Source organism: Massilia sp. PAMC28688, assembly GCF_019443445.1.
In the GTDB taxonomy this organism is placed as follows: domain Bacteria; phylum Pseudomonadota; class Gammaproteobacteria; order Burkholderiales; family Burkholderiaceae_D; genus Telluria_A.
Genome location: NZ_CP080378.1, coordinates 4877908 through 4991103 on the forward strand (window position 1 = coordinate 4877908; position 113196 = coordinate 4991103).

The following is a 113196-nucleotide window of genomic DNA, read 5'->3' on the forward strand; positions in this document are numbered from 1 at the left end:
GCGGACGAGCACGACCTGACCGAGCTGGTCGAGGACTTTACCGACGCCCTCAATCAGGAGCGCGAGCATCTGGCCCTGGTACAGACCTGGTACGAGGAAGCCATCGGGCTCACCTTTGGGGATATGGAACTGGACGACGATACGGCGCCGCTATCGCCGCAGCCCGGCCTTGCGCCACCACCATGACATCTGTCTGCGTGTGGCGCGGAGTGATTGCCATCTGTCAGCAAATGGGGCAAGCGATCGCTTTTTGCCGGCGTGTGGCGCGAACGGTCGCAACTTACCAGCTTGCCGCGCGGGTGATAGTTAACGAACAGCGCACGCCCTGCCCGTGCATCCGCAAGCTTAGCCCTGCGGACTGTGCGTCATCTGCCTGCAGTAGCCGGCGAGCTTGTCCGGCAGATCCGGAGGGCACACGCCGCACAGGCGGTTGCCAGGCACCGCGTAGTCGATGAATGCAGGATAAGGCAGATTCAAGCTGGCCATGATGCTCTTGAATTCGTCCACCGTTGTCTCGCCACCCAGGCGTGGGTTGCGCATCTTTTCCTGCGCGATGGACGAGACAAACCGTCCCTGGTAGTCATGTGCAGGGTAGACCAGGGTCTCGCCTGGCAGGGCAAACAGCTTCTCGCGCACGCTCTTGTATAGTGCTTCTGCATCGCCATTCTGGAAGTCAGTCCGGCCGCAGCCGTCAATGAGCAAAGCATCACCGGTAAACACCCGCCCCGCCAGCACATAGGCAAAGTGGCCATCCGTATGACCAGGCGTGTGCAAGGGTTGTAGCACGATGCCACCGACCTTAAACGGCCTACCCTCCTCCAGACCAAGGTCGACGCACGCGAGCCGGTCATGGGCGGGTGCCGCGATTTTGCTGCCGACAGCGCGCTTCATCTCCAAAGCGGCCGTGATGTGATCGGCATGGATGTGGGTGTCTACCGTGAACGCCAGCGTCAGCCCCAGGCGCCGCACTTCGGCCAGGTCCCGGTCCATGGTGGCAATCACCGGGTCAATCAACACCGCCTGTCCCGTATCTTCGTCACCGAGCAGGTAGGTGTAGGTACTGGATAATGGTTCAAACAGCTGTCGGAAGATCATGATGGCTCCTCGTTGGTGTGCCGAGCGCAATGCGCCGCACTGATATAATATCGCATTATATTATATATTCTGGTATAGTATTGCGGGATGAGGCCACTTTCACGGAATAGACACATGACTTTGCCGCAAAATATCAATCTGGTCGAACTGCATCAAGCCGCGGGCCAGGCTTGCAGACTAATGAAAGTGCTGTCCAATCCTGATCGGCTGCTGCTGTTATGCCAGATGACACAAGGCGAGCTCTCCGTGGGCGCGCTGGAGGCAGCCACCGGCATCCGCCAACCCACCCTGTCGCAGCAATTGACCGTGTTACGTGAAGAGCAGCTGGTGTCGTCCCGGCGCGAAGGCAAGCAGATTTTTTACACCATCGCCAACCCGGAAGCGATGTCCGTGCTTCAGCTGCTCTATCAACTGTATTGCCCGGCCCATGAGGAACCTGGCATGAGGAGCTCGCCATGACAATCGACTGGATGAATTTTACGCCCTGGCCCTCGCTGGCCGGAGGACTGATGATCGGACTGGCGGCGGCCATGCTGCTCATCTGCAGCGGCAGAATCGCCGGTATCAGCGGCATCGTCGGTGGTCTGTTGTCCCCGGCCAGGGGCGACATTTCCTGGCGTTTCGCTTTCCTGCTCGGCCTGGTCGGTTCGCCCCTGGTCTTTTCCCTCGTTCACGCTTTGCCACCGATACAGATTGAGGCCAGCCATCCCGTCATTATTGTTGCCGGCCTGCTGGTCGGCATCGGCACGCGCTACGGCTCCGGCTGCACCAGCGGCCACGGCGTCTGTGGCCTGTCACGCCGCTCACCGCGGTCCCTGGCGGCCACGGCCGCTTTCATGGCTGCCGGATTTGCCACGGTCTACATCGTTCGCCACCTCATCGCTTAAGGGGACACAATGAAACTATTCCTCGCCGCCTTGCTGGCTGGACTGCTCTTCGGACTGGGACTGCTCGTTTCGGGTATGAGCAACCCTGCGAAGGTACTTGGCTTCCTCGATGTGGCAGGCCTTTGGGATCCATCGCTGGCATTCGTGATGGGCGGTGCGATAATCGTCGGCCTGGTGGCGTTTTCCTTCGCAGCGAAGATGCCGGCCTCGCTGCTCGGCCAGGCGTGGCGCCTTCCGTCTGCCACCCGGATCGACCGCCGCCTTGTGATTGGCGCAGTCACGTTCGGCGTCGGATGGGGTCTGGCGGGATTGTGCCCTGGTCCCGCTCTCGCATCCCTCCTGCTTGGTGGGACCAAGGTACTGCTGTTCGTCGCGGCCATGTTGGCAGGGATGGCGATCTTCGCTTTGCTGGAGCAAGCGGCACCCACGCACAGGGACGCCCCTGATTCACCATAAACCGCGATTTTTCCGGCAATTGCCGCGGTGTCAGTCGACATGCGAGCACACCGCCAAGACCCGGGCGGATGCAGCCGGCTCATGAGTATGCCGCTTGCGCGGCGCTTGGTCTATGATGGTGCGCGGGACCGCGTCGCTTCCAGCGATGCGCGCTCGCCGCGAGAACATTCTCGATCACAGGAGGTACATGGACGCGAAGGCCACAGCACTGCGAACACTCATCCAGGCCAGCGTTGCCGCCGCGGTGTTCTTGCTTGTCATGCTGCTGTTGAATGCATCAGAGGTATTCCTGGCAATTTTTGGGGGCATCCTGCTCGCGGTACTGTTCCATGGCACAGCGACATGGGTTCGCCAAAAAACCGGACTATCGCGCCCGGTTGCCTTCGCCGTTTCACTCCTGGCACCGTTACTGCTGGCAGCGCTGGGGCTATGGATAGTGGCACCTAGTGTTTCCGAACAGGCTGCTGAACTGGCAGACAGGTTGCCGCAGGCGGTGGCGCGGCTGCAGGAACAAGTGCGCCAGTACGACTGGGCAGACCGGCTGATTGGCCACGCCGATCGGGTGCGCGATGTCTTGCCGGGTGACTCCGGCATGGCCGGTGCTGTGGCAACCTTCTTTTCATCCACTTTCGGCGGTCTCGGCAATATTGTTTTCGCCCTGGTCGTAGGCCTCTTCCTCGCCATGGCGCCATCGCTCTACGTCAAAGGCTTGCTGCATCTGGTCCCCCTGGACAAACGCGACCGGGCCAGGGAGGTACTCAATGCAACCGGCGACACCCTGGGTTCCTGGCTCATGGCCAAGCTCATTTCCATGGTCGTGATCGGCGTTCTGACCACGCTCGGACTGTGGTTCATCGGCATCGACCTGGCCCTGGTACTCGGCGTGATTGCCGCCCTGCTGTCTTTCATTCCCAATTTCGGACCCGTGATTTCCCTGCTTCCCGCGGCGCTGATCGCCCTGATCATCGGCCCGGACCAGCTGGCATACGTGGTTGCCCTGTATATTGGGGTGCAAGTGTTTGAAAGTTACCTGCTGACTCCGTTTCTACAGCAGCGCATGGCTGACTTGCCCCCTGCGTTAACAATAAGCATGCAAGTGCTGCTCGGCTCCCTGGCCGGCATAATCGGCATCATCCTGGCGACACCGCTGACGGCCGCCGTGATGGTGATGGTGAAAATGTGGTACGTCGAAGACTTGCTCGGTGACGGCAGTGTCGGCAGCAGCAAGCCGCCCAGGCAGGCGCACGCAATCGGCGGCCCGCGCGAAACCCGGTAATCTTGTGAGAACCTCAACAGATTCCCGGACGCCGCCAGGACGGCGCTGACGGTTCCCATGCCGAGCACAATTGCACTCTGACACTTAAGATGCCCTACAATGCCGCATGACTCAAATTACGCTTGCCCTGCCCTTTGCCCTTCCCCCCCAGGAACTGGCCACCGACCTCGTGCGGTCCCTGACCATGCCGGCCCTGGCCACCCTGCTGGCGCGCTCGACCGAGACCCATGTCCCGTGGGATGACCAGCAGCGCAATCTGCCCCACGAAGCCTGGCTGTCCAGGACATTTGGCCTGGCCGCGGACGGAGGCTGCGCCTTTGCCGCCGCCAGCATGCGCGGCTTCGGGCTGGACCCGGCCGGCGGCAGCTGGTTTCTGGTCCACCCGGCCCATGTGGAAATTGCCCGCAGCCACCTGACCATGCATGACCTGCGCCGCTTGCGCCTGGACGATGGCCACGCGCGCGCCCTGTTCGATGTCGCCAAGCCCGTGTTTGACGAACTTGGCCATACGCTCGTCTATGGCGACGCCCATACGTGGTTCATGGCCGCCGGCCCCTGGACCAGCCTTCAAACCTCCTCGCCCGACCTGGTCGTGGGCCAGAACCTGACCGATTTTTTCCCCACAGGCCCCGGCGCGTCCGATTTCCGCCGCCTGCAAAACGAAGTGCAGATGCTCTGGTTCGAGCATCCGGCCAACGTCGAGCGCGAAGCGGCGGGCATGCCGGCGGTCAATTCCTTCTGGATCTGGGGCCAGGCCGGCAGCAATGCCGCCATTCCACCGGCGCCGCTGTTTGCCAGTTCCTACACCACGCCCTGGCTCAGCGCCATGACCACCTGCCCCGCCCCGTCCCTGCCGGACCCCTTCAACGGCAAGTCCGAGGACAGCATGCTGGTCCGGGGCGACCTGTGCGAACCGGCGCTGGCCGGCGACTGGGCCACGTGGCTGGCGCGCATGCATCACCTGGAAAACAAGCTCTTTGCCCCGGCCCTGGCCGGCTTGCTGCAGGGCCGCGACGCCAGGGTTCGCATCGTGCTCAGCCACCGCTCCACGCTGCGCGAATTTACCACCACCAAGTGGGAACAGCGCGCCTTCTGGCGCAAGCCTTCGCTCGCCCGATTATTGCCATGACCCGTATTGCCACCCGGCCCTGCTCCTTCCGCACCTCCGAAATGCTGCGCCAGGGCGGCGTCCATCCGGTGCTGGCGCGCCTGTATGCCTCGCGCGGCCTGTCCGATACCCGTGAATTGTCCAGCGAACTGGCGGCCCTCATGCCGCCGTCCGGCCTGCGCCACATTGACAGCGCCGCCGTGTTTTTGGCAGACGCCATCGCCGCCGGCAAAAAGATGTGCATCGTCGCCGACTACGACTGCGATGGCGCCACCGCCTGCGCCGTTGCCCTGCGCGGCCTGAAATCCATGGGCGCCCGGGTGGACTTCATTGTCCCCAACCGTTTCGAGTACGGCTACGGCCTCACGCCCGAAATCGTGGCCCTGACAGCGCGCGAAAAGGCGCCCGACATCATCGTCACGGTGGACAACGGCATTGCCAGCGTTGACGGCGTCCTCGAGGCGACCCGGCGCGGCATCGACGTCGTCATCACCGACCACCACCTGCCGGCCGACGTGCTGCCGGCCGCGCGTGTGATCGTCAACCCCAACCAGCCGGAGTGCGGCTTTCCCAGCAAGCACCTGGCAGGCGTGGGCGTGGTGTTTTACGTCCTGCTGGCGCTGCGCGCCGAACTGCGCCGGCGCGGCGTGTTCGACGCCCAGACCCAGCCCAAGCTGGACAGCCTGCTCGACCTGGTTGCGCTGGGCACGGTCGCAGACGTCGTCAAGCTCGACTCGAACAACCGCATCCTCGTGGCCCAGGGCTTGAAGCGCATGCGCGCCGGCCGCATGCACGCCGGCGTGGCCGCCCTGTTCCGGGTGGCCAAACGCGAATCGCGCACCGCGTCCCCGTTCGATCTGGGCTTTGCGCTCGGCCCGCGGCTCAACGCCGCCGGCCGGCTGGAAGACATGTCGCTCGGGATCGAGTGCCTGATCACCGACGACGAAGGCCGCGCCTGGGCCATTGCCGAAAAGCTCAACGAAATCAACCTGAAACGGCGCGAGATCGAAGCGGAAATGCAGGATGCGGCCCTGCTCCATCTGGACGCCTTCCAGCCAGCGACCAGCAACACCATCAGCGTGTTCGACGCCGGCTGGCACCAGGGCGTCATCGGCATTGTGGCTTCACGCCTGAAAGAAAAGTTCTTCCGGCCGACCATCACCTTTGCCCCGGGCAGCGATGGCTGGATCAAGGGCTCCGGCCGCTCGATTCCCGGCTTTCACCTGCGCGATGCGCTCGACCTGGTATCCAAACGGGCTCCGAGCCTGATCGACAAGTTCGGCGGCCATGCCATGGCGGCCGGCCTGACCATCCGGGCCGACGCCTTTGACGCCTTTTCCCGCGCCTTTGAAGAAGTTGGCCGCTCCTGGCTCACCGCCCAGCAGCTCGAACGCATCATCGAAACCGACGGCCCGCTTGAAGACGCCTACTACACCACCGAGTTCATTGATCTCATGGACGGGCAGGTGTGGGGCCAGGGCTTCGCACCCCCCGTTTTCTGCGACGAATTCCGTGTCCTCAGCCAGCGCATCCTCAAGGAGCGGCACCTGAAGCTGCACCTGGAACGCAATGGCCAGCGCTACGATGCCATCTGGTTTGGCCACACCGCGTCGCTGGGCGAACGGGCCCGGGTCGCATTCCGGCTCGACGCCAATGAATACAATGGTGTCACGCGCGTGCAGCTGATGGTGGAACACGCGGAACCGGCCTGAGCATGGCGGGTTCCCCGGTTCACAATTCGGGCAACTGCATTAAAGGAAATCCACAATATTTTCCCTCCGATTCCGGAGCTTGCTTGCACTCCCAGTATTTTTGGAGTATAAAGTATCCATAACCGGAGGTAACGCACCATGAACCTGGCCTACTCTTATCCAAAAAGCCGTTTTGAACCGGCCGTACTGATCGATCTCAACGCCCGCGCCGAACGCGAACGCTTGTCCAAATCGGCACTGATCGGCTTTTTCAAGCTGGTGGCCGCGTGGAAGCTGCGCGACGAAGATGCGCGTGAGTTGCTGGGCGGCCTGTCCTCATCCACCTTTTACGAGTGGAAGAAGAACCCCGACCGCGTGCTCGAAGTCGACCGCATCACCCGCATCTCCTATCTGCTGGGCATCTACAAATCCCTGCACATCCTGTACGGCGACAAGCTCGCCGACGAATGGGTGACCCTTCCCAACAAAAACCCCGTTTTCGCCGGCCGCACCCCGCTCTCGACCATGGTCGCCGGCGGCATGCTGGCCATGCAAACCGTTCGTAAGCTGCTGGACGCACGCCGAGGAGGTCTCTGATCTTGTCCGTCGTCCCTAAACTGACCACCCTGCGCCAATTCGATACCTGCCGACTCATCCCTTCCCGCTTTGCCGATGTGGAGGACTCCGTCCTCGCGCCGCTGGCCGACAGCGAGGAAGTGCTGCGCCACCTGTTCGAACTCGATAACGCCACCAATGAGCGCTTGCGCGGCGAGTACGGCAGCCTGCCCGGCATTGGCGTGGATGAACTGGTGTTCGGCGTGCCGAACTTCCGCATCATCAATGCAGCCTACACTTATCCGCGTCCGGAAGGCAGCCGCTTCAACGACGGCGAGCGCGGTGCCTGGTACTGCGCCTTTGCCATCGACAGCTCGCTGGCCGAAATCTCCTTTCATAAAACCGTCGAGTACCAGGAAATCGACCGCTTTGAAGACAGCGTGACGTACCAGTGCATGCTGGCCGACTTCACCAGCACCTTCCACGACATCCGCGGCATCGAAGCGTACCAGGACTGCCTGGATCCGGCCAGCTACATCGAGTCGCAAAAGCTGGCCGCCGAGCTGCTCGAACTTGGCTCCATGGGCGTCATCTACCCGAGCGTGCGCGATCCCGGCGGCACCTGCCTGGCGTGCTTTCGTCCGGCGCTGGTGGGCAATGTGCGCAAGGGCCAGGCCTATCGCTTCACCTGGTCAGGCTCTCCCACGCCCCTGATTGAAACCATCGAGCACACTTGACTGCCGCCCCACGATCATGAAGACCAAACCTGAAAACGACACTGAACTGCGCACCAAGATCAACATGGAGACTGCGCGCCTGCCCTGGGCCGAGCTGGAACGCCACTTCGCCCAGGGAACCGTGATCTTCGTCAGCGAACAGCTCGACCTCATCGATGTCGCCGTCCGCATCTCGCACGACGACAAGGACAGTATCGCGCGCTGGATGGGCGAGCACAAAATCGCCAAGGTTTCGGACGCCCAGGCACAGGCGTGGACTGCCGCCGGCGCCTCGCTCTGGACTTCGGTCGTCCATCCTTTCATCCTGGTCCAGCCGGAAAAAAGCAAGCTGCATTAAGCGCCGTGACTCGCCGCGTTTTGCAGCCTGTCGCCGCCCTCGCGCCCTGGGTGCGCCACATCATGGCCGGCGGCTTCGAGAGCGAACGGGTGCTTCTGCCCGCCTGCGCCGATGTCCAGCTCCTGATGTATCTGCAGGGCGGCGCCTTCGTGATCGATCCGGCCTGCTCTGAGACACCGTTACCGAGGATCTTCCTGGTCGGGCCGGTCCAACACCCTCGCCAATACCGCGTCGCTCCCGGCAGCCGCTTCGTCGCGGTCACCTTCCGCCCGGGTGGACTGCAAGCCTGCCTGGGGATGGCCGCATCGGCCGTCATGGGCCGCATCGTGACGCTCGACGCAGGCGTGCTCGAAGAAGCGCTGACGCAAAGCGAAGAGCATGCACCGGCCTTTCTGCAGCAAGCGCTGCTAACACGGCTGCACGCGCGGGGAACACCGCCTCCCGGACTGCCCGCGCTCGATCTGGAAAATGTCGAGAGGCCGGTCCCGGAGCTGGCAAAAGAGCTGGGCATCGGCGTGCGCCAGCTGGAGCGGCGTTTCCTTGACAGTCTTGGGATGCCGCTGCGGGAATACCGCCGCCTGGCACGGTACTCGGCCGCCATGACCGCGCTCATGATGCAGGGCGCCTCGCCACAGGCATTGGCCAGCCTGGCGCAGGACGCCGGCTATGTCGACCAGGCCCACTTCACCCGCGATTTTTCAGCCATGGTGGGCCAGCCGCCCGGCCGCTTCCTCAGGCAGCGGGGCGACGCCCAGTACGCACTGTGGCAATTCACCAGGGAAGAACTGGAGAGTTATCTGAGCTGACATGTCGCACCGGTACAATCTTCGCGGGCCCCGCCAGCCTACCATCAGGCTTTGGGAGAAGCCTGATCATGATGATTGAAGAAAGCATCGATATCAACGTCACGCCAGACAAGGTAATGGCGTGCTACAGCGACGTGGCCGGCTGGCCGCGCTGGGACCCGGACACCAGGCAAGCCTCGATCGACGGCCCGTTTCGCGCCGGCGCCACGGGAAGGCTGCGCCCTGCCAAGGGTTTTGCGGTACCCATGCGCTTCACCAGCGTGACCGAACATTCCTTCACCGTCGAAGCTCCTGCACCCTTGTGCAAGATGCGCTTCGAGCACGAGCTGGTGCCTGTTGCCGGTGGCACCCGGGTGACGCACCGGGTCAGCTTTGAGGGACTGCTGGCGGGGTTCTTCCGCCGGCTGGTCGGCGCGCGTGTGCGCACCGGCCTGCCGGTAACCATGGCCAGTCTCAAGCAGATGCTGGAAGCGCAAGCTAGCGCCGCTCCTTGAAGCCCATGCCTTCAAAGGTCCTCACGGCATTGCCCCGCTCTGCGCTCCAGTGCTGCGACCGGCGCGCCGCCCTGTCCTCCAGGGCGCTCTGCGCGGCGAGCGCGGCCAGCTTGCCCGCCAGGAGCTGGCCTGCGATGCGGCGATTGGCGTGCTGGCTGCGCTCCGTTTGCACCTTCACGCTTAGCCCGGTCGCTACATGGGTAGCCCGGATCGCACTATCGGTCTTGTTGACATGCTGCCCGCCCGGACCGGAAGCGCGGATGGCTTCATAGCGGATCTCGCCCACTTCGGGCGAGGGCGAAGAAGGTGGTGCAAACGCGGCACCGTGCAAAAACCAGTTCTTGCGCTTGTGGCCGGAGCGATACGGGCTGTCGCATATCCAGAGCAAAGTACCGCACCAGCGGCGCGCAAGGTCCCCGTCCCCGCCCACTTCCAGCAGCACCGAACGCAAGGTCCCCGCAACAGGACCATCGATCTGCTCGATGACGTCAATCGCCACCCCGGCTTGATTAGCCTGCGCGCAAAGCATGTCGAATGCCTTGCGCACCCCAAGGCAGCACTCCGCGGGCCCGGTATTGGCTGTCAGCTGTAACCAGATCATCAGCAGCACTCCCCACGTGTCTTGTAGGTGAGTACAGGGCGGCTGCGTGCGACCACGCGCGCCAATCCTGCGCCAACAAGGCATCCGAGGACGCTGTCGACATTCTTGTATGCCTGCGGCGCCTCCTCGTAGATCAAGGCCCGGTCATTGCAGATCACCCGTCCGCCGGTGGAGGTGCGGCTTAACTGCGCAGGCGTGGCCAGGCGGTCGAGCCGCCCCTTGCAGTCGGTGCGCAGCCATTTGCGGCCGGCACCATGCGCCAGCGACTGCAGGCTGAGCGCATGCGCGTCTGCCAGCGGCTCGATCAGATAGCTGTAATCGTCGCGCGAGCCAGGCAACATGACCAGACCCAGGTCGGACGGCGTGGCACCTTTGCGATGCAGCCAGCCGTCGGCGCCGCCAAAATTGGCCGCAGTGACGGTATTGTGATTCACATCCAGCACCGGCGTGGCGCTGCAGCGCAGGCGCATGAGAATGCGCGCCGCGATGAGAGCGCGGTTAAGCTCTGCATACCTGACTGCTGCATCATGCTGGCGCAGGTAGGCTGCGGCAGCTTCGCTGCCGTCTGCCAGTCCCGCGTGGCTGAACGCATCGACGTGCGAGCGCAAAACCGCCTGGCCAAGGCCGCGCGAACCGCTGTGAACCAGCAGTTGCAGGCACTTGGGTGCCAGCGCCGTTTGCGCCAGCACGTCCGGCAGTTCCACCTTGTCGATCACCTGGAGTTCGGCAAAGTGATTTCCGCGCCCGATGGTACCGAGCGAGCGCAGGTGGCCGCTGTCCAGCCCCGCCTCGCGCAGCACGAGGCCAAGCGCCGCGAAGCGCGCGCACAAGGTATCGTCATGGCGCTCCAGCGCATCCCACTCGTGTTCATCAATGATATCGTCGAGGTTGCCGATCTGTTTGTCGACCTTGTCCAGCTTGACGCGGCTCGACAGGATGTCGGTCTGCCACAGGCCCATGCCGCAGCCAATGTCATTGCCCACCAATGCCGGATAGAGCCGGCCCGTGGAGAAGAATGCCGCACCCACGGGGTAGCCGCGGCCGGGATGCAGGTCCGGCAGCCCGACCACGCGCTGCATGCCGGCCAGCTGCGACGTGGTTTTTGCCTGCTCGATGGCGGCATGTTCGAGCCACAGGCGCTCGGACGCAATGATCGACACGCGATCAGAAATAGTTTGAACAAAATTGCCCATTTTGAAGCCAATCCAAAAAAATAGTAAAACAGGATTGGGCGCTGGCGGCGCGCAGACGAGTTACTCGTCCCAGGCAGTGCTGATGCAGATTGATCAGCGCAGGACGTGACCAGCCAGACCCGAAAAAGGAGAGGTGGCGTTCATTTGATGCATGGGCGTTCTCCTTCTGTCAGGTTGGTGGATAAGGTGTCAGATAAAGCAGGCGGCGATGATAAATGAATTTACGCCGCCGTACAAGCACAATTGTCAGCGGCGTTTTTTCAGGATCGACCCCAGCACGCCGCGAATGATCTCGCGCCCCACCTGCGAGCCAATGCTGCGCGCGGCCGATTTCACCATCGCTTCCACCGGCGACTGGCGTTTGCTGCCGGAACCAAATAGCCCACCCAGCATGCCGCCAAATCCGGATTCGCCTTCCGGCTCGGCGCGGGCGGTACGCGTACTTGCCTGCTTTTCGGCCTGCTTCTGCTCCAGCGCCTGCTGCTCGGTTGCCGCAGTCGCTTCCGCGCGGCGGGTGAGGATCTCGTGGGCCGACTCGCGATCGACCACTTTTTCGTAGACGCCGGCCACGACCGAGCGCGCCATGGCAGCCTTGCGCTCGGCCATATCGATGGGGCCGAGCTGCGACGCCGGCGGCAGCACAAAGGCGCGCTCCACGATATTCGGCCGCCCCTTCTCATCGAGGAATGACACCAGTGCTTCGCCCACGCCCAGTTCAGAAATGACGGCAGCCGTATCGAGCGCCGGATTGGGGCGGAAAGTCTCTGCCGCAGCCTTGACTGCCTTCTGGTCGCGCGGCGTGTAGGCGCGCAAGGCGTGCTGCACCCGGTTGCCCAGCTGTCCGAGCACGGTATCCGGAATATCGAGCGGATTTTGAGTAATGAAAAATACGCCCACACCCTTGGAGCGGATCAGGCGCACGACCTGTTCGATTTTTTGCAGCAGCTGCTTGGGCGCGTCCGCAAACAGCAGGTGGGCCTCATCGAAAAAGAACACCAGCTTGGGCTTGTCCAGGTCTCCCACTTCCGGCAGGTTCTCGAACAGTTCGGACAGCAGCCAAAGCAGGAACACGCCATACATGCGTGGCGCGTTCATCAGCTTGTCGGCGGCCAGGATGTTGACGACGCCCTTGCCATTGGCATCGGTCTGCAGCAGGTCGTCGATGTTGAGCATCGGCTCCCCAAAAAACTGGTCGCCGCCCTGCTCTTCGATCGCCATCAGGCCGCGCTGGATGGCGCCAATGCTGGCCGCCGAAATGTTCCCGTAGGTGGTGCGGTAGTCGGCCGCGTTGTCACCCACATTTTGCAGCATGGTGCGCAGATCCTTGGAATCAAGCAGCAGCAAGCCATTGTCGTCGGCGATCTTGAAGACCAGCTGCAGCACGCCTTCCTGCGTGTCGTTCAGGTTGAGCATGCGCGCCAGCAGCAGCGGTCCCAGGTCGGAAATGGTCGCCCGTACCGGATGTCCCAGTTCGCCAAACACATCCCAGAACGTGACGGGACAGGCCTCCCACTGCGGCTCTTCCTGCTCCAGGCTGGCCAGGCGCGCCTTCAGTTTGTCTGAAGCCTTGCCCGCCTTGGCCATGCCCGACAGGTCTCCCTTCACGTCCGCCATGAACACCGGCACGCCGATGTTGGACAGCGACTGGGCGATCGCTTGCAGCGTCACCGTCTTGCCGGTGCCGGTGGCGCCGGTGATGCAGCCGTGCCGGTTGACGAGCTGCGACAGCAAATCGAGCGTGACAGCTGGCTGGACGGCGATATTTTTGGCGATTGGCAGTGAAGTGGACATGGTAAAAAAACCTGAATTGAAGTGGCCAGAGTTTATACGAAAAGAGCGGCGCTGCGCTTACTTCGGCGCCCCCACGTTCACCATCCCCTTGAAGTCGTAGGGGATGACCACGGTGTGTACCTTGCCTTCCGCGATACCTTCTGCAATCTTCATTGCCGAGCGCAGTTAATGGCCGTGAGCCCTGTGCCTGAGCGCGTGCGCCATCCTTCGCAACAGCTGCGCCGCGTGCTGTTCGTCGCGCGCGTAGCCACCCAGGCCATCTTGCAGGTAGTACGCGAGCTGCTGCATGGCCTCGGGATTGTCCTCATCCACGGCCCGTTCCAGCCACTGCCTGGCCCGGGCCTCGTCGCGCGCCGTGCCCTCGCCCGCCATGAGCATGGACGAGAGGATGAACATGGCAGGGGCATGTCCCGCCTTCGCTGCCGCTTCGATCAGCACCAGCGCGCGGGCGCTGTCACTCTTGCGCAGCTGGCGGCCCTGGTCGAACGACGGAGGCACCGCTGCCTGCGCCAGCGCTGCGGCCAGGGCCAGTGGCATTAGCAGCAGCCGCGCCATCATTTGGACAGGTCGATCTGGTACAGCGAAAAGCCTTTGCCGCTGCCGTCATCTTCCTTCAGCACACTGACGCCATCGAGCCCCGCTTCGTGCGCCAGCGCGAGCTTGCCCTGGGCCGAACGGAATACCACCGGCCCTGCCGTTTTCAGTTTCGCAAAGCGCCAGCTGCGCTGCTGGCCATGGGCGGCGCGGGTGAGCGTGCGCGTCTTCTTGATGTGGGCAATGAGCACGTCGCGATTGGTGTCGGGAGAGGCGATCACCGTCTTGCTGCCGTCCAGGCCAGGAAAATTCCCGCCGCCGCTCGCGCGGTAGTTATTGGTCGCGACCAGGAACGACGCATCAGGGGGAACCGGCTTGCCGCGATAGTGCAGCTTGACGATCCGCTTGCCAGGTGGCTGGGTGAGGTCGATTTCGTAGCTGACCTCCTTGGACGACATGGCATCGAAGTTGTAGGTCGGGAAAGCGGGGTTGATCAGCTCCTGCGGCTCGGTCTTGGCCGGATCAATGGTATTGAAGCGGGTTGCGGAGCGCTCCATCCAGGCCTTGAGCTCCGCGCCCGTGACTTTTACGGCGTACAGGGCGTTGGGATACAGGTAAAGATCGGCCGCATTGTTCAGCGCCAGGCTGCCGGCGGGAACGTCCGTGAAGTCCGCCGGCCCCGCATTGCCGCTCTTGAAAGGCGCGGCCATCGACAGCACCGGCAACTTTGCATACTTTGGCAGCGACGCCTTGACGTAGGCGCGCACATAGTTCGCCTGCGCCTCGTTGACGATGGCAATGGCCGATACGTCGCCCACATCGGCAAAATACGACGACATGCGAAAGCGCGTCTCGCCGACCGGCGTCTGCACGTACTTGATGGTTGCCTCATGCTCGGCTGCCACCAGCGCGGCAATGGTTGGATCGGCCGCCACATAGCTCTTGTCGGCCTGCTGGGCGGAGCGCGCCTCCACCACCGTGCGTGACTTGTCGATCACCCAGCGCTGGCCGTCGTGGGTCAGGTGCAGGCCAATCACACCCAGATGCTTGCCCCACATATTGGCCATCACGGTCGGCACGCCGTTGACCAGCCCCTTCACCTTGTCCACCCCCGGCAGGTTGAACTGGGCGACGGTACTGGCGGCATTGGGGAATATCTGGTGCGAATGGCCAATCAGCATGGCGTCGATCCCGGGTACCTTCGACAAGTGCCAGCTGCCGTTTTCCATCGTGGGCGAATACGGGCTGTCATCGAGCCCGCCGTGCGAAATGGCGATGACGAGATCCGCCCCTTGCGCGCGCATCTCGGGAATGAAGCGGCTGGCCGACTCGCGCAGCCCTTCGGTATAGACCTTCCCCTCCAGCCAGCGCTTGTCCCAAGCCATGATGGTGGGCGGCGTAAAGCCGATGATGCCCACCTTGAGCGTCGCAGTGACAGGCTTGCCGTCCGCGCCGGTTGCCGTGATCTGCTTGTCGATGATACGCCAGGGCGAAAACAGCGGCTTTTTCGATTTGACGCTGTAGACATTTGCCAGCACCTGCGGGAAAGCGGGACCCGCGCAGCGCGCACGGGAAGCGTCAACGCCCGCCACGTCAAAGCGGCTGCCCGTCACCTGGCTCAGGTACTTGAGGCCATAGTTAAATTCGTGGTTGCCAATGCCGCCTCCGTCGAACCCCAGCGCGTTCATCACCTTGTACACCGACAGCACCTTGTCGCACGCCAGTGGCTTGACCAGGGCCTCGTAATCGGCCAGTGCCGACCCCTGGATGGTGTCGCCGTTGTCGATCAACAGATTGTTGGGATACTGCTCGCGGGCCGCCGCGATCAGGGAGGCAGTGCGGTCCAGTCCCAGGGAAGGCTCCGGCGCCAGGCGAAAGTAATCATAGCCGACCAGGTTGGAGTGCACGTCGGTGGTCTCGAGCACGCCCACCACGGCAGTGGTGCCGGCGGCGATCTTGTCGGCTGCTGCTGCACTGGAGGCAGCCACCATCAGGCCAGCCAAGGAAATATAAAATTGATAACGCATCAGGAGCTTTTCGCGGGTGGATATCCGTCGATCATACGCAGCGCCCACGTCCTGATCAAGTGAACCGCAAGCGCTGCCCGTGCCGGGACCGCGCTGGGGTATAATCGAAGGTTCGATTTAACCAATTCAAGAACACGGAACGCCATGGAAGCCGAACGCATAAACGCCCTCTCCGCCCTGCTTAACGACCTGACCGATCGTGAAGCCGAACTTCGGAGGTATCTTTGACTTCGATAAAAAGTCAGAGAAGCTAGAGCAGGTCAACGAAGAACTGGAAGACCCCACCGTCTGGAATGATCCCAAGCGCGCCCAGGACCTGGGCAAGGAGAAAAAAGCGCTGGAATCGATCGTCCACACGCTGATCAAGGCCGACAACGACCTCAAGGACGCAAACGACCTGTTTGCGATGGCGCGCGAAGAAAACGACGACGACACGCTCGAAGCGGTCGAAGGCGACGCCAATACCATCAGGGCCGTCATCGAGGGCATGGAGTTTCGCCGCATGTTCGCCAATCCGCTGGACGCGAACAACTGCTTCATCGACATCCAGGCCGGCGCCGGCGGCACCGAAGCCCAGGACTGGGCTTCCATGCTGCTGCGCCAGTACCTGCGTTATTGCGAGCGCAAGGGCTTTAAGGTCGACATCCTCGAACAGTCCGACGGCGAAGTTGCGGGCATCAAGACCGCCACGCTTAAGGTCGAAGGCGAGTACGCCTATGGTCACCTGCGCACCGAAACGGGCGTGCACCGCCTGGTGCGCAAGTCTCCGTTCGACTCGGCCAACGGCCGCCACACGTCGTTCACCAGCCTGTTCGTGTACCCGGAGGTGGACGACTCGATCGAGATCGACGTCAACCCGGCCGACATCCGGGTCGACACGTACCGCGCGTCCGGTGCCGGTGGCCAGCACATTAACAAGACCGATTCCGCGGTCCGCATGACGCACGCGCCGACCGGCATCGTGGTGCAGTGCCAGAACGACCGTTCCCAGCACCGCAACCGCGCCGAGGCGATGGAAATGCTCAAGGCGAAACTGTACGAATTCGAACTGCGCAAGCGCATGAGCGAGCAGCAGAAACTGGAAGACTCCAAGACCGACGTGGGCTGGGGCCACCAGATCCGTTCGTACGTGCTGGACCAGTCCCGCATCAAGGACCTGCGCACCAATTTCGAGACCGGCAACACCAAGGGTGTGCTGGACGGCGACCTGGATGACTTCATCTCGGCTTCCCTCAAGCAGGGCGTGTAATGAGCAAGCGCGCATTTGTCTTTGACATGGACGGCACCATCGTCGACAACATGTCCTTCCACACGGCGTCCTGGGTCACGTTTTTCCAGCGCCGCGGCAAGGATATTGATGCCGACGAGTTCTTCCGGACCACCGCGGGCCGCCAGGGCAAGGAGATCATCCGCTCGCACCTGGGCCAGGACCTGCTGGACGACGAAGTGGTGGCACTGAACCTGGAAAAGGAATCGGTGTACCGCGAGCTGTACGAGCCGCACCGCAAGACCGTCACCGGCTTCGACGACCTGATCGCCCAGGCCAAGCTGCGCGGGGTGGCGCTGGCCGTGGCAACTGCCGCCCCCAACGCCAACATCACCTTCACGCTGGATGGCCTCGACCTGCGCCGTCACTTTGACACGGTGGTGGGCGCGGCCGATGTCCCGCGCGGCAAGCCGCATCCGGATGTATTCCTGCTGGCGGCCGAGCGCTGCGGCGTGGCGCCCGAGCACTGCATCGTGTTCGAGGACGCGCCCCTGGGCGTGGAGGCGGCCCGCCGCGCCGGCATGCGCTGCGTGGTCCTCACCACCACCCTGCCGGCCGAAGCCTTTGCCGAATTTGACAACGTCATTCATATCGCCAGCGATTTTTCTCAGCTGACGATCGACGAACTGTTTTCTGAATAATCAACAAACCAAGCTAGCGATACCTATCATGACAACGGACACCCAAGACCAAGCAGCCGCTCCGGCCGACGACAACAAGCTGATCGCCGAGCGCCGCGCCAAGCTGGCCGCCATTCGCGCCAGGGGCGTCGCCTTTCCGAACGACTTCCGCCCGCAGCACAAGGCGGCGGACCTGGTCGACCAGTTCGGCGGCAAGACGCGCGAGGAACTGGAAGCGGCCGAAGTGGCAGTGGTCGTGGCCGGCCGCATGATGCTGCGCCGCGAAGCAGGCAAGAAGGCGGTCTTCGCCGAGCTGCAGGATTCGTCGGGCAAGTACGCCGACGGCCGCATCCAGATCTACGTCACGCTCGACAAGGTGGGCGAAGCGGCAATGGAAGAACTGCACCACTACGACCTGGGCGACATCCTGGGCGTGGAAGGCACGCTGTTCAAGACCAAGACCGACGAACTGACCGTCAAGGTGACGGCGCTGCGCCTGATTACCAAGTCGCTGCGCCCGCTGCCGGACAAGTTCCACGGCCTGGCCGACCAGGAGACCAAGTACCGCCAGCGCTATGCGGACCTGATCATGAGCGAAAAGACGCGCCGCACCTTCAAGGCGCGTACCGCCGCCATGTCCTCGATCCGCCGCTTCATGGAAGAGAATGAATTCATGGAAGTGGAAACGCCGATGCTGCACACCATTCCCGGTGGCGCCGCGGCCAAGCCCTTCATCACCCATCACAACGCGCTGGACATGGAAATGTTCCTGCGCATCGCGCCGGAGCTGTATCTCAAGCGCCTGGTGGTCGGCGGCTTTGACCGCGTGTTTGAAGTGAACCGCAACTTCCGCAATGAAGGCGTGTCGCCGCGCCACAATCCTGAATTTACGATGATGGAGTTCTACGCGGCCTACACCGACTACCAGTGGATCATGAATTTCACCGAACAGGTGATCCGCCGCGCCGCGGAAGATGCGCACGGCACCGCGGTACTGACCTATGGCGGCCGTGAGCTGGACCTGTCCAAGCCGTTCCACCGCATGACCATCGTTGGCGCCATCAACAAGTACGCGCCGCACTATACCAACGAGCAGCTGCACGACGCCGAATTTCTCAAGACTGAACTGCTCAAGTTTGGCGTCAAGCCGTTTTCCACCTCCGGCCTTGGCTCACTGCAGCTGTCGCTGTTTGAGGAAACGGCCGAAGCGCAGCTGTGGGAGCCGACCTTCATCATCGACTATCCGGCTGAAGTCTCGCCGCTGGCGCGCGCCTCCGACACCCAGGCCGGCATCACCGAGCGTTTTGAATTGTTCATGGTGGGCCGCGAGATCGCCAACGGCTTCTCGGAGCTCAACGACGCAGAAGACCAGTCGGCGCGCTTCCTGGCGCAGGTGGCAGCCAAGGACGCGGGCGATGAAGAGGCGATGTTCTACGACGCCGACTACATCCGCGCACTCGAATACGGCATGCCCCCGGCCGGCGGCTGCGGTATCGGCATTGACCGGCTCATGATGCTCATTACCGACTCGCCCAACATCCGCGACGTCATCCTCTTCCCGCACCTGCGGCGCGAAGAGTAAATCCACCTCCCACATCGCCCCGCACAGGGGCGATGTGCGTTAGAGCGCCCGTTCTAGCGAACCACCCTCGCACCCGCTATTATTTGCATTCCATGCAATATTGCACGCACAGGAGGGAGCATGACCGACTACATCCGCTATCACGATGGCCTGGAACAGAAGCAGAAGAACGAGGACGAGACGATCGATGCCGTCGTCGCTTCCATGATGCGCATGAACCAGCGCGTCTTCGACAAGCACCGCCACGCCACGCGCGACGCGCATGCCAAGAGCCATGGGGTGCTGACTGGCCAGATTACCGTGTACGGCGGCCTGCCCGACTACCTCGCGCAAGGCGTGTTCGCGCGTCCCGTCACCTATCCAGTGGTCATTCGCCTCTCTACCGCCCCGGGCGACATCCACAGCGACAAGGTACCGGCGCCGCGCGGCATGGCGATCAAGATGCTTGGGGTGGAAGGTCACCAGTTCCTACCCAACCGGCAGGATGCAAGGACCCAGGACCTGCTGCTGGTGAACCACCCCGTGATCGCCTTCGGCCACGCGGCGGCCTACCTCAAGACGCAAAAGCTGCTGGAAAAGCACATGGACGATCCGGACATGACCAAGCGGATCGTCGCTGCCCTGGCGCGCGGCGGCAGCAAGGCTTTGCACGCGCTTGGCATAGAAAGCCCCACCATCGACACCCTGGGTGCGCCCAACAATCACATTCTGGGGGAGACCTTTTTCAGCATGGCCGCAATCCGCTATGGCGACTATGTGGCCAAGGTGTGCGCCGCGCCATTCTCGGAAAACGTGCGCGCACTGACCGGGCAGGCGGTGGAATCGGAACTGGGCGACTCGGCCCTGCGCGACCTGGTGGTGGAGCATTTCAAGCGCGAAGGAGCGGAATACGAAATCCGCGTCCAGCTATGCACGGGCACCGCGGAGATGCCGATCGAGGACGCCTCCATCGACTGGCCGCAGGAAAAGTCGCCCTACCAGCCGGTGGCACGCCTGACCATTCCAGTGCAGGATGCCTACAGTCCGGCGCGGCGCGCATTTGCCGATGATGTCCTGGCCTTCAATCCCTGGCACTGCATTGACGAGCACCGCCCGCTCGGCTCAATCATGCGTGCGCGGATCAAGGCTTACGAAGCATCGACGGCGTTTCGTCACACCATGAATGCCCAGCCCCGCATCGAGATCGACGATATTGCGCAAGTGCCTCTGTGAGCACCTGGCGGGGAAAGCGGCTGCCCGGCCGCTTTCCCGCGACAGGCTTACTGAATCACTTTATAGCAAGGGATGTAGGTCTTGCCGGGCAGCTTCATGCGGCTTTGCGCGACGAACGATGACAGCAAGGCGTCCATCGGCCCCATGATCTCGGGATCGCCATTGATCTCGAAGTGGCCGAACTTTTCGATGGCCCGGATGCCTTCATCCTTGACGTTACCGGCCACCACACCGGAAAAGGCGCGCCGCAGGTTCGCTGCCAGCAGGTGCTTTTCCTGATTCTTGTGCAGCGACAGGTTGCGCATGTTTTCATGCGTTGGACGGAATGGACGCTGGAATTCCTCGTCGATCTTGAGCAGCCAGTTGAAGTAATAGGCATCGCTGCGCGACTTGCGGAATTCCCGCACCTGCTTGATCCCGAGCTGCATTTCCCTGGCCACCAGCGCCGGATCATCGACAATGATCTTGTAGCGCTTTTGCGCCTGCTCGCCAAGGGTCAGTCCGATGAATTCATTGATTTGGGCAAAATAGTCGCGTGACGATTCCGGACCCGTGAAAATCAGTGGATACGGCATGTCGGCATTGTCCGGGTGCAGCAGGATGCCCAGAATGTACAGGATCTCTTCGGCCGTCCCTGCGCCACCGGGGAATACGATGATGCCGTGGCCCGTGCGCACAAACGCTTCCAGGCGCTTTTCAATGTCCGGCATGATCACCAGGTCATTGACGATGGGGTTGGGCGACTCTGCCGCAATAATGCCCGGCTCCGAAATGCCCAGATAGCGCCCGCCGGTCAGCCTTTGCTTGGCATGGCCGATGGTGGCGCCTTTCATGGGCCCTTTCATGGCGCCCGGACCGCAACCTGTGCAAATGTCCAGATCGCGCAGGCCCATCTGGTATCCCACTTCCTTGGAATAGTTGTATTCGACCCGGTTGATGGAATGGCCGCCCCAGCACACAACCAGATTGGGATTGCGCTGCGGACGCAGGACATTGGCATTACGCAGAATGTGGAAAACCGAATCGGTAATGCCTTCACTGCGTCCCATGTCGAATTTCGGGTTGTCGGTGACTTCATTACTGATAAAGACAATATCGCGCAGCACCGCAAACAGATGTTCGTGGATACCCTTGATCATTTTGCCATCAACAAATGCCATGGCAGGAGCCCCCTTGATCTCGAGCTTGATGCCGCGTTCGCGCTGCACAATGCTGATTTCAAAGGATTTATAGCGTTCCAGCAGTTCCTTGCCATCGTCGATGGAGCTGCCGCAATTGAGAACCGCAAGCGCGCAGTTCCGGAAGATTTGATACAGGCCGCCCTGGCTGGTGTCGAGAAGTTTGCAGACTTCCGCTTTCGAGAGCACTTCGAGCTGGCCTTCAGGCGAAATCAGGGTATCGACAACGTCGTGTTCCATAGTGCGCGTTCCTTTTATTATCTGATGGGGCATACAAGCAGGCCGCGCCGGCCCTGCATTGCCAATATACGACATCTCCTGCGACTTGGGGCCACACTTTATGTTGTGCTTGCGCGGCGTCGCCTGTTGCCTTATTTAGCACAGTTGTTGAAATTTCGCTTGTGCTGCCGCTTTTACATTAAAATGCAGCCACCCTGGAAAACCCCCGCCACAAGCGGAAGGTTGGCCGGGGTACTAATCCATCCATAAACACAATATTCAGGAGATACCGGATGAGCGGTAGCACTAGCACAAGTAAGGAAGCAGTCATTCCCGAATTTAAGCAGCTCATGGGACATCCAAGTCCCCTCTGGATGCTTTTCATGACCGAATTCTGGGAGCGATTCGCTTTCTACGGTATTCGTTGGGCGCTCGTCCTGTATATCGTCACCCAGTTCTACGATGGCAATGCCGTCGGTGAAAAAGAAGCCAATCTCACTTATGGCTCCTATCTCGCGTTGGTCTACGCCGGCGCCGTGTTCGGCGGTTATGTGGCCGACCGCGTGATTGGTTATCAGCGCTCCATCCTGATCGGCGCCATGTTTATGGCCGCCGGTTTGTTCATGATTGCGGTTCCCAACCAGGACGTGTTCAAGCTCGGCTTGGCAACGATCATCGTTGGCAACGGCATGTTCAAACCGAACATTTCGACCATGGTCGGCAAACTGTATGCCCTCAACGATACCCGCCGCGATTCCGGATTTACCATTTTCTACATGGGCATCAATGCCGGCGCTTTCGTCGCACCGATCCTGACCGATTATCTGGCCCGCCAGGTGTTCAACACCGGCGACACACCAGCTTACAAGGTGGTGTTCTTCGCGTCCGGTATCGGCATGCTGATTAGCCTGGTCTGGTTCTACATCGGCCGCGCTGGCCTCAAAGGGATTGGCGCTGCCGAAACGACTGGCGCCAGCCCGATGCGCACAGTCATGGTGGGCGTGGGCGCACTTGCTGCGATTCCGCTCGTGTATTTCCTGCTCAAGCTCGGTGCCAATGCACTGCAAGGCGTGCTCACCGTACTGTTCCTGATCCTGGCCGCCATGCTGGTCGTCGAGGGTGTCCGCGAAGGCAAGGTCTCGCGCGACAAGACCATCGCCATGATGATCATTTTCGCCTTCAATATCCTGTTCTGGATGTTCTTTGAGCAGGCAGGCAGCTCGTTTACCTTCCTGGCGGAGAACATTGTCGACCGCGTTGGTGCCCTCGGCATGGCTGAGTTCCCTACCGCATGGTTCCAAAGCGTTAATTCTGTTGCCATTATCGTGTGCGCCCCGCTGATCGCCTGGATCTGGGTCGCCATGGGCAAGCGCGACGTCAATCCTTCGATTCCCCGTAAGTTCGGCCTCGGCATCATCTTCAATGGCCTGGCGTTCGGCCTGTTGGGTTACGCCCTGAGCGAACTGGTTGGCCCTACCGGCAAGATTCCGTTCTGGACGCTGTTTACGGTGTACTGGATCCAGTCGATCGGCGAGCTGTGCCTGTCCCCAATCGGCCTGTCGATGGTCACCAAACTGGCGCCAACCCGCCTGGTTGGCCTGGGCATGGGCGGCTGGTTCCTGTCGACCGGCATCGGTAACAACCTGTCCGGCATCTTCGCCAGCCACGTGTCGGGCGAAAGCGGCATGACCGTGGAGTCGGCGCTGTCTGGCTATCAGTCAGGCTTCATGTGGCTCATGATTGGCGGCGTCCTGCTGTTCCTGCTGGCACCCCTGATCCAGAAGCTGATGCACGGCGTGAAGTAAGCGTCGCCGCTTCTACTAAAAACGGCAGCCTTGCGAGGCTGCCGTTTTTCGTTTATGCCGACTGTTCCAGCGAGCGCTGCATGTCGTTCATCTCCGCCACCAGCCAGGCCCGGAAGCGCTGCACCTTGGGCATGTTCTGCTTGCGCGGATTGACCAGGAAGCGGTAGCCGCTGCCAAACGGCGCACTCTTGCAGTTTATCTGGCGCAGGGCACCCTTGAGAATGTCCTGGTAGGCGATGCCGTAGGCCGCCAGGGCAATCCCCTGCCCCGCCACCGCTGCCTGCGCCAGCACGCCCCAGTGGCTGTAGCCGCGCGAAAAATCGTACTTGCCTTTCAGCGCCTTGTTCTCGTTGAGCAGCTGGAGCCAGGATTCCGGCGTTTTCTCGTACAGCAGCGGGAAGTTGGGCAGGTCGGCCAGGGTGATTTCAGTCTGGCCCGGCGCCAGCAAGTCAGGACTATAGACGGCGATCAGCCGTTCGCGGAACAGCATGTCCGGGTCGCCGTCGCTGACCGGCCCATAACGCACGGCGACGTCGGTCGTATCATCATCCAGATTGACCGGCGCATCGTTCGAATCGAGCCGGATATCGAGTTCCGGATACAGCTTGGTAAAACGGTGCATGCGCGGCACCAGCCACTTGATGGCAAACGAATGCGTGGTCGAGATGCGCAGTACCGTTTCCTCGTCCCCGCTTTGCAGCGCCCCCACCTTGGCCCGCAGTTCGCCCAGCATCCGGCTGACGGTGATGGCCAGGTCCTGCCCTTTTTCGGTCAGCGTCACGTGGCGCGGATGGCGAATGAATAACGCAAAGCCGACCATCTCCTCGAGCTGCTTGACCTGTTGGCTGATTGCTGCCGGCGTCTTGTGCAGTTCCTGGGCGGCCAGCTTGAAGCTGCCCCAACGCGCCGCGCAATCGAAGTCCAGCAGCCCGGAGAGGCTGCGCAATTGCTTCATGATGCCGCCATGACTAAGTTTATCTTGCTCATTGCCTCAAAATTTCTCGGTTGTTGAATTTGCGTACTAAGCAGAAAATATACTTCAATCGACAAGGAAACGCCATGCGCAAGAATATATTGGTTATCGGCGGCACCCGCTATTTCGGCAAACTGCTGGTCCAGCGCCTGCTGGCGGCCGGGCACCAGGTCACCATCGCCACCCGCGGCCATGCGCCCGATCCGTTCGGCGAGCGCATTACCCGCATCCGGGTAGACCGCCGCAACGAGCGCGCCATGCTGGCCGCCTTCAGTGGCGCCGAATACGACCTTGTGTATGACCAGATGTGCTACAGCCCCCTGGACGCGGCCATCGCGGTGCGCGTTTTCAGCGGCAAGGTCAAACGCTATGTCGTGGCCTCCACCATCGAGGTGTACCGCAGCCTGCTGGGCGTGGTCGACAGCCCTTTCGCCGAGGACGACATCAATGTCCTGGCCCAGCCCATCGACACCGCCTATCCATGGCACGATCCCAAACGCGCAACCGAGAGCTATGTGTCGGGCAAACTGCAGGCCGAGGCCTACCTGTACCGCGATGGCTCGCTGCCGCTGGTCACGGTGCGCATTGGCCACGTGCTCGCAGGGGCCGAAGACTTCACCGGCCGGCTGGCCCATTATGTGGACCTGGCCCGCCAGTACGGCGCCCTGCGCTATGCCAACGCCGCCGCGGCCAGTTCCTTCATCAGCGCCCAGCGCATCAGCGACTTCCTGGCCTGGACAGGCATGCAGGAATTTACCGGTCCGGTGAATGCGGCCTGTGACGGCGGCCTGTCGGCGTTTGACATCTACCAGCGGGTAGGCATGGTGCTGGAGCAGCCGGTTCGTACCCTGCCGGTTACCCATGCGGTGCAGCCGGGAGAACTCAGTCCCTTCGACTACCCCGCGCCCATCATGATGGACACGGCGCGCGCCGCGGCACTGGGCTACCGTTTCGGCCACAGTGATGACTGGCTGGACACCATCATCCGGCAGCACGACCTCGCCTTCGTCTGATCGGCATAGGGGGCAGCCCTGAAGGGCTGCTCCCCTGCCACACCACCCGGCATGCGGGTCCGCACCGGGCGGTTCGAATAGTTGAGGTCAGGACAGGCGGGGTACGCCAAGCCGGTCGAAGTAGGCAATCGTAAGGACCGTCTTCAACAACCGGTCCGCATTGCGCCACCAGCAACGGCTATTTGCCGCCACCGTCCGCGCCACTTGGGACGCGGCTCCAAGCTGGATCAGCTCCCGATACATGGTCTTGCCGCGTTTCCAGTGCTTGAGCTGGATCGCTCGCAGCCTGTGACGCAGCCATTCATCGAGTTCTCGCCAGATCTTGGGCGTCTCCGCCAACTTGAAGTATCCCTTCCAGCCAAGCATGTAGGTACGCAGCTTCTCGACGATCTGGCCCATACTGCGGCCCGCTGAGCGTCCAGTCAATTCACGGATGCGCTGCTTGAACGTTGCCAGCGGCTTTTCAGCGACCTTCAGTTTGACCACTTTCCCACGTGCCACCCACAGGCTGTAACCGAGGAACTTGCGACCGAAAGCACTGCCGACCGCGCTCTTGCTTTCGTTGACCACGAGGTGCAACTTGTCATAGAGGCGGCGCAGCAGCGCCATCACCCGCTCGCCAGCACGTTTACTGCAAACATAGACGTTCGCATCATCGGCGTAGCGTGCGAAGCAGTGACCGCGTCGTTCCAGTTCTTTATCCACTTCATCGAGCAGAACGTTGGCAAGCAGTGGAGACAGGGGGCCGCCTTGTGGCGTGCCCTCATGCCGCGCCTGCACCACGCCATGGTCCATGATGCCGCTGTTCAGATAGGCACGAACCAGACGGATCACTCCGGTGTCGTCGATGCGTTTCCTTAGGCGGTCGATCAGGATGTCATGGTTGACCCGGTCAAAGAACTTCGACAGGTCCACATCCACCACGGTCCTGCGTCCCGATTGGACATATGCTTTGGCGGCAAGTACCGCATCCTGCGCACGCCGGCCCGGACGGAAGCCGTAGCTGTGCTCGCTAAATGTGGGATCAAGAATCGGTTGTAGCACTTGGAGCAGTGCCTGCTGGATCAGCCGATCCGTCACCGTCGGGATGCCAAGCTCACGCTCGCCACCGTCGGGTTTGGGGATCGTCACCCTGCGTACCGGGCTAGGCCGGTACGTCCCTGCCAGCAATTGTTCACGTATCTCCGGCCAAGCCACGGCCAGATAGCGAGAGGTTTCGTCGATATCCCGACCATCCACCCCGGCCGCGCCCTTGTTGGCGCGCACACGTTTGAACGCCTGCAGCAGGTTTTCTCTTCTCAACGCTGCGCGCAGCAGCATTGATCCTGCGTCTCCTGACACATGTCGCGGGCAACAAGCTTCGTCGCTGGAAGTTGCGGCCAGAGCTTCACCCTGACGTACGGCCTCCCGCCCCGCCTTCGCGGACATCTGACGCATTGCCTGTCGCATCGACATGTCGGATAACACTCCTACTCGTTCGGTCCTTCGTTAGCGGGGTCGAGCCTTCCCGGCGCTACCACCAACTACTATGACCTCTGCTGAGACCCTGCTACGGCAATGCCGCCGTCCTTTCAGACGTGAGGCAGGGCGTCCCCAGGTAAGGGCCGCACTCCTTCACCACACAGCCGCCGCATCTACGCCGCCTCGCCTTGACCACAAGAGCTTCGCGGTTTGTGGCCCGCTCGCCCTGCTCGGCAGCGCCTTCTATGCGATTCTTGTCCATCGGCTCATGATTTACGATTCACGCTTCCTCCCCACGGTCGATTACTCTTCCGCAGTTGCGCTTCACTTCGCTCGCTGTGGTCAGCTCGCGGCGGGACTTTCACCCACAGGAGTGCGCCCATGCTGGGCGCACAACAAAAAAAAGGGGCGCTCCATCGAGCGCCCCTTTTCTTATGCTGAAGGCAGCTTAGCCATCAATTCTTTTTTCGCGGGCCACGAAGTACAGCAGCAGGGCAATCGCCGCGTACGGGATCAGGGTCAGCAAATCCGAGCTCGCACCGTCATAGAACGGATTATAGGCAGTGGACCAGTTGCTCATCATGGTGTCGAAGTCGGTCATCACGCCCGCCGTGATCGCAATGATGATACCGGCCAGTGCCCCACCTGCAATGTAACCGGAAGAGAGCAGCACACCGGAGCTGCGGTCGCCTGCGGCCTGCGCCTGTTCGCGGTCAAGGGTCGCGTACTGTGGCAGCTTGCGGTTGCGGCCATCGACCATCCAGCGGATTGCACCGCCAATGGCAATCGGCGCGGTCGACACCAGCGGCAGATACACACCCACCGAAAACGCCAGCGCCTGCACGCCCGCCATTTCCAGCACCACTGCGATCATCACGCCAAGCAGCACCAGCGTCCACGGCAACTGCTGGTCGAGGATGCCCTTGATGATGTAGGACATCAGCACCGCCTTGGGCGCGTCATACTTCTTCACCTCGGTGCCATCGGGCCGCTTGGTGTGGGTGCCGTTGATGCCCGGGTCCACCAGGTAGGCCAGGGAACCGTCATCGGCCACCAGGTACTTGCCGGCCGGGCCACCGACCGTATCGGTCTTCTGCCACACCTTGTAGGTCTTGCTGTCGGTCTCCGCCTGCGGACCTTGCAGCTGCGCGGTGGCAGTGAGCTTGCTGGCGTCAACCGTCAGACCCGGCGCCACCTGCGCTGCCGGCACGTACACCGTGCTCGCATCATTGAGCTTGAGCAGGATGGGGCCAAGCATGAGAGCCGAGGCCAGCGCGCCGCACAGGATCGCATACTGCTGCATGCGCGGCGTGGCACCCACCAGGTAGCCGGTCTTGAGGTCTTGCGAGGTGGTGCCGGCATTGCTGGCGGCGATGCAGACGATGGCACCCACCGACAGCGCCGTGACGTAGTACTGGCCGCCGGTCCAGCCCATGACCAGGAAGATCAGGCAGGTAAACAGCAGCGTGGCCACCGCCATGCCGGAAATGGGATTGGACGAGGAACCGATTTCACCGGTCAGGCGCGAGGACACGGTCGCAAACAGGAAGCCGAACACCAAAATCAGCAGCGCGCCCAAGAGGTTCATATGCAGCGGCGTGGCAAAGGTGATGACGGCGATAATGGCCAGGCAGCCCATGACCACCCATTTCATGGGGATATCCTGGTCGGTGCGCAGCGATGTCTCGGCAGCGGCACCGGCGTTCCTGCTCATGCCGGCCAGGCCCTTGCGCAGGCCATTCCAGATCATGGGCATGGCCCGCGCCAGGCTGATCAGGCCACCGGCGGCAACCGCACCGGCGCCGATGTACAGCACATAGGCGTTGCGAATATCGTTGGCGCTCATGTCGCGAATGAGCGTGGTGCCAGGCGACAGCGGCACGGTCAGCAAATCACCGAAAAAACTGATCATCGGGATCAGGAGCAGGTACGACAGCACGCCACCGGCGGCCATGGTAAAGGCAATGCGCGGGCCGATGATGTAGCCCACGCCCAGCAGCTCGGGCGAGACTTCCGCGCCCACCGAGGCAGACTTGAGCGGCGCGCCGAACTCGAAATTGGTGGTGTCCTTCCAGCCCTTGAGCGAGATGTTGGCCACCTTGTACAGCAGGCCCACGGTAAAGCCGCCGAAAATGATCATGGCGCGGCGCTTGGCGTCGCGCGCGGCGGCGGAACCTTCTTCGCGGCTTTCGCCGGCAGCGTCGCGCGAGGTCTCGGTGGCAGCGGCCTTGAGCACTTCGGCGCAGGCAGTGCCCTCCGGGTACTTCAGTTCCCTGTGCTGCTCCACGATCATGGCGCGGCGCATGGGGATCATCATCAGGATGCCGAGCAGGCCACCGAGCACACCCACCAGCATCACCCGCGAAATCTCCAGGTCAAAGCCCAGGATCAGGATGGCCGGCATGGTTACGCCAAGGCCGAAGGCAATCGACTCGCCGGCCGAACCGGCCGTTTGCGTGATACTGTTTTCAAGGATGGTCGAATCCCTGCCGCCCATCTTCTTGGCCAGGCCAAACAGGGTGATGGCGATGACCGCCACCGGAATCGATGCGCTCACCGTCAGGCCAACCTTGAGCACCAGGTACAGCGAGGAAGCGCCGAACACCATGCCAAGCAAGATGCCCATGATCAGGGCGCGCGGAGTCATTTCTGGCAGGTTCGCCGATGCCGGGATGTAGGGCTTGAAGCCCGGCGGCGTGGAATCGTGTGGCATGAATGCAGTTCCTGAGGTCGGGCAGGCGTCAATACGGCGCGCGCCTGGTGAATAAAAGGTAAGCCAAAATCGTTGGATTATAATCGTCCACACACTGCCGTCAACAACAGAGCGGCGTGATTTGAACGAGTACCCATTTGACAACATCAGGAAGATTCTCCTTGCGCTGGCCGTCGCGCCGCACTCTATTGGTCAGCGCGCTCGCCATTGGCGCCGCCGGCCTGGTGGCGCTGCTCAGCATCCTTGCCTATTTTTTTCTGGTGGTCTCGCCCAATGTGCCCCCCATCGACCGCGTAGTTGATTACCAGCCCAAGATCCCGCTGCGCATTTATACGGCCGATAATGTCCTGATTGGCGAGTTTGGCGAAGAGCACCGCGACTTCGTCCCCATCGCCAGGGTCCCGGACTTGATGAAAAAGGCGGTGCTGGCGATCGAAGACACGCGCTTTTATGAGCATGGCGGCGTTGACTGGCTGCGCGCCCTTGGCGCGGCCCGCGCCAACCTGCGAGGGGGCTACCGCCAGGGCGGCTCCACCATTACCATGCAGGTGGCCCGCAATTTTTTCCTCACGCGCGACAAGACGCTGCCACGCAAGGCCAACGAAATCGCCCTCGCCTACAAGATTGAAGAGGCGCTTTCCAAGGACAAGATCCTCGAGCTGTACCTGAACCAGATCTTCATGGGACGCCGCTCATATGGTTTTGGCAGCGCTGCCCAGGCTTACTTTGGCAAGGAGCTCGACAAACTGTCGATTGCCCAGATGGCGATGCTGGCCGGTGTGCCGCAGGACCCGGTGCGCCACAACCCGGCCGTGAACCCCCGCCGTGCCAAGCAGCGCCAGGAATCGGTGTTGCGGCGCATGCGCGACGTTGGCTACATCACCGCGGCGCAGTACCAGACTGCCGTGGCTGAACCCATCGTCATTTCCTCGGCGCGCCAGGAGTTTGACACCCACGCCGAATACGTGGCCGAAATCGTGCGCCAGGCGGTGGTGGCCGAGTTCAAGGAGGAAGCCTATACCCGCGGCCTGTCAGTCATTACCACGATTACCAGTGCCGGGCAAAATGCGGCCTACCAGGCGGTGCGCCGCAACGTGCTGGACTACGACCAGCGTCACGGCTATCGCGGTCCCGAGGGCTTCATGGACCTGCCGCCGGAAGACGATGCCGCCAGCGGCGAAGAACGCGATGAGGCCATCGACGAAGCACTGCGCGCCCTGCCCGCCAGCGATGGGCTGGTGCCGGCGGTGGTCACCTATGCTTCGCCCAAGCTGGTCAACGTGGAAAACATCGATGGCGACAATATCGCCATCTCCGGCGCCGGCCTGCGCTTTGCGGCCCGTGCGCTGGCGCCGAATGCAAGGGAGCAGCTCAAGCTTCGGCGCGGCGCCATCGTGCGCATCACACGCATCAACAAGAAGGATTGGGCCATCGTGCAAGTGCCCAAGGTGGCCGCCGCCTTTGTCGCCATCGATGCCCGCACCGGCGCCTACGGTGCGCTGGTCGGCGGCTTCGACTTCAACCTGCAGAAGTTCAACCACGTCACCCAGGCGTGGCGCCAGCCTGGTTCGAGCATCAAGCCCTTCGTCTATTCCGCGGCACTGGAGCGCGCCTACCTGCCGGCCACCCGCATCCTTGACGAACGGCTCGACATGCCGCACGAGAATGCAGGCGCCACCTGGTCGCCACAAAACGATGATGGCAAATACGAAGGCCAGGTCAGCATGCGCTACGCGCTGACCCATTCCAAGAACGTGCCCACCATTCGCCTGCTGCGCGCAGTCGGCATCGACTATGCCCACGGCTACCTGGAGCGCTTCGGCTTTGACCCGGCCAGGCATCCGCAAAACCTCACCATGGCACTTGGCACCGGCAGCGTCACACCCTTGCAGCTGGCGGCCGGCTACGCGGTGTTTGCCAACGGGGGCTACCAGATCAAGCCCTACCTGATCGCCTTTGTCAAGGATGTACACGGCAAGGTGATTGCCCAGACCAGGGCGGAACCACCATCGGAAGAAGCGCGCGTGATCGATCCGCGCAACGCCTTTATCATGGACTCGATGCTGCGCGATGTGACGCGCCACGGCACGGCGGCGGCAGCGTCCAAACGGCTCAACCGGACCGACCTGGCCGGCAAGACCGGCACCACCAACGACGCCGTCGATGGCTGGTTTGCCGGTTACGGCGCAGACGTGGTGGCGGTGGCGTGGATGGGATATGACGAGCCGCGCTCGCTGGGCGGCAAGGAGTTTGGCGCCACGCTCGCCATGCCGATCTGGATTGACTACATGCGCGTGGCATTGGCCGGAACGCCATTGCGCGAGCGCGCGCCGCCTCCCGGCCTGGTGCGCGAAAACGAAGACTGGCTGTATGGCGAATACGCCGGGACCGGGCAGTTCTCCGGCATCGATGTAGAGATCGCCCCGCCGGCGCAACCGGTCATGGATGGGATCCCGGAGGCGGATGTCCCTGAGGACATACGCTAGCGCCTGTAACCATCAGTTAATGCCAACTCATCTACCAACTATCTAAGATTGGCAACGCGCCTAGCCTAAAAACAAATACATATAACACGCAAGCAACACATATTAACAATTGTACACATGAATGTGCTAGCATATTGGCACTAGTTAGCGATCAGTTAACAGACCAACCTGGCCTGGAGTTCGTGTGTACCTTTGGAAGCAGCTTTCACCGTCCGAAACGCAGTACTTCGATCTTGGCCATGCCTACGGCCTGACCGACACCGGCCTGGTTCGCCCATCCAACGAAGACAATTTCTTCATTGATAGCGCACTGGGGCTGATGGCGGTGGCCGACGGCATGGGTGGCCACGAGGCTGGTGAAGTGGCCAGCGCCGATGCACTGACTGCATTTACCTACTACCTGCGCGCGACCTCCGAGCACTTGCAGGGCAGCGTGTTCCTGGACCATGCGGGCGAAACCGAGCGCCGTGAAATCACGCAGGCGGCCCTGGCCACTGTCCATCACGCCATCGAGTTCGCCAACCAGCGGGTGTACCAGACCAATCGCGACAACCGCCAGGCAGACGGTGGCGGCATGGGCACCACCCTGACCGGCATCTGGCAGCCGCATCCAGGCGCGCCATTGCTGGCCTTTCACGTGGGCGACACCCGCCTGTACCGCTTGCGCCGGGGCGAGCTGACCCAGCTCACGCGCGACCAGACCAAGTACCAGCAGCTGTTTGACGCCGGCGTGCGCCGCAATCTGCCTGGCCGCAACCTCTTGCTGCAAGCCCTCGGTCCTTCAGGCGTGGTCACCCCCGAAGTGCAGGTGCACGATACGGCGCCGGGCGACCAATATCTGCTATGCAGCGACGGCCTGCATGGCGTCTGCTCGACCGAACAGATTGCGGCCTTGCTGCAGGAGTCGGACGACGTGGCGCACACCTGCGCCCGCCTGGTGGACGCCGCCAAGCGCAACGGCAGCCGCGACAACATCACGGTACTGTTGCTGCGCTGCGCCTCGCGCCACTAGCGGCCGTAGCCAGGCTCCCTGCGCACGCCGCGCTGACAGGCGGCATCGAAAGCGCCGAGCAGTTCAAACACATGGCCAAAGCGCGCTTCCCGGTCCGGCGCCAGCGCACGCGCCACCAGTGCATCAAAATTGTTGCCCAGACCGGGCGCCAATGCCGACGGCGCCACCGGCCGCGCGCCCTGCGGCATGGTGCGCGTCAATATCTGGTACAGCACCACACCGGCGGAATAGATGTCGGCCCTGGTATCGAGCACGTCGCCCAGATGCTGCTCGGGCGAGGCATACGGCGAGCGACCACCTTCCTGTGACGCTGCCTGTCCCACACGGCGCGCGAAACGGAAATTGGCCAGCCGCAGCTCGCCCTGCACTTCCAGCAGCAGGCTGGCCGGACGAATGTCCCCGTGCACAATAGCGTTGCCGTGTACGTGCAGCAAGGCGAGCAGCAATTGGCGGAAGTTTGCCAGCGTCAGCTGGCCGGTGCCCCCGGCATACCCCATCGCGATCCACATGTAAGCGCTGGACTGGGCCAATTCGTGTAGCCGGACAATGTTGGGATGATCAAAGCCCGCAGCGATTTGCGTTTCGTGCAGCAACAGGCTGCATGCCGCGCGGTCACTGACCGGGGCCAGGCGCAGGGCCACCTGGCGTCCCGCACTGACCGCCAGCCAGACACGGCTGCCTGCGCCGCCAAGCTGCGACTGCAAGGTGTAAGGGCCGACAAGGTCAGATGGCTTCATGAAACAAGGAAAAGTTTTCCGAAGCCTCATCATACCGGAGTCGCGCGGCAGCGCTGGCCACTGCCCATGAGGCCAGGGCAACAGGGCCGCACCGGGTCCGGGCCATCCTGTAGAATCGGCCATCCTCATTTACCGGAGCAGACCCGATGGGTTTTCAGATCGAACACAAGCTGGTCATTGGCGTGGCGTCGAGCGCCCTGTTCGATCTGACGGCATCGCACCAGGTGTACCTGGACAGCGGACCGGACGAATACCGCAAATACCAGGAAGCCAATGTCGAGATCATCCTGGGCAAGGGCGTGGCCTTCCCCTTCATTCGGCGCTTCCTCAACATCAATAAATGCTTTCCGCGCCAGAACCCGGTGGAAGTGGTGCTGTTTTCACGCAATTCGCCGGAGACGGGCTTGCGCGTGATGCGCTCGATTGCCCATTACGGCCTCGATATTACCCGCGCCGCTTTCATGACGGGCAAGTCGCCCTACACCTACCTGCCCGCCTTTAATGCCGCCCTGTTCCTGTCGGCCAATGAGGAAGACGTCAAGGCTGCCATTGCCGCCAACTACCCGGCCGGCCTGGTGCTGCCATCGAGGATCGATGACGATGACGAGGATATCGAGCTGCGCGTGGCGTTCGACTTTGACGGCGTGCTGGCCGACGACGAGTCCGAGACCATCTTCAAGCGCAATAATGACCTGAACGAATTCCACGCCCACGAAACGCGGCACGTGGCCGTGCCCCACCAGCCAGGCCCGCTGGCCGGGATGTTCCAGAAGCTCGCCCTCATGCAGCGCATGGAAGAACGGGCCCAGAAGCGCGACCCGGGCTACCGCAAGATTCTGCGTATCGCCATCATCACGGCCCGTAACGCGCCTTCCCACGAGCGCGTCGTCACCACCCTCAAGAGCTGGGGGGTGTCGGCCAACGAGACCTTCTTTTTGGGCGGGATGAACAAGTCGCGCGTGCTGTCGGTGTTCAAGCCGCATATCTTCTTCGACGACCAGCTGACCCACCTGACGGCGGCGCCGGGCGGCACCATCCCCATGGTCCATGTACCGTTCGGGATCGCGAACCGGCACCCTGCGCCCTGAACGCGGCGCAGGTATAATCGGCAATCGACCCATTGCCCCATCACCGCTGCATGCCTTTTGATTTAAACAAGTCCCTTCCCAAGCCCGGCCAGCGCTTTGTGCTGCCAACGCTGTATGGTTCGTCCGACGCCTACGCACTGGCGGTGGCAGCGCTCGCACTCAAGGCCGGCAAGCAGATGCTGGTGGTGGTGGTGGCAAACGCCAGCGACGGCCAGCGCCTGCTCGACGAAATTCCGTGGTTCGCGCAGAACCAGCTCGCGTGCCACCTGCTGCCGGACTGGGAAACGCTGCCCTACGATGCCTTTTCGCCGCACCAGGACCTGGTATCCGAACGCCTGGCCACGCTGCACGAAGTACAAAATGGCCGCTGCGACGTGCTCATTGTCCCGGCCACGACAACCCTGGTGCGCCTGGCGCCACCATCGTTTTTGGCCAGCTACACCTTCTTTTTCAAGCAGGGCGAAAAGCTCGACGAGGCCAGGCTCAAGGCGCAGCTGACGCTGGCCGGCTACACCCACAATTCGCAGGTCATGTCGCCGGGCGAATACTCGGTGCGCGGTGGCCTGATTGACCTGTTCCCCATGGGTTCGGCCCTGCCCTACCGGCTGGACCTGTTTGGCGACGAAATCGAAACCATCCGCACCTTTGACGCCGACACCCAGCGTTCGCTGTACCCGGTGCGCGAAGTGCGCCTGCTGCCGGGCCGCGAATTCCCCATGGATGAAGAGGCGCGCAAGACCTTCCGCAACCGCTGGCGCGAACGCTTTGAAGGCGATCCATCGCGCTCGGTGGTGTACAAGGATATCAAGAGCGGCATCGCCTCGGCCGGCATCGAATACTACCTGCCGCTGTTTTTCGAGCAGACCGCCACCCTGTTCGACTACCTGCCGCAGGGTGCCAGCCTGGCCCTGGTGGGCGACATTGACGCGGCCATCAAACGCTTCTGGGTCGATACCGAATCGCGCTACCGCTTCCTCAAGACCGACCGCGACCGGCCGATCCTGACGCCGGACGAGATTTTCCTCAGTGACGAGAACTTCTTCACCCTGGCCAAACCTTATGCGCGCTGGAGCATCGCCCGCGACGCGGACCTGCAGCCTTCGGACCTGTCGGCGCCCATTCCCAACATCGCCGTCAATCGCCGCGTTGAAGACCCCTTGACCAACCTGCGCGCTTTCCTGCTGCAGTCAGACAAGCGCGTGATGATCTGCGCCGAGTCCAACGGCCGCCGCGAAACGCTGCAGCAGTACTTCAACGAATACGGCCTCGATACGGTGCCGGTCGAAGGCTTTGAAGGCTTTCGCGCTTCTGCCGCCCGCCTGGCGCTGGGCGTGGCCCCGCTGCAGGCCGGCTTCGAGCTGACCGAGGCCGCCGCCAACGACCTGGTATTCATTACCGAGACCGAGCTGTATGCAGGCTCGGGACGGCGCGCCGGAAAAAAGAAGCAGGAAGGCGTCACCCAGGTCGAGTCGATGGTGCGCGACCTGTCCGAGCTCAAGATCGGCGACCCGGTGGTGCACATCAATCATGGCATCGGGCGCTACATGGGCCTGATCAGCATGGACCTGGGCGAAGGCGAAACGGAATTTCTGCACCTGGAGTATGCCAAGGACACCAAGCTGTATGTGCCGGTCTCGCAGCTGCACGTCATCTCGCGCTATTCCGGCGCCTCGCCCGAGGATGCGCCGCTGCACAGCCTGGGCTCGGGCCAGTGGGAAAAAGCCAAGCGCAAGGCGGCCGAACAGGTGCGCGACACCGCCGCCGAACTGCTCAACCTGTACGCCCGGCGCGCGCTGCGCAAGGGCCACAGCTTTGAATACTCGGCCCACGACTACCAGAATTTCGCGGACAGCTTCGGGTTTGAAGAAACACCCGACCAGGCCGAGGCCATCAACAACGTCATCAAGGATATGACCTCGGGCAAGCCGATGGACCGGCTGGTGTGCGGCGATGTGGGCTTTGGCAAGACCGAAGTGGCCCTGCGCGCCGCGTTCATTGCCGTCATGGGCGGCAAGCAGGTCGCCATCCTGGCCCCCACCACGCTGCTGGCCGAGCAGCATGCCCAGACCTTTGCCGACCGCTTTGCCGACTGGCCGGTGCGCATTGCCGAACTGTCGCGTTTCAGGACCGGCAAGGAGATCAACACCGCCATCAAGGGCATGGCCGACGGCACGCTTGATATCGTGATCGGTACCCACAAGCTGCTCTCGCCCGACGTGCAGTTCACCCGCCTTGGCCTGGTCATCATCGACGAGGAACACCGCTTCGGCGTGCGCCAGAAGGAAGCGCTCAAGGCCCTGCGCGCCGAGGTCGATGTGCTCACGCTCACCGCCACCCCCATCCCGCGCACCCTCGGCATGGCGCTCGAAGGCCTGCGCGACTTTTCGATCATTGCCACGGCGCCGCAGAAGCGCCTGGCGATCAAGACCTTCGTGCGCAGCGAGGATGGCTCCGTCATCCGCGAAGCCTGCCTGCGCGAACTCAAGCGCGGCGGCCAGATCTATTTCCTGCACAACGAAGTGGAAACCATCCAGAACCGCTTCGCCATGCTCAGCGAACTGCTGCCGGAGGCGCGTATCGGCGTGGCCCACGGCCAGATGCACGAGCGCGACCTCGAAAAGGTGATGCGCGACTTCGTGGCGCAGCGCTTCAACATCCTGCTGTGCACCACCATTATCGAGACCGGCATCGACGTGCCGACCGCGAACACCATCATCATGCACCGCGCCGACAAGTTCGGCCTGGCGCAGCTGCACCAGCTGCGCGGCCGGGTGGGACGCTCGCACCACCAGGCGTACGCCTATTTACTGGTCAACGATGTGACCGGCCTGTCCAAGCAGGCGCAGCGCCGGCTCGATGCGATCCAGCAGATGGAAGAACTGGGCAGCGGCTTTTTCCTGGCCATGCACGACCTGGAGATCCGCGGTGCCGGCGAAGTACTGGGCGAGAATCAGTCCGGCGAAATGCTGGAAGTGGGCTTTCAGCTCTATTCCGACATGCTCAATGAAGCGGTGCGTTCGCTCAAGGCGGGCAAGGAGCCCGACCTTGCCGCGCCGCTGGCCACGACCACCGAAATCAACCTGCACGTGCCGGCCCTGCTGCCGGCCGACTTCTGCGGCGACGTGCATGAGCGCCTGTCCATCTACAAGCGCATGGCCAACTGCGCCACCCAGGACAAGATCGACGACATGCAGGAAGAGCTGATCGACCGCTTCGGCAAGCTGCCGGACCCGGTGCAGGCCCTGATTGAAACGCACCGCCTGCGGGTGGCGGCCAAGGCAGTGGGCATCATCAAGATCGACGCCCACAGCGAGGCGGCCAACCTGCAATTCATGGTCAATCCGCCCATCGATTCCATGCGCATCATCACGCTGATCCAGAAAAGCCGCCATATCAAGCTGGCCGGCCAGGACAAGCTCAAGATCACCGCCAGCATGCCGGACCTGGCATCGCGCGTGCTGCAGGTAAAGCAAACCATCAAACAACTGCTGGCATGACGGCCGGCCCATTGAACATGAATATGAACCTGGTCTTGCAGGGTCCTGACGCGACACCTGAGCTGTTGGCACGGATCGCCGCACTGGCGGCGCCTGAACGGGTGGTCGGCATCGGCGAGCACGCAGTACGCTGCGAAAACGTGGCCTATTCGGAGGCCCTGCACCGCACACTGTTCCTGGCGGCGGAATCGGCGCGGCTGGACGCCACGTTCATTACACCGGGACGCAGCCTGGCAGACTTTCGCCTGGTCGCCATGGACATGGACTCGACCCTCATCACCATTGAGTGCATTGACGAAATCGCCGACATGCAGGGCCTGAAAGCCCAGGTCTCGGAAATCACCGAGGCGGCCATGCGCGGCGAACTTGATTTTTCCGGAAGCCTGCGCCGGCGCGTGGCCCTGCTCAAGGGACTCGACGCCAGTGCGCTGGAGCGCGTCTACACCGAGCGGCTGGCCATTTCCATGGGTGGCGAGGCAATGCTGGCCGCGGTCAAGGCTGCCGGGCTGAAAACGCTGCTGGTCTCGGGCGGGTTCACCTACTTTACCGACCGCTTGCGCGAACGTCTGGGCATCGACTACAGTCACGCCAATACGCTCGAAGTCGTGGACGGCAAGCTGACCGGCCAGGTGGCAGGCACCATTGTCAATGCCGAGGAAAAGCAGGCCACGGTGGAACGCGTGTGTCACGAGATGGGGATCAGCCCGCGCCAGGCCATCGTCATGGGCGACGGCGCCAACGACCTGAAAATGATGGGCATTGCCGGCCTGTCGGTAGCCTTCCGGGCCAAGCCGGTGGTGCGGGCGCAGGCATCGGTGGCCCTCAATTTCAGTGGCCTCGATGGCCTGCTGGCGGTGCTGGCCTGACGGCTTAGCCGATGCGCTTGCCCATGCGGGTGAGCGCCACCACCACCCCGCCCGACAGCGGCAAGCTAATCCGTTCGAGCGCACTGAAGCCATGCCGGATGTAGAGTGGCTCGCCGGGCATGGTCGACACCAGTTCCAGAGACGTGAACCCGGCCTGGCGCGCCATTTGCGTGCAGTGTTCGAGCAGCATGGAACCGAGCCCTTTGCGGGCCATGGCAGGGTCGACAAAAAAAGCCCGGATGCGCGCCGGCTCGCTGGCCGGATCGAGCAGCCGGTCATTGCCGCTCTTGGCATGGTCGCCGCCGAAATCGGTGGCGCGCCGGCTCCAGCCGCCGCAGGCCACCATCACGCCCTCGTCTTCAATGACAAAGTAGGTGCCATCGGCCACCAGCGCACTGTCAACGCCGAAGATTTCGCGCGTGATGGCCCGGGCCTGCTCCTCGGTGTAGAAGCCTGCCGCCAGGCCGGTGCCGGACCTGCGGATCAGGGCGTTCATGGCGTCTTTTTCCGCAAGACGGGCGGCGCGCAGGATAAACATGATGCAGCTTTCTGACCAATCACATGAATATGCGGACGTTAAAAAAGGGCGCCGCAGCGCCCTTCTCTGTACCAGCTTTGAAACTTAAGCTTGCTTGCGCTTGCGGCTGACTACGCCTGCGCCCAGCATGGCCAGGCCCAGCAGTGCCAGCGAACCTGGCTCTGGTACTTCCGATGCCAGCTTGAACTGACCGTTGTTGCTTACAAAGAAGTGGCTACCTGCAACGTTACGGTAAGTACCGCCAGCGCAGCCAGGACCGGCGTAAGCTGCGTACTGGCATGCAACTTCGTTCACCAGACGGCTGGTTGGCGAGCCCACGGTGTTGGCGTTGGTGAATGCAAACGACAGGATGTCTTCGTTGGCCAGGTCAGCGCCATTGCCGCGGAAGAAGTAACCTGCCGTCAGGCCGCCCGGGGTGCTGGCGCGGGCGTTAACACTGATCTGGCCATTGTTGGTTGGGCTGCCCGAACCATCAACGTTGCCGCCGCCGCCGGCGATCACGTCGAAGTTGGCAATCACGGTACCGAGGTTGGCGCCGTAGATACCGGCGGTGGTGCCGTACTGGCCATTGGTCGGGTTGTGGTACATGGTGATCTTGCCGCCGGTGAAGGTGAAGGCGCCGGAGAAGTTACCCGTGCCATAAGCTTCAAACGTTGCGGAAATGTTGCCGCCAGCGTAGTTGATCGGGAAGTACTGGCCATTGCTGTCAGCCTGGACGATGTTGAACACGGCGTGCTCGACGAAGTTGAAGGTCGAGGCGCTGGTTGGGGTCAGCTGGATGAAAGCATTGCCGTTAATGTCGAGGTATTCATTGATGACCTGGCCGGCGGCAAAGCCGGTGCCGGTTGGGTTGAATACCCAGTCGTTCATGACGACGTTAGCGTTGGCAACGCCTGCGAAGGAGTAGGCGGCGATGGCAGCAACGGCAAATTTCGATGCAAATTTCATTGGGAAGTCCTAAATATTGGTATTAATTAACCTAGCATGCGTCAATGCAGGATATAAAGCATTAATCATGCCAGGCAAGCGACACCCTTATAGATCAATGACATACGTCAACACCAATAGTTTTCTGACAATGTAGTGTAAAGAATTTCGACGTTTTCCACGACGATGGCGGCGCCCCAGGATTTGAATTGGACTACAATCAATTGCAACCTGTCGGGAGAATTGCCATGAAATTACTGACGCTCGCTTTCTGTCTTGCTCTTGCGGGATGTGCTGCCACACCGCCCGGCAGTCATACCAGTCATGCGCCACGCGATCCTAGGCAGTGGCGCGTGGTGTCGGTCACGCCAGTGCCGGCCGGGACGGCCGCACGTGTGGCGGCTACCTCTCCCGATGGCAAGGCAGTGGAGTATTCCTACAATCCTGCTCCCTTCCATCCGCCGCCGGCGGTGTACACGCCCCGCCCCGTGTACAGCCCGGGGCCATACTATCCGGAGCCGGCCTATTACTGGCCGCCCGTGCACCTGAGCCTGGGATTTGTGTTCGGGCACCACTGGAGCCGCGGCCGCATGCGCGGTGGCTGGCGGCGCTGATGCCGGTCAGCCGCCGCGGTGTGCGGCGGACAGGGAGGCGATGCTCAGCGCATTGGCAAGCGACGCGCCGGAAGCCGTATTGTCAAAGATAAGCCAGACCGTGCGGCCGGCTGCCACATGGTCGTCCAGATCGCGCGCCAGCTGCGCCAGGTAGTCGTCCGGATAGGACGAGTAATAAATGCGCGGCGAACCATGCAGGCGCACATACATGGTGGAGGTGGTTGGCACATGGGGCCCGTCCTGTCCCTTGGCCGGGTCGGCAATCACGCGCACCACCGCGCACTCCGTCAGCAGCGCCGTCGCCTGCGCACCGAACCAGCTCGGATGGCGCGCTTCGCAGGCGATCGTGCAGCCAAAACTGTCTTGCAGGCGTGCGAAAAACGGCGCCGCTACCATGGCATCGAATTCCAGCTTGGGCGGCAGTTGCACCAGCACGCACCCCAGCTTGTGGCCCAGCGCCCCTGCCTCGGCAGCGAACTGGTCCAGGGGCGTGCCGATATCGACCAGGCGCGCGTCGTGCGTGATCGTACGCGGCAGCTTGACCGAAAAGCGGAAGTCGTCAGGGACGCTGGCCGCCCAGCGCTCGTAAGTACGCACCTGGTGCGGCCGGTAAAAGCTGGAGTTGATCTCCACCGCCGGAAATACCCTGGCGTAGCGCTCCAGGTGGCTGCCATCTGTCTCAAAGGCGTGCGCGGTGTCGCGCGTGATGGTCCAGCCGGCGCAGCCGGTCAGCAGGCGGGCCGGCGCGCCGGCGCCGGGGGAAGCGGTATTGGTCATGCGAGGCAGTGTAGCAGCGACAGGCGCGCTACCGGAACACACCAGACGCCGCCACGGTCTTACAATATCGCTGTTGTTCCACCTTACGTGACCACCTACGCGGAGACCCGGATGTCCGACCCTGTCCATATTGTGTGCCCCCATTGCGACGCCGTGAACCGGCTGGCACCTGCGCGCCTCGCCGACCAGCCGGTGTGCGGCAAGTGCACGCGCGAGCTGTTCATGTCCAAACCCATCGACGTGACCAGCGCGCGCTTTTCCAAGCATATCGAACGCAATGACATTCCCGTGCTGGTCGATTTCTGGGCCGTGTGGTGCGGGCCTTGCAAGATGATGGCGCCGGCCTTTGCCCAGGCGGCGCAGCGGCTCGAACCGCGCATGCGGCTCCTGAAGGTCGATACGGAAAACGTGCAGGATATCGCCGCGCGCTACAACATCCGCAGCATCCCGACGCTGGCACTGTTCCAGGGCGGGCGCGAAGTGGCGCGCCAGCCAGGCGCCATGGATGCGGGCAGCATCGTGGCCTGGGCCGAGGGGAATGTGCGACCCTAAGGGGCCAGCACCGCCAGCGCCTGTTCGATGTCGGCGATCAGGTCGTCCGGCTCTTCCAGGCCGATATTGAAACGCACCAGCGTGCCGGCGCCTTCCCAGCCGCGCCGCATGGTGCCGATCCGGTACGGCATGGCCAGGCTGTGCGCACCGCCCCAGCTGTAGCCGATGCCAAACAGCGCCAGACTGTCGACAAAGGCATCGGTCTGCTGCTCGCTGTAGCGAGCGTCGAAAATCACCGAGAACAGGCCGCCGGCGCCATGAAAGTCACGCTTCCAGGTCTCGTGGCCCGGACAATCGGGCAGCGCCGGGTGCAGCACGCGCGCCACTTCCGGGCGCGCCTTGAGCCACAGGGCGATCCTGCGGGCCGCCGCATCATGGGCGGCGAAGCGCAGCTTCATGCTCGACAGGCCGCGCAGCACCAGGTAGGCATCGTCAGCCCCCACGCCCATCCCCAGGCGCATGTGGGCCATGGCCAGGCGCTCATTGAGGGACTGCTCGCGCGTGATGACGGCGCCCATCAGCACGTCCGAGCCGCCGGACTGGTACTTGGTCAGGGCCTGCATGATGATATCGACGCCATGCGCAAATCCGCGCAGGGCCAGGCCCGCCGACCAGGTGTTATCCAGCGCCACCAGCACGCCTTGTTCCCTGGCGGCCTGGCAGATGGCCGGCAGGTCCGGCACTTCCATCGACACCGAGCCGGGCGCCTCGGTCCAGATCAGGCGCGTGTTGGGCTGGATCAGGGCCCCGATGCCGGCCCCGATCATGGGGTCGTAGTAGCGCGCGCTGATGCCGAAGTCGCTGCTCAGCCAGCGGCCCAGTTCACGGTTGGGCGCGTAGACGTTCTCCGGCAAGAGCACGTCGTCGCCGCTTTTCAGGAAAGCGAAATTAACCATGGCAATGGCAGCCAGGCCGCTGGGTGCGAGCAGACAGAAACGGCCGTCTTCAAGCGCGGCCAGTTTCGCTTCCAGGGTAAAGGTGGTGGGCGTGCCGTGCAGGCCGTAGGTGTAGCCGCTCTTGTCCTTCCAGTCGCCCGAGCGCATGGCCGCCACGCTCTCGAACAGCACCGTGGAGGCATGATGGATCGGCACCGGAAAGGCCGCAAACCCCGCCGGCGGCGTGTAGTCGCCGTGAATGAGGTTAGTTTGCGGCGATGGCTTCATGACTCAGACGACCGTGGCCCACAGGTCGTGGGCGTCGGAGGCGGTGATCTTCACTTCTGCGAATTCGCCCACCGCCAGCTTCTTGCCCGGCACCAGCGAGCGCTTGATGTGGACCACGCCGTCGATCTCGGGCGCATCGGCCCACGAACGGCCAATGGCTTCACGCGCGCCCACTTCGTCCACCAGCACGCGCATGCTCTGACCGACCTTGGCCTGCAGGCGCTTTGCCGAGATTTCTTCCTGCAGCATCATCACGCGCGCGCGCCGCTCTTCGCGCACTTCTTCCGGCACCGGGTTGTCAAGCAGGTTGGCGGTGGCCCCTTCGACGGGCGAATAGGCAAAGCATCCCAGGCGGTCGATCTGCGCTTCCTTGAGGAAGTCCAGCAGGTATTCGAACTCGGCTTCGGTCTCGCCCGGGAAGCCGGCGATGAAGGTCGAGCGGATCGTCAGGTCCGGGTTCATGGCGCGCCAGGCCTGGATGCGGTCCAGGTTTTTCTCGCCACTGGCCGGGCGCTTCATGCGCTTGAGGACATCGGGATGGGCGTGCTGCATGGGGATGTCGAGGTAAGGCAGGACATGGCCGCCGCTCATCATCGGGATCACCTGGTCCACGTGCGGGTATGGATACACATAGTGCAGGCGCACCCACGCGCCGTACTGCGCTGCCAGCTGGCCCAGGGCCTCGACCAGTTGCGTCATGTGGGTCTTGACCGGGCGCCCGTTCCAGAAACCGGAGCGGAACTTGACGTCCACGCCGTAGGCGCTGGTGTCCTGCGAAATGACGAGCAGCTCCTTGACGCCGGACTTGAACAGGTTTTCCGCTTCCAGCATCAGGTCTGCGATCGGGCGCGATACCAGGTCGCCGCGCATGGACGGGATGATGCAGAAGCTGCAGCGGTGATTGCAGCCTTCAGAGATCTTGAGATAGGCATAGTGCTTGGGCGTGAGCTTGACGCCCTGCGCCGGCACCAGGTCAATGAAGGGTTCGTGCGGCTTGGGCAGGTGCAGGTGGACCGAGTCCATGACCTCGCCCAGCGCGTGCGGACCGGTCACGGCCAGCACCTTGGGATGCACCTTCATGATGATGTCGTCGCCCTGCGCATCCTTCTTGGCGCCCAGGCAACCGGTCACGATCACGCGGCCGTTTTCGGCCAGGGCCTCGCCGATGGCGTCGAGCGACTCCTGCACCGCGGCGTCAATGAAGCCGCACGTGTTGACGATCACCAGGTCAGCCCCTTCATACGACTTGGCCGTGTCGTAGCCTTCGGCGCGCAGCTGGGTCAGGATCTGTTCGGAATCGACCAGCGCCTTGGGGCAGCCTAGCGAAACGAAGCCTACCTTGGGAGCGGCGGCATTGATGGGGATACGGCGGAGTTCGGTCATGATGGGGGCACAAATCTAGGGCGGAATCCGCTATTGTACCGCGTCGGAGGTGGTAATTGGTGGCAACAGATGCCACAGGACGGGGAAGCAGGCACGCTGCAGCCCCGTCCGGGGGGAGTCATTTACTTCTTGTCTACAGGCGGGAAGGGAAATGCACCAAAGATGGTCTTGCTCTGGTTTTGCATTTGTTCCTGCATCTGCACGAACAGGTTCTTGCTCTGATCAATATAGTTGTTCATCATGCCCTGCATCATGGGCGCCTGGACATTCATGAACTGGGTCCACATTTCCGGGCTGAAGGGCTTGCCTTCGATGGCGGCGCCGCTGGTGAACTTGTTCTGGATATCGGTGAACGCCTGCACGTTCTTTTCCAGATAGGAACCCATCATGCCCTGCATGGCGTGGCCGTAATAACGGATGATCTGGGCCAGCACGCCGCTGGAAAACATGGGCGCGCCATTGGCTTCCTCTTCCAGGATGATCTGCAGCAGGATACTGCGCGTCAAATCCTCGTTCGACTTGGCGTCCACGACCGTGAATTCGTCGGCATCGAGTACCAGCTGCTTGACGTCGGTGAGCGTGATATAGGAACTGGTCTGGGTGTCATACAGACGGCGGTTCGGATACTTCTTGATCAAGCGTTCGCTGCTCTTTTTTGCACTGCTCATAACATGGTCCCACTTATTGCGCCGCAGCGCATTTATTATATTTTCAAAAAAAAAGCGGATGTCGATCCGCTCCTGACCAGCCTGCATTTTGCATTATAGGATGGATGATCCAGAAAATACCACTTTGCGGCGGTCCGTGCACCAAATATTGCAGCGCAACTAATTTGTGACGCCAAGGCAACAACGTTACCCTGGCGATCACAGTCCCTTCCAGCTCAGTCCGCACGCACCTTCACATAGCGTCCCGGAGCGGGCTCGATCGGCTTGAACTTCGCGTTGCCGAGCTTGGCAGGAGCCTTGACATCCTTGCCGCCGTGATCGGCCAGAAATTGCGACCACTCGGGCCACCAGCTGCCCGCATGCTCGGTGGCGCCCTGCATCCAGTCGCTGGCGGCGGCCACGCCCTTGTGTTTGGCGTCATTGGTCCAGTAGCTGCGCTTGTTCTTGGAAGCCGGGTTGATGACGCCGGCAATATGGCCAGAGGCGCCCAGCACGAAGCGGTTGGCGCGCGGCTTGCCCGGATTGAGCAAGCTCATGGATGCATACGCCGCCGTCCACGGCACGATATGGTCTTCGCGCGAGCCGTACACAAACACGGGTGCGTCAATGCTGCCCAGGTCCACCTTCTCGCCGGCAACGGTCAGCTTGCCCGCCTTCTTGAGGTTGTTTTCAAGGTACATATTCCGCAGGTACCAGCAAAACATTGGCCCAGGCAAGTTGGTGCTGTCCGAATTCCAGTAGAGCAGGTCGAACGGCGGCGGTTCCTTGCCCTTGAGGTAATTGGACTGCACATAATTCCACACCAGGTCGTTGGGCCGCAGCGAAGAAAACGTGGTGGCCAGGTCGCGCCCGGGCATCAGGCCGCCCTTGGCCAGCTGCTGCTCGCGGTGCGCCACCTGCTGCTCGTCAATGAACACGTCGAGCACACCCGTGCTTTCAAAGTCCAGCAGCGTCGTCAGCAATGTGACACTGGCAGCGGCCTGGTCACCGCGCGCGGCCAATACGGACAGCGCCGTGCCGACAATGGTGCCGCCCACGCAAAAGCCGAAGGCATTGACCCTGGCATTGCCGGCAATGGCGCGCGTGACCTCGATGGCCTTGATGGCGCCCTGCTCCACATAATCGTCCCAAGTGGTGTTGCCCAGGGTGTGGTCCGGGTTGCGCCAGGAAACGAGAAAGACATTATTGCCCTGTTCCAGCGCGTAGCGCACCAGGGAATTTTCCGGCTGCAGGTCGAGGATGTAAAACTTGTTGATGCAAGGCGGCACCATCAGCAGGGGCACCTGGTGCACGGCAGGCGCCAGCGGCTTGTACTGGATCAGCTGAAACAGCTCGTTCTCGAACACGACTTGCCCGGCCGTAGTGGCCACATTGCGGCCCACTTCAAACGCCGATTCATCGGACAGGGAGATGCGACCCTTCTGCATGTCGCCCAGCATATTGGCCAGGCCCTTGGACAGTGACTCGCCCTTGGTCTCGATCAGTGCCTGCTGCGCTTCGGGGTTGGTGGCCAAAAAGTTGGCAGGTGACATGGCGTCGACCATCTGCTGCACGGCAAAGCGGATTTTTTGATGCTCGCGCGCCGGCGCTTCCACCGCGTCGGCCATGGTGGTCAGAAACTCGGCATTTAGCAGGTATGATGCTGCACTGAAAGCGGCAACCGGATTGGACTGCCACTCAGGCGAGGCAAAGCGCCGGTCCTTCAGTTCCGGGGTCTTGGCGGACAGAAAATCCTGCCACAGGGCGGCGGCCTTGACCAGGTAATCGTTGCGCAGCTTGTCGAGGATGTCGGGTTTGATCCGGGTGCCGGCCTCGCCCATGATGGGCGCCATGGCACTGGTATCGATGGCGGGCTTGAAAAACGCCTGCCAGGCGGCAGGGTCGGTAAATTGGTGCATCCAGGCGGCGGCCAGGGCTTGTGGGTCCGACATGTTCGTATCTGCGTCCATTGATTCAGCCTTTTAAACAATGTAGAGGATTGGTATGTTGCTAGTTGCAGTGGCATGGATTTACGTCGTGGGCCTGATGGCGGCTACGCAACCGACATTTCTTGCCGGTTTCTTTACGTTCTTCTTTTACTGCGTGGTTCCCTTGTCAATATTATTTTACCTGACGGGTGGAAGACGGCGGCAGGCAAAGCGCGAGCGCCTCGCCGCCCAGCAAGCCCGCCATGACGCCGACAGCGCCCAGGACAGCGCGTCCGGCGACGGGGACGCCGGTGGGGATGGCGACTAGCAGCGCGGTATTATCGGTGCCCGCGCTAGTTATCACTTGATCCAGATCAAACTGGCTTGCCGCCCCGTGACATGGTCGCGGCGGTAAGAGAAAAAGCGCGTTGCCTCCGTGGCCGTGCAATATTCCCCGCCTGCCACGCTGGTCACGCCGTCGCGCGCCAGGAACAGGCGTGCCAGGGCATAGATATCGGCCAGGAACTTGCCTTCGCGCCCAGGGTATGGGGCGAAGGCGGCGTGAACTGCCGCCCGTTCGCCGGCCGGTGCCCCACCGACGAAGCTGTCGAGCACATCGGTGCCGACTTCAAACTGGTCCGGTCCGATTGCCGGCCCCAGCCAGGCCGTGATGTCGCCGGCCCCGGCCGCGCGCATGGCCTGGATGGTCTGGCCCAGCACGCCGCCGGCCAGGCCGCGCCATCCCGCGTGGGCGGCGCCCACCACCTTGCCGTCCCTGTCCGCGAACAATACCGGCAGGCAGTCCGCGGTCATGACCGCACACACCACCCCGGGCCGAGAGGTCACGCTCGCGTCAGCCACCTGCACCGCCGCACCAGGCTGCACGCTGGCCGCATCGGCCACCGCAATCCCATGCACCTGCGACACCCAGGCCGGCGTGCCCGGCACATGCTGCGCCAGCAGTGCGCGGTTGCGTCGCACCGTGTCGGCATCATCGCCGCAGTGCAGCCCCAGGTTGAGTCCGCCACCGCCCTGCCCGTCATCGTACGGCGCCAGGCTGAAGCCCCCCGTTCTCGTCGTGGCCAGGGCCCCGATTGTCGGCGGGGCGTCCGGCCAATGCGGGATCACGGGATCGAAGGCGGCCATCAGACTTGTTCGGGTTCGGCAATGCCGGCCCGGGCGATCAGTTCGGCAAAATCGTCGGCCAGGGGGACGATCCATTCGCATGGCTCGCCGCTGGCCGGATGCACCAGTCCAAGGCGGCGCGCCTGCAGGGCCTGGCGCCCGAACACGGGTGTGAGGTGCTGCTTGCCGTACACGGCGTCGCCCACCAGCGCGTAACCGAGGTGTTGCATGTGGACCCGGATCTGGTGGGTGCGGCCCGTTTCGAGCTGGCACTGCACCAGCGTGACGGGACGGCGGTCCAGCAGGCCAGTGCCAATGCGCTGGTAATGGGTGATGGCCGGCTTGGCCGAAAAGTTGGTGGACACGGCCATTTTGACGCGCTCGCGCGGATGGCGGCCCATCGAGGCATCGATCGTGCCCGACAGCTGGGGCGTGCCCCAGACCAGGGCAAAGTACTCGCGCTTGACGGTGCGCGCCTGCAGCTGGCGTACCAGGTCAGTCTGGGCCGCCAGCGTTTTGCCAATGACCATCAGGCCGCTGGTATCCTTGTCCAGGCGGTGCACGATACCGGCGCGCGGCACCCCCGCCAGTTGCGGACAATGGTGCAGCAGGCCGTTGAGCAGCGTGCCGGACCAGTTGCCGGCGCCTGGATGGACCACGAGGCCGGCCGGTTTGTTCACGACGATTAAGTGTTCATCTTCAAAAACGATGTCAAGCGCCATGGCTTCCGGCGTGTAGGCCGCGTCTTCCGGCGCACTTTGCGGCTCGATGACGACCGTTTCATCGCCGTACGCGGTATCCTTGCCGCGCGCCGGTTTGCCGTCGACCGTCACAAAACCGGCGTCAAACCATAGCTGCAGGCGGCTGCGCGAAAACTGGGGCACGAGACCGGCGACGACCTTGTCCAGGCGCTGGCCGCAGGCCGCGGGCGTCAGCTCAAGCGTGATGGGCGAGAGGTCGATGCCCTCGTCCAGGGCGGGGAACTCGGCGTCGATATCGTCGTCGAAGTCAGGATCAATCGGTAAATCCGCCGGATTCGGCGTTGGAGTTAATGTCACAGCAGTCCCATCGGCTATAATCAGCCTTTCGTTGAATCTCGGTTAACTCTCTTGCAAAAAGTTATGCAAAAAAAATTATCTTCTGTTGTTGCTACATGCGTTGTGCTCGCGTTGTCGGCGTGCAGCTGGTTGCCGGAAAAAACCGACGAGAGCAAAAATGTCCCAGTAACGAAATTATACGCTGAGGCGCGCGAGGAAATGGCGGGCGGCCACTACGAGGCTGCCATCAAGCTGTGGGAACGGCTGGAAACGAACTACCCGTTCGGCAACTACGCCAATCAGGCGCAGATGGAAATTGCGTACGCCCATTACAAGAGCGGCGACCAGGCCCAGGCCCTCGCTGCCGCTGACCGCTTCATCCGCGAACATCCGACCCACCCGCAGGTCGACTATATGTATTACCTGCGCGGCCTGATCAGCTTTAACGATCAGATCGGCCTGATCAGCCAGCTCTACAAGCAGGACCCGACCGAACGCGACCCGAAAGCCACGCGCGAATCGTTCGCTGCCTTCAAGGTGCTGGTAGACCGCTATCCAAACAGCAAGTACGCGCCCGACGCCATCGAGCGCATGCGCTACCTGACCACGGCCATGGCCAAGTACGAAGTCCATGTGGCCAACTATTATTACCGCCGGGGTGCCTACCTGGCCTCGCTCAACCGCGCCATGAATGCCGTGAGCGACTACCCGGATGCGCCGGCACGCGAGGAAGCGCTGTACCTCATGATTCGCAACTACGACAAGATGGGCATGACGGAATTGCGCAACGACACGGTGCGCGTCTTCAATGCCAACTACCCCAACAGCAAGTTCACGCGGGCTGGCGGCAACAACGAATCCTGGTGGAAGTTCTGGTCCAGGTCGGACAAGTAAATAAAACCGGGTCGCGCGCCCGGTTTTTTCATGCGCGCCCTATTGCCTCCTGCCGGCGCCGGAACACCCAGTGGCTGTCGGTGGACGCTTTCTTGTCGTAGGCGTAGCCGTCGACCTTGAAGCGTTTGAGTTTGGCGGGGTCCGTGATTTTCTTCTCGGCCGCGTAGCGCGCCATCATGCCGCGGGCGCGCTTGGCAAAGAAGGAAATGATCTTGTACTGGCCGTTTTTCCATTCTTCAAACACCGGGGTGATGACCGGCACGGCCAGCTTGTGGGGCCGCACGGACTTGAAATATTCTTCGGATGCGAGGTTGAGCAGCACCGTGGCCCCGCTGTCCCGGATGTCATCGTTGAGGGCCTCGGTCACGCGGTCGTCCCAGAACGCATACAGGTCCTTGCCGGCCGGGTTGGCCAGGCGGGTGCCCATTTCCAGCCGGTGCGGATGGATCAGGTCAAACGGGCGCAGCACGCCATACAGGCCGGAGAGGATACGCAGGTGCTGCTGCGCAAAAGCGAGCTGGGCCGGCTTGAGCGAACGCGCGTCCAAGCCGGCATACACATCGCCATTGAAGGCCATGATGGCCTGGCGCGTGTCCTCCAGGCCGGTGCTCCAGCTGGCATAGCGCCCGACGTTGAGGTGGGCCAGTGCGTCCGAAATGTGCATCAGCTCGCCGACTTCGCCCGGCGAAAACCGGCGCAGCACATCGATCAGCTTGGCTGACTGGGCAAGAAACCGGGGTTCGCTGGTGAGTTTAGTCGTGGGCGGGGAATCAAAATCGAGCGTCTTTGCAGGCGACAATACAATCAACATAACAGCATTCGTGAACCAAAGAAGACCGACATGATACCTGCTCCAGCTAAACGCATCGTGCTTGACACCAATGTCTGCCTCGACCTGTTCGTCTTCAAGGATCCGCGCTGGGCGGACCTGTTGGCCGCACTGGAAAGCGGCGCCATTGAAGCGGTGACGCGCGCCGACTGCCGCGATGAATACCTGATCGTGCTGCACTACCAGCACCTGCCGCTGGACGAACACAGCCGCCTGGTTTCCGCAGCCCGCTTCGACGCCCTGATCAAGGTGGTGCAGCCCGCACCGAGCCTGGTGCGCCTGCCCGTGTGCACCGACAAGGACGACCAGAAGTTCCTGGAAGTGGCGCGCGATGCGGCGGCCGACATTCTAATCACCAAGGACAAGGCCCTGCTCAAGCTCGCGCGCAAGACCGCCCAGGCCGGCATGTTTCGGATCATGGTGCCGGAAGCCTGGCTCAAGCTCAGGGCAGATAGCTGAGCTAAAATGCACGCTTGCGCACTCACGAAGCCGTCCATGACCACACCCGCCCTGACCACCAAACTGCCCGCCGTCGGCACTACTGTATTTACCCGCATGTCGACGCTGGCGGCCGAGCACGGGGCCGTCAACCTGGGCCAGGGATTTCCCGATTTTGCCTGCGACCCGGCACTGCCGGCGCTGGTGGCCGATGCCATGCGCGAAGGGCACAACCAGTATCCGATGATGACCGGCGTGCCGGCACTGCGCCAGGCCATCGCCGCCAAGATCGAGGCGATCTACGGCGCCCGTTACGACAGCGACCGCGAGATCACCATCACCGCCGGGGCCAGCCAGGCCATCACCACTGCCATCCTGTGCTGCGTTCATGCGGGCGACGAAGTGATCGTCATTGAACCGGCCTATGACTGCTACCTGCCGGCCATCGCACTGGCCGGGGGCGTGCCGGTACCGGTGGCCATGACTGCAGGTCCTGGCGGCTACTGCATTCCGTGGGACACCCTTGCCGCTGCCATCACCGCCCGCACGCGCCTGATCATCATCAATTCGCCGCACAATCCCACCGGCTCGATCCTGCGCGCGGCCGACATCGCGGCGCTGCAGGAGATCGTGCGCGGCACCGGCCTGCTGATCCTGTCCGACGAGGTGTACGAACACATGGTGTTCGACGGCCAGCAGCACGAATCGGCCTGCCGCTACCCGGATCTGGCCGAGCGCAGCTTCGTGGTCTCCAGTTTCGGCAAGACCTACCACGTCACCGGCTGGAAGGTGGGCTATGTCGCCGCCCCGGCACCCCTGATGGCGGAGTTCCGCAAGGTCCATCAATACAACGTCTTCACGGTCAATACGCCAATGCAGCACGGGATTGCGGGCTACATGGCCAATCCCGCGCCCTGGCGCGAGCTGCCGGCCTTTTACCAGCGCAAGCGCGACCTGTTCCGCGAGGGCCTGGCCGGCTCGCGCTTCACGCTGCTGCCGGCCGACGGCACCTACTTCCAGTGCGTCAGCTACAGCGCCATCTCCAGCCTGCCGGAAGCGCCGTTCGCCGAGTGGCTCACCGCCGAAGTGAAGGTGGCGGCCATCCCGCTCTCTGCCTTCTACAGCACAGCGACCGAATCGGGCATCGTGCGCTTCTGCTTTGCCAAGCAGGACGCCACGCTGCGCCTGGCGCTCGAACGGCTGGCCGCCCTGTAGGGCCCATGGCAATGCGCCGCCTCACGCCATCGGACATCCCTGCTGGCCAGCCGCTGGCCTGGGACGTCTACAGCGCGCCGGCGGCGGCCCATCCGCTGGTGCGCAAGGGCGAAGTGCTCGCACCGGGCCAGCTCGATGGCTGGATTGGGGCCGGCCTGTACGCCGACGCCGGTCCGGCCACATCCGTGCTGCTGCAGCTGAACCAGGTCAATCTTCGCCTCGATCGCATGCTGATGGACTTGCGCGAGCAGGGGCACGGGGCGCTGCGGGCACTGGCCGGCGAACTGGCCGAAGGTGTGGCGCGCGCGCCGGACGTGGCGCTGGCGGCGATCTTCCTCAACCAGATTGCCGGCGCGTACCCGGTGCGCCACTGTACCGAAGCGGCCATCATCGCCTGCCTGGTGGCGCGCAGCATGGACAAGACGGCGGACGAAGTGCTGGTGATCGCCGCAGCGGCCATGACGATGAACGTGTCCATGGTGCGCGAAGCAGGTCTGTTCCAGGACCGCGACGATGCATTGAGCAGCGCCGAGCGCGCGCTGCTGCAGCGCCATCCTGCACAGAGCGTGGACAAGCTGCGCTGGGCCGGCGTGGACGACGAAGCCTGGCTGGACCTGGTGCTGCTGCATCATGAAAACGATGACGGCAGCGGCTACCCGCATGGAAAACTGGGCGCCGACATCAGCCACAATGCCAGGCTGATCGCCCTGGCCGACCGCTATTGTGCCTTTGTCTCGGCGCGCAATTACCGCAAGTCGCTGCTGCCGCCGGAAGCGCTGCAGCGCCTGGCCCAACTACCCGTGGACCCGGCCATGGTGGCGCGCTTTTGCGCGGTGATCGGCCCCTTCCCGCCCGGCACCCTGGTACGCCTGCACAATGGCGAATGCGGCGTGGTGACGTCCCGGGTCGATGGCGAGGTGCTGCGCGTGCACATACTGCGTGACGCCCAGGGCCCGCTCGAGCGCATCCGCCTCACCAGCGACCAGGGCTGCGCGGTGGCAGAGGCGCTGCCGGAAGACGGCGCGGGCCTGCGCTTTTCAATGAAGCAGGTGTGGGGCGAGCTGGCCAGCGTGTGATGGCCAGGGCCAGGGCTAGGACGAGAGCTGCTGCAGCTTGCGCTCGACGAAGGCATCGAGCGCCGGCGTAAGCATGCCGGAAGCCTTGGCGCGCGAGAATGCCTCCACCGCCTCGCGCGGCCGGTTTTCCGCCTGCAGCGAAATCCCCATCCCCATCAGCCACACCCCGTGGCCTGGCGTGATGCGCAGGGCCGCCGCGTACTGGTCGATCGCCTCGCGGTGGCGCTGTTCGCGCTGCAGCACGCCGCCCAGGAAGGCGTGGTAGTCCGCATTGCCGGTGGCAGAGGGCAGCGTACGCTGCAGGGTGGCCACGCCCGACATGCCGCGTTCAATCTGCATGCGCGCCAGCAGCATGGCCAGGGCCGGCTGGGCAGCATCGGCCGCCAGCCCCTGTTCCAGCTGGCGCATCGCTTCGTCATTGCGCCCGTCTTCGATCAGCAGTGCCACCAGGCTCTGGCGCGCTGCATCGTGGCGGGGATTGAGCTTGAGGGCCTGTTCCAGCGCCACGTAAGCAGTGCTGACCTTGCCCTCTTCCAGCGATGCGAGGGCCTGGCGGTAGGCGTTTTCCGCGCGCTGCGGCACCGTCACTTCGCGCCCGGCCAGCACCGGCGCCGGGGCGGCCGGCGCGGCCACATCGCGCGGTGCGCTGGCGCGAGCCGGCGTTGCTGATGCTGCGGCAATCGGTGCCGCCTGACGGGCCGGGGAAGCTACTACCGGCCTGGGCGCAGCTGGCGCCGGCGCCGGTGCCGCGAACGCGGGAGTGTCATCAGCTTCGGGGGCGGCGGCCTGCACCACCGGTTGCGGCAATACCACGCCCACCGGGGCGGTCGGCGGGGCCTGCGGGACCGGGGTTGCGGGGGCCACCGCCACGGGCGCCGCAACGCCCACGGTGGAAGCCGGGGCCGGGCGCTTGAGCCAGATGACTGCAGCGACGGCCGCGCCAATGGTCAGGACACTGGCCGCAATGATGACCTGCCTGCGCGGCAGGCGCCGCTCCGATACGGCAGCTGCGCGAATATCCGGTGGAAGTTCGGCGCCGTCCCTGGACCCGCGCGCATCGAGGTCCTGCAGCATCTTGTTAATCAAGCTCATTTGATAAAGGCCCAGGTAAGTCCGGCGGCGGCCAGCAGCGCCGGGATGGCGGCAAGCGCCCATGTGGGAAATCTGCGGCGCGTGGCCAGGGTATCCCTGGCCGCCAGTGCCACGTGTTCGGCCGTGACCTGCTGGCTGCCCACGCCATAGCTGGCCATGAGCGACTTGTGCGCCAGGATGTTGACCAGGCGCGGAATGCCGCCGCTGGCCTTGAACAGTTTATTGATCGCTTCGCGCGTAAACATGCGCGCGCCTGCAAACCCTGCCACGCGCAGGCGGTGGCCCAGGTAGTACTCCATGTCGTCGCGCGTGAGCGGCCCCAGATGGTAGTGGAAGGTGATCCGCTGGGCCAGCTGGCGAATCGCATTGTCTTCCAGTTTGCGGTTCAGTTCCGGCTGGCCGAACAGCACGATCTGGAGCAGCTTGCGCTTTTCCGTTTCCAGGTTGGTCAACAGGCGCAGCGCTTCCAGGCTTTCAATGGGGATGGCCTGCGCTTCGTCCAGGCACAGGATAACGCGCTTGCCGTCGGCGGCCAGTTCCAGCAGGCGGTTGTAGATCGACTTGAGCAGCTGATGCTGGTCCACATCGCCGCCCAGCGCAATTTCCAGTTCGTCGGCCAGGGCCAGCATCAGCGTGCGCGGCTCCAGGAACGGATTGGGAATGTAGGCAGTGACGAATTCCTTGCCCAGCGTGGCCATGAACTTGCGGCACAGGAGTGTCTTGCCAGTGCCCACTTCACCGGTGATCTTGATGAAGCCTTCGCCGTTCTGGGCGGCGATGAGCAAGGTATTGAGCGCTTCCTGCGAATGCGGGCTGGTAAAGTAAAAACTGGTGTCCGGCGTAATGCCGAACGGTGCCTCGCGCAAGCCGAAATGGGCCGTGTACATGCTTACCTGCGCTCCCCGGCGGCGCGCGGATCGAGCTGCTGCATGCGGTTGCTGGTGTCGAGCATGTCCTGGCCAAAGGCGGTGCTTGAATTGGCATCGACAATAGTCGGCTTGATCAGCACCACCAGCTCGCGCTTCTGGTTCACCCGCGCCTTGTTCTTGAAGAGCGCACCGAGCACCGGCACGTCACCGGCGCCGGGCAGCTGCGACTGGTCGTTGATGGACGACTGGCGCATCAGGCCGCCAATGGCCACCACGCGCCCGTCCTGGCCGCGCACCATGCTGTCCATTTCGGAGGTCGAGGAAGCGGCCAGGGGCAGCGACAGCGAACCGGCCGATCCCAGATTGATGCCCTTGGTGACAGTGGAGACCTGGCTTACCGATGGATGCACGTGCAGCAGGATGTTGCCGCGGTCATCGATCTGCGGAGTCACGTCCAGCACCACCCCGGAAAAGAATGGCTGCAGCGTGACGCTCGGCGTGGTCGTGGCCGCGCCCGTGAGATTGGTGTTGGTGGTCTGGGTCACGCCGGTGACATAGAATTCATCGGTGCCGATCTTGAGCACCGCCTTCTGGTTGTTCATGGTGGCGATGCGCGGGCTTGACAGCACATGCACCGTTCCCTGCGACTCCAGGAAGGAAATCAGGGTGGCGAAATTATTGGTCTGAAAAGCCAGGCCAAACAGCGAGCCGCTGGCTGCGTCGGCCGCGGCAATGGCGCGCCCGGTAATGGCGCTGATGGCCGCCGCGCCGGTCGAGGCGATGGTCCCTGGCGTACTCAGGTCACCGGGCAAGGGCCGCAAGCCGGTGCCAGGTTGCAGGAAGCCGCCCGAAATGCGGCGGCTGCCGTCGCGGAAAGTGGAGAAGGCGGCCCAGTTGATCCCGGTCTGGAAGCTGTCGTTGAGTTCCACTTCGAGGATCTTGGCTTCCAGGATCACCTGGCGGTTGACCGACAGCTGGCTGGCCTTGAGATAGTCGGCGATATTGCGCAGTTCTTCGGGCATGCCACGCACCACCACCACGCCGGACTGCGGGCTGATGACCACCGCACGCCCGCCCTCCTTGCTGCCCAGGATGGCTTCCAGCGCGCCCTTGAGTTCAGTCCAGAATTCGCTGCTGGAGGTGGTGGTTACCGAGCTGCTTTCTTCCTGGCTGCTGGCGCCACCGTTATTATTGTTCTGATTGTTCTGGTTGTTCTGGTTGTTCTGGTTTTGCTGGCCGTTGCCGCCACCCTGGTTGCCGCCGGCGCTGACCGATGTCGAGGTCACCTTCAGGCTGGAATTGCCCTTGCGGTTGCCGATCAGGTAGTTCACCTGGAACACGCGCGTCTGCATGGTCAGCGGCTTGATCGAGATGCGCGTGCCTTCCACCTTGTAGTCGTACCCGTACATCTCGCGTACCGCGTCCAGTGCTTCGAGCATGGTCACGTCCTTGAGGTTGGCCGAGATGGACCCGGACACGTCAGGATGCACCAGCATGTTGTAGCGCGTGCCCTCCACCAGCGAATTGTAAAACTGCGCCGCCGGCACGTTATTGAAGGCGACATTGAAGCGCTCTTCCAGCGCGGCGCGGGCGCGCGGCAGGCGGTTGCTCATCGCCGCGACGGGCGGCAGCAGGGCGTCGGCCACCGCGTCCGGCGGGCGTGCCGGCTGGCGCGCCTGGGCGCCGCTGGTGCGCAGTTCGGCGTTGATGGCATCGAACGTCGTGTTCTTGCGCGGCGCCGTGTCACAAGCGGCCAGCGATGCGAGGACACAGGCGATCAGTATAGGTTTTTGCATACGTGTTGTCTTCATGGTTGTACCTGGGCGACCTTCGGGGCCGGCCTGTATAGCTTGAGTATCTGGGTCCTGGCACCGCGCCGCAGCACCACTTCACGCGCGCCGATCGATACCACCACGGCGTCGCCAAAGCGCTGGCCCTGGCGCACCATCTTGCCATCAATGACGGCAACGCGGCGTCCGCCCGGACTGAGCGAAACCAGCACCGACTGCAGGCGCGGCTCCGCGCGCTCCACGGGAACGGAAATGGCGCCGTCCGGCGTACGCACCGGGGCAATCAGCGCCGCCGGCGGGCGCGTCGGATCGCTCACCGGCGCGCTTTGGGCATGGGCCGGTGCCAGCGTGGCCAGTTGCCATGCCGCCGCGGCGAGCAGACAGGCGTGCTTCATAGCTTGAGCCATTTCTTGTCCAGGTTGACCGTGTACACCACCAGTTTGAGCGTGGCCGTGGGATAGGATTCCACCTGCAGATTGGCGCTGCCCCAGAACAGCTGCCCCTGCATCGCTTCCAGCGCTGCCATGTAGGCCACCATGTCGGCGTAGCTGCCCTGCACCACCACCTCCACACCATGGCGGTGCAGCATCTGCGCCGGTGCCTTGGCCGGCGCCGCGCCAGCCGTGACTGCCGTGGCTACCGCCGGCGCCGCTTCCACCGCAGGCAGCGTGCGCATGGACGTCAGGCGCAGGTTGCGCTGGTTGCGCAGGATCTGTTCCAACACGCCCGTCATGCGTTCGGCCGGCACCATCCCCCTTTGCATCGTCATCAGCGATTCTGTCAGGGCCATGGCATCTGCCTGCAGGCGTGCCAGGCGCGCGCGTTCTGCCGCATCCGGGTCGGTGGTATGGGCGACCATTGTTTGGGTGATCTCGGCCTCGATGCCGGCAATGACTTCCTGCTGCTGCGTCATGGTTTGCAGCATCAGCTTTTGCCTGGCATAGTGCGGGTTCAGGAAAAAGAAGAACACCGCAAAAATCACGAGGCCGGCCGCCATTGCAAACAGCATGACGCGTTCGCGCAGACTGAGAGCGTCAATGCGGGTGCTGATGGTGAGCCAGTATTTTCTCATCGCGCCGCTCCCGCGCCGGCGCCGGCTGCATCAGCGCCGGACTGCAGGCTGAATGTCAGGTACCGCGCACTGGCCCCGGCTGCAACCGGGGTGCTGATATCGAACTTGCCAAAGGCCTTGCCCTTCATGACCGGCTCCTGGGCCAGGCGCGCAATGTATTGGGGCACCAGGGCTGCCTGCACGGTGTTGCCCTGCACGCCAAGACGCTCGCCACCGCCGGCGATATCGACCTCGGTCAGCCACACACCGTCCACGCTCTGGCGCGCCAGCGCGCGGAAGTATGGCGAAAAGCCGGTAGTGTCGCCGAAGCCGCCGCGCTTGATCGTGGCGCTGGCGTTTTGCAGCATGGTGAGGGTCTCCTGTGCTTCCGCGATTTCCGCGCCCAGCGTGGCGCTGCGCTGGCGTGGCGCAAACTGCACCTTCACTTCGGCCAGCCTGGCCTGCTTGACCGCCAGCGTCGATTCGGTGGCCGCGGCCTGCGCCGACAGGGAACTGGTGCGGCGCACCGCGTCCACCACCAGCAGGGCACAGCCCACGCAAATGATGCCCATGGCCTGCAGCATCGTCACGCTGGAGAAGTATTTCTTCTGCTTGCGGAAGATGGGGTTGAAAAGATTGATCTGCTGGCTCACAGCACCACCTCCTCGTGGCGCAGGGCGGCCCCCAGCGTGAGGAAATGACGGTGCTGCTGCTCCACGCTGGCCAGTTCCGGCACCTTGGTCAGGTCAAATACGGTAGCCAGGTCGAGCGAATCGACCGGCATGTACAGGTTCGAGGACAGGTAATCGATCAGCGCCGATCCGGGCAAAGGCGCCAGCAGCAGCTTGACCACGGTCACAAAGTGGAACTGGCGGTCAAAGTGGTCGAGCGAGCGTTGCAGCTCCAGCGTGATGCGATCGAAATAGCTGTTGCGCCGGTCAGGGTCGGTTTCCTGCAGCTGTTCGAGCGTGACCTCGACCCGGCGCGACAGATACAGTTCGCCATTGAAGCTCACGGTCAGCAAACCGCCTTCCGAATTAAAGTACAGCATGGCCAGGCCGCGCCCTTCCGGCTCCAGCAAAACGGCGATATTGCGCTGCGCCGCCTCGGGAATGTCGATCACCGACAGCTCCACCTTGGCCGTGGCAAACAGGTTCTGGCGCGCCTCCACCACCGTGTTGCGCGCGGCGATGGCAAACATCTGGTTCACGCGCACGGCCGCGTTCTTGTCGACCGGGATATCGAGCACATCGACCGTGGCATCGTCGACATGAAAGTCCAGCAGGTCCTTGAGGCGCCAGCGCACGGCGGCCTTGAGTTCTTCGGGCGGGACATTGGGTGACTCCACCGACAGCATCTGGTAATCGCGCCCGCCCAGCAGGGTCGAGACGCGGTACTGGCCGGCGTGCATGTCGCGCGCAAGCTTGTCGAGCACTTCGGGGGGGGCCGGCTGCCGGCATGCATAAAAGGCGGCGAATTCAACCACGGGCTTGGCGGCGGGAACACGGGTGACGCGGGCGGCGCACAAACCATCGGCATCAAAACCGATAGCAAGCAGACCATTTACTTTCCTTGTTTTCCTGAAAAAACCCATGCACGCGTTCCGTTGATGAATGATTGTTGAGGAAGCCGCCCTAGCGCCTTGATTATATTCATATTTCATTGGACCAAGTCATAAATTTCGCCCCAGCAAGCCCTAGGGCGGCATTTAGTGTCTCAATATGTCTCGCGCACGTAAATAACCGGCCCTGCCTTGTACAGGCCGAAGGTGGCGCGCCCTTTGCCCGGCAGGTAGGGAATTGATGAATTGATCAGCACGCTGCCCTTGGTGGCCGGCGCCGGACTGGGCTTGGCCAGAACCAGCCGCCCTACCCCGGCCGTGAGCGTGGCCGCGCCCATGAAATGGGACGGCTTCATGTTGGTGGACGTGATCCCGCCCGCGTAAGCTGTCATGGTGAAAGGCGCCGGCACCGCCCCAACGGCAGCGGTAACGGTGCAGCTGTCGAGCACATTGGTGGCGTACGCGCTGCCGGTCCAGTACTGGGCGGACAGGCGCATGGTGAGGTTGAGCAGTTCAGAGCCATACGCGTTGTCGATATTGAGGCGGCCATGCCGGATCCGGGTGCTGGCAATGAGCTTGCGCGTCGCAGCGCCGGCCGTGACGTTGACGGTATCGATGTCGTAGGCGGCCAGTGCCACGCCGTCACTGTCGCGCGGGGCGATGCCGATCTTGAAAAATTCGTAGGGCCCCGCGGCCACGGCCGGACGCAATACCGTCATGGGCGCGTCCACGGTGGCTTCTCCTTCCACGAAGCTGCCACTGATGACGCCCATGAGCAGGCAAGGATGGGCCGGCGGCGCACCGCAGCGCGGAAAAGGCGTCCGCACGCCGGGCGCCGGGGCATCGTTGATGGCGCCAACATCCATCTGGGTGCCGGCCGCAAAGCGGTTAAAGCGCCCCGTGTAATTGAAGGTAGTACTGCCGGCAGCGTTTTGCGCCAGGAGCGGCACGCTGGCGGCCATGCCCTCGCCCATGTAGGTAAATCCGGGCGCCACGCACGCGGGCAAGGCGCTGCGATTGGTGAATGTGAGGGCTGGGCCGATGGCAAAACGGTCAGGCACGAAGCGGCCGAAAAACGCGCTCTCGGCACTGCCGAAGTAGCAGCCGATCCTGCCGCTGGCATCGACCAGGTTGGGGTCGGCCGGCGCAAAGCGGGTACCAAGGTTGGCGTTGTCGTAGCACTCATTCTTGGCCGCGTCCACCTGGGCAAAGCTGCCGTCGTCGTACACGCCGTACGACAGCAGCTTGAAGTAGCCTACCTCGCCGTAGGTGAAGCCATTGCCGCTGGCAGTGCCGCCCGCCGCGCCGCTGAACGCGCCGGCCAGCACGCCGCGTGCGCCGGCCACCCCGGTGTCGACGTCGGCTGCGACGACGCGCTCCGGCGCCAGCAGTGGCGTGCCGGTATAGCCGTTGAGGGAAGCGGCCGCCAGGTTGAACAGGCTGGAGCCGGCCTTGAGCGGCGACGCGGTACTGACGCTGGCAGCGCTGGGATCCTGCGAGGCGTTGGTGCTGCTGACCGTGAAGCTGGAGGGGCGGATCGCCAGATTATCCGAGGAACATTGAATCAGGCTGCCCGACACCAGCCGGATGCGCGCGTTGGGGTGGGCGACGGACGGCTGCAGCGTGAAGGTGCGGCGGCCCAGATTGGACGAGTTGTACCGTAATACCACTGTCGGCGACAGCGCGGTGGTACTGCAGGTGCCGCTGGAAGCGTCAACAATGGTGGCCGACACATCGCCCGCGCGGTTGCTGGTCAATACCCCGTTAATCAGGGTCAGTACATCAACCACCACAGGCGCATCGGCCCTGCGCGTGAACAATGGGCTGTTGGGGCCGGCCCCTACTTCGACCGCGTCGAGCTGGCACGCATTCTCGCCAAACACCAGGTTGCAGTCCCCCGCCACGCCATTGCGGTAGCACACCAGGGATGTGTTGGTGGCCGTGGGCGAGGTCACGGTCCCGGACAGCACGGCTGTGCCACCGCTGGAACGCGACAAGGACACATTGGTCTGGCCAGTAAAGGTGACAGGATTGGCCGACCAGGTGCCCAGCGCTGCCGGCAGCGAGACCGACACTGCGCTGGAAAACAGGCTGGCGCAGCTCGCGTCGGCGCACGCGCGCAAGGTCACGGTTTCAGGGCTGCAGTTCAAGCCACTTCCGTCATGCAGGATGCGCACATGATTGAGTGTGACTGTGGCCGGGGCGGTATTGATGGCGCCCGTCAGGGTCAGGCTGTCGGAACCCTGGTTGCCGTTGCAGCTTGGCTGGGCGTCGGCCGAGACATTCAAGGAAAACAGGTTCTGCGTGGCCGGGGCATTGACCGTAAAGCTGACCGACCAGGTACCGCTGGCGCTGATATCGGGCGACACCGAGCAATAGTTGATACTGCTGCCAGGACTGGTGCTGAAATAGGTCGAGCGCCAGCGCGAGCCGCCGGTCAGGGTGACGGTGACGACGACAGTCACGGGGGTGCCCGGCGCTACGGCCGCCGTGGAACCGCCATTGACCGTGATCGAATTGATGACAATAGCGGCCATGGCGCTGCCCGACCCGCACAGCCACAGCAGCGCCGCCGCCAGCAGCAGGCGCAGGTAACGGCAGAAAAACGAAACGCTTGCATTCATGATCGTGTCTCTCAATTGAGCTGCGCCTGCACGCGCCGCTGAACGTAATCGGCATCGGCACTGGCGTTGGGACAGCCGGCCGCCCCCGGTCGATTGCATGCCACCGCGGTGATGGTCCAGCGATTGGTGGTGTTGCCCGGCACGTTGGCACCGGCAGTGCAGCTGACAGTCACACTGAAGCCGCTCATGGACGTATTGGCCGGCATGGCGAAGGTCACGGGCACGGCGGAGAAGCAGGCCACCGACGGCGGCGTGGTGCGCAGCTGGCGATGCAGTCCCCACTCCAGCCCACTGCGCGCGGCCTGGTCGGCGCGCACGCCCATGATGTCCAGTACCGAACTGTTTTGCTGGGCCGAGAACACGCCGACGATGGCCGCTGACAGCCCGGCCAGCACCACTACCAGGAACACAGCGGTGAGCAGGCTCACGCCGCGGCAGTGGAGGCGGCGCGCGGCGCGCTGCAGGCGGTGTGATGTCAGCGCGCTCATGGCGTGTTATCCACGTGAACCTGGTGTTCCAGGGCCAGCACCCCTTCGGTCTCGCTGCCGACCCGCAGTTCCAGCGAGATGCCCACCAGGCCGCTGCGCTGACTGGCCAGATTGGCATAGCGGAAGGCGCACGACTTGACGCGGGTGGCCAGCAGCGCGCTCTTGCCGCCGGTGGGCGGCATCTGCATGGTCTGGCTGATCGGATAATCCCAGTAGCGCGTGAGCGCTCCGGTGGCCGCATCGCAGCGATAAGTGACCGGTGTCGTCACCACATGGAAGCGCCGGCTGGGCGAGGTCAGGGCCACGCTCGCGGCCTGCGCGGGAAAGGGATTGTTGGCCAGCGTGATGGTGCCGGCCGCGGTGTCAATGGCGGCAATGCGCGCCCGGTTGCAGGGCACACTGCAGTTATAGGCATTGCCCGGTTCCTGACCTTCGCCCAGGTTGTACACCACCACAAAATTGCCCACCCGCGGGGCGTGACGGTCGGTGGGCACCCCGCCGACCACGGTGAAACTGAGGCGGCTGGCATCGGTCCAGCTGAGGTGGTTGCCCGTCATGAGCACCGGGTCAATATCGTCTTCTGCCAGGTAGCGCAAGCCAGCCGTGGTTTCCAGGTATTCGATGTAGGTGCCGCCCCCGCCCACGCGGATCGAATTGGGCAGGGCCAGACGCAGGTCGCGCGTGAGGCGGCGCAAGGCGCCGTCGGCGACATCGGTGGCCGCCGCCCGCGCCACCGAGTCGGTGTAGCCCTGCACTGGCACCTTGATGAAGACGGCGATGGCAGCGCCAATGATGCCGGTAATGACGAGCACCACGATCGCTTCGACCATGGTAAAGCCGCGCTGTAGCGGCGCGCAGCGCTTCATGGCGTGCTCCCTGGCGCATAGCGGGTGCGGAAGCGGTCCAGCACGATCTGCTCGCCGTTCCCGTACAGGACACGCACGGAAATGAGCAGCACCTCCGTGTCGGCATTGCCGCTGCCTGCAATCTGGGCGCCGCCGGACGGGCCCAGCGTGGCGTTGGCGGTGACGGTGACAAAGGCACGATAGCGCCCCCCGAACAGGGTATTGCCCAGCACATCCTGGATGGTCCCGGTGGTGTCGCGCACGCCGCCCGCGCCCACCGGCATGAACGAGGTGGGCACGCCAAAGGCGCTCACGTAATCATTGATATTGGCGTAGGGGCGCGTGGCCCCGGGCGGCGGCCCCACGCTTTCGGCCGTGGTGCAGCCGGCCGCGCTGGTGGCTGTTTCCGCCAGGGGGTCATCCGGGTCGCAGAATGTCATGCGCGCCAGACTCACTTCTTCCAGCAAGCCTTCGGCAATCAGGATCGCCTGCTTGCGCTGCAGCGGATCGGCGCTGCGGCCAGTGGTCAGGCTCAGGGCACCGAGAATTCCCACCACATTGGCGCTGACGATGACGATGAAGACAATCAGCTCGATCATCGATACGCCACCCGTGGCCCGCGCCGGTGCCCGCTTAACGTACATAGCCGGTCTCCATTTCAACGCTGACCGTACGCACAGACGCGCCGGCGCTGACACTGATGGCCAGCGGCGTGAACGTGGACACGATGGTGGGAGGAGCATCGGCGATCGCAAAGGGCTTGCCGACCGGGTCGAAGTAGAACTGCACGGCGGGCGTGATGCGCACCTGAGGCGGGGGAGCCTCGCAAGCCCAGGTGACGTCGCCACATGCGGCCATGGTTGCGCTGCTGTTGGTGTTGGCGCCGCCCGGTGCGAGCACGCGCGAACCCGCAGCGCAGCTGGCCGTGTAGCACAGCGCAATGCCGCCGGCATCGACACGCACAAACACATTGCGATTCTGGGCAATGGCCATCTTCTGTCCATAACGCAGCAGGCCGGCAAGCTGGTCCTGGTAGGCCACGGCATCAAATGGAGAGCGGCTCATCATGCGGGGCACCGCGATGGCCGACAGGATACCAATCAAGACCAGCACGACAATGAGCTCAACCAGCGTGAAGCCGGCCGAAGCCGCACCGTGCGCCGCGCTACCTGCCTGTCGCCTTGCCATCATCCATTCAACCTGTTCATGAGTGTGCCGTAGGTGCATCTTACAACGCAAAACAGGCCAATTGCTTGGCCTGTTTTCTTGCGCAACGGGTGGGGACCCCGTGCCTGTACTTATTTGCAGTTGTCCGGGGTCAGGTCGCTGACGTTGATTTGCGGCGCAGATGCCGCTGGCTGGGAAGCCGCATTGGCCTGGGTCTGCACGGCCTGGGTGTACCAGAAGCGGCAGCGTGGATGGGCTTCATCGGCGGTCACGACCAGGATGTTGTTGGTTTCAGCGCCATTGGCAACAGCTGGGTTCTTGGTGGAGAGGACATAGTCAGGGGCAGCCAGGCCGGCGGCCAGGGCGATGCCGCTGGTCGCCGCAGCGGTCGCAGCGTCAGTACCGGCATCGCCGCCAACGTCAGGGTAGCCACCGAACATCGGAATCGTAGTACCTTCGCCAGTTACTGGCGTGCCGGTTTGAGCCACACCGCCAACGCCGCAGGCGGCGCAGTGCAGCTGGCCACCATTGACCAGCCACTGGGCGTGGGCCGACGATGAAGCTGCGCGCACGGCGCCCAGGGCACCTTGCATCTTGGCCAGGCGGGCCTGACCCGACATGTCGAACATGCGTGGCAGCGCGGTCGCTGCCAGGATGCCGAGGATGACGATCACGACGATCAGTTCGATCAGGGTGAAGCCGGCTTGTGCTTTGCGAATAATTGGGGATGATTTCATTGTGAACTCCTGCGACACGTGGATGATTAGGTAAATTTATAAGGCCAAATTACATGGGCATCTGCTTCAGGACGACACCCTCAATGCTTGTGCTTTCTGACGTGTCGGCGTGGTCTAGGCCGCTTGCGCCATCCGTATTTTTTAGCAGTTGTATTTTGTAATAAAACCGCTGCGGTTCGGACGTTTGAAACGTTGCACCAGTCCCTGCAATATACACGAGCACCAATTTTTTTCGATCAAAAAACCAGTTCCCACGAGAAATTTTTCCTTTTTGTGGCGTATCGGCCTCACCTATGTAATTTGCTGGTTTTTGTGCCAACAGATCCATCGGGTTGATCGTTAATAACTTGCTCAGTTCCTGTTGTTTACCTTGTGCTATCAACTGCCCCGCCTTCATCGACAAGGCACTGCGCAGCACGCCCACCACGTTTTCCATGGCAGCCTTTTCGGCCTCCTCGCGGTACCACAGCACGCGCGACAGCAGCACGCTGGCCAGCACGCCGATGATGGCCACGGTGACGGCCAGTTCAAACAGGGAAAAGCCGCGTGCACGCGCGAGGCTCGCCCTCATTTGCCGCCCATTGCCGCTTTGCCCAGGTCCCAGATCGGCATGAAGATACCGAGCGCCAGGATGGTGACCATAATGCCAAGGAAGACGATCAGGATCGGCTCGATCTGAGCCGACAGGGTCTTGAGCTCATAGTCCACTTCGCGCTCGTACATCTGCGCGATTTCATCCATCAGGTCGTCGAGCGAGCCGGTTTCCTCGCCCACCGCGATCATCTGCAGCACGATGGGTGTGAAGACATTGGCGGCGTTGGCCGTCCGCAGGATGCTCTCGCCGCGCTCCACGCCATCGCGCATCTGCTCGATGCGCGCGGCCAGGTAAGCATTGTCGACCGTCTGCGACACCGTCGTGAGCGCGGCCACAATGGGCACGCCGCTGCGCGCCGACAGCGCGAAGCTGCGCGCGAAGCGCGACATGGTGCCCTTCATGATGATCTTGCCGGCGATGGGAATCGTCAGCTTCCTGCGGTCCCATTCGTAGCGGCCTTTTTCGGTGTTGATGTAGGTCTTGATACCAAAGGCGATGGCCACGCAGGCACCGAGGATGACGGGCCAGTAATTGACGGTAAACTGGGAAAAGCCCACCAGCATGCGCGTGACCAGCGGCAGCTCGGTCTTGAAACTGTCAAATACCTTCTGGAACTGGGGAATGACAAACACGTTCACCACCGCGATTGCGCCCACCATGGCAATGACGACAAAGCTCGGATAGCGCAATGCCGTCTTGACCCGCTGGCGCATCTCACGGTCGAATTCGAGGTGCTCGAACAGGCGCAGGAAAATGTCTTCAAGGCGTCCCGTCATCTCTCCCACGCGCACCATGGACAGGTAAAAATTGTCGAACACTTCAGGATGGCGGCGCATGGCCGACGACAGTTCGCGTCCCGAGTCGAGCGACTCGCGCAGGTCGCCGATGATGCGCGCGAAGGGCTTGCTGGTGGCCGACTCCTGCAGCCCGGCCAAGCCGCGCATGATCGGCACGCCGGACTTGAGCAGGGTATAGAGCTGGCGGCTGAACATCTGCACGTCCATTGACGTCACCTTGCGCTCCATGAGGGCCGAGACCCAGCCTTCCGTATTGGCCGCCACCACCGGCTTTTTCGCTTCCACGATCTCGATCGGCGTGATCCCGGTGGTAAACAGCTGGCTGGCCACGGCGCTGCTGTCGGCCCCCTCGAGCACACCCTGCAGCATCTCGCCACGGGTGTTCCGCCCCTTGTAAGCGAAATACGCCACGTCAATCCTCTAACTGATTACTGATGCGCATGGCCTCGGACACGGTGCTGCGCCCTTCCACAGCCAGCGCCACGGCGTGGCGGCGCATGGTCTCGCCCTTCATTTCCTTGTGCGCGGCCTTGAGGAAGTGGCCGGGATCGGGATGGTTGGCCGCGTCGATCACTTCCTTGGTCATTTCGAGCAGTTCATAGACGCCGGTGCGGCCCCGGTAGCCCATGCCGTTGCAGTGCGAGCAGCCCTTCCCATGGAAGAATTTGACGCTGTCCACATTGTCCCCGAGCTCGCTGCGCACGAATTCGCGCTCGGTGGGCGTGAGTTCGTACGGCGTGGTGCACGATTCGCAGATCTTGCGCACCAGGCGCTGGGCCAGCACCGCCTGCAGTGCGCTGCCCACCATGTAGCGTGGCACGCCCATATCCATCAGGCGCAGCGGGGTGCTGGCGGCATCGTTGGTGTGCAGCGTGGACAGCACCAGGTGGCCGGTCATGGCGGCGCGCAGGCCGATCTGCGCCGTTTCCATGTCGCGCATCTCGCCGACCAGCACAATGTCCGGGTCCTGCCGCAGCGCCGCGCGCAGCACGCGCGCAAAAGTCAGTTCGATCTTGTCATTGACCTGCACCTGGTTGATGCCGGGCAGGCGATATTCGACCGGGTCTTCGACCGTGATCAGCTTTTTCTCGGTGGAGTTCAATTCGGCCAGCGCGCTGTAGAGCGTGGTGGTCTTGCCGCTGCCGGTGGGCCCGGTCACCAGCACCAGGCCATTGGGACGGGCGACAATGGAGCGTAGCCTGTCCACCAGCGCGCGCTGCATGCCAATGGCGTCCAGGCGCAGCGTGGTGCCGCCCTGGTTGAGTAGTCGCATCACCACCGATTCGCCGTACTGGGTCGGCATGGTGGAGATACGCACATCGATGCGCTGCTGCTTGACCTTGACGGCAAAGCGTCCGTCCTGCGGCAGGCGCTTTTCCGAAATGTCCAGGTCCGACATGAGCTTCAGGCGCAGCGCTAGCGGCGTGGCGATCTTGATGTCGGCTTCGGTCTGCAGGTGCAGCACGCCGTCGATGCGGAAGCGAATATGCAGGCGCGTTTCCTGCGGCTCGATGTGGATGTCGGACGCGCGCACCTGGGTCGCGTCATCGAACACCGACTGCAGCAGCTTGACGATGGGCGCTTCTTCCAGGTTTGGATTGCTGGCCATGGCGCCAAAGTCGACAAAGGCGTCGCCCAGGTCCTGCTCCACCTCGCGCGCAAAGTCGGTGATTTCGTCGGTGCGCCGGTAGATGCGGTCAATCGTGCCCAGCACCTCGGTTTCGTTGACCACTGCCAGTTCGATCGGGCGCTTGACCAGGCGCGTGATCTCGTCATACGCAAACAGGTCAGTGGGGTCGGCCAGGCCAACGAGCAGCGCACCGCGGCGGTCTTCCAGGGCCAGCGCCCGGAAGCGCCGTGCCTGCGTTTCCGGCAGCAGGCGCACAATGTCCGGATTGGTGTTGTAGAACTTGAGATTGATGTAGGGGATATCGAGCTGCCTGGCCAGCGCACCGGAAATCTGCTCCTCGGTCACGAAGCCGCTTTCCACGAACACCCGGCCCAGCTTGCGCCCGCTGCGCTTCTGGTCCGCCAGCGCTTGCACGAGTTGTTCCTCGGACAAGAGCTTTTGTTGCATCAGGACTTCGCCAAGTCGGACTTTTTCTGGCCGTGCCATTGAGTACCCTAAACAGTGTTCGTCTTGCGATCCATTCTATGACAGAACCCCGGAATTTTTAAGGCGAAACATGATTTTGAGCAACTCGATGGTGAAATGGCGACAGTTTTCGTTGATCAACAAGCAAAAGGATGTTGGGATAGAATGAAAAAAAGCAGGCAATCCTGCACAAGCGGCAAGTCGGCCATGGCCGCTGCCAGCCGCCGCGCCTGCCGACCCATGTCAATCAACCAATCGCGCTGCGCCCGCACGCCTTCATTTATGCCAACACCTTCGTCCGCGCCCTTCCCTGCCGTTCCCGCCCCGGCGCCGCGCCGCCGCATTTACCTGATGCGGCACGGCAGCGTGACTTACTTTGACGAGACCGGGCGGCCGGTCCTGCCGGAGTCGGTCCCCTTAAATGAACTGGGACGCGCCCAGGCCAGCAGCGCCGGCCGCATGTTCGCGACCGAGGGTATCGTCTTTGACCGCGTGATTGTCTCGGGCCTGCCGCGCACCGTGGAAACGGCCACGCGGGTACTGGCCGAAACGGGCCAGCGCGTCGCCATTGACGTGTGGCCGGAACTGGAGGAAATTCGCGGCGGGCGCCTGTCGGGCATCGCCAATGCGGACCTCAAGGATGCCTTTACCGGCGCCTTTGAAGGCGTGGTGGCCGAGGACAAGCGCTTCCTGGGTGGCGAATCGGTGGGTGAACTGATGGACCGGGTGCACCCGGCGGTGGCGCGCCTGCGCCAGGACCGCAGCTGGACTACCTGCCTGCTGGTCCTGCATGGGGGCGTCAATTGCGCCATCCTGTCGCTGGCCCTGACCGGGCAGCGCATGTTCCTGGGGGCGCTGTCGCAAATGGCCGGCTGCATCAATGCGCTCGACGTGGGCGAGCAAGAACGCGACTGGGTACTGCGTTTCATGAACTTTGCGCCGCCCTCTCCGCTGCAGGACCAGGTCCGCACCACGACCATGGAACAGCTCTACGAGCAGTACCGCAAATCGCGCTGAAGATTCAGGCGGCGATGTAGCGGGCCGGCACCGCGGCCGTGAGCCAGACCCCGTTGGCCGAGCGGTAGAAGTGGTGGCCGTCGTGATGCATGTCCGCCGCGCGGATCAGAAGCACATGCGCCTTGCCGTGGCGCGCGCCCACCGTACGCGCCGTGGCCAGGTCTGCCGACAGATGCACATGCCGGCGCGCGCCAGGCAAAAGGCCCTGCGCCCTGATTGCCACCAGGAAGCGGATGGCGGTACCGTGGTACAGGTGGGCCGGCGGCACTTCGGGTTCGAGCTGCAGGTCGACATCGATCGAATGGCCCTGGTTGGCGCGAATGCGCGTGGCGCCGGCGTCAAGCGCGAAGCGCTGCTTGTCATTGCGCGCCACCACCTCCAGCAGCAGCGGACGTGTCAGTGCCCTACCGCTGGCATTGGCAAGGCGCAGCAGCTCGTCCACATCGGCCCAGCCGTTTCTGTCGAGGGCCAGCCCGATGGCGCCCGGATCATGCCGCAGGATCAGGCTTAACAATCTGCTGGCACGTTCAATCCGTTTTCCCATCTTCCCACCGCGCTTCACTGGCTGCGTCACAGCGCCTATCATAGCCAATCAGAAGCAGGATTCGGCGCCCAAAAATAAATAGTACGGGCGTGCTTTTCATGGGCTAGAATAGAAGGACCTTGCACAGGAGACGCGATGTTTGAAGAGATGATGGGAACCAAACCGGTGTCGGAGCGCCAGCGCTTCGATGTGGAGGCGCTGGACGCCTATATGCGCGACCATGTGCCAGGCTACGGCGGCGGGCCGCTGACGGCCGAGCAGTTCAAGGGGGGCCAGTCCAACCCTACCTTCAAGCTGACCGCTGCCGATGGCCGGCATTACGTCCTGCGCACCAAGCCAGGACCGGCAGCGAAGCTGCTGCCTTCGGCGCACGCGATCGACCGCGAATTCAAGGTCATGGATGCGCTGCAAAAGGCAGGCTTCCCGGCGGCGCGCCAGTACGCGCTGTGCCTGGACGAAGCCATCATCGGGCGCGCTTTTTACATCATGGAGTTCGTCGAAGGCCGGGTGCTGTGGGACCAGTCCCTGCCCGGCATGAGCAGTGCCGAGCGCAGTGCCATTTACGATGAAATGAACCGCGTCATCGCCCAGCTGCACACGATGGACTACCAGGCCATCGGCCTGTCCGACTTCGGCAAGCCCGGCAACTACTTTGCGCGCCAGATCGAACGCTGGACCAGGCAATACCAGGCCTCGGCGACGGAGGTGATCCCGGCCATGGACGAGCTGATCGCCTGGCTGCCGCAGAACATCCCGCCCGGGGACGACACGGCCATCGTGCATGGCGACTTCCGGATGGACAACCTCATGTTCCACCCCACCGAGCCGCGCATCCTGGCGGTGCTGGACTGGGAACTGTCCACGCTCGGCCACCCGGCCGCCGATTTTTCCTACCACTGCATGAGCTGGCACATCGCACCGGGCCAGTTCCGCGGCATCGCCGGCCTGAATCTGGCCGAGATGGGCATCCCGACCCAGGAGCAGTACATCGCGGCCTACTGCGCGCGCACCGGCAAGACGATCCGCATTGAAGACTTCAATTTCTACCTCGCCTACAACATGTTCCGGCTGGCCGGGATCATGCAGGGCATCATGAAGCGCTACGTGGACGGCACCGCTTCCAGTGCCCAGGCGCTTGAAAACGGCAAAGCGGCCCGTCCCATGGCGGAACTGGGCTGGACCTACGCACAACGCGCAATCTCACTGAAGGAGCAGGCATGAACTTCGATTATTCCGACCGCTGCAAGGAACTCCAGGGCCGCCTGCTCGCCTTCATGGACGAGCACGTCTACCCCAACGAAAAAGCCTTCAAGCAGGAAGTCGACAATAACGGCACGACCCGCGGCAACCGCTGGCTGCCCACCGAGATGATGGAGCGCCTGAAGCCCCTGGCGCGCGAGCAGGGATTGTGGAACCTGTTCCTGCCCAATTCGCCGCGCGCGCCCGAGGGCCTGTCCAACCTCGATTATGCGCCCCTGTGCGAGATCATGGGGCGCGTGGTGTGGGCACCGGAAGTGTTCAACTGCGCCGCGCCCGACACCGGCAACATGGAAACCATCGAGCGCTATGGTTCGGAAGAGCACAAGCGCGAATGGCTCGAACCGCTGCTGCGTGGCGAGATCCGTTCGGCCTTTGCCATGACCGAGCCAGGCGTGGCCTCGTCGGACGCGACCAACATTGAAACGCGCATCGAGCGCGATGGCGGCGACTATGTCATCAATGGCCACAAATGGTGGATCTCGGGTGCGGGCGACCCGCGCTGCAAGATCTTCATCGTGATGGGCAAGACCGATTTCAACGCCGCCCGCCACGCGCAGCAGTCGATGATCCTGGTTCCGGCCGACACGCCCGGCATCACCATCGTGCGGCCGCTGCCGGTGTTCGGCTACGACGACGCGCCGCACGGGCACTGTGAAATCCTGTTTGAGAACGTGCGCGTGCCGGCCTCCAACCTGCTGCTCGGCGAAGGCCGCGGCTTCGAGATTGCCCAGGGCCGCCTGGGGCCGGGCCGCATCCACCACTGCATGCGCGCCATCGGCGTGGCCGAGCGGGCGCTGGAACTGATGTGCGTGCGCCTGGGCAGCCGGGTCGCCTTTGGCAAGAATATCTCGGACCAGAGCATCTGGCGCGAGCGCATTGCCGAGTCGCGCATCCAGATCGACACCGCGCGCCTGCTCACGCTCAAGGCCGCGGCGCTGATGGACACGGTGGGGAACAAGCATGCACAGGCCGAAATCGCCATGATCAAGGTCCTGGCGCCCAACGTGGCCCAGCAGGTGCTGGACTGGTCGATCCAGGCGCACGGCGCGGCCGGGGTGTCCGACGAGTTCCCGCTGGCCTACCAGTGGGCCGGCAACCGCACCCTGCGCCTGGCCGATGGTCCGGACGAGGTGCACCGCAACGCGATTGCCAAGCTGGAACTGGCCAAGCATATCAAGCTGGGCGAAAGCCTGGCGCTGCCCGTCACGCGCAGCTGAGCCGGCCACCTCGCGCATGCCGTCGCATTTAACGGACGGCATGCGCACCGCAGGGAAAAGTCCTTTCAAGAACGGGTGGGCTCGGCTACCATCGGGCTGACAGCTGCCAATTCCTGCCGCGGCGTCATGGCGGAGCGTACAGGTGCAGTCAAAAACACATCATTCCCTCCCATCCATCCGTTCCAAAACCGCCAAGCTGGTCCTCGCCTGCCTGCTGCCGACCCTGATCGGCCTGGGCGCCCTGCTGTTTGACGCCTACCAGCGCGAGCGCGCCTTCCTGATCCGCGATGCCGAACACATGGCCCAGACCCTGCAGTCGGCCATCGAATACGACCTGCAAGTGGCCGCCGCGGCAGCGGTTACCCTGGCCGCCTCCCCCAGCCTGGGCGGCGGCGACCTGGCTGCCTTTCACCAGCGCGCCCGCGCCGCGCTCGACCCCACCGTCCCCGTGTCTGCCTATGTGTTGAGCGACCTCGACGGCAAGGCACTGCTGAGCACTGCCGCGCCCTGGAATGCGGCCCAGCCGGGTCCCGTGAACCGGCCCATGTACCGACCGGTGTCGGCGGTGCCCGGCCGGGCGAACCATTACGTGGCCGATAACCTGAGCCAGGCCGGCCCCAATGGCGCCTACCGGGTGCTGGTCCATGTGGTGACGGCGTCGGAACGCGACAAGCGCTACGTGCTGACCGCAGAAGTGCCTGCCGCCCACTTCCGCAAGGCCGTGGCGGCGCTGAAACTGCCGCCCGGCTGGGCTGCCAGCGTGCTGGACCGGCGCAATGTCAATGTAGCCAACAGCGTGGAGCCTGAGCGCTACATCGGCAGGCAGGCCGGCGCGCCCCTGATCGCGGCCATCCGCGGGCGCGATGCCGGCGTGGCCGACCTCACCACCAGCCGTGGCTTGCGCGTGTTCTCCGTGTTCACCCGCTCGCCCAAGACCGGCTTCGTATCCACCATCGGGGTGCCGCGCGAGGCGACCAATGCCGCGCTGCGCACGTCGCTGGCCAGTGTCTTCCTGAGCGTGGCCGGCCTGCTCACGATCGGCTTCGGCGCGGCCTGGGTCATGGGCGGCAACATCGGGCGCGCGGTGCGCAACCTGCGCCTGCCTGCTGTGGCCCTTGGCCGTGGCGAGCCGGTGATCATTCCGCCTGGCGGCATTCGCGAAACGGAAGAGGTCGGCGCGGCGCTGAAGCAGGTTGAACAGGAATTGAACCGCTTTCGCAGCAGCCTCGAAGATCTGGTCCATGAACGCACGGTGGAGCTGGAAAACGCCAATGCCCTGATCAAGAACATGTACGGAACAGCACCGGTGGGGCTGTCCATGCTCGATACCGACCTGCGCATCGTGATGGTCAATGATTATCTCGCCGCCATCAACAACAAGCCGGTGCAGGAGCACATTGGAAAAACCCTGCCCGAATTGCTCGGTCCCCAGGGCGAAGTGTTCGAGCGCGCCTACCGCCAGGTGCGTGACACGGGCGAGCCACTGATCGGCATCGAAGACACGGGCGAGGTGCCGTATGCCCCAGGCGTGGAGCATCACTGGGTGGTGAGCTACCACCCAGTTTTCAATAATGACCAGGTGCTGGTGGGCGTGAGCGGCCTGGTGGTCGATGTAAGCGAAAGCAAGCAGCTCTCGGCCCAGCTGCGCGACGTCAGCGAACAATTCCACGTACTGTTTGAAATGTCGGGCGACGCCCATCTGCTCACCAGCATCGAGCGCGGCTACGTTGGCGCCAACCGCGCCGCCGCCCAGCTGTTCGGCTGCCGCGATGTGGAGCACCTGCTCACCCTCTCGCCTGCCACCACCTCGCCGGAATTTCAGCCCGACGGTCGGCGCTCGGACGAAAAGGCGCTGCAGTTCATGCGCTACGCGCTTGAACGCGGCAGCCACCAGTTCGAGTGGCTGCACCAGCGCGTGGACGGCACGCTGTTCAATGCCGACATCCTGCTGACCAGCCTGCAGGCCGGCGGCAAGGGCGTGATCCAGGCCACCGTGCGCGACATCAGCGAGCGCATTGCCGCCGAGGCGCGCCTGCAGTCGCTCAACGAACAGCTGGCCGCAGCGCTTGACCATGCGCGCCTGGCCAGCCAGGCCAAGAGCGAATTTCTGGCCAATATGAGCCATGAAATCCGCACCCCCATGAATGCCATCATGGGCCTGGCGCGGCTGCTGGACGAGTCGCAGCTGGCGCGGCGCGAACGCAGCTATGTGGCCAAGATCAAAATGTCCACGCGCTCGCTGCTGGGCATCATCAATGACGTCCTCGATTTTTCCAAGATCGAAGCTGGCCAGCTGACGCTGGAATACACGGCCTTCCACCTTGATCAGGTGCTTGACAGTATTTCAGTGCTGCTGTCGCCGAGCGCCGCCGCCAAGGGACTGGAACTGGTGTACGCGGTGGCGCCGGACGTGCCGCTGCAGCTCATGGGCGACCCAATGCGGCTGGAACAGGTGCTGCTCAATTTGATCAGCAACGCCATCAAGTTCACCGAGCAGGGGGAAGTGGTGCTGACCATCGGTACCGGAGAGCGCAGTGACGACAGCATGACGCTGGCCTTTTCCGTGCGCGACTCGGGCATCGGCATCGCGGCCGACCACCAGCCACACATGTTCGATCCGTTTTCGCAGGCCGACAGTTCCACCAGCCGCAAGTACGGCGGTACGGGGCTGGGCCTGACCATCTGCAAGCGCCTGGTGGGGCTGATGGGCGGCTCGATCGCCGTGGACAGCGCCCTTGGCGAAGGGGCCGACTTCCGCTTCACGGCCACCTTCGGCCTGCCGCAGGAAGTGGCGCTGGCCTGCCTGCCACCCCTGCCCTGCCCGCAGGATTGCCGGGTGCTGGTGGTGGATGACAATGACAGCGCGCGGGACGCCCTGGCCAGCCAGCTGTCCGCATTTGGCTGGCAGGTCACCACGGCATCGGACGGCCACGCGGCGCTGGAACTGCTGCAGGCGGCCGGGGACGAGGCCTTTGAATTCATGCTGCTCGATGCCGCCATGCCGGGGCTGGACGGCATCTCGGTGCTGACCTATGCGCGCGCCGACCGCCAGATCCAGGTGCCGCGCACCGCCCTGATGATTGCCGACCAGTCGCGCGAACAGCTGGCCAGCATGGCCGACGACCTGCGGCTCGATGCCACCATCTCCAAGCCCGTCACGCGCGCCGCGCTGGTCACGGCGATCGTGGAACTGCACACCGGCCTGCCAGCCGGCAGCGGGGACCTGGCCGAGACCCTGGCCGGCAAGCTCGAAGGCATATACGTGTTGCTGGTGGAGGACAACCAGATCAACCAGGAAGTGGCCAACTACCTGCTGCTGCATGCCGGGGCCGCGGTCGACATTGCCGCCAACGGACGCGAGGCGGTTGAACTGCTGGCCGCCGCGCCTACCCGCTACGACGCGGTACTGATGGATATCCAGATGCCCGAGATGAACGGCTACCAGGCAACCGAAGCGATCCGGCGCATGGGCCTGGCGGACCTGCCGATTATCGCCATGACGGCCAATGTGATGGAGGACGACCGGGCGCGCGCCATCAACGCCGGCATGAACGGCCATATCGCCAAGCCGATCGATGTCGATCACCTGATCGGCGCCCTGCTGCGCGTGATCAGTGGCGGCGAGGCGCATGACGGGCGCGCGCTGCCGCGCCTTTATGGCAAGGGCAGCATCGAGGACGAGGCACCGCTACCGGCCAGCATCCCCGGCATTGACCTTCGGTCAACACTGCCGCGCTTTGGTGGCAATTTCGGCAACTTCGTGACCCTGTTCAAGCGCTTCGAGCGCTCCCAGGGCGGCACGCTGGCCGAAGTGCGCCACCAGCTGCGCGCCGGCGAGCGCGAACAGGCGCAGGCGCTGGTACACCGCCTGCGCGGGGTGGCAGCCAACCTGGGCGCGGCCGAGTTCGCGGCCATGGCACTGGAATTTGAACACGCCATCCGCCACGCTGCCATGCCGGATCTGGTGGAGCGGCTGGACTTGCTGGAAACCCAACTGTCAAAGCTGCTGGTGGCAGCGCGGCAGCTCAACATGCCGCTGTCGGTCGTGCAGGCACCGCAGGTGGATGCGCGCGATACCGACAGTAGGCTGGCGGATCTGCTCGGATTGCTTCAAAATAACAACCTGAAGGCACTGGCGGAGTTCGACGCAGTCCGTCCGGCCCTGGCTGCGGTGGCCACGGCGCAGGAACTGGCCACGCTGTCCGACGCCGTCGCCACGCTGGCCTTTGCCAGCGCGGCAACGCACCTCAGGATGCTCATGGACAGGAAGGAAGTGCAATGAATTGGGACGACATCGCGACGAAAGGCCGGATTCTGATCGTCGATGACGCGATGGAAAACGTACAGATCCTGCACCAGGCGCTGCAGGACGAGCATGACGTGCTGTTTGCGATGAACGGCGAAAAAGCCCTGCACATTGCGCAGTACCAGCAGCCCGACCTGATCCTGCTCGACGCCATGATGCCGGGCCTCGATGGCTACGCCGTTTGCGCTGCCCTGCGCGCCGCCCGCATGACGCGCGATATTCCGATCATTTTCGTCACCGCCCTCAAGACCCCGGAAGACGAAACGCGCGCCCTCGATGCTGGCGCTGCGGACTTCATCAGCAAGCCGGTGAACGCGGCCGTCGTGCGGGCGCGCGTGCGCACCCAGCTCACCGTCAAGCGCCAGAGCGACGCGCTGCGCGAGCTGACTTTGACCGACGGCCTGACCGGGGTGGCCAACCGGCGCGCCTTTGACGAGCGGCTGCAGGGCGAATGGCGGCGCTGCGCCCGGGCCCAGATGCCGATTTCCCTGATCATGGTCGACATCGACCAGTTCAAGCATTTCAATGACCATTACGGGCACCAGGCTGGGGACGCCTGCCTGCAGCAGGCCGGCGCTGCCATGCGGCGCGCCGCCATGCGGCCACAGGACGTGGTGGCGCGCTACGGCGGCGAAGAATTTGCCATCCTGCTGCCGCAGGAAGACCTGGCCGGCGCCGAAACGGTGGCGCGCAAGGTGCTCGATGAAATTGCCGCGCTCAAGATCGCCCACGAGCGTTCATCAATCTGCCCATTCATCACGGTCAGCATGGGCGTGGCGAGCATCACGCCCCATGGCCAGGTCGAGCCTGCCACGCTGGTGAAAAACGCCGACTCCCTGCTGTACCGGGCCAAGGCCGCAGGGCGCAACCGCTACCTGACTGACGGCGACTAGGCGGCCCTGGCCACCCAGCCTAAGGGTAGCGGCGCAGCAGCAGGTCGGCCACGCAGGCCGGCTTTTGCTGCCCATCGCATTCCACTACCACGCTCCACTCGAGCTGCGCGCAATCGTCCAGCTCCGTTACCCTGAGCAGCGTCACGCGGGCGCGGATGCGCGAGCCTTCCGGCACCGGGGCCGGGAAGCGCACGCGGTTCAAGCCATAGTTGACCACCATGCTCGCATTGCCAAGGCCCACGGCCTGCTCGAACATGGCAGGAATCATCGACAGCGTCAGGAAACCGTGGGCCACGGGAGCGCCCCAGGGAGACTCGCGCCGGCAGCGCTCGGTGTCCACGTGGATCCACTGGTGGTCGTCGGTGGCGTCGGCAAACAGGGCGATGCGCTCGCGCGCGATCGCCACCCAGTCCGACAGCGCCACTTCCTGGCCCACGGCAGCTTTCAGGTCGTCCAGGCTGGCAAAGTCACGCATGGCCGGACTCCTGCGGGCGGCGTCCGAACATGCCCATGCCCTCGATGGTGCACACCAGCTCACCGCGCTGATTCAAGGCGCTCCAGCGCGACCACACCACGCCGCGGTCGGGTTTGGAAGCGGAGGCCTTGACGGCAGTGGTTTCGTAGCTGACCGCCAGGGTGTCGCCGGCGCGTACCGGCAGCAGCCAGCGCACCTTGTCCACGCCCGGCGAACCCATGCTCGAGGAGGCTGCCATCAGGCCATCGACCACCATCCGCATCATCATGCTGCAGGTATGCCAGCCACTGGCGACCAGGCCGCCGAACATCGAGTCTGCCGCCGCCTGCTGGTCGACGTGAAAAGGCTGGGGATCGAACTGGCTGGCAAAGGCGATGATTTCCTCTTCGCTGACCGTGCGCGTGCCCAGGTCAATCACCTGCCCGGGCGCGAAATCCTCGAAGTACATCCCGGCGTTCACTCGTCACCGCCACTGGCAAAGCCTGGCTGGGCAATGAAGCGCTGAAGGTGATGGTCGGCGTCGCCCAGCGTGAGCTCGATCATGGTCAGGCGCTTGAAGTGGTGGGCGGCCATGACTTCGTCGGTCACGCCCATGCCGCCATGGAGCTGCACCGCCTGCTGGCCAACGAACTTTGCCGCCTGCCCCACGCGGTACTTGGCCGCGGACACGGTACGGCGCCGCTCGGCCGGGTCGGAGGCCATCCGGACCGCGGCCAGCAGCGCCATGGAGCGCGCCTGTTCCAGGTGGATGTACATGTCGGCCATGCGATGCTGGAGAGCCTGGAACTTGCCGATCGGGGCGCCGAACTGGGAGCGCGTCTTGAGGTAGTCAAGCGTGGCGGCAAAGATGGCTTCCATGGCGCCCAGCGCTTCGGCGCACAGGAGCGTGGCGCCGTAGTCCGCGCAGTGCTCCAGGATGTCCCAGCCGGCGCCTTCGGCGCCGATCAGGGCATCGGCGCCCAGCTGCACATTGGTCAGGCTGATGTTGGCGGCGCGCTGGCCGTCCAGCGTGCGGTAGCCGGTGATGGCAACGCCCGGCGCATTGGCCGCCACCACAAACAGCGAAATGCCGGCGCTGGCGCGCTGCTCGCCGCTGCTGCGGGCCGATACAATCAGGCTGCCCGCCTGGGCGCCGTGGATGACCACGGTCTTGCTGCCATTGAGCTGGTAGCCGCCGCCGTTCCTGGTGGCGGTAGTGGCGATGTCGGTGAGGTCATGGCGCGACTGCTTTTCCAGCAGCGCGCACGCCAGTTTCAGTTCGCCCGCCGCCACCTGTTCGAGCATGCCGTGGTGGCCGCCGCCGCGCTTGAGGAATTCGGCACCGAGCACGGTGGCCAGGTACGGTTCCACCACCAGGCCGCGACCCAGCTCCTGCATCACCACGAACATGTCGACGGCGCTGCCATTAAAGCCGCCCTGCTCTTCCGGCACCGGCAGCGCCGTCATGCCCAGTTCCGCCAGCGTGGCCCAGGCCTGCTCGGATACCCCTTGCGGCGAATGGATGATGCGGTGCCGCTCATCGAAGCTGTAATCCTTGCTCACCCAGCGCTTGAGGGCGTCGGCAAACTGCAGCTGCTCTTCCTTGAAGTTGAAGTCCATGTTCAGTTCCTCACAGGCCCAGGATCATCTGGGTGATGATATTGCGTTGAATCTCGTTGGAACCGCCATAGATGGAGGTCTTGCGGAAATTGAAGTAGTAGCCGGCCAGGGGCGCCGCGTCGTCGTCGCCGGCGGCGCTGTGGGCCGTGTCCGACTCCAGGTAGGCCGGATCGAAAGGCAGGGCCATGGGACCGGCCGCTTCCACCATCAGTTCCGTCAGCGTCTGCTGGATCTCGGTGCCGCGCACCTTGAGTACTGACGCTTCAGGACCTGGCGCCTTGTGTTCCTGTGCCAGCACGCGCAGCACCGTCATTTCCAGCGCCATCAATTCGATTTCCAGCGCGGCCACCTTGGCTGCAAACAGCGGGTCTTCCAGCAGCGGCGCGCCATGCTTGCGCTGGGCGGCGGCGAAGCGCTTGAGGAAGGCGAGCTCGCGCTTGGAACGCCCCACGGCCGCAATGCCGGTGCGCTCGTGCCCGAGCAGGTACTTGGCATAGGTCCAGCCGCGGTTTTCCTTGCCAATGAGGTTTGCCACCGGCACCCGCACGTTTTCAAAGAACACTTCGTTGACTTCGTGGTCTTCATCGAGCATCAGGATGGGGCGCACGGTAATGCCCGGGCTGTGCATGTCGATCAGGAGGAAGGAAATGCCCTCCTGCTTGCGCACGGTGCTGTCGGTGCGCACCAGGCAAAAGATCATGTCGGCGTGCTGGGCCAGCGTGGTCCAGGTTTTCTGGCCATTGACGATGTAGTGGTCACCGTCGCGAACGGCGGTGGTCTTGAGCGAGGCCAGGTCGGAACCGGCGCCGGGCTCGGAGTAACCCTGGCACCACCAGTCTTCGCAGGACAGGATGCGCGGCAGGAAATGTGCCTTCTGCTCGTCGTTACCGAACGCCATGATCACCGGCGCCACCATGTTCACGCCGAACGGCAAGATGGCCGGGGTGCCGGCACGCGCGCATTCTTCATCAAAAATATGGCGCTGCACGGGCGTCCAGCCGGGGCCGCCAAACTCGGCGGGCCAGCCGGGCGCGACCCAGCCCTTTTCGGCAAGGATCTTATGCCAGCGCACGTAATCTTCCTTGGACATGCGCAGGTGACTGCGCACTTTTGCCTGCAGGTCCGGCGGCAGGTTGGAATCGAGAAAAGCACGCGCCTGGTCGCGAAATGCCAGGTCCTCGCTCGAGTAATGTAGGTCCATTCAGTCTCCTAGTTGTCCGCCGCCGAAAAATAGCACGACCGTTCAGATTGATTGTACCCACGGTCAGGGTGATGGTCAACATGGACCTCCGCGCACGCAAAAAAGCCCGCACAGGCGGGCTTTTTAAGACGGAACTGCGGGACTTACTTGCGGCGGCGGGTCAGCGCGCCGGCGCCGAGCAGGCCAGCGAGCATCAGCAGGCCGGTTGCAGGCTCAGGGACGGCAGCAGGGCCGATGGCGTTGACACCCGCAGTCACATCAGCTGCAATGGCGGTACCTGGAACGACCAGGCCGTTGGTGTTGGCCGCAGCTGCTGCAGCTGCCGAAGGAGCTGGGGTGCCGCTGAAGGCTTTCTGCGAGAGCAGCATGGTGGACGTGGCGCCATTGTCGCCCATGCGCGTGTGGCCAGTGTAGCTGAACTGGCCAGCCGACATACCCTGGAACGCATCCGATGGACCGGCTTGTGCAGCCGAACCAGCGTTAAAGGAGAAAGCCGGTTTAGGCGCGTCCGCAGTTGGACCCACCAGACCTGCGTTGGCGAGTGAAGCAGTAGCGAAAAGCCCTGCAAAAAGAATGTGTCGAACGACCATGAAACCCTCCTGATATATTTTGGTGTTGTTAATAGTGCACTGAGTAATCATCCTAACATTAATAAAAAAATAGCCCTGCACGATTGAAGCTAGCCTGCGTTAGCGCAAAAAAAAGGGGTTTCCCCTATGAGAAACCCCTCTTTCTGCAGAGCCCGTCTGCAATCACCCAGCGCAAGCTGTGTGATATCTACAACAACATTTTTTGCTACCGGGCCTTATTATTCATATAAGGCATCAGGCGCAGCGCGAGCCGGTTGTCGGTCTTGACCATGTCCACCGCATCGGCCAATACATTGGCCGCTTCCTGCAGCATCACATCCTTGGCTTCCTTGGCCGCCTTTTCCGCAGCCAGCTCGGCCGCCAGGTTGCGCTCGTCTGCCTGCAGGCCGTCGTCCTGTCGCGCCTTGGCAGCGGCGACCTTGGCGCGGGCGCTGTCACCGGCAACGGCAGCCTGGGCATTCAGGCGCTGCTCGCGGGCCTTGTCACGCGCTTCCTGGGCATCACGCTCCTTGCGGCGCACGGCTTCATTGAGCGATACCGAGTTTTCCTTGCGCAACTTGCGGAACATGGCCAGGTCTTCCTGCAGGTACTGGAAGTCCTTGTCCTTGGCAATGCGTGCCTCGTGCTTTTTCTGCAGCGGGGCAATGAGCTCCGTCAAGTCGCCGGCCGGAACAAACACGGCCGGCTTGATGACCGTGTACGGCAGCGCATTGTCATAGCTGGATTCGCCAAAGTTTTCCATGTCCGACATGACCGGCAACTTGATGTCGGGCGTCACGCCGCGCAGCTGGGTCGTGCCGCCGTTGATGCGGAAGAACTGGGCCACCGTGAGCTTCAGCTCGCCATAGCGGTTCTTGTCGGTGGGCGGCGCAAAGCGGTTCAGGTCCACCATCGATTGCACGGTACCCTTTCCAAAGCTGGGCTCGCCAATGATGATGCCGCGGCCATAATCCTGCAGGGCAGCAGCAAAAATCTCCGACGCCGACGCCGAACCACGGTTGATCAGGACGCCGACCGGACCATCCCAGGCCAGGCCAGGCACGGCGTCATTCTCGATTTCCACCCTGCCTTCGGCCGAGCGCTGCATGACCACCGGTCCCTTGTCGATGAACAGGCCCGTCAGCTCTACCGCCTCGGTCAGCGAGCCGCCGCCATTGTTGCGCAGGTCAATCAGGACATTGTCCACCTTGGCTTTCTTGAGCTCGGCCAGGATGCGGGCCACGTCGCGCGTGGCGCTCTTGTAATTCTTGTCGCCGCGGCGGCGGGCTTCGAAATCCTGGTAGAAGGTGGGCAGGGAAATCACGCCCACGCGCCGCTTGCCGTTGCCATTAGGCACTTCAATAATGCTTTTCTTGGCGGCCTGTTCTTCCATGCTGATCTTCTTGCGCACCAGCGAGACCGTATTGTGCTTGCCGTCAGGACCGGCATCGGCCGGCAAGATGTCCAGGCGCACCACGGAATCCTTGGCGCCGCGAATCAGCTGCACCACATCGTCGATGCGCCAGCCGAGCACGTCGACGAAGGGAGCATCGCCCTGGGCCACGCCCACGATGCGATCACCGACCTTGACTTTGCCCGACAGGCCGGCCGGGCTGCCCGGCACCACTTCGCGGATGACGGTGTATTCGTCACGCGACTGCAGCACGGCGCCAATGCCTTCCAGCGACAGGCGCATGGCAATATCGAAATTATCGGCCGAGCGCGGTCCCAGGTAGTTGGTGTGCGGCTCGATCGAGGTGCCGTAGGCATTCATGAAGAGCTGGAACACGTCCTCATTGTCCACCTTGGCCACGCGGGTAGCGTAGTTTTCATAGCGCTTGTCAAGCGTTTCGCGGATGGCTTTCTCGTCCTTGCCGGCCAGTTTCAGGCGCAGCCAGTCATTCTTGACACGACGGCGCCACAGGTCGCGGATTTCGTCTTCGTTCTTCGGCCAGGCTGCCTTTTCGCGGTCGAGCTGGAAACTTTCGTCCACCGTGAAGTCGTGCTTGACGTTCAAAAGCTCGCGCGCATACTTGATGCGCTGGCTGAAACGTTGCTGATACGCGTTATAAATCGTGAACGGCAGCGCCATGTCTTCGTTGCGGATGGCGTCGTCGAGCTTGGTGCGCACTGGCGCGAACTGGTCGATATCGGCTTGCAGGAAGAACAGCTTTTCGCCGTCCAGCGATTCAAAATACTTGTCAAAAATCTTGAGCGACATGGCGTCATCCAGCGGGACGGCCTTGTAGTGATGGCGTACCAGCAGCATGGCTGCCTTGTACGCGGCCTGGGGCTGGGACGCTGAGGGCTTGAGCGTGACAAACTTGTCGGCAGGCGCAATTGCCGCTTCGCTCGTGAAGGCAAACGCCATTGCCACCATCAACATGCACTTCTTCATCGTATTTTCTCCGGGCCGAATTCTTATGGTTACTTGTGGACTGATTCTAACAGCACTGACCATGCCGCATAGTTAGCTTGCTCCTGTTCACTTAAGATCAGCTTAGGCAATTTCCACCAGTGTGGGCCACTACATTACATTCTGAAACAGTTGCGGCGTGCCGCGCCAGGCCAGCCATGCCAAAGGCGTAATAATGAACAGATAAGGCCAGGAGCGGGCCGCGATGCGCCAGTCGATGGCCGAGGGCCAGAAGGACAGGAACTGGGGCGCCAGCAGCAGGGCCAGCAGCAAGTCGGCGGGCTCGAAGCGCCAGCCTGGGCGGGTGCGCCACCATGCCACGGCCAGTGGGATGACGATAAGCACCAGCGGCGCCAGGGCAGCGGGCGCGGCGTTATACCAGCGCACCCGCGTGAGCGTGACGGAGCCGAGTTCCCAGTGACGCCCCTTGCGGCGCGGAATGATGGTCAGCGAAGCCGGGGCGGCGCCGCTCAGCCAGCCAACCACGGCGTGGGCCAGCTCGTGGCACAGGGTGCCGGCCACAGTAAACACAAAAAAGACAGGATGGGCGGCGGCCAGGTAGCGGATCACCAGGGCCAGCGCTGCCGAGGGGAGCAGGTACAAGGCGATATCGCTGTGCTGGCACAGCAGCGCCGGAGCGTGCGAGCGGCAGGTGGCGGCGAAGTCCATGGCCGCACTATACAGTTACTGGGCGTAAAAACAGCGTCCGCAAGCTTGGCGATAGCGCTCGTTGCCGCCGATGCTGACCTGTTCGCCTTCGCGGATGCGCCTGCCCTGCTCGTCCACCCGCACGTTCATGGTGGCTTTTTTGCCGCAGGTACAGATATTCTTGAGTTCCTCGATATCGTCGGCCAGTGCCAGCAGGTAGGCCGAGCCGGGAAAGGGTTCGCCCCGGAAATCGCTGCGCAAGCCATAGCAGATCACGGGCACGCCGCGCACCTGGGCCAGCTGGTGCAGCTGCTGGACCTGGGCCGTGGACAGGAACTGGGCTTCATCGACCAGCACGCAGGCCACTTTTGGCGCTTCGTCCAGGAAATTGGTGCCGGCGTCGAAGGTATCGACCTGGCGCTGCGGGCCCAGGCGCGATGTAACCTTCCCCACGCCGTAGCGGCTGTCAATGGCCGCCGTGTACAGGCGCACCTGCTGGCCCTGCTCTTCATAATTGTGCGCCACCTGCAGCAGAGCCGTCGATTTACCGGCGTTCATCGCCGAATACCTGAAATAAAGTTTTGCCACTGCTGTTTCCTGAACCGTTTCGAGCGCGAATTATAACAAGTGCAAGCTTACTGGCCCGGGTGATACTGGCGCTCCAGGTTGCGCGCAATGTCTTCCTTGTAGAACAGCACATCCTTGAACTGGCCACGGCTGTACATCGCAGCCTGGTCGGCGAAATGCGGCGAGCCGGGCTGGCTGTTATTGCCGCCGGCCAGGATGCTCTTGGCCTTGATGCGGGGGCCAAATTCCACCACGGCCACAAAACTATTGCCGCGGTCGCCATAAATACGCTTGGTCGTCTGCTTGGCCGACATGCCGAACGAAGCCAGCGAGCCCCATACGGCCGACGGGAAGGCCACCGGCAGGCTCGGTTTGCTGTCATCGTACTGCTGACGCACGTCGCCGCTCAGGCGCTGGAAGCGGTTGATCTCGCCCCATGGCGTTTGCCAGGTGCCGAAGTCCTTTTCCAGCCTGGCACTGGCACGGGCCAGGGCCTGCAGGCGATCCTGGCCCGTGATCGAGGTCTGGATGAAATCGATGACCGGCACATCGGCCGCCTTGGCCGCCGGCTTGGCCGCTGCGACCATCTCCTGGCCCCAGTAAATGGCCAGCGACGTGGGCACCGACGTGACCGCGTAGCGCAGGTCCCAGCCGCGCAAGGCCTTCACCTGCGGCGCCAGGCTGGCCTTGAGCGGATCGCCCGCCGATAGCGCGTCGTAGTCCCTGGCCAGTGCCGGCACCATGGGCTCGAAGGCGGTGAGGTAATTGTCGTAGGCGGCGGCAATCAGGCTGTCAAGCGTGAAGTCACGGCCGTTTTCCAGCACGCGCAGGGCGTGCAGGCCGCGCGCGTTTTCCGGCAGCGACCACATATATTTAGGATAGTCCTGCTCGCGCGGGCTGCTTGCGCCCGCGGCCCGGAACGGCCAGTTGTTCGTATTCTGGATCCAGCCGCTGGCCGGATTGAACAGCGTGATGGTGTCCTTGATCGCGTGCAGTCCCTGCCACTCGGTAGCCGGATTGCTGCCATCGACCGGGCGCTTCCAGTTGAACGAAGGGTCGCGCCGCGGAATGAAGTTACCGTGGAAGTAGGCGATGTTGCCGTCGCCATCGGCGTACACGGTGTTGTTGGAGGAGTTGGTCCGCAGCTGCATGGCCTTGACGAACTGCTTGTAGCTGCGCGCCTTGGTGCGCGACCAGGACTGCTGCAGCGCCCGAAGGGGCTCTTCCATCATCTTGACCGCCACCCACTTGCCGTCCACGCTGCGCACGATCGGACCGTGGTGGCTGAAATACGTCATGACGGTCTTGCTGTCCATGCCGTTGGCAGTCTTGTACGGCAGCGTGATGGGCACGGCGCGCAGGGCCCGCTCGCCCTTGCCGTACTTGTAGAATAGCTTGCCGTCGCGCTCGACGATGGTCTCGAGATATTCGTCAATCACGTCGCCGCCACCGGAAGTATGCATCCAGCCCGCCTTGTCGTTGAAACCCTGGTAGATGAAGAACTGGCCCCAGGTCACGGCGCCATAGGCGTTGAGCCCCTCTTCGCTCACCATGTGTACTTCTGGACGGAAGTAGAACGAGGTGTGGGGATTGATCAGCAGCAGAGCCTTGCCGGACTTGCTCAGTTTGGGCGCAATGGCAAAGCCGTTCGAGCCGCGCGGCTCGGGGTCAAAGCCAGTGCCGCGCGACGCCTGCTTCGGCTTCATGCCGTAAAAGGCTTCCAGCTCGCCCAGGTCGATTTCCTCGATATCGCCGCCGATGCTGCCTTCGCTGAACGCGAGCGCCATCCACGGCTCGAAGCGGGTGATGAGCTTTGGCTTGACCTGGGGATGGGTGAGCAGATAGTAGTTCAGGCCATCGGCATAGGCATTCATCAGCTTTTTGAGCCATGCCGGGCTCTGTGCGTACTTGGCCTTCATGTCGGCCGGCGTGATGTACATCTTCATGCGCAGATCGCGCCAGATTTCGGCTTCGCCCTCCACTTCGGCCAGGCGGCCCATGGCGTTGATGTAATTGAGCTCGACCCGATTGAAGTCGTCTTCCGCCTGGGCGTACATGAGACCGAAGACGGCATCGGCATCGGTCTTGCCAAATACGTGGGGCACGCCCCATTTGTCGCGCATGATCGTCACGCGCTTGGCCGCAGCCTGCCAGCGCGCGTGTTCGGCAGACGGCTGGGCGATGACCGGGGCGGCAGCGGCGCCCGCGGCGGCGCAAACGAGGACAGTGGATGCAAGCAAGCGGCTGTGGAACATGGCGACTCCTGTGGATTGTGGCGGGATGGCGCTCAGGCGATGCCCAGGCGCGCCTTCAAATCATTGTTTTCCTGGGTAAGCGCGTCGACCTTGTCGCGCAGGACGGCTACCTGGGCGCGCAGCTCCGCTTCGGCGTCTTGCGGCACTTCCTTGGGCGGGCGGCTCGCCGCCTTTTGCTCGCGCACCTGGCGCGCCGCCTGCTGCAGTTCCTTGCGGCCGCCGGCCACCGCCGCGATCTGCACTTCTTCCGGCAGCGAAGCGACATTGGCAGCGGCGTTGATGGAGATGGTCCCGGCGCGCACCGCCTCCACCAGCTGCGGCGTGGCCGCTTTCTGGATCCGTTCGATCTGGCTGATGGTATTGCTCGACACGCGCGCGGCCTTGGCCACGTCTTCGCGGGTGTTCCATGGGGGCGGCTCGGGCAGCTGCTTTTCTTCTTCGGCCGCTGGCGATTCCGGTTCCGCGGCGCGCTGGGCCACGCGCGCGGTGACGATATCCTTTTTTCGCAGCGCCAGGACGCCGCGCTGATAATCGGACACGCTGCGGCGCGCCAGGTGGTTGTCGATCACCCACAGCATCACATCATCGAGCGAAGCGAAATTGCTGTTCTGAACCGTACGGAACTCGATGCCGTGCTTGGTGCAGATATCGTAGCGGTTGTGGCCATCGATCAGCACATCGCCCCACAGCACGAGCGCATCGCGGCAGCCTTCGGCCAGCAGGCTGCGCTCGAGGGCGGCGTATTCGTTATGAGTCAGGGGGTCGATGAAGGAACGCAGTTCCTCGTTGATGGTGATGTTCAATTCGTGTCCTTGTAAGTACTGCGGCGCCGCGCGCTGGCTGCGCCGCCACGAATGCTACACGATTGAACCATCCCGGGAAAGTGGCCGGACCGGCACGCGCCTGTGGTAAAATTCCGCGCGCTGCCCGGATGGTGAAACTGGTAGACACCCGAGACTTAAAATCTCGTGCTCGTAAGGGCGTGCCGGTTCGATTCCGGCTCCGGGCACCAGCGCTTGTACAGTAGAAGCCAACGCGGCAGACCAATCGACGCCGCGTGCCAGTGCGCGCCCCCCAGTTTTCACTACGACGTCCCGCAAGTTCCCCATGACGCGCATCCTGCCGCCTTCCAGTTTCCATAGCTCCCAGCTCCTGCGCTGCCTCGCTGACCTCGACCTGTTGCCAGGGACGGAGCCGGTGAGCGACTTTGCGCAAGGGCTGGGACAGTGGCTGCACTTTACGGACGCAATTGCACTGTCGTCGGTGCTTGATGCCGGCCTGGGCGCCATACCGTCACAGGGCCAGGCGCAGCTGGCAGAAACGGCTGCGCGCCTTGCCACTGAATTTGAACGCATCCAGTCGTTCATGACCGCATCGATCATCAAAAGTTGCTCCCCTGGCGGCGCCAAATCGCATATCAAATGGCCGCTTCCCATTGAGGGCGAGGTGTCGTACGTTCCGTACCGGCGGTTCTACGAAGCGCACCAGCGCGACATGGAACTGAGCGTCGAGCCGCTGCGCGTGAATCTGCGCGCCGCGCTGGCCCGGGCAACGCCAGGCTTGCGCAAGCTCGCTGAACTGGACGTGGTGATGGATAAATTCCTGCGCCCGCGCGAGGCCCAGCTGCTCGCCAGGGTGCCAATGCTGCTGCAAAAGCGCTTCGATGCCTTGTACGCCGCCCATTTGGATCATCTTTCTGTCAGCGGACAGCCCGACAGCCCGGCAGCATGGATGCAGCCCGACGGCTGGCTGGCGAGCTTCTGCCAGAACCTGCAAACCCTTCTGCTGGCCGAAGCAGACCTGCGCCTGCAACCGAGCGCCGGACTACTGGACGCCCTCCTTCAAAAACCATGAATAAACATCTGTTCAACCTTGCTTTCTTTATCGGTGCCGCCGCGGTTATCTGGGTCGGTATCGGTTTTCTGGACTCCAGCACCCTGGCAATGACCATGACGGCGCTGATCTTCCTGGTCTACCTCGGCGGGGCGGTCGAATTGCACCGCTTTCGCAAAGCCAGTGGCGGCCTGACTGCGGCGCTGGTGGCAGTTCCTGACGACATGACGGACTTGAATACATTCCTGGCAGGCGTCGACAACTCCTTGCAGCACCCCGTACGCCTGCGTATCGAGGGCGAGCGCGCCGCCCTTCCCGGCCCTGCGCTGACGCCTTACCTGGTTGGCCTGCTGGTCATGCTGGGCATGCTGGGCACCTTCCTCGGCATGGTGGTCACGCTCAAGGGCGCGGTATTCACCCTGGAAAAAACGGCCGATCTCGAAGCGATGCGCTCGGCGCTGGCGGTGCCCGTTCAGGGACTGGGCCTGGCGTTCGGCACATCGGTCGCCGGCGTAGCCGCATCGGCCATGCTGGGACTGATGTCGGCCCTTTGCCGGCGCGAGCGCATGCAGGCGGGCCAGCTCCTCGACGCCAGGACGGCGACGGTCTTGAACCGCTTCTCGCACACCCGCCAGCGAGATGAGACGTTCCGCGCACTGCAGACGCAATCTGCCGCGCTTCCACAAGTGGTCGACAAGCTGCAGGCGATGATGCAGCAGATGGAAGCGATGAGCGGCCAACTCAACCAGCGCTTACTCGACAACCAGGACCAATTCCACCGCAGTGCCAGCGAGACCTACACGGAACTTGCGCGCTCGTTCGACAGTTCAGTGCGCGAAACGCTGGCCATGAGCGCGCAGCTGAACCAGCGCCTGCTGGAGAACCAGGACCAATTCCATAGCGGTGCCAGCGAGACCTATGCGACACTGGCACGCTCGGTCGACAGCTCCTTGCGTGAAACCCTGGCACAGAGCGCCCATGCCGTGGGCGACAGCGTGCGGCCGGTGCTCGAAACGGCGATGCAGGCGATGGCTCAAGAAGCGCGCGCAATGCATGAGCGCACCGCCAGCAGCGTGCAGCAGCAGCTCGATGGCCTGGCCGAGCGCTTCAGCGACGCCACCGGGCGCGTGGCGGCAACCTGGGAAACCGCCCTGGACAAGCAGGAGCAGGCAAATCGGGGCCTGACCGCCGAGGTGGCGCACGCCCTGGAAGCATTTGGCGCGTCGTTCGAGCAGCGCGCCAGCACCCTGGTTGCCAACGTGGGTGACGCATACGTCCACATGCAGGCCGAACAAGCGGAGCGCGATCAGCAGCGTCAGCAAGCATGGACGGGTTCACTCGAATCGATGGCGGCTGCGCTGACTCGCTCATGGCAGGACAGCGGCGCGCAGGTGATGGAGCAGCAGCGCGATATCTGCGCCGCAGTCACGCACGCCGTGGGCGAACTGGCGGCCCAGGTACGGGCAGATGCCGACGCGTCGCTGGGCGATACGGCCCGCCTCCTGGCGACAGCCGAAGACCTGATGCGCTCGCGCATTGCCGCCGAAGCGCAATGGCTGGATCAGCATCGCGAGCGCATGGACCAGCTCACTGCCCTGCTGCAATCCGAACTGGGCGCGCTGCGCGATCAGGAAGCGGCGCGCGGCGACGCTGCCGTGGCGCGCATGGGCGAGCTGCAGTGCGCAGTCACCACCCATCTGTCCACGCTGGGCACGGCCCTGGAAGCACCTATCACCCGCCTGATCGACACCGCCGCCGAGGCGCCGCGCGCAGCCGCTGAAGTCATTGCCCAGCTGCGCCAGGAAATGTCGCACAGTGTGGCGCGCGACAATGCCCTGCTCGAAGAACGCAGCCGCATTCTGGAAACCCTCAACACGCTGCTCGACGATATCCAGCATGCCTCGCACGAACAGCGCGCGGTGATCGACGCGCTGGTGGCGTCGTCCTCAGCCAAGCTTGATGCGGCCAGCGAGACGTTCTCCGCCAACGTCGCCGGCGAAGCGGGCAAGCTGTCCGACATTGCCGCCCACGTGACCAGCAGCGCGGTCGATGTGGCAAGCCTGGCCGACGCATTTGGCGTGGCGGTGCAGTCGTTCAACGACGCGAATGAGAAGCTGGCCTCCAACCTGGAGCGCATTGAGATTGCGCTGGACAAGTCCATGACCCGCAGCGACGGGCAGCTGGCCTACTACGTCGCGCAGGCACGCGAAATCATCGATCTGTCCATGAGTTCCCAGAAGCAGATTGTGGACCAACTGCGTCACCTGCCGGCACTGCAGGCGGAAGAAAGCAATTGATGGACGAGCTGGATGCAAGCGAGCAGACGGCGCCCATCTGGGCCGTCTTTGGCGACCTGATGTCAGGCTTGCTGGGTGCCTTCGTGCTGGTGCTGGTGGCCGTGGTGGGCGTGCAGATGGAGCTGACGTCGAGCCTGCAGGAAGAAGTCAAGAAGCGCCACGCAGAAGAGCAGCGCCGCATGACGCTGGAAAAGGCGCTGGCGATTCCGCTGGCGAGTGGGCGCATCACCTTGAACAATGGCCGCATCGGCATCAGCGGCCAGGTGCTGTTTGCGCAAAATTCGGACCAGTTGCAACCCGACGGCCGCGAGCTGCTGAATAGCCTGGTGACGCCGCTGCGTGCCTATCTCGCCGCGCGCGATGAAATGCTGATGGTCAGTGGCTTCACCGACGACAAGGCGATCCGCAATGGGCCGTTTGCAGATAACTGGGAACTGTCGGCGCAGCGCGCGCTGACGGTGACGCGCACGCTGGTCGAGCAAGGGATGCCGTCGTCGATGGTGTTTGCCGCGGCATTCGGCGCCGAGCAGCCGGTCAAGCCCAACACGGATGACGCCGCGCGCGCGCTCAACCGACGGGTGGAGATGGCGCCTGTCCCAAAATCCGCCTCTGCCAAAGCGCCGGGCAATGACTGATCCTGCCCCACCGGTTATGGACGCTGCCGGCAGCGCCGCGCAGGAAGATATTGCTGCCCTGCTGGCAAACCTGAAGGATCAGGGTGGGCCACAATTCGATGGGCCGGGATGGCACTATCTCGACGTACTGTCACGGCGCGCGTCTCACCATCAGGGAAGCGCACGGGGTTTGCTGAAAGCGAAGCTTGCACAAGCGGCAGCGGCGTTTGCCCAGCGCTTCGCGCAGGCGCGCGCTGACGCACAGGAAGTGCTCGATGGTGCATGCCTGCGCTATCCGCACGCCGCTACCCAGCTACGCGGCCTGTACGCAAGCAGCGACTACAAGGGTCTGCGCCATCTTGTCGCGTCGCTCGGTGTGCGTGAGCAGGGCCTGGCTCTGGCCGGATTGGTGTCGCAACTTGAGCCTGCCCTCATCATGACGGCGGGACAAGGGCCGACAACAAGGATCAGCACCCGTGGGACGGCATCCTTGCCACCGGTTGAGCTCAAGACCGTGCGCGACGCGCGCGCCACGTGGGCCAGGCTGAGTGTCGACAGGCAGCTGTCAATGGCGATGCAACAGGCGCCGAAAAACGCTGGTCCCATCAACTCGCACATGCTGGTGTTGCGGGCCCTGGCAATGATGCAGTCAATCTCGCCGGACTACATGAACCGCATGGTTTCTTACGTGGACACCTTGCTTGCACTGGATCCGGGCGAAATTGAAGTGCCCGTCAAACGAAAGCGCGCGGCACCTGCCAAGGCGGGCAAGCCAGCGAGGGCGGCAAAGAAGTGATGCCATCAATTTGATCGGTGCCAAAAGACGGCGATACGCAACGCTGCACGTTTGACTGCGATATATTCGCCTTCTAATATGAAAGTATGCACCGATCCAGCGACAACGATATCAATGCGCAATCGGCGACTGCGGAGTCGCGTGTCGAGGCACGTCTGGTTTCGATAGAATCGAAAATGGATGTACGTTTTGCGGAGTTGAAAACCGACATTGAGCGGGTAAAGGCAGAAGTCGACCGCGGCAATGCCGATACAATCAAGTGGGTGGCCGGCATCGTCATCAGCGCCGTGGCGCTCGGCCTGACTGTCATGACGTTCGTACTAAACAACGCGGTGCCCCGCGCCACCACAGCGGCGCCTGCCCCTATTGTCATCACAATTCCATCGGCCGAGCCGGCAGCGGGTCGATAAGCAAGCGTCGAAGTGAAGGCTGGATGACGCTGGTCAGTGCGCGTTGTTGACGAGGCCCGAAACCCACTATCACCGTTGACCCAGTTGCGCAGCGTCTGGTCGCTCAGGCCAAGTTCCTTGGCCACCGCCGAATTGGTCTCCCCGGCAACAACCCGCTTGACGGCGGGCTCCCTGAACTCGGTGGTGAATGCCGGTTTTGGTATTTTCTTCATTTCAGTTTCTTCCAAAGTAACGTTATTTTACGTCACCTGTGGAAGACTAAATTTCAGGGGAAGCCCACATTCTTGGCGCGACAGACGTGGGCACTGGCACGTTACTCTTATTCAGCTAAGCTGTTGAACCCACCGATTAAGCACTCCCGCGAAATAGTCGGCAAGACGGTCTTCGACATGCGCCGCGTCCCAAACTGCAGCGCGCTCCAATCCAACTTCTTCACCAGCAATCGCAGGTACAATCTCGCCGGAGGCGGCGTTGTATATCGAAATCTCGCCCGTGATTGCGTCGCGCAGGAAGTACAGGCGCTCGCGCTGAAAAACGTGCTCAAGGTTCCGCCAATCCACAACTCGCCAGCGACCGCTTTTAACGGCACTGTTCATCACCGACAACGTGAAAGCGACTTTTGATTTATAAATCGCCTCGACTTCGAATGCCGCACCGGGCTTAGCAAGAAGGTCGTAGAAAGCCATTTCGGATCTGCTTATCACCCTACCAAAAGCGCGCGATCCATCACGCAACTCAATCTCCACTAGCTGACCAATTTTCATGCGCTGCGCGGCCATCTCAACACCACTGTTGAGATCTATGAGCCTGATTCCGGCTGTGGGCGGATGTCACGGCGTGTAGGAATTTCGACCCTCCGAATTGGGTGATTGAAGGGACAAATCGTGCTTTCAAGGCTTGCGCCCCGGCGTCTTGACTTCCACCAGATCAATTTCAAACAGTAGCGGCCACAGTTTGCCGGTGACGAACAAACGCTTGCCCTTGCTGTCATAGGCGATGCCGTTGAGCACGGCGTCGACCGGGGTGGATGCCTGGGCTGGCCCGCGCAGCAGGTTCTTGAGCACGATCCATCCCACCACCTTGCCATTGAGCGGATTGATCCGCGCAATGACATCAGTCCCCCACACGTTGGCATAAATTTCGCCGTCAACCCACTCCAGCTCATTCAAACGGTTGATGGGATTGCCGTCAGCGATCACTTCAAAGCGGCGCACCTCTTCCATCTTGTCGTTGAGAACGCGAATGTACGAGCTGCCATCGCTCATGTACAGCTGGGTGCCATTGCTGGTCAGGCCCCAGCCTTCGCCGCTGTAGGTGAAGCGCTTCTTTTCCTTGAAGGTCTTGCCGTCATATACCATGCCGACCTGCGAGGTCCAGGTCAGGCCGACGATGTCCCCGTTCACTTCCGCGATACCTTCACCGAAGTACTTCGACGCCAGGTCGTGTTGCTTGAGCACCCTGCCCGTGGTCAGCTCCACCTTGCGAATCGACGAGCGCCCGTTCATGCCGGTGCCTTCATACAGGAAACCGTCGCGATAGAACAAGCCTTGCGTAAACGCTTCCGGATCGTGGGGATACGTATTCTTGACCACGTAGGAATACACGGGAATGGCAGCCTGCACCGCAGGCGCTCCCAGCGACGTACACAGCAGCACAGACGCTGCAATTTTTCTCACATCACACTCCGGCAAAGTTATGCGAACGCTCGCATGATACTGGAATTGCAGCCAGGGGCGAAAATCCCATGCCCGCCACCATCGGCCACCACAGCCACTGTTCACGCCGTGCAACACATGCGCGACCTTTCATTCCTGCATGATGCAGCGCAAGCAATGGACGATGTCTCAGCGTACAGTCGTCGCAGGAGGATTCAATCATGGACGAGCTGGATTTTTTTGAAGAGCAGCAGGAGCTTGGGGTGAGCGCGGAGGAAACCATGCGCTTGCGGGTGGCGTTTGGCGACAATGTCGCGCAGCGTTACCTCGCCCTGCGCGGCGTGGTCGGCGAGCGCGCCCAGGAGGCGGTGCTGGAGCGCCACGCCAGCCGCCAGGCCGAACGCCTGGCGCGGGTGGTGATCGCGCAGGCGTGCAGCCAGCCGCAGACTTAAGCGGCTTTTCGGCGGCGCAGACCGGCCATCGCGGCCATGCCACCCAGCAGCGCCAGCGGCGCAGGCTCCGGCACCGGCGACGGCACGGTCGGCATAGTCCAGTGGATTCCATCCACCGGCACGTTTGCCAAGAAGCGCAGCAGCTCGCCTGACGCGCCGTGGCGCGTCCGCCCACCAGCCGGCGTTCACCATTGCCCAGGTCACCAAACCGTACCATCTGCGCTTCTGCGCCGGACATGCCGTACACACCCCCCAATGGTGTTGAATTCATAGAAGGCAACGACCTTGGTATCTTCATCCTGGATGAAGTATCCGTCCACGCCATCGCCATCGTTGAAGCTTCCCGAAAAATCGTATTGCACATACCCCGCTGACGCACTCAGCGAGAGCGTGGCTGCGGCAGGGAACATCGCCAATGTTGCCCTGAACATGTGGACCCCGGTTTTCATGTGGGAACCGGGTTCTTAAGCCTGGCCGACAACCCAGCGTGGCACATCACGCGCGCTGGGCCAGGGGCGCCGCCATGTCCGCTGGCCTTACTGTGGCAAGCACTGCCGTGAGCTCGGTGGTCTTGGCCGGCTTGGCGAAGTAAAAATCGAAGCCGGCGGACACCGACGTTTCACGCGAATACTTGTTACCGTAGCCGGTCAGGGCAATCAGGGTGGCCGCCGCCGTGGTGGGCGCTGCCCGCAAGCGGCGCGCCAGTTCATAGCCATCCATGCCCGGCAAGCCAATATCGAGCACGCATACGTCGGGGCAAAATTCGGCCGCGCGCTCCAGTGCATGCAGCGGATCGTGCTCGACCGCGACGGTATGGCCTTCCAGTTCCAGCAGCATTGCCAGCGCATGGGCGGCATCCTGGTTGTCGTCCACCACCAGGATGCGCAGCAGGGCGCCGGGCTCGCGCCGCGCGTGGGCGTCGCCCGCCGCCGGATTTTCCTGTTGCTGGTGGCGCTGCAGATAGACGGAAAACGTGGCGCCCTCGCCCGGCCCTTCGCTGGCCACGGTGACATGCCCGCCGTGCAGCAGTACCAGGCTGCGCACCAGCGCCAGCCCCAGGCCCAGGCCGCCCTGGGCCCGGTCCGACGACCGCTTTTCCTGAGTAAAGAGTTCAAAAATATGGGGCATCAGCTCGGCATCGACGCCGATGCCATTGTCGCTCACATGCATCTCGACCATGCCGGCGTAGCGGCTCACGGTCAGGGCAATCTTGCCGCCCGGCGGCGTGTATTTGGCCGCATTGTGCAGCAGGTTGGTCAGCACCTGCACCAGGCGCTTGCGGTCGCCCAGCACCAGTACTTCGCCTTCAGGCGGCGCGCTGACGCGCAGCGAGTGCTGGCGCTCGTTCATCAACGGCTGGGTTTGCTCCAGCGATTCGACAACCACCTGGTGCATGTCCACCACCTGCTTGTCCAGGGTAACCAGGCCGGTATTTACGCGCGACACGTCAAGTAGATCGTTGATGAGGCTGGTCATGTGGTTGACCTGGCGTTCGATGATGACGCTCGACTGCTTCACGCGCGCCACATTGTCAGGCGCCATGCCCAGCAGGTGGGCCGCGGACCGGATGGGCGCCAGGGGATTGCGCAATTCGTGCGACAGCATGGCCAGGAACTCGTCCTTGTGACGGCTGACTTCACGCAGTGATTCTTCGGCCCGCTTGCGGGCGCTGACATCGATCGACACCCCGCGGATACAGGTCGCGCCACCATCGGCACCACAGACGACCGTCGCGCGCACCTGCAGCCACACCAGCTGGCCATTGTCCGGACGGCGCAGGCGGACCACGTCGCCATAGGTGCCGCCAGTGGCCAGGGCAGCCAGGCGTTCCTGCTCCAGCCGCGCCAGGTCTTCCGGCTCCATGGCGTTCCACACGGCGGCCATGTCGCTCCAGGTGGCACCGAACAGTTCCGGTGCATTGTCGGAAAAATCGACCTTGTTGGTGACCAGGTCCCAGTCCCATACCACCATGCCGGCCGCCTTCATGCCCTGGCGCAGGCGCAGTTCGCTGCGCTGCATGGCCTGGCGCGCCAGCGAGCGCTCGGTGGTGTCGTAGCCCTGCACGAAAATGCCGTCCACCCTGCCGCCCAGAAAGATGGGCTGGTAGACAAAGTCCAGATACGCCTGGTGCGGGCGGCCGTCGGCGCCCGGCAGGGTAATCTGCTGATCGGTGGCCTTGAACGGCTGGCCGGAGGCATATACCTGGTCGAGCAGCTCATAAACACCCTGACCGGCGATGTCCGGCACGGCAGCGCGCACCGGCTTGCCGACCAGTTCGCGATGGCCCACCAGCGCCTGGTAAGCGGCGTTGGCGAACTCAAACACGTGTTGCGGCCCGCGGAGGATTGCCATGAAGCCGTGCGCCTGGTCGAACAGGGCCCGCAGCCGCTCGCCTTCTGCCTCGCGCTGCGCGTGCAATGCCTGCTCGGCCTCGATCCGTTGCCGCGTTTCTATCGATTCCTGCAGCTGGGCCTGCTCACGCTGGCGGATCTGGTCCACCAGCGCGCGGTTCATGTCCTCCAGCTCGGCCCTGGCGCGCTGCTGGGCCGTCACGTCGGTACACAGCACCAGCACGCCCTGTACCCCGGCCTCGTCCTCGATGGGACTGTAGCCATAGGTCCACCAGACATCTTCGCGCTGGCCATGGCGGGTAACGGGCACCAGCTGGTTTTCGTTCCAGGTGGGGCCGCCGCCGGACATGACCTTGTGAATCTGCGGTCCGATGATGGGCCAGATCTCTTCCCAGCATGCGCGGCCCGGCTGGCCCAGGGCCGCGGGGTGGCGCTCCGGCCCCATGGTCGCGCGATAGGCGTCGTTGTAGAACTGGATCAGGTCCGCCCCCCACCACAGGAACATGGGATGGCGCGACGACAAGATGAGCCGCACGGTGCTTTTAAGCAGCGCTGGCCACTGCGCCACCGGGCCGAGCGGCGTTGCTGTCCAGTCCTTGGCACGCATCAGGGCACCAAGTTCACCACCGTTGGACAGAAAATTGAAATTCGCTTGCATGAAGAACCTGGACGAGATAAACGACGATAACGAGCTGGGCGAGCGAGCCACTCCGGTACGGCGCGGGCCGCACTCAGAATATTAACATTGGCGTTTGCACAAAGGCAGCGTTATCGGCATCCGGCCAGGGCGGGAGTGGCAAATCTGCATTAGCGCGACAGATCCCTCCCGGCACTGGCCCCGCCCACCGGCCGGCGCGGCACGAAGGGGGTGCGCGCCGATGGCACCTCGGTAAAGGCCAGGTAGGTCGCCAGGCAAAAGGTGGACCAGCCCTTGCCGACCGGGCGCGCCGTACGTCCACGCAGGGTGGGAACGTAGGGGCGCTTGCTCAATGCCGGCAGCGGCGGCTCGGGGGCCAGCGCGGGCGGCTCCAGGGGCAGGCCCCTCGCATCGGCCAAAAATCCCAGCACATTGTTTTCCACGTCGTAGAAAACGCCGTCCTCGAACCAGCCGATGTGATCGCCCTTGAGCGAGAACACCGACAGCCCGAACACCCAGCCAACCGTGTTGCCTGCCAGGTTGCGGATACAGAATTCGTCCAGAATCGCACCGGCACAGCCAATTTCGTCATATACCCAAGTAGCCAAGTTACCCCCTCCGACGCCTACGTCAAAATGATGAGCAAATTTTAACTTGTAACATTTGTAACCGGGCGCACGGTTGAGTTCGCCCTGCTGCCTGCAGGCGACCGCACGCTTCCCCTTGCATCAGTATCACTGCTTTATGACCGCTCAGGGCTGAAAAAGTGCGCCCTGTCGCAAAGATGCTACCGGCGCCCCCCCGATCGTTAAAATAGTTTCACTTACTCATTAATTCATCCACCCAGAAGGACATGACATGCGCACTCCCCTCCTTATCGCCCTCATGCTGACCAGCACCATGACCATTGCCGCCGAACAGACGCGCAACGTCGCGCCGTTTTCCGCCATCGAAGTGCGGGGACCTGTGGACATGGTGGTCCAGGTAGGCAAGCCGCAGTCGATCCAGCTCAAAGGTGAGGACAAATTTCTCGCGCGCCTGCAAACCACCGTGGTCAACGGCAAGCTGATCATTTCTTTCCCCAAGAACGAGGAAAACATCAAGGGCGACAACAAGATCCTGCTGGCCATGCCCGCCTTGACGGCCTTTCACCTGGAAGGTGCCGGCTCGGCCGAGCTGAACAATATCCAGGGCAACAGCGTCGATCTCGGCTTCCAGGGCGCTGGACGCCTGGTCGCCAACGGCAAGGTCGGGCAGCTCAAGCTGGTGGCGCAAGGCGTGGGCGATGTCAACACCAAGGCCCTGCTGGCCAGGCAGGCCACTGTGCGTTTCGAAGGAATTGGTGCTGTGAAAGTGCATGCCAGCGAACGGCTTGATGCCAATGTGCAAGGCATGGGTTCGCTCAACTACTACGGCAATCCGCGCGTTGTGAACAAGCAGGTGGAGGGTATTGGCACGGTCAAGGCCGGCAACTGATGTCCCTGCAGGCGGGTCCCGCCATGGGACCCGCGCGCCGGGCTTACTCGGGAACGATGCGCATCAGGCGCCCGTTCGCTTCGTCCGTGATCAGGTACAGGTGACCGTCCGGCCCCTGGCGCACATCGCGCACGCGCTGGCCAATGGCCAGGCGTTCCTGGGTGAGGACATTGCCACCCTTGTCGAGTGCGATACGGCGCACGTCCATGCTGGCCAGGCCGCCACTGAACAGGCTGCCGCGCCACTGCGGGAAGTGTGAGCCGGTGTAATACGCCAGGCCCGAGGCGCCCGGAGATGGCACCCACGCAATTTTAGGCGCGGTCATGCCCGGCACTTCCGGCTTGCCGATCGGCTCGGCCGTGCGATAGTCGGCCCCAAAGCTTTGTAGCGGCCAGCCGTAATTTTGACCGCCCTGCACCAGATTGAGTTCATCGCCACCACGCGGACCATGTTCGGTGGCCCAGATGCGGCCCGCTGCATCGCGCACCATGCCCTGGATGTTGCGGTGGCCGTAGCTGAAGATTTCCGGCAAGGCACCGGGGCGCGCGGCCAGCGGATTGGCCGCCGCAGGTTTGCCCGTATCGGTCAGGCGCAGGATGGAACCCTGGTGGCTGCCCAGGTTCTGGGCCTGGTCACGTGCCAGCATGCCGCCGATCTGGCGCGGCGGATTGCCGCCATCGCCAATACTCATCAACAGCGTATTGTCAGGCATGAACAGCAGGCGCGAGCCGAAATGCTCGGTCCCGCTCTTGTCAGGCTGGACCTGGAACAGCGTCTTGATGCTGTGGAGTTTTTTGCCGTCAAAGATGCCCTGCACCAGCGTGGTCCGGTTGGCGTTGGCAGTACCGGTGGACAGGGTCATGTAGACGCGCACATTGCGCTTGTCGGCCGGATGGACGGCGATGTCGAGCAGACCACCCTGCCCGCTGGCAAACACGGAAGGCAATCCTTCCATCGGGACTGCCGAAAATTTCTTGCCAGACAGCAGATGCAGGGTGCCGCTCTTGGAAGTGACCAGCAGGCGACCGTCCGGCAGCCAGGCCATGCCCCACGGATGGTTGACGCCGTCCGCGATGGGGACCGCACGCCAGCCCTTGGCCGCCGGCGGCGCATCGCTAGGTTGCAGTGCGGCGCTCGCTGGCGCGATGAGGAGGCTGGCAAGGCAGGCGGCTACGGTGGTGCGCAACATGGTCTTCTCCGAAGAAATGATGGACAAGCTGGCATGCTACCGGATTCAAAGGCGACAAGCGAGCGCCGCCCATTCCCGCGTGCGCGTATTGACCGCGCCGCCTGGCCCGTTCAGTGCTGGTAGGCGCCGATGTCGAACCCGGTCCCGTGGTTGCGCGGCTGGTCGGCAAAGTCGTAGTGCAGCGCGTGCATGTCGCTGCCGCGCCCGACGGCAGGCGAACTGACCGATGGCTTCAGGTTGGGCACCCCGGACCGGCTATAGGCATGCAGCAAAGGATCGGACGTGACCGTACCGCTGTGCCCGAGCCCATTATTGAGTTTCCAGTTGTAGCTGCTGTTGGCATACACGAGGTTGTTGCGGTAGCTGTTGTTGCGCCCCGTTCTGCCCTGCTCGGAAATGCCCATCCGATTGTCGAACACAATATTGCTGACCACCTGGATGCGGTCGGCAGGACCGGAGGTGTGATAGTAGTCGCCGCCCCCGACGATGATGCCGGTATTGGAGGCGGCCACGGTATTGTTGGCGATGATCACATCACGCGCATCGTGCCACAAGTGAATGGCGCCCTCCGCCACGCGGTACACGACATTGTTCTGGATGCTGCCGGAGGTGCTCAAGTAGATGCCCTGCACATAGCGGCAGCCGGCAGGGCCGATATCGTGCACCAGGTTGCCAATGACGTTGGACTGGATACCCTTGAAGTAGCTGTCCACCCCGATGGCCGAACCGCCGCCGCTCGTGCACTTGCTCTTGTCGGCAATATGATGGACCCAGTTGCCGCGGATATTGTCGTACGAGCCGCCGTTATAGATGCCCACGGTCCAGCGCTTGCCGCTGCGGGGCGCGGAACCGTCCACATGAAAGCCGACAATGTCGACATAATTGCCCCGGTTGTCCCAGCCATGCTTGGCGTTCGACTTGGCCGGCGGCACGATCACGGCGCCCCAGCGCGTAGTGGAGACATAGTAAATGCGCCCGCCCGCATGGCCACTGGCCGTGGTCTTGAAGCTGCCATCGTAGGTGCCGGGAGCAACGAACACGGTGGTGTCGGGCTGGGCCTTGCGTGCGGCTTGCGCAATCGAGCGCAGGGGCGCCGCCGACGTGCCGGGATTGCCGTCGCTGCCCCCAGGGGCCACGTACAGGTGGTGGCGCGTTGCAGGCACGGCAGTTGTGGCACGCGCGCCCATGCCAGGCCCGCCGGTGCGGGCGGCTGCGCCATAGCCGCGCAGGGTAAAGTCGGCGGGAGTGGCCTGCCCATGGCGGGCAGCCGCCGCTTGCTGCGCCGCATGAAGGCTGTCCGGGCCAGCCAGCAGCAAGAGCGCGCTGCCGGCGAGTACGAGTTTCAAAGAATTTTCCGCGTTAAAACTGAGTCGCTTCTGCATTAAAGGTTCCCTTCTTTCTGAGGTAAATGAGAAGGGTTTGAGGCAGATCAACTGCGATGGTTCAACGTTTAGCGGAGAAAATTTCTAGCAAGTATCAGACCTATACTGCTCATTTCGGCTTAGAAATCAAACACTTGCATGCAACTTGTGGTGCGCCGCACTGTCCTATGGGGGAGCCAGATGAATCGGAGAGTGACGGATGAGAGATTACAAGGACTTGAAATCAGCATTACACGAAGGCGAACATTACGCAGGTCTGATCCTTGGCAAGGAAGGCCGGCCTGACTATCACCTGGTGCTGTTGCCGGGTGAGGCCCAGGAGGTGTCGTGGTGGGCGGCATGCGAATGGGCACGCGGCACGGGCGGGGAGCTGCCATCGCGCCGCGAACTGGCGCTGCTGTACGCCAACCTGCGCGAGCAATTCGAGCGCCTGTGGTACTGGTCCAGCGAACCGCAGGAACCGCGGGCGCACCTGGTATGGGGCCAAAATTTCACCAGCGGCATCCAGACCATGTATGGCCGCCCTTTCCGCGGACGGGCGCGGGCAGTGCGCCGTCTTGCGGTCGACTAGTGCGCTGGTGCGGCGCCGGTGTGTGTCCCACCGTACAGAGCAAAGCGCGCTGCTCAGGTATTGTCGGGGCTAACTACTTCACGTAGCGCCGTAATAACAACAACAGTCATCACCATAGAGGAATAACATGAGTAACATGATCGTCAGCCTCATCATCTACCTGGTCGTGTTTGGCCTGATCTGGTGGCTTGTCACCCTGCTGCCGCTGCCCGCACCGGTGGCGCAGATTGTCCGCGTCCTGTTTGTCATCCTGCTGATCCTGATCGTGCTGGCCGTCTTTGGCATCATCCCCAACAGCTATCTGCCACGACTCAATATGTAGTGCCTGTCAGCCGGCACTGACTGCGGGGCGCAAGGGTTATACCCTGGCGCCCCGTTTTTACAAAGACCGCCCCTTTCCACCCGCACGGGCCGCCAGCGCTATAATCGGCACATCGATCCCTTGGCGGCCAATTATGCACGCACAGCACGCACAGCAAGCACAGATCCAGGCATTTTTCGACCAGGCCACCGCTACCGTGACCTACGTCGTCCACCAGGGCCGGGGCAGTGCCTGCGCCATCATCGATCCGGTCCTTGACTATGAGGCCGCATCGGGCCGCACTGCCACCGTGTCGGCCGATCGCGTGATCGCTTATGTCCGCGAACACGGCCTGCGGCTGGACTGGCTGCTGGAAACCCATGCCCATGCAGACCACCTCTCAGGGGCCCCTTACATTGCCTCGCGCCTGGGCGGGCGCACCGGCATTGGCGAAGCCATAGGCAAGGTGCGCAAGTCGTTTTCCGCCGTGTTCCCGCACCACGGCAGCCTGGGCGAATTCGACCATTTGTTCGCGCCCGACGAGCAGTTCGCCATTGGCGGCCTGACGGCGCGCGCCATTCACGTACCAGGGCACACGCCTGCCGACATGGCCTTTCACATCGGCGACGCGGTCTTTGTGGGCGACACCTTGTTCATGCCGGACGTGGGCACCGCGCGCTGCGACTTCCCCGGCGGCGACGCGGCCGCGCTATACCAGTCGGTGCGGCGCATCCTGGAACTGCCGGCCGACACGCGCCTGTTCATGTGCCATGACTACCCGCCGGCCGGACGCGGGCCGGCCTGGGAGAGCACCGTGGCGGCCCAGCGCGCGCACAATATCCATCTCCGCGACGGGATCAGCCAGGACGACTTTGTGGCCATGCGCACCAGGCGCGACGACACGCTCGCCATGCCGGCGCTGATTCTGCCGGCAATCCAGGTGAACCTGCATGCCGGCCGCCTGCCGCCGCCCGAGGGCAACGGCGTGCGCTATCTGAAAATTCCCCTCAACGCGCTGTAGCACTCGCCGCGCCGGCGGCCAGCGCGGGATCGGTCCAGCGGCCAATGGGCTGCTCCAGGTTGGCCAGGTACCACGTCAGCGATGACATCAGCGCCACGTGGCGCTTGAGGTTTTGCGGGTCCACCTTGTCCAGCGTATCGGCAGCCGTGTGATGGTAGTGAAAATAGTCGGAGCTGTCGATCAGGGGCGTAAAGCTTGGCACGCCGGCCAGCTCCAGGCCGCGCAGGTCGCCGGTGCTGAGCGCATCGGCGCGCTGCAGGGCACCGGCGCCGATGGGTTCGAGCACGGCCTGCAGGGGCGCGAACAGCTTGTTGGCCGGCTGCGGCGCGCTCGAACGCATGCCGAACGGCCGCCCGGCGCCGCCATCGCTTTCAATGGCCGCGAAGTGGCGCGCCACATGGTCCCGGTTCGCGTCCAGGTAGACCTGGGCGCCGCGGCCACCGTTTTCTTCATTGGCCCATGCGATAAAGCGAATGGTGCGGCGCGGACGGTAGTCGAGCCGTTTGAGCGTTTCGATCACCGCCATGCTGCTGGCAATGCCGGCCGCGTCGTCATTGGCACCGGTTGCCAGGTCCCACGAATCAAGATGGCCGGACACGATCACCACCTCCTCGGCCTTGTCGGTGCCGGGCCAGTCGGCAATCACATTGAAGCTGTCGGCGTCGGGCAGTATCTGTGGCGTGAGCGTGAGCTTCATGCTCAGCGGGCCGCGCGCGGCCAGGCGCGCCATGAGCAGCGCGTCTTCCACCGCCACGGAAGCGGCGGGAATGCGCGCGCCGTCCTGCAAGCCGCTCGCGCCGGTATGGGGCAGGCGGAAGTTGGCGCCGCCGGCGGAACTGACGAGCACCGCCGCCGCCCCCATCTCGGCCGCCATGCGGGTGCCGGCGCCGCGATAGCGCGTCACCTGCCCGTAGGCCTGGCCAGCCAGGCCGCGATCGGCCATATGCTGGTCAAACGGCACATTGAACAGGACAATGCGCCCTTTTACTTCGGCGGCGCGGGCCTTGAGTTCATCAAAATTGCGCACCACGATGACCGGCGCCGTCAATCCCGTGGCCGGGGTGGCGCCGGAGCCGCCCAGGGCGGTCAGCACCACCTTTTGCGTGATGCCTTCCGGGCGCCCGCGGTACTCCACCAGTTCGGCCGCTTCAGCCCCGCGCACCCAGTGCGGCACCTTCACCGGCTGCAGCGTCACCTTCGCGCCCAGCTTGCGCATGGCGTCGGCCACCTGCGCCACCGCCGCTGCCTCGCCGCGCGAACCCGACAGGCGCGGCCCGATCAGGTCCGTCATGTCGGCCAGGCGTTCATAGGCATACTCGCTTTTGAGCGCAGCATCACGGATCTTGACCAGCGCCGCCGGGTCATTGCCAGGCGACGCTGCAAGGGCATTGCCGGCCAGGGCGGCGGCGAGGATAGTGGCGAGTACAGTAAGCTGGGGCAAACGTGGCATGCGGCGAATCCTTGGTAGCTGTCGACAGGGACAACAAAGATAGCGCATTTGCCGTGATTTTGCTCGCCTTCAGGCCGCGACCAGCCTGACGCAGGTGATTTCCGACGGGGCCCCGAAGCGCTTGGGTGGCCCCCAGTATCCGGTGCCGCGGCTGGTGTACACCCACAGCTGGCTCAGGCGATTCAGGCCTGCGGTAAAGGGCTGCTGCAGCGGCACAAACAGGTTCCAGGGGAAGAACTGGCCGCCATGCGTGTGGCCCGACAGCTGCAGGTCGAACCCCGCGTCGGCCGCGGCAGGTGCGGTGCGCGGCTGGTGCGCCAGCAGGATGCGCGCGCTGACCGGCCGGCGCACGCCTGCCGCCGCCGCGCGCGGGTCGCTGCGATGGGACGGATCGAACATATGCGCCGTGAAATCGGTGACGCCGGCGATCATCAGGGCTTCGCCGTCACGCTCGCACACCACGTGTTCATTGAGCAGGACCGTGACCCCGAGGCGCCGCAGCTCGGCGATCCAGGCATGGGCGCCGGAATAGTATTCGTGATTGCCGGTGACGAAAAAGGTGCCGTCCGGTGCATCGAGCCGCGCCAGCGGTTCGGTATGCAGGCGCAGGCGCTGCACGCTGCCGTCGACCAGGTCACCCGTAATGGCGACGGCATCGGGCTTGAGGCCATTGACGCGCGTGACGATGGCGTTCAGGTAGCCGCGCTTGATGGTCGGCCCCACATGGATATCGGAGATCTGGGCGATCATGTAGCCCTGCAGCGCCAGGGGCAGACCGGCAATGGGCACCTCCACTTCCACCACGCGCGCCACCCGCCGCGCATTGACATAGCCGACCAGGGTGACGGCCAGTGCCAGCAGGGGCACCGCGGCGGCGGTCGCAAAATCGATGGCCGCGCCGCGCGCCCCGAGCAGGGTCGCGATGAGCAGTCCTGCGTCACGCAACACGGTCAGCACCAGAAGCGAGGAAAAGAATCCCATCGCCACCAGCCCCATCCAGGCCAGTTGGTCCGAACCGCGGTGCCTGCGCAGGCGCGAGCCCAGCAGGCCGGCAGGCACCAGCAGCGCCAGCACCGCCAGCAGGATCACGCCGGCGGCCAATCCCACCGGGCCCACGCCAAGCGCCGGCAACAGGCGCACGCCGATATACAAATGAAGCAGTGCGAGAAGTGACAGTACGGTAATCAGGAAGCGAACAGGCATGGCAGTCCAGTGCAGTGATGCGACCTTGCCTACATGGGGTGGCCGGCGGAGTCTGCAAGTGTGGCATACGCCGCGGCGGGGCGGCGCAGGCTTGTTACAGACTGCGCCATATTTGTAATATTCTGTTATCACTAATGAGATTCCTCGGGGGCGCGGCTATAGTTCACCCATGCCCCAGCGCTAAGTTGATCATTCCGATCTCGGTTGAGGCCAAAGGAAACGCCATGTTCAATACCAAATTCGTAGGTGCATTCATCATCGCCGCGACGGCCGTCTCCTCCTCGGCCATGGCCAGCGACCGCGGCGTCAATACCGCCGTTGGCGCCGTCGTGGGCGCAGCGGTTGGCCACAGCACCGGCTATCGCAATGGTGCGCTGGTCGGCGGCGTCATCGGCGCGGCAGTCGGCAACTCGATCAAGACAGACCGTCACCGTGACAACCGCCACGGTTATTACGACAACCGCTATCACGACAATCGCCATTACGACAACCGTCACTACGATAATCGCCACTACCGCGGCTATCGGGACAGCCGCTACCGCCAGGCGCCCGTGTATGTCCAGTCGCGCAGCTATTACGCGCCGGCGCCCGTCTACTACCACGCCGCGCCGCGCTACTACGAGCCGCGCGTGGTGTATGTACAAAAGCGTGGCCACCGTCACCATCGGGGCCATCACCGTGGCCATGGGCGCGGCCACGGTCACGGCCGCGGTCACTGGTAAGCCCACCGACTCCCCTTGAACCTGGCTTTATGCCAGGTTTTTTTTCGCCCCCCGCTATACCTGTGCGGCGGCAGCTGCCGTCGTCCACGGAGACAGGGATGCAGGCGCGCGATGTCATTACACTCAAGGCAGGCAGCTACCGGCTGGACGAGGTCCTGGCCAGGTCCGCGTACGGCGTCGTGTGGCGGGCCCACACGGGGAACGGAGAGGAGGTTGCCGTGAAATTCATCAACTGCGCATTGATGGAGCAGGCACCCGCGCCCCTGCGGGAACGCTGGGTCGACAGCGCCGCCAGGGAAATCGCCTTTCTCCGCTCGCTGCAACCGTGGGACGAACGCCACATCGTGCGCCTGCTCGACAGCGGCAATCATGCCGGCCTGCCGGTCATGGCGCTGGAACTGATGGCGACCGACCTTGCGCGTCAGCCGGCGGCCAACGCCAGCGCGGCGGACCTGGGACGCATCCTGCTCTGGATGGGCAGCGTCAACCAGGCACTGGCCAAGGTGCATCAGTACGGATGGCTTTACCTGGATCTCAAGCCTGCCAACGTCCTGCTCACCACCGACCAGCAGGCGCGCCTGGCCGATTTTGGCACCAGCCGCCTGCGCAGCGCAGGTGCGCCGCTCAGCTACAGCGGCACCGCGAGCTGGCAAGCCCCCGAGCAGTTTTTCCCGGCGCCCGATGGCAGCTATGCCACCGTCGCAGGCACCGACTACTTCGCGCTCGGCGCCCTGTTCTACTACCTCGTGACAGGCGGTGGCCAGCTGCGCTTTTGCCAGGACTGCGGTCAGGCCCACCGCGAACTGCAGCAAGGCGCATCGGCCGCCATCCTCGCGCGCAATGCCGGCCGCCTTCCCGCCACCTTGCAAGGCGATGAAGCGGCGCGGTTCGCCGCCGCCGTCGACCGCATGGGCGGCGCGGGCGGGAGCACGGCGCCCGCAGTATCGCGCCCTGCGCTCCGGCTATTGCAGGCGCTCCTCAACGCTTCACCGTCTGCCCGCCCGCGTCACGCACTGGACATCAGCCGCATGCTGGCAGACATTCGCGCGGCCATGTGCTGGACGCCGCCCCTGCCACCTGCCGGGCACCGTGCTGCCGCGTGGAGCCTGGCATGAGCCGGCGCCGCATGACGGCCATCGGGCTTGCCCTGCTCTGTCTTTTGCAGCTGCTGTGCCTTTGGCGCGCACCCGCCGTGTTTTATCCGGCCGCGGTCAGCGTGGCGCTCGCGCGCGGACAGTCCGTCACGCTGGGCCGCGCGGAGCTGGCTGCGCCGCAGGCGGCCGCTCGCCACCTGCGGCTGCGGCGCGACGCCGGGGGCAACTGGTGGGTTCGCAATATCAGCGCCGGCAGGCAAGTCACCCTCGTCCACGGGGACGTGGCGCGGCGCATGGGCAGTGCGCCGCTGCATGCCGGCCAGTGGTTCCAGATCGGGGCCAGCCGCTTTGTCGTCGGCACCGCAGATGATCGTGGCGTGGCGTTCACCGGCGCCGGCCACCGCTGGAATTACGATGGCGCCCTGCTGCGCCGCGATGGCAGCGCCCTGCCGGCCTGCCCCGGCACGGGTATCGCGAAACGCATCCTCGCCCTGTGGAACCGCGCCGCTCCGCATGCCCTGAGCCTTGCAGCGCCGCTTGCCTTTGGCGGCAATCTCCACTGCGGCAACCGGCTCGGCGTGCCGGCCCTGGCCGGAGGCAGCGCAGTGTTGGCACGCATCGATGGCCGCCTGCTGCTGTCCAACGCGGGCGGCAGCGAATCCCAAACGCCGCTGCTGCTGGCGGCCGGCAGCGAAGGCGCGGATCTGGCCCAGCGTGAAGAGCGGCTGCAGGGCGTAACCACCATGGTGGCGGGACGCACGCGGCTGTCCTTGTCGCTGGCAGGCGACAAGCTTGTGCTGCGCCCTCGCGGCCAGGTGGCCCTGTTCACGGAGCAGCAGGTGCGCCTGCCTGCGCAGGTGAGCTGGGAATGGCAGCGCCGTGGCATGTGGAGTGTGCCTGCAGGCGCGGCGTGGTGGCTGGTGTGCGCCTTGTGCATGCTGCTGGCGGCCGTGCATGCGCGTGCCTGGCTGCGCGGGTCCTGGCCCCACAGGCGCGGGGCATCTGCCATGCTGCCGCTGGCGGCAAGTGGCACCGCGCTGATTGCCGTCTTTGGCGTGGGTGCCCTGCTGCTGCAAAAATCCGGCGCCAGCGTGGGGGCCGGCATCTCGCTGCTGCTCTCCTGGGCCGCCCTGTGGAGTTTCTTGACCGTGGACCGCAAACCGGCGCTGGCCACTTGCGCTGCGGTGCTGCTGCTCGCAGCCGGCCTGCTGTCCCAGCTCGAACTGGGCCTGGGCGCGATGGAAGCATCGTGGCTGCGCCATTTCCAGAAGACCGTCGCCCTGCTGGCGATCGGCCTTGGCATGGGTGCCTGGCTTCGGCTCCGGCTTGCAGGCGCCGCCACACAGCCATCGCAAACAAGCCTTGAGTGGATCCTGGCCGCCCTGGCGGCAGCGGCCATCGGCGCGCTGGCCCTGCAGGTCATGTTCGGCAACGAGACGGGCGTGTTCGACCTGCAGCCGGTGGAATTTGCCAAGCTGGCGCTCGCTGCCCTGACCGCCCACTGCATTGCCATTGGCCTGGGCTGGCACCAGGCGCTGCCGCACCCGGCCAGTGCCCTGGTGCGCTGGCTGCGGCTGGCCGCGCCGGCCCTGCTCTTTGTCGCCCTGCTCGCAGTAGCGCTGCTGCAGGTGGATGATTATTCGCCGCTCCTGCTGCTGCTGGTGTGGGGCGCGGCCATGGCGCTGGCATGGTCGCTGGCCGCGCGCCACCTCCCGGTGGCCGGCGCCCTTGCCGTGGCCGCCGCTGCCGGCATTGCCGTCATCGTGTGGATGCGCATGAGCGCAGGCGACCCGATGGACCAGGATGGCCTTTATGGTGACCGCTTCGCCGTCTGGCTGGACCCGGCCCGCCACCCGCATACCGGCCAGCAGATGCTGCTGGCCGCGCGCGCCATCGCCGATGGCGCATGGTGGGGCGCCGGCAACTGGCTCGGCATCGGCGCGCTGGGCGACAGTGCAGGCGCGGCCCTGGCCATTCCCGCGGTCCAGGACGACTTCGCGCCCGCGTTTTTCATTCACCGCCATGGTCTCATTGGCGCCCTGGCCCTGTGGATGCTGCAGGCGCTGTTCGTGGCCGGACTGCTGCAGACGGCAGGCCGCGCCTACCAGGCCAGCCTGGCGGCGCGCGACTTCCGCCAGGCCTGGCTGTGGCGCTTTCGCTGCTTTGTACTGTGCGGCGGCGCCGCCTTTGTCGCGGGCCATCTGCTGCTGTCGTGGGGGACCAACCTGGCCATCTTCCCCATCATGGGCCAGCCCATGAGCTTTCTGTCGGCCGGTGGCAGCCACCTGCTGTTTTTCATCTGCCCCCTGCTAGCGTTCCATGCGGTCAGCGCGCAATCAATCGAGGAGAATTCATCATGCCGGTCTACGTCCAACACGAGGTCCTGGGGAAAGTCAACGACGTATTCAATGCCGAAAGCATCTGGCAGGCGCCCGGGCTGGCGCTGTTCTCGCGCCGCCCGCTTTTGCGCGACCTGCTGGAGCGCTCTCCGCGCGAGTTTCGCGGGCGCGAGGCGACGCGCTGCTTTTCGCATGTGACGCTGCTGCTGGCCCAGGAGGAACTCGATGACGACCGCCACCTGACCCGCGGTGCACGCGCAAAGGA

Annotated in this window: 106 protein-coding genes, 1 tRNA gene and 2 pseudogenes (2 of these 109 cut by a window edge); 50 read left to right on the forward strand and 59 right to left on the reverse strand. The window is 63.4% G+C overall.

Annotation, left to right across the window (positions count from 1 at the left end; translation table 11 throughout):
* Positions 1-186: the 3' portion of a ferritin-like domain-containing protein gene (locus tag KY495_RS21700; protein WP_229518410.1), read on the forward strand. 606 nt of this gene lie to the left of the window's left edge; only the last 186 of its 792 coding nucleotides appear in the window; its start codon lies off the left edge, out of view; its stop codon occupies positions 184-186.
* Positions 187-345: 159 nt separating this feature from the next.
* Here the strand turns inward: KY495_RS21700 and KY495_RS21705 are convergent, their stop codons facing one another.
* Positions 346-1095 (reverse strand): MBL fold metallo-hydrolase, encoded by a 750-nt coding sequence (locus tag KY495_RS21705; RefSeq protein ID WP_219881357.1) that lies wholly within the window; start codon positions 1093-1095, stop codon positions 346-348.
* Between the two features lie 114 nt (positions 1096-1209).
* Between KY495_RS21705 and KY495_RS21710 the strand changes: the two genes are divergently transcribed.
* The 11 genes from KY495_RS21710 to KY495_RS21760 all read left to right on the forward strand — a co-directional run bounded on the left by KY495_RS21710 (position 1210) and on the right by KY495_RS21760 (position 9442).
* The gene (locus KY495_RS21710) at positions 1210-1554 is read left to right on the forward strand and encodes a helix-turn-helix transcriptional regulator (RefSeq protein WP_219881358.1); all 345 of its coding nucleotides are present in this window, start codon (positions 1210-1212) and stop codon (positions 1552-1554) included.
* Positions 1551-1982: a YeeE/YedE family protein gene (locus KY495_RS21715; RefSeq protein ID WP_219881359.1), complete on the forward strand. Its 432-nt coding sequence runs from the start codon at positions 1551-1553 to the stop codon at positions 1980-1982. The genes KY495_RS21710 and KY495_RS21715 overlap by 4 nt, the downstream gene beginning before the upstream one ends.
* Positions 1983-1991: 9 nt before the next feature.
* Positions 1992-2438 (forward strand): YeeE/YedE family protein, encoded by a 447-nt coding sequence (locus KY495_RS21720; RefSeq protein WP_219881360.1) that lies wholly within the window; start codon positions 1992-1994, stop codon positions 2436-2438.
* A gap of 187 nt (positions 2439-2625) precedes the next feature.
* Entirely contained in the window at positions 2626-3714 is a 1089-nt protein-coding gene (locus KY495_RS21725; protein WP_219881361.1) for an AI-2E family transporter, read from the forward strand.
* 106 nt (positions 3715-3820) lie between these two features.
* Positions 3821-4843: a hypothetical protein gene (locus KY495_RS21730; protein ID WP_219881362.1), complete on the forward strand. Its 1023-nt coding sequence runs from the start codon at positions 3821-3823 to the stop codon at positions 4841-4843.
* Complete coding sequence (gene recJ / locus KY495_RS21735; protein WP_219881363.1) at positions 4840-6534, forward strand: single-stranded-DNA-specific exonuclease RecJ; 1695 nt, start codon at positions 4840-4842, stop codon at positions 6532-6534. The genes KY495_RS21730 and recJ overlap by 4 nt, the downstream gene beginning before the upstream one ends.
* Positions 6535-6672: 138 nt before the next feature.
* On the forward strand, positions 6673-7110 hold the full coding sequence (locus KY495_RS21740; RefSeq protein ID WP_219881364.1) for an antitoxin Xre-like helix-turn-helix domain-containing protein: 438 nt from the start codon (positions 6673-6675) through the stop codon (positions 7108-7110).
* A 2-nt stretch (positions 7111-7112) separates the two neighbouring features.
* On the forward strand, positions 7113-7805 hold the full coding sequence (locus tag KY495_RS21745) for an RES family NAD+ phosphorylase (protein WP_374040969.1): 693 nt from the start codon (positions 7113-7115) through the stop codon (positions 7803-7805).
* A gap of 16 nt (positions 7806-7821) precedes the next feature.
* Positions 7822-8142 (forward strand): DUF2288 domain-containing protein, encoded by a 321-nt coding sequence (locus KY495_RS21750; RefSeq protein ID WP_219881365.1) that lies wholly within the window; start codon positions 7822-7824, stop codon positions 8140-8142.
* A 5-nt stretch (positions 8143-8147) separates the two neighbouring features.
* Positions 8148-8948, forward strand: coding sequence for a helix-turn-helix domain-containing protein (locus tag KY495_RS21755; protein WP_219881366.1), 801 nt, complete (start codon positions 8148-8150; stop codon positions 8946-8948).
* A gap of 68 nt (positions 8949-9016) precedes the next feature.
* Positions 9017-9442 carry an SRPBCC family protein gene (locus tag KY495_RS21760; RefSeq protein ID WP_219881367.1) on the forward strand — a complete coding sequence of 142 codons (426 nt, stop codon included), beginning with the start codon at positions 9017-9019 and terminating at the stop codon, positions 9440-9442.
* On the opposite strand, the gene prfH is transcribed toward KY495_RS21760, so the two are convergent.
* The 5 genes from prfH to KY495_RS21790 all read right to left on the reverse strand — a co-directional run bounded on the left by prfH (position 9426) and on the right by KY495_RS21790 (position 15588).
* The gene (gene prfH / locus KY495_RS21765; protein WP_219881368.1) at positions 9426-10043 is read right to left on the reverse strand and encodes a peptide chain release factor H; all 618 of its coding nucleotides are present in this window, start codon (positions 10041-10043) and stop codon (positions 9426-9428) included. The two genes, KY495_RS21760 and prfH, sit on opposite strands and share 17 nt — an antisense overlap.
* Complete coding sequence (locus KY495_RS21770; RefSeq protein WP_219881369.1) at positions 10043-11236, reverse strand: RNA ligase RtcB family protein; 1194 nt, start codon at positions 11234-11236, stop codon at positions 10043-10045. The genes prfH and KY495_RS21770 overlap by 1 nt, the downstream gene beginning before the upstream one ends.
* Before the next feature lie 246 nt (positions 11237-11482).
* Complete coding sequence (locus KY495_RS21775; RefSeq protein WP_219881370.1) at positions 11483-13027, reverse strand: helicase HerA-like C-terminal domain-containing protein; 1545 nt, start codon at positions 13025-13027, stop codon at positions 11483-11485.
* 165 nt (positions 13028-13192) lie between these two features.
* Positions 13193-13585, reverse strand: a complete 393-nt coding sequence (locus tag KY495_RS21785) for an SEL1-like repeat protein (RefSeq protein ID WP_219881371.1) — start codon at positions 13583-13585, stop codon at positions 13193-13195.
* Positions 13582-15588, reverse strand: coding sequence for a bifunctional 2',3'-cyclic-nucleotide 2'-phosphodiesterase/3'-nucleotidase (locus KY495_RS21790; RefSeq protein ID WP_219881372.1), 2007 nt, complete (start codon positions 15586-15588; stop codon positions 13582-13584). Before KY495_RS21790 ends, KY495_RS21785 begins: the two co-directional genes overlap by 4 nt.
* Positions 15589-15732: 144 nt before the next feature.
* Between KY495_RS21790 and prfB the strand changes: the two genes are divergently transcribed.
* The 4 genes from prfB to KY495_RS21810 all read left to right on the forward strand — a co-directional run bounded on the left by prfB (position 15733) and on the right by KY495_RS21810 (position 20269).
* Positions 15733-16837, forward strand: a protein-coding gene (gene prfB / locus KY495_RS21795) for a peptide chain release factor 2 (RefSeq protein WP_219881373.1) whose coding sequence is annotated in 2 segments (ribosomal slippage) — positions 15733-15813 and positions 15815-16837 — 1104 coding nt in all. Because the reading frame shifts where the segments join, the coding sequence is not laid out codon by codon here.
* A complete protein-coding gene (locus KY495_RS21800) occupies positions 16837-17496 on the forward strand; it encodes an HAD family phosphatase (protein WP_219881374.1) in 660 nt (219 codons plus the stop codon). Before prfB ends, KY495_RS21800 begins: the two co-directional genes overlap by 1 nt.
* Positions 17497-17524: 28 nt before the next feature.
* Entirely contained in the window at positions 17525-19057 is a 1533-nt protein-coding gene (gene lysS / locus KY495_RS21805; protein ID WP_219881375.1) for a lysine--tRNA ligase, read from the forward strand.
* Positions 19058-19177: 120 nt separating this feature from the next.
* On the forward strand, positions 19178-20269 hold the full coding sequence (locus KY495_RS21810; protein WP_219881376.1) for a catalase family protein: 1092 nt from the start codon (positions 19178-19180) through the stop codon (positions 20267-20269).
* A 47-nt stretch (positions 20270-20316) separates the two neighbouring features.
* Here KY495_RS21810 and ppnN read toward each other — a convergent pair whose 3' ends face one another.
* A complete protein-coding gene (gene ppnN, locus KY495_RS21815) occupies positions 20317-21687 on the reverse strand; it encodes a nucleotide 5'-monophosphate nucleosidase PpnN (RefSeq protein WP_219881377.1) in 1371 nt (456 codons plus the stop codon).
* Between the two features lie 272 nt (positions 21688-21959).
* Between ppnN and KY495_RS21820 the strand changes: the two genes are divergently transcribed.
* Positions 21960-23471, forward strand: coding sequence for a peptide MFS transporter (locus KY495_RS21820; protein WP_219881378.1), 1512 nt, complete (start codon positions 21960-21962; stop codon positions 23469-23471).
* Positions 23472-23523: 52 nt separating this feature from the next.
* Here KY495_RS21820 and KY495_RS21825 read toward each other — a convergent pair whose 3' ends face one another.
* Positions 23524-24426 carry a LysR substrate-binding domain-containing protein gene (locus KY495_RS21825; protein ID WP_219881379.1) on the reverse strand — a complete coding sequence of 301 codons (903 nt, stop codon included), beginning with the start codon at positions 24424-24426 and terminating at the stop codon, positions 23524-23526.
* 104 nt (positions 24427-24530) lie between these two features.
* On the opposite strand from KY495_RS21825, the gene KY495_RS21830 reads away from it, so the two are divergent.
* On the forward strand, positions 24531-25457 hold the full coding sequence (locus KY495_RS21830; RefSeq protein ID WP_219881380.1) for an NAD-dependent epimerase/dehydratase family protein: 927 nt from the start codon (positions 24531-24533) through the stop codon (positions 25455-25457).
* Between the two features lie 87 nt (positions 25458-25544).
* On the opposite strand, the gene ltrA is transcribed toward KY495_RS21830, so the two are convergent.
* Together ltrA and KY495_RS21840 are read right to left on the reverse strand one after the other, a co-directional pair.
* On the reverse strand, positions 25545-26912 hold the full coding sequence (gene ltrA, locus KY495_RS21835) for a group II intron reverse transcriptase/maturase (RefSeq protein ID WP_219879920.1): 1368 nt from the start codon (positions 26910-26912) through the stop codon (positions 25545-25547).
* A gap of 454 nt (positions 26913-27366) precedes the next feature.
* On the reverse strand, positions 27367-29631 hold the full coding sequence (locus KY495_RS21840) for an OPT family oligopeptide transporter (RefSeq protein ID WP_219881381.1): 2265 nt from the start codon (positions 29629-29631) through the stop codon (positions 27367-27369).
* A 161-nt stretch (positions 29632-29792) separates the two neighbouring features.
* On the opposite strand from KY495_RS21840, the gene KY495_RS21845 reads away from it, so the two are divergent.
* Complete coding sequence (locus KY495_RS21845) at positions 29793-32117, forward strand: penicillin-binding protein 1A (RefSeq protein ID WP_219881382.1); 2325 nt, start codon at positions 29793-29795, stop codon at positions 32115-32117.
* A 184-nt stretch (positions 32118-32301) separates the two neighbouring features.
* Positions 32302-33129 carry a PP2C family serine/threonine-protein phosphatase gene (locus tag KY495_RS21850; protein ID WP_219881383.1) on the forward strand — a complete coding sequence of 276 codons (828 nt, stop codon included), beginning with the start codon at positions 32302-32304 and terminating at the stop codon, positions 33127-33129.
* On the opposite strand, the gene KY495_RS21855 is transcribed toward KY495_RS21850, so the two are convergent.
* Entirely contained in the window at positions 33126-33866 is a 741-nt protein-coding gene (locus KY495_RS21855; protein WP_219881384.1) for a serine/threonine-protein kinase, read from the reverse strand. The two genes, KY495_RS21850 and KY495_RS21855, sit on opposite strands and share 4 nt — an antisense overlap.
* 146 nt (positions 33867-34012) lie before the next feature.
* Here KY495_RS21855 and KY495_RS21860 point away from each other — a divergent pair, with 146 nt between their 5' ends.
* From KY495_RS21860 to serB, 3 genes are read left to right on the forward strand one after another with little or no spacing between them, the layout of a single operon-like run.
* Positions 34013-34954: a 5'-nucleotidase gene (locus KY495_RS21860; RefSeq protein ID WP_219881385.1), complete on the forward strand. Its 942-nt coding sequence runs from the start codon at positions 34013-34015 to the stop codon at positions 34952-34954.
* Positions 34955-35004: 50 nt separating this feature from the next.
* The gene (gene mfd, locus KY495_RS21865; RefSeq protein WP_219881386.1) at positions 35005-38451 is read left to right on the forward strand and encodes a transcription-repair coupling factor; all 3447 of its coding nucleotides are present in this window, start codon (positions 35005-35007) and stop codon (positions 38449-38451) included.
* Between the two features lie 23 nt (positions 38452-38474).
* Positions 38475-39317 carry a phosphoserine phosphatase SerB gene (gene serB / locus KY495_RS21870; RefSeq protein ID WP_219884375.1) on the forward strand — a complete coding sequence of 281 codons (843 nt, stop codon included), beginning with the start codon at positions 38475-38477 and terminating at the stop codon, positions 39315-39317.
* A 4-nt stretch (positions 39318-39321) separates the two neighbouring features.
* On the opposite strand, the gene KY495_RS21875 is transcribed toward serB, so the two are convergent.
* Positions 39322-39855 carry a GNAT family N-acetyltransferase gene (locus tag KY495_RS21875; RefSeq protein ID WP_219881387.1) on the reverse strand — a complete coding sequence of 178 codons (534 nt, stop codon included), beginning with the start codon at positions 39853-39855 and terminating at the stop codon, positions 39322-39324.
* 84 nt (positions 39856-39939) lie between these two features.
* A complete protein-coding gene (gene pepA, locus KY495_RS21880; protein ID WP_219881388.1) occupies positions 39940-40803 on the reverse strand; it encodes a flocculation-associated PEP-CTERM protein PepA in 864 nt (287 codons plus the stop codon).
* A gap of 227 nt (positions 40804-41030) precedes the next feature.
* Between pepA and KY495_RS21885 the strand changes: the two genes are divergently transcribed.
* Positions 41031-41396 (forward strand): DUF3300 domain-containing protein, encoded by a 366-nt coding sequence (locus KY495_RS21885; RefSeq protein ID WP_219881389.1) that lies wholly within the window; start codon positions 41031-41033, stop codon positions 41394-41396.
* Between the two features lie 6 nt (positions 41397-41402).
* Here the strand turns inward: KY495_RS21885 and KY495_RS21890 are convergent, their stop codons facing one another.
* On the reverse strand, positions 41403-42173 hold the full coding sequence (locus tag KY495_RS21890) for a DUF72 domain-containing protein (protein ID WP_219881390.1): 771 nt from the start codon (positions 42171-42173) through the stop codon (positions 41403-41405).
* A gap of 111 nt (positions 42174-42284) precedes the next feature.
* Between KY495_RS21890 and trxC the strand changes: the two genes are divergently transcribed.
* Positions 42285-42725, forward strand: coding sequence for a thioredoxin TrxC (trxC, locus tag KY495_RS21895; protein WP_219881391.1), 441 nt, complete (start codon positions 42285-42287; stop codon positions 42723-42725).
* Here trxC and KY495_RS21900 read toward each other — a convergent pair.
* From KY495_RS21900 to phaC, 4 genes are all read right to left on the reverse strand, one after another.
* Entirely contained in the window at positions 42722-43888 is a 1167-nt protein-coding gene (locus KY495_RS21900; RefSeq protein WP_219881392.1) for a cystathionine beta-lyase, read from the reverse strand. The genes trxC and KY495_RS21900 overlap by 4 nt on opposite strands.
* Positions 43889-43891: 3 nt before the next feature.
* Positions 43892-45271: a 30S ribosomal protein S12 methylthiotransferase RimO gene (gene rimO, locus KY495_RS21905; RefSeq protein ID WP_219881393.1), complete on the reverse strand. Its 1380-nt coding sequence runs from the start codon at positions 45269-45271 to the stop codon at positions 43892-43894.
* A 122-nt stretch (positions 45272-45393) separates the two neighbouring features.
* Complete coding sequence (phaR, locus tag KY495_RS21910; RefSeq protein ID WP_219881394.1) at positions 45394-45939, reverse strand: polyhydroxyalkanoate synthesis repressor PhaR; 546 nt, start codon at positions 45937-45939, stop codon at positions 45394-45396.
* A 215-nt stretch (positions 45940-46154) separates the two neighbouring features.
* Entirely contained in the window at positions 46155-47870 is a 1716-nt protein-coding gene (gene phaC, locus KY495_RS21915) for a class I poly(R)-hydroxyalkanoic acid synthase (RefSeq protein ID WP_229518411.1), read from the reverse strand.
* Positions 47871-47922: 52 nt separating this feature from the next.
* On the opposite strand from phaC, the gene KY495_RS21920 reads away from it, so the two are divergent.
* Entirely contained in the window at positions 47923-48174 is a 252-nt protein-coding gene (locus KY495_RS21920) for a hypothetical protein (RefSeq protein WP_219881395.1), read from the forward strand.
* Between the two features lie 32 nt (positions 48175-48206).
* Here KY495_RS21920 and pgeF read toward each other — a convergent pair whose 3' ends face one another.
* Positions 48207-48992, reverse strand: a complete 786-nt coding sequence (gene pgeF / locus KY495_RS21925) for a peptidoglycan editing factor PgeF (RefSeq protein WP_219881396.1) — start codon at positions 48990-48992, stop codon at positions 48207-48209.
* On the reverse strand, positions 48992-50029 hold the full coding sequence (locus KY495_RS21930; protein WP_219881397.1) for an RluA family pseudouridine synthase: 1038 nt from the start codon (positions 50027-50029) through the stop codon (positions 48992-48994). Before KY495_RS21930 ends, pgeF begins: the two co-directional genes overlap by 1 nt.
* 63 nt (positions 50030-50092) lie before the next feature.
* Between KY495_RS21930 and KY495_RS21935 the strand changes: the two genes are divergently transcribed.
* Positions 50093-50902: an outer membrane protein assembly factor BamD gene (locus KY495_RS21935; protein WP_219881398.1), complete on the forward strand. Its 810-nt coding sequence runs from the start codon at positions 50093-50095 to the stop codon at positions 50900-50902.
* Positions 50903-50930: 28 nt separating this feature from the next.
* Here KY495_RS21935 and yaaA read toward each other — a convergent pair whose 3' ends face one another.
* A complete protein-coding gene (yaaA, locus tag KY495_RS21940) occupies positions 50931-51713 on the reverse strand; it encodes a peroxide stress protein YaaA (RefSeq protein ID WP_219881399.1) in 783 nt (260 codons plus the stop codon).
* Positions 51714-51743: 30 nt separating this feature from the next.
* On the opposite strand from yaaA, the gene KY495_RS21945 reads away from it, so the two are divergent.
* Genes KY495_RS21945 through KY495_RS21955 form a run of 3 tightly spaced genes read left to right on the forward strand, consistent with a single transcriptional unit; the run spans position 51744 to position 54460 of the window.
* Entirely contained in the window at positions 51744-52190 is a 447-nt protein-coding gene (locus KY495_RS21945; protein ID WP_219881400.1) for a putative toxin-antitoxin system toxin component, PIN family, read from the forward strand.
* A gap of 36 nt (positions 52191-52226) precedes the next feature.
* A complete protein-coding gene (locus tag KY495_RS21950; protein WP_219881401.1) occupies positions 52227-53384 on the forward strand; it encodes a pyridoxal phosphate-dependent aminotransferase in 1158 nt (385 codons plus the stop codon).
* Positions 53385-53389: 5 nt separating this feature from the next.
* On the forward strand, positions 53390-54460 hold the full coding sequence (locus KY495_RS21955; RefSeq protein WP_219881402.1) for an HD-GYP domain-containing protein: 1071 nt from the start codon (positions 53390-53392) through the stop codon (positions 54458-54460).
* A gap of 15 nt (positions 54461-54475) precedes the next feature.
* On the opposite strand, the gene KY495_RS21960 is transcribed toward KY495_RS21955, so the two are convergent.
* The 16 genes from KY495_RS21960 to KY495_RS22035 form a co-directional block, all read right to left on the reverse strand.
* A complete protein-coding gene (locus KY495_RS21960) occupies positions 54476-55552 on the reverse strand; it encodes a lipopolysaccharide assembly protein LapB (protein WP_219881403.1) in 1077 nt (358 codons plus the stop codon).
* Positions 55549-56439: an ExeA family protein gene (locus KY495_RS21965; RefSeq protein ID WP_219881404.1), complete on the reverse strand. Its 891-nt coding sequence runs from the start codon at positions 56437-56439 to the stop codon at positions 55549-55551. The genes KY495_RS21960 and KY495_RS21965 overlap by 4 nt, the downstream gene beginning before the upstream one ends.
* Before the next feature lie 2 nt (positions 56440-56441).
* A complete protein-coding gene (gene mshL, locus KY495_RS21970) occupies positions 56442-58217 on the reverse strand; it encodes a pilus (MSHA type) biogenesis protein MshL (protein WP_219881405.1) in 1776 nt (591 codons plus the stop codon).
* 11 nt (positions 58218-58228) lie between these two features.
* Positions 58229-58618: an MSHA biogenesis protein MshK gene (locus tag KY495_RS21975; RefSeq protein WP_229518412.1), complete on the reverse strand. Its 390-nt coding sequence runs from the start codon at positions 58616-58618 to the stop codon at positions 58229-58231.
* On the reverse strand, positions 58603-59283 hold the full coding sequence (locus KY495_RS21980) for a hypothetical protein (RefSeq protein ID WP_219881406.1): 681 nt from the start codon (positions 59281-59283) through the stop codon (positions 58603-58605). Before KY495_RS21980 ends, KY495_RS21975 begins: the two co-directional genes overlap by 16 nt.
* Positions 59280-59915, reverse strand: a complete 636-nt coding sequence (locus tag KY495_RS21985) for a PilN domain-containing protein (protein ID WP_219881407.1) — start codon at positions 59913-59915, stop codon at positions 59280-59282. The genes KY495_RS21980 and KY495_RS21985 overlap by 4 nt, the downstream gene beginning before the upstream one ends.
* A complete protein-coding gene (locus tag KY495_RS21990) occupies positions 59912-60748 on the reverse strand; it encodes an agglutinin biogenesis protein MshI (RefSeq protein WP_307728219.1) in 837 nt (278 codons plus the stop codon). Before KY495_RS21990 ends, KY495_RS21985 begins: the two co-directional genes overlap by 4 nt.
* Before the next feature lie 230 nt (positions 60749-60978).
* Complete coding sequence (locus tag KY495_RS21995) at positions 60979-63447, reverse strand: DUF6701 domain-containing protein (protein ID WP_219881409.1); 2469 nt, start codon at positions 63445-63447, stop codon at positions 60979-60981.
* A gap of 11 nt (positions 63448-63458) precedes the next feature.
* Entirely contained in the window at positions 63459-63935 is a 477-nt protein-coding gene (locus KY495_RS22000; RefSeq protein WP_219881410.1) for an agglutinin biogenesis protein MshP, read from the reverse strand.
* Entirely contained in the window at positions 63932-64801 is an 870-nt protein-coding gene (locus KY495_RS22005; RefSeq protein ID WP_219881411.1) for a type II secretion system protein, read from the reverse strand. Before KY495_RS22005 ends, KY495_RS22000 begins: the two co-directional genes overlap by 4 nt.
* Complete coding sequence (locus tag KY495_RS22010; protein WP_219881412.1) at positions 64798-65424, reverse strand: type II secretion system protein; 627 nt, start codon at positions 65422-65424, stop codon at positions 64798-64800. The genes KY495_RS22005 and KY495_RS22010 overlap by 4 nt, the downstream gene beginning before the upstream one ends.
* Complete coding sequence (locus tag KY495_RS22015; protein ID WP_229518413.1) at positions 65414-65971, reverse strand: GspH/FimT family pseudopilin; 558 nt, start codon at positions 65969-65971, stop codon at positions 65414-65416. The genes KY495_RS22010 and KY495_RS22015 overlap by 11 nt, the downstream gene beginning before the upstream one ends.
* A gap of 107 nt (positions 65972-66078) precedes the next feature.
* On the reverse strand, positions 66079-66684 hold the full coding sequence (locus tag KY495_RS24330; protein WP_219881413.1) for a type II secretion system protein: 606 nt from the start codon (positions 66682-66684) through the stop codon (positions 66079-66081).
* A 49-nt stretch (positions 66685-66733) separates the two neighbouring features.
* Positions 66734-67255 (reverse strand): type II secretion system protein, encoded by a 522-nt coding sequence (locus KY495_RS22025; RefSeq protein WP_219881414.1) that lies wholly within the window; start codon positions 67253-67255, stop codon positions 66734-66736.
* Complete coding sequence (locus KY495_RS22030) at positions 67252-68445, reverse strand: type II secretion system F family protein (protein ID WP_374041016.1); 1194 nt, start codon at positions 68443-68445, stop codon at positions 67252-67254. The genes KY495_RS22025 and KY495_RS22030 overlap by 4 nt, the downstream gene beginning before the upstream one ends.
* Positions 68446-68488: 43 nt before the next feature.
* Positions 68489-70192, reverse strand: a complete 1704-nt coding sequence (locus KY495_RS22035) for a GspE/PulE family protein (RefSeq protein ID WP_219881416.1) — start codon at positions 70190-70192, stop codon at positions 68489-68491.
* 261 nt (positions 70193-70453) lie between these two features.
* On the opposite strand from KY495_RS22035, the gene KY495_RS22040 reads away from it, so the two are divergent.
* On the forward strand, positions 70454-71188 hold the full coding sequence (locus KY495_RS22040) for a histidine phosphatase family protein (protein ID WP_229518414.1): 735 nt from the start codon (positions 70454-70456) through the stop codon (positions 71186-71188).
* Positions 71189-71192: 4 nt separating this feature from the next.
* On the opposite strand, the gene KY495_RS22045 is transcribed toward KY495_RS22040, so the two are convergent.
* The gene (locus tag KY495_RS22045) at positions 71193-71732 is read right to left on the reverse strand and encodes an RNA 2'-phosphotransferase (RefSeq protein ID WP_219881417.1); all 540 of its coding nucleotides are present in this window, start codon (positions 71730-71732) and stop codon (positions 71193-71195) included.
* A 135-nt stretch (positions 71733-71867) separates the two neighbouring features.
* Between KY495_RS22045 and KY495_RS22050 the strand changes: the two genes are divergently transcribed.
* The 4 genes from KY495_RS22050 (at position 71868) to KY495_RS22065 (ending at position 79408) form a co-directional block, all read left to right on the forward strand.
* Positions 71868-72953, forward strand: a complete 1086-nt coding sequence (locus tag KY495_RS22050) for a phosphotransferase (RefSeq protein ID WP_219881418.1) — start codon at positions 71868-71870, stop codon at positions 72951-72953.
* Complete coding sequence (locus KY495_RS22055) at positions 72950-74209, forward strand: acyl-CoA dehydrogenase family protein (protein ID WP_219881419.1); 1260 nt, start codon at positions 72950-72952, stop codon at positions 74207-74209. Before KY495_RS22050 ends, KY495_RS22055 begins: the two co-directional genes overlap by 4 nt.
* Before the next feature lie 142 nt (positions 74210-74351).
* The gene (locus tag KY495_RS22060; RefSeq protein ID WP_219881420.1) at positions 74352-78491 is read left to right on the forward strand and encodes a response regulator; all 4140 of its coding nucleotides are present in this window, start codon (positions 74352-74354) and stop codon (positions 78489-78491) included.
* A complete protein-coding gene (locus tag KY495_RS22065) occupies positions 78488-79408 on the forward strand; it encodes a diguanylate cyclase (protein WP_219881421.1) in 921 nt (306 codons plus the stop codon). The genes KY495_RS22060 and KY495_RS22065 overlap by 4 nt, the downstream gene beginning before the upstream one ends.
* A gap of 19 nt (positions 79409-79427) precedes the next feature.
* Here the strand turns inward: KY495_RS22065 and KY495_RS22070 are convergent, their stop codons facing one another.
* The 10 genes from KY495_RS22070 to KY495_RS22115 all read right to left on the reverse strand — a co-directional run bounded on the left by KY495_RS22070 (position 79428) and on the right by KY495_RS22115 (position 89941).
* Complete coding sequence (locus tag KY495_RS22070) at positions 79428-79883, reverse strand: MaoC family dehydratase (protein ID WP_219881422.1); 456 nt, start codon at positions 79881-79883, stop codon at positions 79428-79430.
* Positions 79876-80331 (reverse strand): MaoC family dehydratase, encoded by a 456-nt coding sequence (locus KY495_RS22075; protein WP_219884380.1) that lies wholly within the window; start codon positions 80329-80331, stop codon positions 79876-79878. The genes KY495_RS22070 and KY495_RS22075 overlap by 8 nt, the downstream gene beginning before the upstream one ends.
* Before the next feature lie 8 nt (positions 80332-80339).
* Positions 80340-81482: an acyl-CoA dehydrogenase family protein gene (locus KY495_RS22080; RefSeq protein ID WP_219881423.1), complete on the reverse strand. Its 1143-nt coding sequence runs from the start codon at positions 81480-81482 to the stop codon at positions 80340-80342.
* Positions 81483-81492: 10 nt separating this feature from the next.
* Positions 81493-82683, reverse strand: a complete 1191-nt coding sequence (locus tag KY495_RS22085) for an acyl-CoA dehydrogenase family protein (protein WP_219881424.1) — start codon at positions 82681-82683, stop codon at positions 81493-81495.
* Between the two features lie 143 nt (positions 82684-82826).
* Positions 82827-83117, reverse strand: a complete 291-nt coding sequence (locus tag KY495_RS22090) for a PEP-CTERM sorting domain-containing protein (RefSeq protein ID WP_219881425.1) — start codon at positions 83115-83117, stop codon at positions 82827-82829.
* A 361-nt stretch (positions 83118-83478) separates the two neighbouring features.
* Positions 83479-85650 (reverse strand): carboxy terminal-processing peptidase, encoded by a 2172-nt coding sequence (locus tag KY495_RS22095; RefSeq protein WP_219881426.1) that lies wholly within the window; start codon positions 85648-85650, stop codon positions 83479-83481.
* Positions 85651-85779: 129 nt separating this feature from the next.
* Positions 85780-86337, reverse strand: coding sequence for a hypothetical protein (locus tag KY495_RS22100; RefSeq protein ID WP_219881427.1), 558 nt, complete (start codon positions 86335-86337; stop codon positions 85780-85782).
* Between the two features lie 15 nt (positions 86338-86352).
* Positions 86353-86904, reverse strand: a complete 552-nt coding sequence (locus KY495_RS22105; RefSeq protein WP_219881428.1) for a thymidine kinase — start codon at positions 86902-86904, stop codon at positions 86353-86355.
* 47 nt (positions 86905-86951) lie between these two features.
* Positions 86952-89138, reverse strand: coding sequence for a penicillin acylase family protein (locus KY495_RS22110; RefSeq protein ID WP_219881429.1), 2187 nt, complete (start codon positions 89136-89138; stop codon positions 86952-86954).
* Positions 89139-89170: 32 nt separating this feature from the next.
* Positions 89171-89941 carry a hypothetical protein gene (locus KY495_RS22115; protein WP_219881430.1) on the reverse strand — a complete coding sequence of 257 codons (771 nt, stop codon included), beginning with the start codon at positions 89939-89941 and terminating at the stop codon, positions 89171-89173.
* Between the two features lie 122 nt (positions 89942-90063).
* Here KY495_RS22115 and KY495_RS22120 point away from each other — a divergent pair.
* From KY495_RS22120 to KY495_RS24160, 6 genes are all read left to right on the forward strand, one after another.
* Positions 90064-90150 (forward strand) — tRNA-Leu (locus KY495_RS22120).
* A 95-nt stretch (positions 90151-90245) separates the two neighbouring features.
* Complete coding sequence (locus KY495_RS22125; RefSeq protein WP_219881431.1) at positions 90246-90992, forward strand: DUF3348 domain-containing protein; 747 nt, start codon at positions 90246-90248, stop codon at positions 90990-90992.
* Complete coding sequence (locus KY495_RS22130; protein ID WP_219881432.1) at positions 90989-93268, forward strand: DUF802 domain-containing protein; 2280 nt, start codon at positions 90989-90991, stop codon at positions 93266-93268. Before KY495_RS22125 ends, KY495_RS22130 begins: the two co-directional genes overlap by 4 nt.
* Positions 93268-93903, forward strand: coding sequence for an OmpA family protein (locus KY495_RS22135; protein ID WP_219881433.1), 636 nt, complete (start codon positions 93268-93270; stop codon positions 93901-93903). Before KY495_RS22130 ends, KY495_RS22135 begins: the two co-directional genes overlap by 1 nt.
* Positions 93896-94678, forward strand: coding sequence for a DUF2894 domain-containing protein (locus KY495_RS22140; protein WP_219881434.1), 783 nt, complete (start codon positions 93896-93898; stop codon positions 94676-94678). Before KY495_RS22135 ends, KY495_RS22140 begins: the two co-directional genes overlap by 8 nt.
* A gap of 86 nt (positions 94679-94764) precedes the next feature.
* Entirely contained in the window at positions 94765-95088 is a 324-nt protein-coding gene (locus KY495_RS24160) for a CCDC90 family protein (protein ID WP_229518415.1), read from the forward strand.
* Between the two features lie 74 nt (positions 95089-95162).
* Here KY495_RS24160 and KY495_RS24425 read toward each other — a convergent pair.
* The 3 genes and pseudogenes from KY495_RS24425 to KY495_RS22155 all read right to left on the reverse strand — a co-directional run.
* A pseudogene (locus KY495_RS24425) lies at positions 95163-95300 on the reverse strand (transposase); the annotation flags it as partial.
* A 111-nt stretch (positions 95301-95411) separates the two neighbouring features.
* Positions 95412-95867, reverse strand: a complete 456-nt coding sequence (locus KY495_RS22150) for an Imm26 family immunity protein (protein WP_219881436.1) — start codon at positions 95865-95867, stop codon at positions 95412-95414.
* Positions 95868-95978: 111 nt separating this feature from the next.
* Positions 95979-96764, reverse strand: a complete 786-nt coding sequence (locus KY495_RS22155; RefSeq protein ID WP_229518416.1) for a glutaminyl-peptide cyclotransferase — start codon at positions 96762-96764, stop codon at positions 95979-95981.
* Positions 96765-96964: 200 nt separating this feature from the next.
* On the opposite strand from KY495_RS22155, the gene KY495_RS22160 reads away from it, so the two are divergent.
* Positions 96965-97195 (forward strand): hypothetical protein, encoded by a 231-nt coding sequence (locus KY495_RS22160; RefSeq protein ID WP_219881437.1) that lies wholly within the window; start codon positions 96965-96967, stop codon positions 97193-97195.
* Here KY495_RS22160 and KY495_RS24430 read toward each other — a convergent pair.
* The 4 genes from KY495_RS24430 to KY495_RS22180 all read right to left on the reverse strand — a co-directional run bounded on the left by KY495_RS24430 (position 97192) and on the right by KY495_RS22180 (position 100791).
* Positions 97192-97290, reverse strand: a complete 99-nt coding sequence (locus tag KY495_RS24430) for a PEP-CTERM sorting domain-containing protein (protein ID WP_219881438.1) — start codon at positions 97288-97290, stop codon at positions 97192-97194. The genes KY495_RS22160 and KY495_RS24430 overlap by 4 nt on opposite strands.
* 105 nt (positions 97291-97395) lie before the next feature.
* Positions 97396-97644, reverse strand: coding sequence for a hypothetical protein (locus KY495_RS22170; protein WP_219881439.1), 249 nt, complete (start codon positions 97642-97644; stop codon positions 97396-97398).
* Positions 97645-97690: 46 nt separating this feature from the next.
* Positions 97691-100204: an ATP-binding protein gene (locus KY495_RS22175; protein ID WP_219881440.1), complete on the reverse strand. Its 2514-nt coding sequence runs from the start codon at positions 100202-100204 to the stop codon at positions 97691-97693.
* Between the two features lie 149 nt (positions 100205-100353).
* Positions 100354-100791 (reverse strand): 4-fold beta flower protein, encoded by a 438-nt coding sequence (locus KY495_RS22180; RefSeq protein WP_219881441.1) that lies wholly within the window; start codon positions 100789-100791, stop codon positions 100354-100356.
* A gap of 250 nt (positions 100792-101041) precedes the next feature.
* Here KY495_RS22180 and KY495_RS22185 point away from each other — a divergent pair, with 250 nt between their 5' ends.
* Positions 101042-101659: a head GIN domain-containing protein gene (locus KY495_RS22185; RefSeq protein WP_219881442.1), complete on the forward strand. Its 618-nt coding sequence runs from the start codon at positions 101042-101044 to the stop codon at positions 101657-101659.
* Between the two features lie 43 nt (positions 101660-101702).
* On the opposite strand, the gene KY495_RS22190 is transcribed toward KY495_RS22185, so the two are convergent.
* Both KY495_RS22190 and KY495_RS22195 read right to left on the reverse strand, forming a co-directional pair.
* Positions 101703-102848 carry a PQQ-dependent sugar dehydrogenase gene (locus KY495_RS22190; RefSeq protein WP_219881443.1) on the reverse strand — a complete coding sequence of 382 codons (1146 nt, stop codon included), beginning with the start codon at positions 102846-102848 and terminating at the stop codon, positions 101703-101705.
* 110 nt (positions 102849-102958) lie between these two features.
* Entirely contained in the window at positions 102959-104194 is a 1236-nt protein-coding gene (locus tag KY495_RS22195) for a DUF1565 domain-containing protein (protein WP_229518417.1), read from the reverse strand.
* A gap of 253 nt (positions 104195-104447) precedes the next feature.
* Here KY495_RS22195 and KY495_RS22200 point away from each other — a divergent pair, with 253 nt between their 5' ends.
* The 3 genes from KY495_RS22200 to KY495_RS22210 all read left to right on the forward strand — a co-directional run bounded on the left by KY495_RS22200 (position 104448) and on the right by KY495_RS22210 (position 106123).
* Positions 104448-104801: a DUF1566 domain-containing protein gene (locus tag KY495_RS22200; protein WP_229518418.1), complete on the forward strand. Its 354-nt coding sequence runs from the start codon at positions 104448-104450 to the stop codon at positions 104799-104801.
* Between the two features lie 127 nt (positions 104802-104928).
* Positions 104929-105123, forward strand: coding sequence for a Thivi_2564 family membrane protein (locus tag KY495_RS22205; RefSeq protein WP_229518419.1), 195 nt, complete (start codon positions 104929-104931; stop codon positions 105121-105123).
* Positions 105124-105256: 133 nt separating this feature from the next.
* On the forward strand, positions 105257-106123 hold the full coding sequence (locus KY495_RS22210) for an MBL fold metallo-hydrolase (protein WP_219881445.1): 867 nt from the start codon (positions 105257-105259) through the stop codon (positions 106121-106123).
* On the opposite strand, the gene KY495_RS22215 is transcribed toward KY495_RS22210, so the two are convergent.
* A complete protein-coding gene (locus KY495_RS22215; protein WP_219881446.1) occupies positions 106110-107573 on the reverse strand; it encodes a M20/M25/M40 family metallo-hydrolase in 1464 nt (487 codons plus the stop codon). The genes KY495_RS22210 and KY495_RS22215 overlap by 14 nt on opposite strands.
* A 69-nt stretch (positions 107574-107642) precedes the next feature.
* Positions 107643-108776: a metallophosphoesterase gene (locus KY495_RS22220; RefSeq protein WP_219881447.1), complete on the reverse strand. Its 1134-nt coding sequence runs from the start codon at positions 108774-108776 to the stop codon at positions 107643-107645.
* Between the two features lie 224 nt (positions 108777-109000).
* Between KY495_RS22220 and KY495_RS22225 the strand changes: the two genes are divergently transcribed.
* The 4 genes and pseudogenes from KY495_RS22225 to KY495_RS24170 form a co-directional block, all read left to right on the forward strand.
* Positions 109001-109498: a glycine zipper domain-containing protein gene (locus KY495_RS22225; protein ID WP_219881448.1), complete on the forward strand. Its 498-nt coding sequence runs from the start codon at positions 109001-109003 to the stop codon at positions 109496-109498.
* A gap of 98 nt (positions 109499-109596) precedes the next feature.
* Complete coding sequence (locus KY495_RS22230) at positions 109597-110613, forward strand: protein kinase (RefSeq protein WP_219881449.1); 1017 nt, start codon at positions 109597-109599, stop codon at positions 110611-110613.
* Positions 110614-112013: 1400 nt separating this feature from the next.
* A pseudogene (locus KY495_RS24165) lies at positions 112014-112880 on the forward strand (FtsW/RodA/SpoVE family cell cycle protein); the annotation flags it as partial.
* Between the two features lie 68 nt (positions 112881-112948).
* On the forward strand, positions 112949-113196 hold the 5' end (the start) of the coding sequence (locus KY495_RS24170) for a hypothetical protein (RefSeq protein WP_229518420.1). The gene runs 1264 nt beyond the window's last position; only the first 248 of its 1512 coding nucleotides appear in the window; it begins with the start codon at positions 112949-112951; its stop codon lies off the right edge, out of view.

Bases quoted from the DNA above. Each gene is read 5' to 3' on its own strand.
- KY495_RS21705 (WP_219881357.1), bottom strand. From the start codon at position 1,095: ATGATCTTCCGACAGCTGTTTGAACCATTATCCAGTACCTACACCTAC.
- KY495_RS21710 (WP_219881358.1), top strand. From the start codon at position 1,210: ATGACTTTGCCGCAAAATATCAATCTGGTCGAACTGCATCAAGCCGCG.
- KY495_RS21715 (WP_219881359.1), top strand. From the start codon at position 1,551: ATGACAATCGACTGGATGAATTTTACGCCCTGGCCCTCGCTGGCCGGA.
- KY495_RS21720 (WP_219881360.1), top strand. From the start codon at position 1,992: ATGAAACTATTCCTCGCCGCCTTGCTGGCTGGACTGCTCTTCGGACTG.
- KY495_RS21725 (WP_219881361.1), top strand. From the start codon at position 2,626: ATGGACGCGAAGGCCACAGCACTGCGAACACTCATCCAGGCCAGCGTT.
- KY495_RS21730 (WP_219881362.1), top strand. From the start codon at position 3,821: ATGACTCAAATTACGCTTGCCCTGCCCTTTGCCCTTCCCCCCCAGGAA.
- recJ (WP_219881363.1), top strand. From the start codon at position 4,840: ATGACCCGTATTGCCACCCGGCCCTGCTCCTTCCGCACCTCCGAAATG.
- KY495_RS21740 (WP_219881364.1), top strand. From the start codon at position 6,673: ATGAACCTGGCCTACTCTTATCCAAAAAGCCGTTTTGAACCGGCCGTA.
- KY495_RS21750 (WP_219881365.1), top strand. From the start codon at position 7,822: ATGAAGACCAAACCTGAAAACGACACTGAACTGCGCACCAAGATCAAC.
- KY495_RS21760 (WP_219881367.1), top strand. From the start codon at position 9,017: ATGATGATTGAAGAAAGCATCGATATCAACGTCACGCCAGACAAGGTA.
- prfH (WP_219881368.1), bottom strand. From the start codon at position 10,043: ATGATCTGGTTACAGCTGACAGCCAATACCGGGCCCGCGGAGTGCTGC.
- KY495_RS21770 (WP_219881369.1), bottom strand. From the start codon at position 11,236: ATGGGCAATTTTGTTCAAACTATTTCTGATCGCGTGTCGATCATTGCG.
- KY495_RS21775 (WP_219881370.1), bottom strand. From the start codon at position 13,027: ATGTCCACTTCACTGCCAATCGCCAAAAATATCGCCGTCCAGCCAGCT.
- KY495_RS21785 (WP_219881371.1), bottom strand. From the start codon at position 13,585: ATGATGGCGCGGCTGCTGCTAATGCCACTGGCCCTGGCCGCAGCGCTG.
- KY495_RS21790 (WP_219881372.1), bottom strand. From the start codon at position 15,588: ATGCGTTATCAATTTTATATTTCCTTGGCTGGCCTGATGGTGGCTGCC.
- KY495_RS21800 (WP_219881374.1), top strand. From the start codon at position 16,837: ATGAGCAAGCGCGCATTTGTCTTTGACATGGACGGCACCATCGTCGAC.
- lysS (WP_219881375.1), top strand. From the start codon at position 17,525: ATGACAACGGACACCCAAGACCAAGCAGCCGCTCCGGCCGACGACAAC.
- KY495_RS21810 (WP_219881376.1), top strand. From the start codon at position 19,178: ATGACCGACTACATCCGCTATCACGATGGCCTGGAACAGAAGCAGAAG.
- ppnN (WP_219881377.1), bottom strand. From the start codon at position 21,687: ATGGAACACGACGTTGTCGATACCCTGATTTCGCCTGAAGGCCAGCTC.
- KY495_RS21820 (WP_219881378.1), top strand. From the start codon at position 21,960: ATGAGCGGTAGCACTAGCACAAGTAAGGAAGCAGTCATTCCCGAATTT.
- KY495_RS21825 (WP_219881379.1), bottom strand. From the start codon at position 24,426: ATGAAGCAATTGCGCAGCCTCTCCGGGCTGCTGGACTTCGATTGCGCG.
- KY495_RS21830 (WP_219881380.1), top strand. From the start codon at position 24,531: ATGCGCAAGAATATATTGGTTATCGGCGGCACCCGCTATTTCGGCAAA.
- ltrA (WP_219879920.1), bottom strand. From the start codon at position 26,912: ATGTCGATGCGACAGGCAATGCGTCAGATGTCCGCGAAGGCGGGGCGG.
- KY495_RS21840 (WP_219881381.1), bottom strand. From the start codon at position 29,631: ATGCCACACGATTCCACGCCGCCGGGCTTCAAGCCCTACATCCCGGCA.
- KY495_RS21855 (WP_219881384.1), bottom strand. From the start codon at position 33,866: ATGAAGCCATCTGACCTTGTCGGCCCTTACACCTTGCAGTCGCAGCTT.
- KY495_RS21860 (WP_219881385.1), top strand. From the start codon at position 34,013: ATGGGTTTTCAGATCGAACACAAGCTGGTCATTGGCGTGGCGTCGAGC.
- mfd (WP_219881386.1), top strand. From the start codon at position 35,005: ATGCCTTTTGATTTAAACAAGTCCCTTCCCAAGCCCGGCCAGCGCTTT.
- serB (WP_219884375.1), top strand. From the start codon at position 38,475: ATGAACCTGGTCTTGCAGGGTCCTGACGCGACACCTGAGCTGTTGGCA.
- KY495_RS21875 (WP_219881387.1), bottom strand. From the start codon at position 39,855: ATGTTTATCCTGCGCGCCGCCCGTCTTGCGGAAAAAGACGCCATGAAC.
- pepA (WP_219881388.1), bottom strand. From the start codon at position 40,803: ATGAAATTTGCATCGAAATTTGCCGTTGCTGCCATCGCCGCCTACTCC.
- KY495_RS21885 (WP_219881389.1), top strand. From the start codon at position 41,031: ATGAAATTACTGACGCTCGCTTTCTGTCTTGCTCTTGCGGGATGTGCT.
- KY495_RS21890 (WP_219881390.1), bottom strand. From the start codon at position 42,173: ATGACCAATACCGCTTCCCCCGGCGCCGGCGCGCCGGCCCGCCTGCTG.
- trxC (WP_219881391.1), top strand. From the start codon at position 42,285: ATGTCCGACCCTGTCCATATTGTGTGCCCCCATTGCGACGCCGTGAAC.
- KY495_RS21900 (WP_219881392.1), bottom strand. From the start codon at position 43,888: ATGAAGCCATCGCCGCAAACTAACCTCATTCACGGCGACTACACGCCG.
- rimO (WP_219881393.1), bottom strand. From the start codon at position 45,271: ATGACCGAACTCCGCCGTATCCCCATCAATGCCGCCGCTCCCAAGGTA.
- phaR (WP_219881394.1), bottom strand. From the start codon at position 45,939: ATGAGCAGTGCAAAAAAGAGCAGCGAACGCTTGATCAAGAAGTATCCG.
- phaC (WP_229518411.1), bottom strand. From the start codon at position 47,870: ATGTCGGACCCACAAGCCCTGGCCGCCGCCTGGATGCACCAATTTACC.
- KY495_RS21920 (WP_219881395.1), top strand. From the start codon at position 47,923: ATGTTGCTAGTTGCAGTGGCATGGATTTACGTCGTGGGCCTGATGGCG.
- pgeF (WP_219881396.1), bottom strand. From the start codon at position 48,992: ATGGCCGCCTTCGATCCCGTGATCCCGCATTGGCCGGACGCCCCGCCG.
- KY495_RS21935 (WP_219881398.1), top strand. From the start codon at position 50,093: ATGCAAAAAAAATTATCTTCTGTTGTTGCTACATGCGTTGTGCTCGCG.
- yaaA (WP_219881399.1), bottom strand. From the start codon at position 51,713: ATGTTGATTGTATTGTCGCCTGCAAAGACGCTCGATTTTGATTCCCCG.
- KY495_RS21945 (WP_219881400.1), top strand. From the start codon at position 51,744: ATGATACCTGCTCCAGCTAAACGCATCGTGCTTGACACCAATGTCTGC.
- KY495_RS21950 (WP_219881401.1), top strand. From the start codon at position 52,227: ATGACCACACCCGCCCTGACCACCAAACTGCCCGCCGTCGGCACTACT.
- KY495_RS21955 (WP_219881402.1), top strand. From the start codon at position 53,390: ATGGCAATGCGCCGCCTCACGCCATCGGACATCCCTGCTGGCCAGCCG.
- KY495_RS21960 (WP_219881403.1), bottom strand. From the start codon at position 55,552: ATGAGCTTGATTAACAAGATGCTGCAGGACCTCGATGCGCGCGGGTCC.
- KY495_RS21965 (WP_219881404.1), bottom strand. From the start codon at position 56,439: ATGTACACGGCCCATTTCGGCTTGCGCGAGGCACCGTTCGGCATTACG.
- mshL (WP_219881405.1), bottom strand. From the start codon at position 58,217: ATGCAAAAACCTATACTGATCGCCTGTGTCCTCGCATCGCTGGCCGCT.
- KY495_RS21975 (WP_229518412.1), bottom strand. From the start codon at position 58,618: ATGGCTCAAGCTATGAAGCACGCCTGTCTGCTCGCCGCGGCGGCATGG.
- KY495_RS21980 (WP_219881406.1), bottom strand. From the start codon at position 59,283: ATGAGAAAATACTGGCTCACCATCAGCACCCGCATTGACGCTCTCAGT.
- KY495_RS21995 (WP_219881409.1), bottom strand. From the start codon at position 63,447: ATGAATGCAAGCGTTTCGTTTTTCTGCCGTTACCTGCGCCTGCTGCTG.
- KY495_RS22000 (WP_219881410.1), bottom strand. From the start codon at position 63,935: ATGAGCGCGCTGACATCACACCGCCTGCAGCGCGCCGCGCGCCGCCTC.
- KY495_RS22005 (WP_219881411.1), bottom strand. From the start codon at position 64,801: ATGAAGCGCTGCGCGCCGCTACAGCGCGGCTTTACCATGGTCGAAGCG.
- KY495_RS22010 (WP_219881412.1), bottom strand. From the start codon at position 65,424: ATGTACGTTAAGCGGGCACCGGCGCGGGCCACGGGTGGCGTATCGATG.
- KY495_RS22015 (WP_229518413.1), bottom strand. From the start codon at position 65,971: ATGATGGCAAGGCGACAGGCAGGTAGCGCGGCGCACGGTGCGGCTTCG.
- KY495_RS24330 (WP_219881413.1), bottom strand. From the start codon at position 66,684: ATGAAATCATCCCCAATTATTCGCAAAGCACAAGCCGGCTTCACCCTG.
- KY495_RS22025 (WP_219881414.1), bottom strand. From the start codon at position 67,255: ATGAGGGCGAGCCTCGCGCGTGCACGCGGCTTTTCCCTGTTTGAACTG.
- KY495_RS22030 (WP_374041016.1), bottom strand. From the start codon at position 68,445: ATGCTGCAGGGTGTGCTCGAGGGGGCCGACAGCAGCGCCGTGGCCAGC.
- KY495_RS22035 (WP_219881416.1), bottom strand. From the start codon at position 70,192: ATGGCACGGCCAGAAAAAGTCCGACTTGGCGAAGTCCTGATGCAACAA.
- KY495_RS22040 (WP_229518414.1), top strand. From the start codon at position 70,454: ATGCCAACACCTTCGTCCGCGCCCTTCCCTGCCGTTCCCGCCCCGGCG.
- KY495_RS22045 (WP_219881417.1), bottom strand. From the start codon at position 71,732: ATGGGAAAACGGATTGAACGTGCCAGCAGATTGTTAAGCCTGATCCTG.
- KY495_RS22050 (WP_219881418.1), top strand. From the start codon at position 71,868: ATGTTTGAAGAGATGATGGGAACCAAACCGGTGTCGGAGCGCCAGCGC.
- KY495_RS22055 (WP_219881419.1), top strand. From the start codon at position 72,950: ATGAACTTCGATTATTCCGACCGCTGCAAGGAACTCCAGGGCCGCCTG.
- KY495_RS22065 (WP_219881421.1), top strand. From the start codon at position 78,488: ATGAATTGGGACGACATCGCGACGAAAGGCCGGATTCTGATCGTCGAT.
- KY495_RS22070 (WP_219881422.1), bottom strand. From the start codon at position 79,883: ATGCGTGACTTTGCCAGCCTGGACGACCTGAAAGCTGCCGTGGGCCAG.
- KY495_RS22075 (WP_219884380.1), bottom strand. From the start codon at position 80,331: ATGTACTTCGAGGATTTCGCGCCCGGGCAGGTGATTGACCTGGGCACG.
- KY495_RS22080 (WP_219881423.1), bottom strand. From the start codon at position 81,482: ATGGACTTCAACTTCAAGGAAGAGCAGCTGCAGTTTGCCGACGCCCTC.
- KY495_RS22085 (WP_219881424.1), bottom strand. From the start codon at position 82,683: ATGGACCTACATTACTCGAGCGAGGACCTGGCATTTCGCGACCAGGCG.
- KY495_RS22090 (WP_219881425.1), bottom strand. From the start codon at position 83,117: ATGTCGGCTGGCCAGTTCAGCTACACTGGCCACACGCGCATGGGCGAC.
- KY495_RS22095 (WP_219881426.1), bottom strand. From the start codon at position 85,650: ATGAAGAAGTGCATGTTGATGGTGGCAATGGCGTTTGCCTTCACGAGC.
- KY495_RS22100 (WP_219881427.1), bottom strand. From the start codon at position 86,337: ATGGACTTCGCCGCCACCTGCCGCTCGCACGCTCCGGCGCTGCTGTGC.
- KY495_RS22110 (WP_219881429.1), bottom strand. From the start codon at position 89,138: ATGTTCCACAGCCGCTTGCTTGCATCCACTGTCCTCGTTTGCGCCGCC.
- KY495_RS22125 (WP_219881431.1), top strand. From the start codon at position 90,246: ATGACGCGCATCCTGCCGCCTTCCAGTTTCCATAGCTCCCAGCTCCTG.
- KY495_RS22130 (WP_219881432.1), top strand. From the start codon at position 90,989: ATGAATAAACATCTGTTCAACCTTGCTTTCTTTATCGGTGCCGCCGCG.
- KY495_RS22135 (WP_219881433.1), top strand. From the start codon at position 93,268: ATGGACGAGCTGGATGCAAGCGAGCAGACGGCGCCCATCTGGGCCGTC.
- KY495_RS22140 (WP_219881434.1), top strand. From the start codon at position 93,896: ATGACTGATCCTGCCCCACCGGTTATGGACGCTGCCGGCAGCGCCGCG.
- KY495_RS24160 (WP_229518415.1), top strand. From the start codon at position 94,765: ATGCACCGATCCAGCGACAACGATATCAATGCGCAATCGGCGACTGCG.
- KY495_RS22150 (WP_219881436.1), bottom strand. From the start codon at position 95,867: ATGGCCGCGCAGCGCATGAAAATTGGTCAGCTAGTGGAGATTGAGTTG.
- KY495_RS22160 (WP_219881437.1), top strand. From the start codon at position 96,965: ATGGACGAGCTGGATTTTTTTGAAGAGCAGCAGGAGCTTGGGGTGAGC.
- KY495_RS24430 (WP_219881438.1), bottom strand. From the start codon at position 97,290: ATGCCGACCGTGCCGTCGCCGGTGCCGGAGCCTGCGCCGCTGGCGCTG.
- KY495_RS22170 (WP_219881439.1), bottom strand. From the start codon at position 97,644: ATGAAAACCGGGGTCCACATGTTCAGGGCAACATTGGCGATGTTCCCT.
- KY495_RS22175 (WP_219881440.1), bottom strand. From the start codon at position 100,204: ATGCAAGCGAATTTCAATTTTCTGTCCAACGGTGGTGAACTTGGTGCC.
- KY495_RS22185 (WP_219881442.1), top strand. From the start codon at position 101,042: ATGCGCACTCCCCTCCTTATCGCCCTCATGCTGACCAGCACCATGACC.
- KY495_RS22190 (WP_219881443.1), bottom strand. From the start codon at position 102,848: ATGTTGCGCACCACCGTAGCCGCCTGCCTTGCCAGCCTCCTCATCGCG.
- KY495_RS22205 (WP_229518419.1), top strand. From the start codon at position 104,929: ATGAGTAACATGATCGTCAGCCTCATCATCTACCTGGTCGTGTTTGGC.
- KY495_RS22210 (WP_219881445.1), top strand. From the start codon at position 105,257: ATGCACGCACAGCACGCACAGCAAGCACAGATCCAGGCATTTTTCGAC.
- KY495_RS22215 (WP_219881446.1), bottom strand. From the start codon at position 107,573: ATGCCACGTTTGCCCCAGCTTACTGTACTCGCCACTATCCTCGCCGCC.
- KY495_RS22220 (WP_219881447.1), bottom strand. From the start codon at position 108,776: ATGCCTGTTCGCTTCCTGATTACCGTACTGTCACTTCTCGCACTGCTT.
- KY495_RS22225 (WP_219881448.1), top strand. From the start codon at position 109,001: ATGTTCAATACCAAATTCGTAGGTGCATTCATCATCGCCGCGACGGCC.
- KY495_RS22230 (WP_219881449.1), top strand. From the start codon at position 109,597: ATGCAGGCGCGCGATGTCATTACACTCAAGGCAGGCAGCTACCGGCTG.